The sequence below is a fragment of the Xanthomonas cucurbitae genome (assembly GCF_002939885.1).
Classification (GTDB): Bacteria; Pseudomonadota; Gammaproteobacteria; order Xanthomonadales; family Xanthomonadaceae; genus Xanthomonas; species Xanthomonas cucurbitae.
In genome coordinates this window covers 1-91415 of the sequence record NZ_MDED01000018.1, presented here as the reverse complement: position 1 = coordinate 91415, position 91415 = coordinate 1, and the positions used below count along the sequence as shown (strand labels likewise).

Annotated in this window: 77 protein-coding genes and 4 tRNA genes; 19 read left to right on the top strand and 62 right to left on the bottom strand. The window is 64.4% G+C overall.

Features of this window, described 5'->3' with window-relative positions; all coding sequences use genetic code 11:
* Positions 1-543 precede the first annotated feature (543 nt).
* A tRNA-Val gene (locus XcuCFBP2542_RS11305) sits at positions 544-618 on the bottom strand.
* Positions 619-714: 96 nt separating this feature from the next.
* Positions 715-2736, bottom strand: coding sequence for an excinuclease ABC subunit UvrB (uvrB, locus tag XcuCFBP2542_RS11300; RefSeq protein ID WP_104603661.1), 2022 nt, complete (start codon positions 2734-2736; stop codon positions 715-717).
* A 140-nt stretch (positions 2737-2876) separates the two neighbouring features.
* Here uvrB and XcuCFBP2542_RS11295 point away from each other — a divergent pair, with 140 nt between their 5' ends.
* Positions 2877-3419, top strand: a complete 543-nt coding sequence (locus XcuCFBP2542_RS11295; protein ID WP_104603660.1) for a GspH/FimT family pseudopilin — start codon at positions 2877-2879, stop codon at positions 3417-3419.
* Positions 3420-3466: 47 nt separating this feature from the next.
* On the opposite strand, the gene XcuCFBP2542_RS11290 is transcribed toward XcuCFBP2542_RS11295, so the two are convergent.
* The 12 genes from XcuCFBP2542_RS11290 to grxD form a co-directional block, all read right to left on the bottom strand.
* Positions 3467-3543 (bottom strand) — tRNA-Asn (locus XcuCFBP2542_RS11290).
* A gap of 52 nt (positions 3544-3595) precedes the next feature.
* Complete coding sequence (locus XcuCFBP2542_RS11285; RefSeq protein ID WP_104603665.1) at positions 3596-4045, bottom strand: type IV pilin protein; 450 nt, start codon at positions 4043-4045, stop codon at positions 3596-3598.
* Between the two features lie 11 nt (positions 4046-4056).
* On the bottom strand, positions 4057-7980 hold the full coding sequence (locus XcuCFBP2542_RS11280) for a pilus assembly protein (RefSeq protein WP_211292997.1): 3924 nt from the start codon (positions 7978-7980) through the stop codon (positions 4057-4059).
* A gap of 10 nt (positions 7981-7990) precedes the next feature.
* Positions 7991-8500 (bottom strand): pilus assembly PilX family protein, encoded by a 510-nt coding sequence (locus XcuCFBP2542_RS11270; RefSeq protein WP_104603657.1) that lies wholly within the window; start codon positions 8498-8500, stop codon positions 7991-7993.
* Positions 8501-8503: 3 nt separating this feature from the next.
* Positions 8504-9670, bottom strand: coding sequence for a PilW family protein (locus tag XcuCFBP2542_RS11265; RefSeq protein ID WP_104603656.1), 1167 nt, complete (start codon positions 9668-9670; stop codon positions 8504-8506).
* Positions 9667-10146, bottom strand: coding sequence for a type IV pilus modification protein PilV (gene pilV, locus XcuCFBP2542_RS11260; RefSeq protein WP_372372385.1), 480 nt, complete (start codon positions 10144-10146; stop codon positions 9667-9669). The genes XcuCFBP2542_RS11265 and pilV overlap by 4 nt, the downstream gene beginning before the upstream one ends.
* Positions 10143-10658 carry a GspH/FimT family pseudopilin gene (locus tag XcuCFBP2542_RS11255; protein ID WP_104603655.1) on the bottom strand — a complete coding sequence of 172 codons (516 nt, stop codon included), beginning with the start codon at positions 10656-10658 and terminating at the stop codon, positions 10143-10145. Before XcuCFBP2542_RS11255 ends, pilV begins: the two co-directional genes overlap by 4 nt.
* Before the next feature lie 172 nt (positions 10659-10830).
* A complete protein-coding gene (ppnN, locus tag XcuCFBP2542_RS11250; protein ID WP_104603654.1) occupies positions 10831-12216 on the bottom strand; it encodes a nucleotide 5'-monophosphate nucleosidase PpnN in 1386 nt (461 codons plus the stop codon).
* A 106-nt stretch (positions 12217-12322) separates the two neighbouring features.
* Entirely contained in the window at positions 12323-15568 is a 3246-nt protein-coding gene (locus tag XcuCFBP2542_RS11245; RefSeq protein ID WP_104603653.1) for a TonB-dependent receptor, read from the bottom strand.
* Positions 15569-15934: 366 nt separating this feature from the next.
* Positions 15935-16534, bottom strand: coding sequence for a YhgN family NAAT transporter (locus XcuCFBP2542_RS11240; protein WP_104588811.1), 600 nt, complete (start codon positions 16532-16534; stop codon positions 15935-15937).
* Positions 16531-17274, bottom strand: coding sequence for an SDR family NAD(P)-dependent oxidoreductase (locus XcuCFBP2542_RS11235; protein ID WP_167526875.1), 744 nt, complete (start codon positions 17272-17274; stop codon positions 16531-16533). Before XcuCFBP2542_RS11235 ends, XcuCFBP2542_RS11240 begins: the two co-directional genes overlap by 4 nt.
* Complete coding sequence (gene grxD / locus XcuCFBP2542_RS11230; protein ID WP_029221564.1) at positions 17271-17591, bottom strand: Grx4 family monothiol glutaredoxin; 321 nt, start codon at positions 17589-17591, stop codon at positions 17271-17273. Before grxD ends, XcuCFBP2542_RS11235 begins: the two co-directional genes overlap by 4 nt.
* Before the next feature lie 120 nt (positions 17592-17711).
* Between grxD and XcuCFBP2542_RS11225 the strand changes: the two genes are divergently transcribed.
* Positions 17712-18290, top strand: coding sequence for a superoxide dismutase (locus tag XcuCFBP2542_RS11225; RefSeq protein ID WP_104603651.1), 579 nt, complete (start codon positions 17712-17714; stop codon positions 18288-18290).
* Positions 18291-18429: 139 nt separating this feature from the next.
* Here XcuCFBP2542_RS11225 and XcuCFBP2542_RS11220 read toward each other — a convergent pair whose 3' ends face one another.
* Together XcuCFBP2542_RS11220 and purE are read right to left on the bottom strand one after the other, a co-directional pair.
* Positions 18430-19575, bottom strand: a complete 1146-nt coding sequence (locus tag XcuCFBP2542_RS11220; RefSeq protein ID WP_104603650.1) for a 5-(carboxyamino)imidazole ribonucleotide synthase — start codon at positions 19573-19575, stop codon at positions 18430-18432.
* Positions 19572-20075 carry a 5-(carboxyamino)imidazole ribonucleotide mutase gene (purE, locus tag XcuCFBP2542_RS11215; protein WP_104603649.1) on the bottom strand — a complete coding sequence of 168 codons (504 nt, stop codon included), beginning with the start codon at positions 20073-20075 and terminating at the stop codon, positions 19572-19574. The genes XcuCFBP2542_RS11220 and purE overlap by 4 nt, the downstream gene beginning before the upstream one ends.
* Positions 20076-20133: 58 nt before the next feature.
* Between purE and XcuCFBP2542_RS11210 the strand changes: the two genes are divergently transcribed.
* The 3 genes from XcuCFBP2542_RS11210 (at position 20134) to XcuCFBP2542_RS11200 (ending at position 22396) form a co-directional block, all read left to right on the top strand.
* Complete coding sequence (locus XcuCFBP2542_RS11210; RefSeq protein WP_104603648.1) at positions 20134-20403, top strand: Trm112 family protein; 270 nt, start codon at positions 20134-20136, stop codon at positions 20401-20403.
* Positions 20400-21284, top strand: coding sequence for a carboxylating nicotinate-nucleotide diphosphorylase (gene nadC, locus XcuCFBP2542_RS11205; protein ID WP_104603647.1), 885 nt, complete (start codon positions 20400-20402; stop codon positions 21282-21284). Before XcuCFBP2542_RS11210 ends, nadC begins: the two co-directional genes overlap by 4 nt.
* Positions 21285-21349: 65 nt before the next feature.
* Complete coding sequence (locus XcuCFBP2542_RS11200) at positions 21350-22396, top strand: DUF2272 domain-containing protein (protein WP_104603646.1); 1047 nt, start codon at positions 21350-21352, stop codon at positions 22394-22396.
* Positions 22397-22594: 198 nt separating this feature from the next.
* Here the strand turns inward: XcuCFBP2542_RS11200 and pnp are convergent, their stop codons facing one another.
* The 25 genes from pnp to tpiA all read right to left on the bottom strand — a co-directional run bounded on the left by pnp (position 22595) and on the right by tpiA (position 48494).
* Positions 22595-24709 carry a polyribonucleotide nucleotidyltransferase gene (gene pnp / locus XcuCFBP2542_RS11195; RefSeq protein WP_104603645.1) on the bottom strand — a complete coding sequence of 705 codons (2115 nt, stop codon included), beginning with the start codon at positions 24707-24709 and terminating at the stop codon, positions 22595-22597.
* Between the two features lie 169 nt (positions 24710-24878).
* Positions 24879-25139, bottom strand: a complete 261-nt coding sequence (gene rpsO, locus XcuCFBP2542_RS11190; protein WP_005991399.1) for a 30S ribosomal protein S15 — start codon at positions 25137-25139, stop codon at positions 24879-24881.
* A 157-nt stretch (positions 25140-25296) separates the two neighbouring features.
* Positions 25297-26223, bottom strand: a complete 927-nt coding sequence (truB, locus tag XcuCFBP2542_RS11185) for a tRNA pseudouridine(55) synthase TruB (protein ID WP_104603644.1) — start codon at positions 26221-26223, stop codon at positions 25297-25299.
* A gap of 79 nt (positions 26224-26302) precedes the next feature.
* The gene (rbfA, locus tag XcuCFBP2542_RS11180) at positions 26303-26704 is read right to left on the bottom strand and encodes a 30S ribosome-binding factor RbfA (protein WP_104603643.1); all 402 of its coding nucleotides are present in this window, start codon (positions 26702-26704) and stop codon (positions 26303-26305) included.
* A gap of 144 nt (positions 26705-26848) precedes the next feature.
* A complete protein-coding gene (infB, locus tag XcuCFBP2542_RS11175; protein ID WP_167526874.1) occupies positions 26849-29560 on the bottom strand; it encodes a translation initiation factor IF-2 in 2712 nt (903 codons plus the stop codon).
* Between the two features lie 95 nt (positions 29561-29655).
* Positions 29656-31167: a transcription termination factor NusA gene (nusA, locus tag XcuCFBP2542_RS11170; protein ID WP_104603641.1), complete on the bottom strand. Its 1512-nt coding sequence runs from the start codon at positions 31165-31167 to the stop codon at positions 29656-29658.
* Positions 31168-31171: 4 nt separating this feature from the next.
* The gene (rimP, locus tag XcuCFBP2542_RS11165) at positions 31172-31762 is read right to left on the bottom strand and encodes a ribosome maturation factor RimP (protein WP_104603640.1); all 591 of its coding nucleotides are present in this window, start codon (positions 31760-31762) and stop codon (positions 31172-31174) included.
* 197 nt (positions 31763-31959) lie between these two features.
* Positions 31960-32036 (bottom strand) — tRNA-Met (locus XcuCFBP2542_RS11160).
* A gap of 171 nt (positions 32037-32207) precedes the next feature.
* Positions 32208-33668, bottom strand: a complete 1461-nt coding sequence (nuoN, locus tag XcuCFBP2542_RS11155) for an NADH-quinone oxidoreductase subunit NuoN (RefSeq protein ID WP_104603663.1) — start codon at positions 33666-33668, stop codon at positions 32208-32210.
* A gap of 37 nt (positions 33669-33705) precedes the next feature.
* Positions 33706-35208, bottom strand: a complete 1503-nt coding sequence (locus XcuCFBP2542_RS11150; RefSeq protein ID WP_104603639.1) for an NADH-quinone oxidoreductase subunit M — start codon at positions 35206-35208, stop codon at positions 33706-33708.
* Between the two features lie 20 nt (positions 35209-35228).
* A complete protein-coding gene (nuoL, locus tag XcuCFBP2542_RS11145; protein WP_104603638.1) occupies positions 35229-37361 on the bottom strand; it encodes an NADH-quinone oxidoreductase subunit L in 2133 nt (710 codons plus the stop codon).
* A 7-nt stretch (positions 37362-37368) separates the two neighbouring features.
* Positions 37369-37674 carry an NADH-quinone oxidoreductase subunit NuoK gene (nuoK, locus tag XcuCFBP2542_RS11140; RefSeq protein WP_005914274.1) on the bottom strand — a complete coding sequence of 102 codons (306 nt, stop codon included), beginning with the start codon at positions 37672-37674 and terminating at the stop codon, positions 37369-37371.
* The gene (locus XcuCFBP2542_RS11135; protein WP_211292998.1) at positions 37671-38333 is read right to left on the bottom strand and encodes an NADH-quinone oxidoreductase subunit J; all 663 of its coding nucleotides are present in this window, start codon (positions 38331-38333) and stop codon (positions 37671-37673) included. Before XcuCFBP2542_RS11135 ends, nuoK begins: the two co-directional genes overlap by 4 nt.
* A gap of 4 nt (positions 38334-38337) precedes the next feature.
* Entirely contained in the window at positions 38338-38826 is a 489-nt protein-coding gene (gene nuoI, locus XcuCFBP2542_RS11130; protein ID WP_014508211.1) for an NADH-quinone oxidoreductase subunit NuoI, read from the bottom strand.
* A gap of 3 nt (positions 38827-38829) precedes the next feature.
* On the bottom strand, positions 38830-39921 hold the full coding sequence (nuoH, locus tag XcuCFBP2542_RS11125; protein ID WP_104603637.1) for an NADH-quinone oxidoreductase subunit NuoH: 1092 nt from the start codon (positions 39919-39921) through the stop codon (positions 38830-38832).
* Entirely contained in the window at positions 39918-42152 is a 2235-nt protein-coding gene (gene nuoG, locus XcuCFBP2542_RS11120) for an NADH-quinone oxidoreductase subunit NuoG (protein WP_104603636.1), read from the bottom strand. Before nuoG ends, nuoH begins: the two co-directional genes overlap by 4 nt.
* Complete coding sequence (gene nuoF / locus XcuCFBP2542_RS11115) at positions 42149-43483, bottom strand: NADH-quinone oxidoreductase subunit NuoF (RefSeq protein WP_104603635.1); 1335 nt, start codon at positions 43481-43483, stop codon at positions 42149-42151. Before nuoF ends, nuoG begins: the two co-directional genes overlap by 4 nt.
* Positions 43484-43486: 3 nt before the next feature.
* Positions 43487-44014 (bottom strand): NADH-quinone oxidoreductase subunit NuoE, encoded by a 528-nt coding sequence (nuoE, locus tag XcuCFBP2542_RS11110; protein ID WP_005991372.1) that lies wholly within the window; start codon positions 44012-44014, stop codon positions 43487-43489.
* The gene (locus tag XcuCFBP2542_RS11105) at positions 44011-45318 is read right to left on the bottom strand and encodes an NADH-quinone oxidoreductase subunit D (RefSeq protein WP_104603634.1); all 1308 of its coding nucleotides are present in this window, start codon (positions 45316-45318) and stop codon (positions 44011-44013) included. Before XcuCFBP2542_RS11105 ends, nuoE begins: the two co-directional genes overlap by 4 nt.
* Positions 45315-46067 carry an NADH-quinone oxidoreductase subunit C gene (locus XcuCFBP2542_RS11100; protein ID WP_104603633.1) on the bottom strand — a complete coding sequence of 251 codons (753 nt, stop codon included), beginning with the start codon at positions 46065-46067 and terminating at the stop codon, positions 45315-45317. The genes XcuCFBP2542_RS11105 and XcuCFBP2542_RS11100 overlap by 4 nt, the downstream gene beginning before the upstream one ends.
* A gap of 36 nt (positions 46068-46103) precedes the next feature.
* Positions 46104-46658: a NuoB/complex I 20 kDa subunit family protein gene (locus XcuCFBP2542_RS11095; RefSeq protein ID WP_016944318.1), complete on the bottom strand. Its 555-nt coding sequence runs from the start codon at positions 46656-46658 to the stop codon at positions 46104-46106.
* Entirely contained in the window at positions 46649-47005 is a 357-nt protein-coding gene (locus XcuCFBP2542_RS11090) for an NADH-quinone oxidoreductase subunit A (RefSeq protein ID WP_011037659.1), read from the bottom strand. The genes XcuCFBP2542_RS11095 and XcuCFBP2542_RS11090 overlap by 10 nt, the downstream gene beginning before the upstream one ends.
* Positions 47006-47109: 104 nt before the next feature.
* Positions 47110-47194 (bottom strand) — tRNA-Leu (locus XcuCFBP2542_RS11085).
* A 49-nt stretch (positions 47195-47243) separates the two neighbouring features.
* A complete protein-coding gene (gene secG, locus XcuCFBP2542_RS11080) occupies positions 47244-47705 on the bottom strand; it encodes a preprotein translocase subunit SecG (protein ID WP_104603632.1) in 462 nt (153 codons plus the stop codon).
* 33 nt (positions 47706-47738) lie between these two features.
* On the bottom strand, positions 47739-48494 hold the full coding sequence (gene tpiA, locus XcuCFBP2542_RS11075; protein WP_104603631.1) for a triose-phosphate isomerase: 756 nt from the start codon (positions 48492-48494) through the stop codon (positions 47739-47741).
* 112 nt (positions 48495-48606) lie between these two features.
* Between tpiA and XcuCFBP2542_RS11070 the strand changes: the two genes are divergently transcribed.
* Positions 48607-49407 carry an SDR family NAD(P)-dependent oxidoreductase gene (locus XcuCFBP2542_RS11070; protein ID WP_104603630.1) on the top strand — a complete coding sequence of 267 codons (801 nt, stop codon included), beginning with the start codon at positions 48607-48609 and terminating at the stop codon, positions 49405-49407.
* A 78-nt stretch (positions 49408-49485) separates the two neighbouring features.
* Here XcuCFBP2542_RS11070 and XcuCFBP2542_RS11065 read toward each other — a convergent pair whose 3' ends face one another.
* From XcuCFBP2542_RS11065 to accD, 7 genes are all read right to left on the bottom strand, one after another.
* Positions 49486-49914 carry a group I truncated hemoglobin gene (locus XcuCFBP2542_RS11065; RefSeq protein ID WP_104603629.1) on the bottom strand — a complete coding sequence of 143 codons (429 nt, stop codon included), beginning with the start codon at positions 49912-49914 and terminating at the stop codon, positions 49486-49488.
* Positions 49914-50786, bottom strand: coding sequence for a DUF3034 family protein (locus XcuCFBP2542_RS11060; protein WP_223214431.1), 873 nt, complete (start codon positions 50784-50786; stop codon positions 49914-49916). The genes XcuCFBP2542_RS11065 and XcuCFBP2542_RS11060 overlap by 1 nt, the downstream gene beginning before the upstream one ends.
* Complete coding sequence (locus XcuCFBP2542_RS11055; protein ID WP_104603627.1) at positions 50783-53149, bottom strand: putative bifunctional diguanylate cyclase/phosphodiesterase; 2367 nt, start codon at positions 53147-53149, stop codon at positions 50783-50785. Before XcuCFBP2542_RS11055 ends, XcuCFBP2542_RS11060 begins: the two co-directional genes overlap by 4 nt.
* A complete protein-coding gene (locus XcuCFBP2542_RS11050) occupies positions 53146-53838 on the bottom strand; it encodes a methylamine utilization protein (RefSeq protein WP_104603626.1) in 693 nt (230 codons plus the stop codon). Before XcuCFBP2542_RS11050 ends, XcuCFBP2542_RS11055 begins: the two co-directional genes overlap by 4 nt.
* Before the next feature lie 228 nt (positions 53839-54066).
* Positions 54067-55005, bottom strand: coding sequence for an isopenicillin N synthase family dioxygenase (locus XcuCFBP2542_RS11045; protein WP_104603625.1), 939 nt, complete (start codon positions 55003-55005; stop codon positions 54067-54069).
* A gap of 118 nt (positions 55006-55123) precedes the next feature.
* Positions 55124-56473, bottom strand: a complete 1350-nt coding sequence (gene glmM, locus XcuCFBP2542_RS11040) for a phosphoglucosamine mutase (protein WP_104603624.1) — start codon at positions 56471-56473, stop codon at positions 55124-55126.
* A gap of 81 nt (positions 56474-56554) precedes the next feature.
* Positions 56555-57439 (bottom strand): acetyl-CoA carboxylase, carboxyltransferase subunit beta, encoded by an 885-nt coding sequence (gene accD / locus XcuCFBP2542_RS11035; protein WP_104603623.1) that lies wholly within the window; start codon positions 57437-57439, stop codon positions 56555-56557.
* A gap of 284 nt (positions 57440-57723) precedes the next feature.
* Here accD and XcuCFBP2542_RS11030 point away from each other — a divergent pair, with 284 nt between their 5' ends.
* Positions 57724-58485, top strand: coding sequence for a hypothetical protein (locus XcuCFBP2542_RS11030; RefSeq protein ID WP_146090326.1), 762 nt, complete (start codon positions 57724-57726; stop codon positions 58483-58485).
* A gap of 8 nt (positions 58486-58493) precedes the next feature.
* Here the strand turns inward: XcuCFBP2542_RS11030 and trpA are convergent, their stop codons facing one another.
* Positions 58494-59297, bottom strand: coding sequence for a tryptophan synthase subunit alpha (gene trpA, locus XcuCFBP2542_RS11025; protein ID WP_104603621.1), 804 nt, complete (start codon positions 59295-59297; stop codon positions 58494-58496).
* Positions 59298-59468: 171 nt separating this feature from the next.
* The gene (trpB, locus tag XcuCFBP2542_RS11020; protein WP_104603620.1) at positions 59469-60686 is read right to left on the bottom strand and encodes a tryptophan synthase subunit beta; all 1218 of its coding nucleotides are present in this window, start codon (positions 60684-60686) and stop codon (positions 59469-59471) included.
* A gap of 107 nt (positions 60687-60793) precedes the next feature.
* Between trpB and XcuCFBP2542_RS11015 the strand changes: the two genes are divergently transcribed.
* The gene (locus XcuCFBP2542_RS11015; RefSeq protein WP_104603619.1) at positions 60794-61705 is read left to right on the top strand and encodes a LysR family transcriptional regulator; all 912 of its coding nucleotides are present in this window, start codon (positions 60794-60796) and stop codon (positions 61703-61705) included.
* Positions 61706-61765: 60 nt separating this feature from the next.
* Here the strand turns inward: XcuCFBP2542_RS11015 and XcuCFBP2542_RS11010 are convergent, their stop codons facing one another.
* The 8 genes from XcuCFBP2542_RS11010 to prmB all read right to left on the bottom strand — a co-directional run bounded on the left by XcuCFBP2542_RS11010 (position 61766) and on the right by prmB (position 70564).
* Positions 61766-62431: a phosphoribosylanthranilate isomerase gene (locus XcuCFBP2542_RS11010; protein ID WP_104603618.1), complete on the bottom strand. Its 666-nt coding sequence runs from the start codon at positions 62429-62431 to the stop codon at positions 61766-61768.
* Complete coding sequence (gene truA / locus XcuCFBP2542_RS11005; RefSeq protein ID WP_104603617.1) at positions 62428-63201, bottom strand: tRNA pseudouridine(38-40) synthase TruA; 774 nt, start codon at positions 63199-63201, stop codon at positions 62428-62430. The genes XcuCFBP2542_RS11010 and truA overlap by 4 nt, the downstream gene beginning before the upstream one ends.
* A 179-nt stretch (positions 63202-63380) precedes the next feature.
* Positions 63381-63764 carry a VOC family protein gene (locus XcuCFBP2542_RS11000; protein ID WP_104603616.1) on the bottom strand — a complete coding sequence of 128 codons (384 nt, stop codon included), beginning with the start codon at positions 63762-63764 and terminating at the stop codon, positions 63381-63383.
* On the bottom strand, positions 63761-65698 hold the full coding sequence (locus XcuCFBP2542_RS10995; RefSeq protein ID WP_104603615.1) for a motility hub landmark protein FimV: 1938 nt from the start codon (positions 65696-65698) through the stop codon (positions 63761-63763). The genes XcuCFBP2542_RS11000 and XcuCFBP2542_RS10995 overlap by 4 nt, the downstream gene beginning before the upstream one ends.
* 663 nt (positions 65699-66361) lie before the next feature.
* On the bottom strand, positions 66362-67387 hold the full coding sequence (locus XcuCFBP2542_RS10990; protein WP_104603614.1) for an aspartate-semialdehyde dehydrogenase: 1026 nt from the start codon (positions 67385-67387) through the stop codon (positions 66362-66364).
* Between the two features lie 85 nt (positions 67388-67472).
* Complete coding sequence (locus XcuCFBP2542_RS10985) at positions 67473-68531, bottom strand: 2-hydroxyacid dehydrogenase (protein ID WP_104603613.1); 1059 nt, start codon at positions 68529-68531, stop codon at positions 67473-67475.
* Positions 68524-69627 (bottom strand): chorismate synthase, encoded by a 1104-nt coding sequence (gene aroC, locus XcuCFBP2542_RS10980; protein ID WP_104603612.1) that lies wholly within the window; start codon positions 69625-69627, stop codon positions 68524-68526. The genes XcuCFBP2542_RS10985 and aroC overlap by 8 nt, the downstream gene beginning before the upstream one ends.
* A 10-nt stretch (positions 69628-69637) precedes the next feature.
* Positions 69638-70564, bottom strand: a complete 927-nt coding sequence (gene prmB / locus XcuCFBP2542_RS10975; RefSeq protein WP_104603611.1) for a 50S ribosomal protein L3 N(5)-glutamine methyltransferase — start codon at positions 70562-70564, stop codon at positions 69638-69640.
* A gap of 80 nt (positions 70565-70644) precedes the next feature.
* Between prmB and XcuCFBP2542_RS10970 the strand changes: the two genes are divergently transcribed.
* Together XcuCFBP2542_RS10970 and asd are read left to right on the top strand one after the other, a co-directional pair.
* Positions 70645-71295 (top strand): SCO family protein, encoded by a 651-nt coding sequence (locus XcuCFBP2542_RS10970; protein WP_104603610.1) that lies wholly within the window; start codon positions 70645-70647, stop codon positions 71293-71295.
* Positions 71292-72155 carry an archaetidylserine decarboxylase gene (gene asd, locus XcuCFBP2542_RS10965; RefSeq protein WP_104603609.1) on the top strand — a complete coding sequence of 288 codons (864 nt, stop codon included), beginning with the start codon at positions 71292-71294 and terminating at the stop codon, positions 72153-72155. The genes XcuCFBP2542_RS10970 and asd overlap by 4 nt, the downstream gene beginning before the upstream one ends.
* 771 nt (positions 72156-72926) lie before the next feature.
* Here asd and XcuCFBP2542_RS10960 read toward each other — a convergent pair.
* Positions 72927-74510 carry a transglycosylase SLT domain-containing protein gene (locus XcuCFBP2542_RS10960; RefSeq protein WP_104603608.1) on the bottom strand — a complete coding sequence of 528 codons (1584 nt, stop codon included), beginning with the start codon at positions 74508-74510 and terminating at the stop codon, positions 72927-72929.
* A 281-nt stretch (positions 74511-74791) separates the two neighbouring features.
* On the opposite strand from XcuCFBP2542_RS10960, the gene XcuCFBP2542_RS10955 reads away from it, so the two are divergent.
* Both XcuCFBP2542_RS10955 and greB read left to right on the top strand, forming a co-directional pair.
* On the top strand, positions 74792-76297 hold the full coding sequence (locus XcuCFBP2542_RS10955; RefSeq protein WP_104603607.1) for a helicase HerA-like domain-containing protein: 1506 nt from the start codon (positions 74792-74794) through the stop codon (positions 76295-76297).
* 188 nt (positions 76298-76485) lie between these two features.
* Positions 76486-76992 (top strand): transcription elongation factor GreB, encoded by a 507-nt coding sequence (greB, locus tag XcuCFBP2542_RS10950; protein WP_104603606.1) that lies wholly within the window; start codon positions 76486-76488, stop codon positions 76990-76992.
* A gap of 120 nt (positions 76993-77112) precedes the next feature.
* Here greB and rimO read toward each other — a convergent pair whose 3' ends face one another.
* Positions 77113-78486, bottom strand: coding sequence for a 30S ribosomal protein S12 methylthiotransferase RimO (rimO, locus tag XcuCFBP2542_RS10945; RefSeq protein ID WP_104603605.1), 1374 nt, complete (start codon positions 78484-78486; stop codon positions 77113-77115).
* Between the two features lie 182 nt (positions 78487-78668).
* On the opposite strand from rimO, the gene XcuCFBP2542_RS10940 reads away from it, so the two are divergent.
* The 4 genes from XcuCFBP2542_RS10940 (at position 78669) to XcuCFBP2542_RS10925 (ending at position 80376) form a co-directional block, all read left to right on the top strand.
* Entirely contained in the window at positions 78669-79331 is a 663-nt protein-coding gene (locus XcuCFBP2542_RS10940; RefSeq protein WP_104603604.1) for a dienelactone hydrolase family protein, read from the top strand.
* Complete coding sequence (locus XcuCFBP2542_RS10935) at positions 79328-79756, top strand: HIT domain-containing protein (protein WP_104603603.1); 429 nt, start codon at positions 79328-79330, stop codon at positions 79754-79756. The genes XcuCFBP2542_RS10940 and XcuCFBP2542_RS10935 overlap by 4 nt, the downstream gene beginning before the upstream one ends.
* 28 nt (positions 79757-79784) lie before the next feature.
* A complete protein-coding gene (locus tag XcuCFBP2542_RS10930; RefSeq protein ID WP_042598366.1) occupies positions 79785-79952 on the top strand; it encodes a LiaI-LiaF-like domain-containing protein in 168 nt (55 codons plus the stop codon).
* 241 nt (positions 79953-80193) lie between these two features.
* The gene (locus XcuCFBP2542_RS10925) at positions 80194-80376 is read left to right on the top strand and encodes a LiaF transmembrane domain-containing protein (protein ID WP_104603602.1); all 183 of its coding nucleotides are present in this window, start codon (positions 80194-80196) and stop codon (positions 80374-80376) included.
* Positions 80377-80436: 60 nt separating this feature from the next.
* Here XcuCFBP2542_RS10925 and dcd read toward each other — a convergent pair whose 3' ends face one another.
* Positions 80437-81006, bottom strand: a complete 570-nt coding sequence (gene dcd, locus XcuCFBP2542_RS10920) for a dCTP deaminase (protein ID WP_010366727.1) — start codon at positions 81004-81006, stop codon at positions 80437-80439.
* A gap of 96 nt (positions 81007-81102) precedes the next feature.
* Entirely contained in the window at positions 81103-81954 is an 852-nt protein-coding gene (apbC, locus tag XcuCFBP2542_RS10915; protein WP_104603601.1) for an iron-sulfur cluster carrier protein ApbC, read from the bottom strand.
* A 396-nt stretch (positions 81955-82350) separates the two neighbouring features.
* On the opposite strand from apbC, the gene XcuCFBP2542_RS10910 reads away from it, so the two are divergent.
* The 3 genes from XcuCFBP2542_RS10910 (at position 82351) to XcuCFBP2542_RS10900 (ending at position 91266) form a co-directional block, all read left to right on the top strand.
* Positions 82351-85302 carry a TonB-dependent receptor plug domain-containing protein gene (locus XcuCFBP2542_RS10910; RefSeq protein WP_104603600.1) on the top strand — a complete coding sequence of 984 codons (2952 nt, stop codon included), beginning with the start codon at positions 82351-82353 and terminating at the stop codon, positions 85300-85302.
* A gap of 363 nt (positions 85303-85665) precedes the next feature.
* A complete protein-coding gene (locus tag XcuCFBP2542_RS10905) occupies positions 85666-88758 on the top strand; it encodes a TonB-dependent receptor (RefSeq protein ID WP_104603599.1) in 3093 nt (1030 codons plus the stop codon).
* A gap of 405 nt (positions 88759-89163) precedes the next feature.
* Positions 89164-91266, top strand: a complete 2103-nt coding sequence (locus XcuCFBP2542_RS10900) for a M13 family metallopeptidase (RefSeq protein ID WP_104603598.1) — start codon at positions 89164-89166, stop codon at positions 91264-91266.
* The last annotated feature ends 149 nt before the right edge of the window (positions 91267-91415 follow it).

The following is a 91415-nucleotide window of genomic DNA, read 5'->3' as shown; positions in this document are numbered from 1 at the left end:
CGGCTGCCCAAGGTGGCCGAGGCGTGGGTTTGGCTGGCTCAAGCGCGATTGCTGCTGGCGCGGCTGACTGGTTAATTATGTAAACACCCTCTCAGCACCGTGTGCTGAAACTCCCCCATCGCCAGCCTTCCTTTCTGTCAGCGCGCTCGCGATGCTAAAGCAAGCCATGTGATGGAAAAATCACCTCTGGCTCGAGGGCTGAAGGTGCCGACATCAAGCGACCTCTGCACCCAGCGGGTGCGCCGATCCGGCCAGCCAGCCAGCCGCATCGTTCAAAAACCGCGCAACGAAGACTGTGCACGGCGCGTCTTCCATCGGAATGGTGATTTCAGGCTTGCACGGGGGCAACGCAGGCGGTACGCCAGAAGCAACGCGAAGCTCGCCCCCCATCTTCGGAGACGCTGGCAATTCATCGAAGAAGTTCGTGCAAGACTTTTCCCGCGACGTGCCCAGGCTACGAGAGCTTGGGTCACTGCGGGGTCAGTCGATGCCAATATGGAAATCACATCTTGGCTGAAGGTGTTGCGCCACTTGGCTTGCAAGTGGTGGGCGGTACAGGGTTCGAACCTGTGACCCCTACCATGTCAAGGTAGTGCTCTACCGCTGAGCTAACCGCCCGATTCCTGCTGCAGCATTGCGCTGTGCAGGGCGCGCATTCTAGCGCAGGGCGTTGCCGTCCACAAGTCCTTTGCCGGGTCGGCATACCGCCCTGCGCTAGACCAAGCTGGCAGCCTTCAATTTCTGGAGTTGATCGCGGATCTGCGCGGCCGCCTCGAATTCCAGATCCTTGGCATGCTGGTACATCTGTTGCTCCAGGCTCTTGAGCTTGGCGGCGATCTCCGCCGGCTTCATGCTGCGGTAGTCGGGCGCATTCTCGGCCACCTGACGCGATTTCGACCGCCCCTTGCCGGCCTTCTTCTCTGCCGCGTCCTCGCGCGCGCCCTCCATGATGTCGGAGATCGGACGCGCCACGGACTTGGGTGTGATGCCATGTTCGAGATTGTATTCGACCTGCTTCTCGCGACGGCGGTCGGTCTCGTCGATCGCGGCCTGCATCGAGCGTGTGATCTTGTCCGCGTACAGGATCGCCTTGCCGCGCAGATTGCGTGCGGCGCGGCCGATGGTCTGGATCAGCGAGCCGGTCGAGCGCAGGAAGCCCTCCTTGTCCGCATCCAGGATCGCCACCAGCGACACTTCCGGCATGTCCAGGCCTTCGCGCAACAGATTGATGCCGACCAGCACATCGAACTTGCCCAGGCGCAGATCGCGGATGATCTCTACCCGCTCGACGGTGTCGATGTCCGAGTGCAGGTAGCGCACGCGGATGCCGTGCTCGCTGAGGTACTCGGTGAGATTCTCGGCCATGCGCTTGGTCAGCGTGGTGACCAGCACACGGTCGCCCAGCTTGATGCGTTCGTGCACCTCGGACATCAGGTCGTCGACCTGGGTACCGACCGGGCGGATCTCGACCACCGGATCGATCAAGCCGGTGGGGCGCACCACCAGCTCGGTGATCTCGCCTGCAGATTCGCGCATCTCGTATGGACCCGGCGTCGCAGAGACATAGATGCTGCGCGGCGAACGCGCCTCCCACTCTTCGAAGCGCAGCGGCCGGTTGTCCAGTGCCGACGGCAGCCGGAAGCCGAACTCCACCAGCGTCTCCTTGCGCGAGCGATCGCCCTTGTACATCGCGCCGATCTGCGGAATGGTGACGTGGGATTCGTCGATGACCAGCAACGCGTCCGGCGGCAGGTAGTCGAACAACGTCGGTGGCGGCTCGCCAGGCGCCTTGCCGGTGAGATGCCGCGAGTAGTTCTCGATGCCGTTGCAGAAGCCCACTTCGGCGATCATCTCCAGGTCGAACTGGGTGCGCTGTGCCAGGCGCTGCGCTTCCACCAGCTTATTTTGCGAATACAGCTGCTCCAGGCGCTCTTTCAATTCATCCTTGATGGTGTCCACTGCGCTCAACGTGCGCTCACGCGTGGTCGCGTAATGCGTCTTCGGGTACACGGTGTAGCGCTGCAGCTTGCGCAAGGCCTCGCCGGTCAGTGGATCGAACAAGGTGAGCTGTTCGACGTCACCATCGAACAGCTCGATCCGCAATGCCTCGGTATCGGACTCGGCCGGAAACACGTCCACCACCTCCCCGCGCACGCGAAACGCACCGCGGGTAAGCTCGAACTCATTGCGCGTGTACTGCAGGTCGGTGAGGTGCCGGATCAACTGGCGCTGATCGATATGCTCGCCGATCGACAGGATCAGGCGCAGCGACAGGTAATCTTCCGGTGCACCCAGGCCGTAGATCGCCGAGACGGTGGCAACCACCAGCGAATCGCGACGCGACAATAAGGTCTTGGTCGCCGACAGACGCATCTGCTCGATGTGTTCGTTGATCGAACTGTCCTTCTCGATGAAGGTGTCCGACGACGGCACGTAGGCCTCGGGCTGGTAGTAGTCGTAGTAGCTGACGAAGTATTCGACCGCATTGTTCGGGAAGAACGACTTGAACTCGCCATACAGCTGCGCCGCCAGGGTCTTGTTGGGCGCCATCACCAGGGTCGGCTTCTGCACCTGCTGCACGACATTGGCAATGGTGTAGGTCTTGCCCGACCCCGTCACCCCCAGCAGCGTCTGCTTGGCCAGACCAGCTTCGAAGTTGGCCACCAGCTTCTCGATGGCGGCGGGCTGGTCGCCGGCTGGAGAGTACGGGGATACGAGCTCAAAGCGGTCGGTCATGAAGCGGATCTCGGGGGAGGACGGTACGAAATGACGGAGGCCGGGATGGGTAGAAATCTGACACTCACGCACGTGATACAGGCGTTTTCCGGCAAGCAACGAGCATTGAGACTACTGGCTCGGCCTCAAGGAGAATCACGATGCAGGCAGCGCCACATTCGAATGCGAAAGGGTACACCGTGATGCAGTCGATGTTCGTGATGGCACTCGTGGCGACCATGGCTTCGATTGGCCTACCCGGCTTCCAGCGCCTTCTGGATTGGCAACGGGCGACGACGCGAATGCATCTGCTGACGACCCATCTTGCATTGGCAAGAAGCCTGGCTGTCGCACAACGCATGCCCGTGAGCCTGTGTCCATCGGCGGACGGCTCACGTTGCCGAACAGACAGTGACTGGAGCCGCGGCTGGATCCTGTTCAAGGACCCGGGCCGCGAAGGACAGCCAGCGGATGCATCCTCGATCTTCAAGGTCGAACACTACCCGGCGGCCGACGGTATCGACGCCCGGGCAACGCATGGCCGACCCGTCGTACGGTTCCTGCCCAGCGGTCTAAGCAGCGGCACCAACATCACCATCAGCCTCTGCGCCAACGCCCAACGACTGGCTGACGTCGTCGTGAACAACACGGGCAGAGCACGCACCGTGCGCCACAGCGCTCCGATCAGCTGTCAGACGCGATGACGCGAAAACGAAAAAGCCGCGACACGTCGCGGCTTTTTCGATCATCTTGGCGCCCGAAGTTGGACTCGAACCAACGACCCCCTGATTAACAGTCAAGTGCTCTAACCGGCTGAGCTATTCGGGCGGGGAGGCGTATTCTAGACGCAAGCTTTAGGGAGTGCAACACCCCTGGGCCACTACCAACAACCGGGGGTAGTCGAAGCGCTCGGGGTCTTCACCCCAGCTTGGTTCAACGTCATCGTGCCGCATGTGTCCTTGGTTTGATTGCCCTGCGGAGCTGCAGTCAACGTAAAGCTGGACTGATTACCGGTGAATGTAATGGTGTATTGCGCAGTCCCACCTTCCCGCGGCGACTGCGTGGTCGTCGAACCGTTCCCAAAACGATAGCTTGCGTACGTATTGTTGGTCGTGTGCGAGCGTTCGGCCAGTTGCGAATACTCAACCAGATCTGCCTTGGCCTGAGCCCGACGCGACTTGCGGATATGCTCAGCGTAGGACGGATACGCGACCGCCGCCAGGATCCCGACAATAGCAACCACAACCATCAACTCGATGAGCGTAAACCCGCTGCTCCCGGCGCGATGAGACAGCCGGCTGGAGAAAGATTGAGAAAAACGTGGCGACATCGGAACCTCCGTCACTGGATCTGGCGCCACGATTGGCGGCCACAAGGATAAGGAACATACATGGGTCCGGCACCTGCGACGTTGACGACCATCCAGCAGCCGGCTCCTTGGGGAACCACAGGTGCGGCTGAGCCGTCCTTCGGATTAACCTTCGGCTCGAGCCGGGGCACAACAGACACACCCAAATCCTTTACGGGCGCATTTCCTCCGGTATTGAGCGAGATGCCGGCAGAACCGGCTGCGAGGGTTGAGCCGCTAATGGCACCCATTCGAACACCAGACAAGGCACCAGCACCTGTACGCGCATTCAAACCAAACAGCCAGTTCACACCGTCGGTGCTGCAGCCACTCGTTGCTGCAAGTGGCGCATACGTGGGCAGGAACAAAATTCCGGACACGAGTTCTGGATAGCCCACGAACCGCTCCCCTGGTGGCAGATCCACATACCACCCCAACACTGACGCCGGGGAGGTGCCCGCCTGCAAGGTTCTTGTTGCTGTGCCGCCGGTAGTCACCACTGTGTAGGGCATCAAGTTCGACCTGGTCAAGGTCGTGGCGATGACCCCATCGACCTGGTCCGTGAAGCCATACAGGCTCTGCGTATGCTGCGCCGAGGTTGGCAGACTGTCAGCGGTAAAAGAGAAGCTGCCAGTGCCGAACATGACCAGAACCCCGCCATTCTCACCGGACGCGGCCTGCAAGCCACCGGTGATGGGCTGGCGGAATGTCTGCCCGGCCTCGACATACGTTCCTGTGGTGAATGCCGGCACGGTTACCGAAGATGCCGTCGAAGTGAGATCAAACTTCCAGATAGCGCCGCGAAGGTCGGCAGCGTAAACCGTGTCGGCATACCCGTCCCGCATGCGAGCAGGCTTGTTGGAGGCCGGATCAATCGTCATTGTGTCGACCCGATCCAAGACAATGAGGTTACCAAGCCCATTCCGTCCAGTAATGGAATTATTGGATTCCGTCGCCTCGATCATACGTACGGTTGGGGTCGCGGACGTTCCGATATCTACAACAAACAACACTGCCTTGCCGCTGGCACTCTCGTAGCCGTTACCGAAGATCGCTTTCCAACTCACTGCCCCATTTGCAGCACGCACAGGAACGATGACAGGCTTGCCCAATACATGCCCAATATTCGAACGCACCGTGGAATCGCCACTGAGGTCGTTGATTTCCCAAAGACGGCTACTGGCACCGAACGTTGTCGGATTGCTCACATCCAATGCGAATACACCGCGACCACCTGCACCAGTCGTTCCAACCAAGGTGGTTTTCCAGCTGTTATCGTAGTAAGTGTCGCCCACTGCAAGCGGCCCATCAACGAAGTATCGATGATCGAACGGCTGAGCAGAGCCCTTACTGGACTGATAGGGCAACAACAGGTTGCCCATATGTCCGTATGACGTAGCCGGAATATAGGCGAAACGCTCGCGCCCCCCACTACCGGTAACGGTACCGTTACCGCTCATCCCTCCATCGAATGCATGCAACATGCCGTCGTTAGCCCCCGCATACACCATATACCCCTGGTTCGTACGCTTGCTGTTTAGATAGTTGGTGTAACTCGTCCCCAGTGTTCCGCCGAGAGCGCGATATCCGTAGTCATCGATGGGCGCACTGATGACCGGTGCAGAGTTGATGATATCGCCAAGCACGGTGGTCCGGTCACGCAGCTTGCCTTTCTGTTGAACCTCGCCGCTTCGATCGCCCAGCAGATAGTTGGCTGCCGTTGCTGCAGTCGCACCCAGCGTTGTCCCTAGATCCTGCTCGGAGCAGAGGGTCTGACCGGGATACAGTGTTCGAGAGAGGCCACATAGGCCGCTCAAGCTGATGGTCGTTCCATCGAACTTGCGCACGTTGGTACCATCGCTGAAGAACACATTGCGAGCGCTGGCGTCGGGCATTTGCGTCGACGCTTCCCAGAGCTGCGTAAACCGCGCCTCTCGCGTATCCGGATCGACCGACGCCTGGCTTGCCTTCAGCGTACTGGACCAGTCCGTACCATTGTTCCTGATCTGGTACTCCGGCGTCACGGTCAAGGACCCAGCACCAATCCGCGCGCCGGTCAGCGCCAAGGTTCCAGAGGGGGAATTGGCTGCGCTGGCTGCCGACAGGACACGGCGCATGGCGGCTGTCACCTCGGCAGGACTCTTGGCATTGATGAACTGGGCACGGCTGTTGATCGTGGCGTGCCAGAGTTCGTCGATCACGCGACCATCGTCGTCGACAACTGGATCGCCATTACCATTCCAATTGGGAGCATCGGCATAAGGATCATCGGTGGCCGATTGATTGACCTCGTAGATATTTCCCTGCGCCCCCAGAGTGATTGCATAAAAGTTCATATGCAAATCTTTCTGGCAGTCCAGTCGCTTCCAGTCCGCAGATGTCTTCGAAAGAGTCGCGCACCTCTCGTCAACTGGCACCAAACCAGCTGGAAAACTTGGGCCCGTCACCAAAGGAGTCGATGCACCAGAATAGTAGGAGGCGGCAATATCGGCAATCGTATTGCTATAGCTGTCAGCGAATGGCGCACCAGGAAAATCTACGGTGCCGGTAGAATCAGCGTTACCATATCCACCGGCCACATTGTTGATATTGGAGTATCCGTCCGTGAACAACATGCCACCGTTCTTCTGGCACGCACGCAATACCGGAGCGCCGTCTCCAGTCCGCTTGAATTGCTTACCCAGATAATCCACGGCAGTACGGTTCGGGGTTCCGCCACTTGGCTCCAGGCGGTAGATCTGCTCGAAAAGCGAGGCGCGCTCAGCGTCCTCGTCAATATTATACATACTCACTGGAGTCAAATTATTGATACTGAAATAACCTACCCGCATCTTGTCAACAGCAGCCAATGCACGCGACTCAGAACCAATGATGGCAAGAATGCGATTCCGCTGATACTGAAACCAATTTGCAAAGTTCTGCTTAGCATCATTGAAAGCGCCAACATTCGCATAATTGTCTCGCGTTATTTGATATCGACGCAAATTACAATTAGGACCACAAGCATTTGCGATGATCGGACGATTGCTGTCGCCAGTGAGGTATCCCGTTGGCGCAGGAGCAGCAGCCGGAAGATAGAATGTCGCGGGAGTATAAGAAATCTGCACCGAACAATCGATGGCTACCGTAGCATTAGACGCAAGAGCTAACCACAAACCACCCGTTCCAGCCAAGCCATTGTTGTTATTATTGCTACAGACCCTACCAGTTCCGGACGTGCGATAGCGTGTCCGAGCAGGAATAGTCATTCCCGCGATAAACCTAAACGGGCTGTCATCCAAATTTTCTCTAGGCAAACCGAGGTTCACGATAGTGCCATTTCTACTCATACTGATTTGCTGATCCGCCCCCCCATAAATCAAGGGATCACGAGGATCTGGCCTAGCCCTATCAAAATCAGCAGCGGGCCACAACGCTGGACTGTCCCCACCCTTTGAAGCCAAGCTCCAAGGATCATAGGTGACATTTGGATCGTAATACCCCGCATTATATGCCGGCGATCTTGCAAACCCGAATTGATCGAGCGGCGGAATAGCCACCCCAGGACTATACGAACTATTATAACCTGGAAAAGGAAAAAGATAAGAGTAGCAGTCATTAAAAGCAAATGTATTGTTACCCGACGTGAACGTGCAACTTCCACCAACATCAAAGAAATTTCCGGAAGAACTAAAAAAACTGCTGCCATTCCATCGCATACGCCCATCCCCACCCTTGAAGAGGCGTTCGAATGTCATCGAATTCGAATCATCTACCGCCATGATGAAAGCAGGTGGTATTGAGGTTGCGTTGTTCAACGGAGATTGTGCCAAGGTCCCCTGCCCCTGCGCAGCAATCAGGTTATACACGAAGTAGCCCCCTACCGCGACCAGAACGATCGCAGAAGCAACAGCAGTTCGAAAAATGCGACGCGACATGTCGACAGCCTCAGAGCTTGAAGATGGTATCGATGGATGCAGACGACGAAGCATCCGTCGCGGCATCGTTGGCGAATGTGGTGATCTGGTACACCGGAGTCACCGGGTCAAGCGGCCCCCCCATCGCAAGCGACCCGCCACCGATGATGCAGGAGTCGATGCGCCTTACGCTGACCGCCTGACTCACGGTTGTTGCCTTGCTGCGACCCCATGCAACCGGGTCGAATGCAACATCGCAGTTCTGCTGAATATCGGTATCCACCAACGGAGCGCCAGTGGGTGCATCCGTCCGATTGGCGATAGCCTCAATGGCCCGCTCGCTTCGCCGCGTCACTCCTTCGGCATTCTGGAATGCGATATTGGTCTGCAAGTAATTGGATGCCATTTTTTCCTGCATTCCTGCCACCTGCATACCAGCGATACCGATCAGCGCCAATAAAATCAGCATGATCAACGCGACGTAGAGCACCGCCCCGCGTGGCCGAGTGGGCATTGGACGCAAACGAGCTGAGGTATTCATGAGTTAATTCCCGAACAGTCGATTACGCAGTGCAATCGTAGACTCGTAAGTCATCCTGTAGCGCCCGTCCGCCTGAGTGGGTTGCGCGAAAGATATTCCCAGCGCACTCGGGTTGCGAACTGCATTGGCAGGCCTCTCGGCTGCGGATGGTGTCGGGCTGCGCGCCAGGATACCGACCTGGACCTGCCCAACACGCCGCCATTGGGCAGCTGCGACAGCATCCGTTCCAGTCGAGACATCGCTTGCCACAGCTTGGCTACTGATATTACCCACTGGCGGCGAGGTAGTGGACATATTGTCGGTCTGGTCGAGACCGAACAACAGTTGCATATTCTCGATACCTTCGACCAATTCCTCCGGAGTAGCGTAGTCGTCCGCTCCATTGGAACGTGCCCGCATCAGCACCGGCTCACCCGAAGCGGCTGACGTCCCCACGTAGTACACCAACGACTCGGCGCGATAAATCAGCGCCTGACCACTAGGTCTGGTCGAATACTTGGATAGATTGGTTCCGTTGGCAGTGACCTTGCCACTCTCATAGGCGCCCTTGAATACGGTGGCATGCGCGCAATCTGCGATTCCAAACAGGTTTGGCGATGCCTGCCCACCCTCGGTCAGGCGCCGTCCAGCGGTAGCATCGAAGCTCGCAACGCTAGTACTCCCTGAGGTCAATGTAGTGATCGGCACGCTTTCCGGTGCGAGATAGCGCAGGACCAGAATGTCACTACCACCACGAGGATTGAGCTTGGAGATCGCCGATGGCAGATTGGCAGGCAGCGCCCAGGTAGCGCCGATCGTCAGGCTTGCTGGCGGCTTTGTGTTAGGCGCTTCGTAGCCTTGAATACTGACGCTGAAATCCAGCGGATGGCCGGAGCCGCTCGCTGCGCCAGTCGTGACCACCGGATCGCCCTCCCCACGTACGAAATGCGCTTGGTCGTTGACACAGCCGAAGTGCCCTGCCATACGAATGTCGCGCTGCAAGAACTCCAAAGCAAACCGACCGTTTTCCTGAGCGCGTGCATTTCCTTCAGCCAGCATCGATGCGGTGCGGGATGCGGAAAAAACCTGGATCACCCCAAGCATCAACACCAACCCGATCACCATCGCGATCATCATTTCGATCAGGCTGATGCCGGCAATGCCGCGTTTGGCTATGGCACGAGGATTCATAGCTGAGATACCAGAGTGAACGTGGTCCGTGCATCAGGATTACTGGCGTCCCAGCGCTGGTCTCCCCACGCGATACCTACGGTGACCTGGCCATTGGTGTTGAGGACGGTTGCACTGGCCCCTTCGCCCAAAGCTTGTACCACTTGGCATTTCCAGCGCGCAATGTTGTTTGCAATGGTGACCGAGTTTCCCAGGGTCCGACTACAACTGGTCGAAGTTACTGTATTGGCGGAAAACGTGGCATCTGTATACCAAGCGGATTGAAAGCGATTGCTGCGCATCTGGTCCAGCAAGTCGTAGGCCAGGTTGGTGGCCTGGGTACGGTAATTGGCGCTTTGAACAAAGCGGACATTGGCCGTCTGCAATAACGCGAACCCGAGCAAGCCGAACGCAAGCACAATAATGGTGATCAGCACCTCAAGCAAACTGAAGCCTTGGGATCGTGAGCGCGATACGAATGAACGGGAATACATCATTGACAGGTGCCTTTCTGAGACGTGATCTGACCAGCACCGTTGACTACCAAGGTACGACGCAGCGCCTGCCCGTCGCACACTGTTGGCTGCAGTGTGATTTGCTGATTGGTGGACGCGACCCTGCGCCCGCGCCCATCAAAAGCGATCGCCGCGCCAGATGGACCTGAACTTGTCAGTGACCGGTCTATCGAAACAAAGCGCAAGACGGTGTCGCCGCTCTTGAAGACCCCATCGCCATCGGCATCCGCCCAGGCAAGCATCCCACTTGCCCAATTATTGTCGCAGGCTGCTCCTGACGCGCTACCACAGACACCCCCACCTCGCCGATTGCGGATTGCCTCGCTGCGGGCAAGAGATAACAGCCCGATGCTCTCGTTGGTAGCACTCGCGACGCGGTTGGAGCGGATCACTCCACGGAAACTGGGAAATGCAATCGTCAACAGGATCGCCAAGACGGCGATCGTGATCATCAATTCCACGAGAGTGAAGCCGGTAGGTCGGCGAAAAGACATTGGACGCTCCCCAGCGTGACGTGCCCAAAATGCACCCTGAAGCCCTGACGCGACAAGCGCTGGGGGACGAACGGTCGTTTCAGGGTTACTGGCGTACGCGCAAAGGCAAGGCCGGCAGTTTGCTACTGACCTTGGTTCAGCCCACTTCAGGCACTGCGGCCTGCGGCGGGCCTCAGGTCACCACCCGATAACAAGGCCGATAATCGCCAGAGATCTTCATCCGGCGCTGCTCCACGAAGCCGCGTAGCAGTTCGTCCAGGGCCTGCATGATGTCGGGGGCGCCGTTGATCTCGAACGGGCCGAATTCCTCGATGCGGCGCATGCCGTCTTCCTTGACGTTGCCGGCGACGATGCCGGAGAAGGCGCGCCGCAGGTCCGCAGCCAGGGCGGGCGCCGGGCGGCCGTGGTGCAGGTCCAGGGCGGCCATGGCTTCGTGGCTGGGCACGAACGGCTGCTGGTACTCCAGCGGGATGTGCACCGACCAGTTGAAGTAATAGGAGTCCTTGTGATCCTTGCGGTGCGAGCGCACCTCGTGAATGCCCTCGGCCATGCGGCGGGCCACCGCGACCGGGTCGCCGACGATGATCTCGTAGCGCGAGGCGGCGGCATCGCCCAGGGTCAGGCGAATGAAGCGGTCGATCTGTTCGAAGTACGCCGAGGCGATGGTCGGGCCCGTCAGGATCAGCGGGAACGGCAGGTGCGCATTCTCCTCGCGTAGCAAGATACCGAGCAAGTAAAGGATCTCTTCGGCCGTGCCGACGCCCCCCGGGAACACCAGGATGCCGTGACCGATGCGGACGAAAGCCTCCAGCCGCTTTTCGATGTCCGGCATAATGACCAGATGGTTGACGATCGGGTTCGGCGATTCGGCCGCGATGATGCCGGGTTCGGTCACGCCGATGTAGCGCGTGTGGTGCTTGCGCTGCTTGGCGTGGGCGATGGTGGCGCCCTTCATCGGACCCTTCATCGCACCCGGGCCGCAGCCGGTGCAGATGTCCAGGCCACGCAGGCCGAGCTCGTAGCCTACCTGCTTGGTGTAGAGGTATTCGTCGCGCGAGATGGAATGCCCGCCCCAGCACACCACCAGATTCGGGTCCGACGGCTGCAGGATGCGCGCGTTGCGCAACTGGCCGAAGACCGCGTTGGTGATGCCTTCGCTGGTGTCCAGATCGCCCCGCTGCGCTTCCAGTTCGATGGCCATGTAGGCCAGGTCGCGGACCACGGCGAACAGCAATTCGGCCACGCCACGAATGATTTCGCCGTCGACAAAGGCCATTGCCGGTGCGTTGCTCAGGTCGATGCGGATGCCACGGTCCTGCTGGTTGACCTGGATATCGAAATCCGGATACAGGTCGCGTGCGGCGCGCGGGTCGTCCGAGGCGCTGCCGCTGGTCAGCACGGCCAGCGCGCAACGGCGCAGCAACTCGTGCATGCCGCCACCGGATGCATCGCGCAGCCGGGCCACTTCCGCCTTGGACAGCACGTCCAGGCCACCACGCGGATAGATCCGCGCATCCACTACCGGCAGCGCCCGCGCCGCCGTACTGCTGAGTTCCATAGCTTGCTCCTGTCGTCTGCGCAGGACTTTAGCGTACTCGCCCGCACAAAAGAAAACGGCCGGGTTGCCCCGGCCGTTTCCGCAACGCGTGCCACGCCAATAGCGATCAGAACTGGTAGCGGAAGCCCAGCTGCAGTGCCCAGCGGGAGATGCCACGATCATCGTAGATTGTCGACTGGTCAGGCGTATTGAAGCGATACACGTACTTGCCGCTGGCCGCATCGATGCCGCCGTACTCGACTACGCCACGCATGCCGGGGAAGCCGTACTCGTCGACGCGTCCCCACTTCTTGTTGAGCAGGTTGCCAACGTTCATGACGTCCAACCAAAGGGAGGCCTTGTTGCCCTTGAAGAAGCCCGGGATTTCCTGCTCGATGTGCAGATCGAACTGGTTGATCCAGGAGTTACGTGCGCCATTGCGTTCGGCGACCTGACCACGACGGGCGGCCAGATACTCATTGCCTTCAATGTACTTCCAGAACGCTTGCTCTTCCGCTGCTGTACCGAACAGCACATCGCCACGGCCGGCCGGGATATACAACAGGTCGTTAAGGCGACCATCGCCGTTGGCGTCGTTGTCGAAGGTGTAACTGTACGGACGACCATTGCGGCCCTGATAGATCAGACCCACCTTGGTCTCGTAGTCGCCGAAGAACGCGTGCTTCCAGTTCAAGGTCCCCAGGAAGCTGTTCTTGACCTCATACGCTGCGGTCGAAGCAACATTTTCATTTGCCTGGAAGACTGCGGTATTGGCCAGCTGCGAACCCGACACCGAGCTGGTCAGACCGCTGACCTCGTCGGCGTCGGTGTAGGTGTAGTACAGGCCCCAGGACCAGTCGCCGCCGTTGAAGGGCTTGTTCAGACCAAAGGTGAAGCTCTCGCTGCCCCCCTTGTCGGTCGGACGCGCGATGATCGCATCGTTGAAACGTGTATCGCGTAAACCGCGTGCGTCAACCGATGAACCTGTGCCACGCAGACATGCCGCCGGAGCGCCCGCACCGGTCGGGTTGCGACCGTCCTCCAGCCAGCAGGCCGGATTCAGCCCTGGCGTATTCCAGTACAGGTTACGGCCGTCCTGGCCCACGCGGCTGGTGCTACCCAGATTGAGCTGCTGATAGTAGATCGCCTCGTTAACCTTGGTCACCACCGCCTCGGCGGACGCGACGATGCCGTACCAGGGCAATTCGGTATCGAATGCCAGATTGGCCTTCCACACCGACGGCTGACCCAGCTTGCTGTCGACGAAATCGACCGACTGGGTGGCGCCATTCACCGACCCGTTTCCAATCGGCTGGTTGTTGATGTCCGGCGTAAAGCGAATCCCGTTGGAGTTCACCAGGGCTTGGCTGGAGAAGTTGTAGTCGGTGTAGGCCAGACCGGTATTGGAGTACGGGTTGGACAACCACACGGTTGCCGCGGCGCCCTGGAACAGGCCCACGCCGCCACGCAGCTGGGTGGGACGATCGCTGTCGAAGGTGTAGTTGAAACCGAAGCGCGGCTCGAACAGACCGTTGCCATCGATGGTCTGGTCATTGCGGAAGCCAAACAGCGTCGAAGCCGCTGCATTGTAGGCAGGGCTGTTCTTGACCATCGGCTCGTCGTAACGCAGGCCGAAGGTCAGGGTCAGGTTGTTATTGACCGCCCAGGTGTCCTGCAGGAAAACGCCGACGTTGCGCATTCCCCAGTCCGCTGCGATGTCCTCGACGTTGCCGCTGTTGGAACGCGAATACCGATAGTTCAGCGGGCGATTGGCCGCGTAGTCGGCAATCGAGTTGAACGTGTACGAACCGAAGACACGCTGGCCGAACAGATTGAACAGGTCGTTGTCTTCGTAGTCGAAGCCGAACTTGACGGTGTGATCGTTCAAAAACAGCGTGCCAGCGAAGAAGGCATTCCAGGTTTCGGTCCGCAGCTCGTTGGCCTGGGTGCTCTGCTCGGTACCGAGGTTGACGGTGTTGTTACCAATGCGCACGGCGATGGCGGGCAGCTGCGAAGCGGCGGTACGCACGGCCGAATAATCGCGGTAGGACACCTTGGCTTCGGTGGAGAACGTATCGGTCCAGTCGCTGAACAACTGGGCGGTGTACGTCTTGAGGCTGAAGTCGCGAACGTAGTGATACGAGTTCAGCGACAGCGACTGATTGCCGAAGCCGTTGAGGTTGGCGGTGCTCTGCTCGCTTTCGCCATAACGCAGCGAAGCGCGGTGCTTGTCGGAGATGTTCCAGTCGAGCTTGAAACCCTTCTCTTCGGAATCCGAATCCAGCGCCGGCAGCGCCAGGGTTCCCGGATCGAAGCCGTAGACATTACGCGAGATGTCGATGATCTGATCGACCTGCGCCTGCTGGATCTGCACGGTGTTGCTCTCGCCCGAACCGATCGGACCAAAGCCGGAGGCACCGGTGAAAACGCCCTTGCCCTTGTACTTTTCGTAGTTGGCGAAGAAGAACAGCTTGTCCTTGATGACCGGCCCACCCAGGGTCAGGCCATAGGTGGTTTCGCTATCGAACAGTTGCGGGCGGATATTGTTCTGGTTCTTGCCCGACCAATCGTTCTCGCGGTAGGTGCCGTAGACCGAGCCGTGGAATTCGTTGGTACCGGATTTGGTGACCGCATTGATGACGCCGCCGGTGGCGCCGGTGATGGTGACGTCGTAATTGGCGACGTCGACGGAGATTTCGTCGATGACGTCCATCGAGAAGGGCTGGCGCGGCGTCGGCAGGCCATTGGACTCCAGGCCGAACGCGTCGTTGGTGTTGATGCCATCCACGCGGATCAGGTTGAAGCGCGGATTCTGGCCGCCCACCGAGATTTCGTTACGCGCCTTGTCGGTCTGCGCCACGCGCGGATCCAGGCGGACGTAGTCCTGCAGGTTGCGGTTGATCGACGGCAGCGATTCGATCTGCTCGCGAGTCACGTTGGTGCCGGTGCCCATCTTGTTGGCACTGAACAGCGCCGAGCCGTAGTCGCCACCGATGGCCTGCACGGCGCCCAGCGTGGTGACGTCGCCGCCCAGCGACGCATCGACGCTGTTGACCTGATTGAGGTTCAGGAATACGCCGTCTTCGGTCTTGGTGCCTTCGCCGGACTTGGTGATGGTGATGGTGTACGGGCCACCCACACGCAGGCCGCGCGCGTTGTAGCGTCCGCTGGCATCGGTGGTGGCGCGGCTCACGGTGCCGGATTCGACGTGGGTGATCGTCACTTCGGCATTGGGCACCGGCTGCCCGCCACTGCCGGTCACCAGGCCAGCAACGCCGGCAGAGGTGCTCTGGGCGAACACGGGGGCGGCGGCGAGCGCGGCAACAAGGCCAAGCGTGAGCTTGGACATGCGGAGACAACGGGGGTGGGTCATTTCGGTGGCCTCGATACAAGTTGGGCAGTGACAAAAAGCGCAGTCAGCCCAACCGTTCCCGGGGTTGGGCTGCCGATGATCTGGGGTCCCTCGCCGCGCGACTGGTTGCTGCCGCAACGGTTAACAACAGATTAACACGCTAAGGCCTGATTGTGACGGCGGCGTGACAAAGTTCGCTTGGTGCAACATGCACTTCGCGGACAAGGACGTGAAATGCCCGGCCGATCAGGATCTCATCGCAAAGTAGACTAGCGTCGCGAAATGGCTTGCCCCCCGCATTGCGGACGGACTGCCACCAATTGCGCAGCGCGGCTTGGGGACGTCGCCGATTGCAGTGCAGGCGGAACGCCGGCCGTCGCTGCCGCCCTAGATCGACACAGGCAGCTTGAAGTAGGTGCCCAGCCCATCCAGGAACATCTGCACCGAGATGGCGACCAGCAACATGCCCATCAGGCGTTCGACCGCAGTCAGGGCGCGGTGCCCCAGCAGCTTGTACAGCAGCGGTGCGGAGGCAAGGATCGAGGAGGCGCCGATCCAGGCGATCATCAGCGCCAGGCTCCAGTCCCACAACCGGGTGGGTTCATTGCTGCCCATCAGCATCACCGCCGCCATGCCCGAGGGGCCGGCCACCAGCGGAATGGCCAGCGGCACGATGAAGGGTTCGCCATCGGGAAGCTCGCCCATCAGCCCTTCCGGGCGCGGGAAGATCATGCGGATGCCGATCAGGAACAGCACGATGCCGCCGGCGATCGCCACCGACTCCTGGCGCAGGTGCATCAGCTCCAGCGCGTACTTGCCGCCCCACAGGAACGCCATCAGCACGCACAGGGCGATCAGCAGTTCGCGTGCCAGCACGAAGCGCTGGCGCTTGGGCGGCAGCGGCTTGAGCACGCTGAGGAACACGGGGATGTTGCCCAGCGGGTCGAGGATCAGGAACAGCAGCAGGGCTGCCGAAAGAATGGTCATGCGGACGGGCTCCAGATCGCGCCGCGGTGCGCGGCACCGGCCCGGGACAACAGGCTGACGCAAGCAGTGGCGTAGCGCACCGGGTCGGCCGCGTCGCGGTCTTCCTGGTGGGTGAAGGCGCGCGCGCGCAAGGCGGTGCGCATGGGGCCCGGCTGCAGGCCGTGGATGCGCACCGGGCCGGCGGCGGTTTCGTGATGCAGGCTGGCGATCAGCCCGCGTTGCGCATGCTGCGCGGCCCCGTAGGCACCCCAGTAAGCCTGCCCGACGCGTGCGACATCGTCCACCACGAACACGGCTGCCGCGTCGACCTGCTGGCGCAGCAGCGGCAGGCAGGCCTGCGTCAGCCAGGCGCGCGCGGTGAGGTTGACGTGGATGCTGCGGGCGAAGTCGGCGGGCGCCGCAAGTTCGGCCGGGGTGAGGCCGCCGAACTCGGCAGCACACTGGAGCAGCCCGTGCAGGCCACCGAGTTCGGCATGCAACCGCTGCGCCAGCGCGGCATAGTCGTCCGGCGTGGCGCCGGCCAGATCCAGCGGGTAGAGCAGCGGTTCGGGGCCCAGCTTGGCAAGCGTGTCGTAAACGCGTTCCAACGGGCGCAGCTTGCGGCCAAGCAGCACCACCGTGGCGCCCGCACCGGCGCACGCCTGCGCGGCGGCGGTACCTAACCCGCCGGCCGCGCCGGTAATCAGGACGATTCGCCCGGCCAGCGCCTGCGCTCCCACCCCGTCCTGCGACACACTCACGGCTGGTAGGCCTCGCTGACGATGCGCTTGAGTTCGCCGGCTTCGAACAGTTCCAGCGTGATGTCGCAACCGCCGATCAGCTCGCCGTGGATGAACAACTGCGGGAACGTCGGCCAATTGGAATAGCGCGGCAGGTTGGCGCGTATCTCGGGTTCTTCCAGCACGTTGACGGTGCGCAGCTGGTCGGCGCCGGCGGCCACCAGGGCCTGCACCGCGCGACTGGAAAAGCCGCACATCGGGAATTGCGGGGTGCCTTTCATGAACAGCACGATCGGGTGCTGTTCGACTTCGGCCTGGATGCGTTCCATCACCGGCATTGAACTCTCCTGACTGGGAGCGGCAGGCCCGACCGCCGGGTCGGATAGACTTCCGCAAAGGCGCGCATTGTAAGCCTTCACGCGACCCGCCGCCGGACTCCCTTCGCTGCCCTGCCCATCATGCCGATCGAATACCTTGCCCTGCCCTACTCTCGCGCCGCGCTGGAGCCGCATTTGTCTGCCGCGACACTGGAAGCCCATCACGGCGTGCTCCACCGCAGCGACGTGGAACGGCTCAATGCGCGCATCGACGGGAGCGAGTTCGCCGAGCTGACGCTGGAAGAGATCATCGCGCGGGCGCAGGGCACGCTGTTTCACTTGGCGGCACAGGTCTGGAATCACAATTTCTACTGGCAGTGCCTGCGCCCACGCGGCGGCGGCGAGCCGCTGAGCAAGCTGGCCGACAACATGGGCAAATCATTCGGCGACTTTGCGCACTTCAAGCAGGAATTCAACCGCGTCGCGCTGGGCACATTCGGCTCTGGCTGGGCCTGGCTGGTGCAGCGCCCGGACGGCACCTTGGCGGTGGTCGCCACGCCGAATGCGTCCACTCCGCTCACCGGGCCGGACACGCCGCTGCTGGCCTGCGATCTTTGGGAGCATGCGTATTACCTGGATTACCAGCGCGACCGCGCGCGCTACCTGGATGCATTCTGGAAACTCATCAACTGGGACTTCGTGGCCAGCCGGCTGCGCTAGCCGCCCGGCGCGCGAGGGCAGTTGCACGGGCGATCATGCGGCAGCTCGTCCGGCCGAATCGCGCGCGCATCAAGCGGTGCGTTGCGGCCTCCGTTGCCGATGCCGCTGGATCGCGATATCGCACGCAAGCCGCCGCAACCTACTCACCGCGCAGGCGCGCGACCACCGGCGCCACCTGGACATCGCGCTGCACTGCCGCGCCGGCCTGCGTCAGAGCCTGCATCAGTGCCTGCGGCGTGTCGGCACGCAGCGTGGCATGCCCGACCTTGCGCCCCTCGCGCGGGTGCTTGCCGTAGTCGTGCCAGTGCCCACCGGGCACCGCCAGGAACGCTTCGGCATCGGGCATCGCACCCAGCCAGTTCAACATGCAGGCATGGCCGCGCATGGCGGTGCTGCCCAATGGCAGGCCAAGCACGGCACGCACATGATTCTCGAACTGCGAGGTTTCGGCGCCTTCGATGGTCCAGTGCCCGGAGTTGTGCACACGCGGCGCCATTTCGTTGGCCAGCAATTGGCCATCGCGCACGAACAGCTCCAGCGCGAACACGCCCACGTAATCCAGGGTGTCGGCAATCGCGCGCGCGCGCGTTTCGGCCAGCATCTGCATGGCGGCGTCCACGCTGGCCGGCGCCAGACTCGCCGACAGCACGCCATCCACATGCCAGTTTTCGGTCAACGGCCAGGCGCGGAATTCACCGTCGCGACCACGCACCGCCACCACGCTGACCTCGCGCTGGAACGGCACGAAGGCCTCCAGGATCAACCCGACCCGCTCGGCCTGCGCACCCAGTGCGTCCCACGCGGCATCGGCATCGGCCAGCGTCTTGATCCGGAACTGGCCCTTGCCGTCGTAGCCGAAGCGGCGCGTCTTGAGCACGCAGGGCGCACCGATGCATGCCAGTGCGGCGTCCAGGCCGGCGCGATCGTCGATTGCGGCGAATTCGGGCACCGGGATGCCGAGCTCGCGAAACAGGGTCTTTTCGCTGAGCCGGTCCTGCGCCACCGCCAACGCCTGTGGACGCGGAAACACCGGCAGCTGCGCTGCTAAGTGCTGCGCACTGGCTGCGGGCACGTTTTCGAAATCGAAGGTGATCGCATCGGCCTGCGCGGCGAATGCAGCCAGCACAGCGGTATCGTCGAAGGCGCCCACCTGCAGCGGCGCCAGTTGCCCTGCGCAGGCATCGGCGGCCGGATCGAACGTCGCAAAGCGCACGCCCAGTGGCGCACCGGCCAGGACCAGCATGCGGGCCAGCTGGCCGCCTCCCAGAATGCCGAGCGTCGTCATTGGCGCGGGTCGTCGCTGGCCATGACATCGTCGGTTTGCCTGGCGCGGAACTGCGCCAGCGCCTGCCCGATCTGCGCCTGCTCGGGTGCCAACATCGCTGCCGCGAACAAGGCCGCATTCGCAGCGCCAGCGTTGCCGATTGCGAAAGTGGCCACCGGAATGCCAGCCGGCATCTGCACGATCGACAGCAGCGAATCCATGCCATTGAGCGCCTTGGACTGCACCGGCACGCCCAGCACCGGCACCGCCGTCTTGGCGGCCAGCATGCCCGGCAGGTGCGCCGCGCCGCCGGCACCGGCAATGATCGCGCGCAGGCCGCGTGCGCCGGCCTGCTCGGCGTAGGTGAACAGCACATCCGGCGTGCGGTGCGCCGAGACCACCTTGACTTCGTAGGGCACGCCCAGCGCATCGAGCTTCTGAGCTGCGTGTTGCATGGTCTCCCAATCCGAACGGGAGCCCATCACGATGCCGACCAGCGGCGCGGAGTGGTTGGAGGTCATGGCCCTGCCCTGCGGTAAAGACGTATTCTAGCCAATCTCCACGCAAGACAAGACTTCGATGGATCGCAAACTGCTCGACCTGCTGTGCTCGCCCGATACCCGCCAGCCACTGGCGCTGCTGGATGGCAAGGGCCTGGAAGCACTCAACACCGCCATCGCCGGCGGAACCCTGCAGCGCGCCGATGGCAGCGTGCAGGCGCAAACACTGCGCGAAGCGTTGATTACCCGCGACCGCAAGCGGATCTTCCGCGTCGATGACGGCATTCCGGTGCTGCTGGCCGAAGAAGCCATCGCCACCGCGCAGATTGCCGACTTCCCCGAGAAGTGACTTCGCCCGTGCGCACCAGCCTGCCGGAGGCGCCGCCTGTGGAGCTGGTCGAGGCGGACGTGGCGCGCGCGCTGGCCGAGGATATCGGCAGCGGCGACGTCACTGCCGCGCTCTTGCCCGACCAGGCCGACAGCGCCTACCTGTTGTGCAAGCAGGACGCGGTGATCGCCGGCCGGCCCTGGTTCGATGCCGCCCATCGCGCGCTCGATTCGCAGGTGCGCATCGACTGGCACGTCCACGAAGGCCAGCGCGTCAGCGCCGGCACCGTGCTGGCCCTGCTGCAGGGCCGCAGCCGCAGCCTGGTCAGTGCCGAGCGCACGTCGCTGAATTTCCTGCAGACGCTCTCGGCCACTGCCACCACCACGGCGGCCTATGTCGCCGCCGTGGCCGGCACCGGCGCGCGCATCCTGGATACGCGCAAGACGCTACCCGGCTTGCGCACGGCGCAGAAATACGCGGTGCGCTGTGGTGGTGGCGACAATCACCGCATCGGCTTGTTCGATACGGTGATGCTGAAGGAAAACCACATCCGCGCCGCCGGCTCGCTGAGCGCGGCGGTGCGTGCCGCACGCACGCAGCAGCCGCAGCTGCCGCTGGTGGTGGAGGTGGAAACGCTGGAGCAACTGCGCGAAGCCTTGCAGGTGGGCTGCACCCGCATCCTCATCGATGACTTCGATCCGGCCATGCGTCGCGAGGCGGTGCGTATCGTCGCCGCGTTGCCGTGCGCGCAACGCATCCCACTTGAAGTCTCCGGCAGCGTGGACCTGGCCGGCATCCGCGCCATTGCCGAGGACGGCGTGGACTGCATCTCCATCGGCGGGCTGACCAAGCACGTTCAAGCGGTGGATCTATCGCTCAAGCTCGGACCACCACCGCGCTGATTTCACGCCTGCACGCAGGCCGCTCTGGCAGCCTGCAGCCATTGAGATTTCGTGCGGGACGTTCGATGACTGCAAGACCTTGGCCGTGGATCTGTGTGCTGCTTGCAGGATTGGGGGGCAGCGCCGCTGCGGCGGAAGTGTGCGACGTTCCGCCACGCTTCGGCACCAGCCCGGCCGCCATCGCCATCGTGCGCAGCGCCTGCAACGAGCATCGCCTGTGGCAACGCCCCTTCATCGACACCAAGGGCCGCCTGGCCAACCTGGGCGTGACTGAAGCGGAATCCGGTTATCTGGCCGACCACGGCTTGGTGGCCTGGCAGCGCGTGGCCAGCTACTGGCGCGAGAGCGGCACGCTCGCTTCGATGAACGGCCAGCCGGGAGCATCCAGTTGCGCCGCACTGGATGGCACGCGTTACACAGCCAGCGATTGCCGCGCGTTCCTGGTGGACAATCCCTGGTCGGCCGCTTTCATTTCCTGGGTGATGACGCAAGCCGGACTGAGCGGCTTCCATCGCTCGGCGCGCCATCTGGACTACATCCGTAGTGCCTACGACGACGGCGCCACCGGCCCCTACCAGTTCACCGACCCGGCGGTGGAAAAACCCGCTCCCGGCGACATGCTATGCCTGCTGCGCGGGCGCAGCGTGGCGCTCGGCTACGCCGGCCTGAAATCCGCGCTTGGCGGCAGTGCGCCGATGCCTTGGCAGTCGCATTGCGATGTGGTGGTGGCCGCCAACGTCGGCGGCGACCGCACGCTGTACCTGATCGGCGGCAATGTCTTCAACACGGTGATGATGCGCAAGATGCCGCTGGACCGGGCCGGCCGCGTGGTCTTGCCCACGCCACAATCCAACAACAGCCAGGACCAGGGCGAAGACGGCCTCGGCATCGCCAGCGAATGCACGCCCACGCACGAAGAGCTGTGCGATTTCAATCGTCGCGATTGGGCTGCATTGTTGAAGCTGCGTCCTGATGCCGCAGTGGTGGCACCGACGGCGCCGCTGTCGACACCCGGCACCGCGCCTGCGCAACAAACGATGCCGCCCGGCTTCCCTCGCGTCGTACCGCCGCGCCTGGAAACGCAGCCTGTGCCGACGCAACAGCCTGAGTGAGCCAGGATTCAAAGCCCCCTCCCGCCGGGGGGGAGGGGGCGGGGCACGAGGCCTTTGCTCCGTTCCAACTGCACCTGGCTTCGTCCGTACCCTCATCCGCCCCTACGGGGCACCTTCTCCCGATGGGAGAAGGAATCAAGCACACAACAAGAAAGCGGGCCGAAGCCCGCTTTCTTGTGATGCATCGACCTGCAGCGATTACTCGGCCGAGGCCTGCACGCCTTCGCCCTCTTCCACTGCCTTGATCGACAGACGGATACGACCCTGCTTGTCCACTTCCAGCACCTTGACGCGGACCAGATCGCCTTCCTTCAGCTTGTCGCCGACCCGCTCCACGCGCTCGCTGGAAATCTGCGAGACGTGCACCAGGCCGTCCTTGCCCGGCAGGATGGTCACGAACGCACCGAAGTCCATGATCTTGGCGACCTTGCCTTCATAGATGCGGCCCGGCTCCACGTCCGAGGTGATCTGCTCAATGCGCGACTTGGCCGCCTGCGCAGCGATGGCGTTGACCGAGGCGATGATGATCGTGCCATCGTCCTGGATGTCGATCTGCGTACCGGTTTCCTTGGTGATGGCCTGAATGGTCGAGCCGCCCTTGCCGATCACTTCGCGGATCTTGTCCGGGTGGATCTTGATGGTCAGCAGACGCGGCGCGTAGTCGCTCAGCTCCTGACGCGGGGTGGTCAGCGCCTTGGACATCTCGCCCAGGATGTGCAGACGGCCGGCCTTGGCCTGCTGCAATGCCTGCTTCATGATCTCTTCGGTGATGCCTTCGATCTTGATGTCCATCTGCAGCGCGGACACGCCTTCGGCAGTACCGGCCACCTTGAAGTCCATGTCGCCCAGGTGATCTTCGTCACCCAGGATGTCCGACAGCACCACGAAGCGGTCGTCTTCCTTCACCAGGCCCATGGCGATACCTGCCACCGGTGCCTTCACCGGCACGCCGGCGTCCATCAGTGCCAGCGAGGAGCCGCACACCGAGGCCATCGACGACGAACCGTTGGACTCGGTGATTTCCGAGACCACGCGGATGGTGTACGGGAATTCTTCCAGGCTCGGCATCACCGCCAGCACGCCGCGCTTGGCCAGGCGGCCGTGACCGATTTCGCGACGTTTCGGCGCACCGAAGCGACCGCACTCGCCCACCGAATACGGAGGGAAGTTGTAATGGAACAGGAAGTTTTCCTTGTACTCGCCGCTGACCGCGTCGATCACCTGGCCGTCGCGGGCAGTGCCCAGCGTGGTGACCACGATCGCCTGCGTCTCGCCGCGGGTGAACAGCGCCGAGCCGTGGGTACGCGGCAGCACGCCGGCCTGCACCGCGATCGGGCGCACGGTGTCCAGTGCACGGCCGTCGATACGCACCTTAGTGTCCAGCACCGAGTCGCGCATGGTGTGGTATTCAAGCTCGCCGAATTCCTTCGACAGCTCAGCGGAATTCCAGCCTTCGGAGGCCACACGGCCGGCCAACGACTCCAACACGTTTTTCTTGATGGCAGAAATGGCGTCACGGCGCTGCAGCTTGTCGCGCACCTGGAAGGCGCCGGCCAGCTGGGTGCCGACCGCTTCCTTCAGCGCGTTGATCAGCGCAGTGTTCTTGGCCGGGGCCACCCAGGTGCTGGGCTTGGTGCCGGCTTCGACGGTCAGTTCGTTGATCGCGTTGATGACCTTCTGCAGTTCGCGATGACCAAAGGTGACCGCGCCCAGCATCACTTCTTCCGAGAGCAGCGCCGCTTCGGATTCCACCATCAGCACCGCATTGGCGGTACCGGCGACCACCAGCTCCAGCTGCGAATCCTTCAGGTCGGTGATGGTCGGGTTGAGGATGTACTCACCGTTCTTGTAGCCCACCTTGGCGGCGCCGATCGGGCCGTTGAAGGGGGTACCGGCCAGCGACAGCGCAGCCGATGCGCCGATCAGCGCGGCGATGTCGCCATCGATGTCCGGGTTCATCGACATCACGGTGGCGATGATCTGCACTTCGTTCTTGTAGTCCTCCGGGAACAGCGGACGGATCGGACGGTCGATCAGGCGCGAGATCAACGTCTCCTTCTCGGTCGCACGTCCTTCGCGCTTGAAGAAGCCGCCCGGGATGCGGCCGCCGGCATAGAACTTCTCCTGGTAATCGACCGTCAGGGGAAAGAAGTCCTGCCCTTCGCGCGCGGTTTTTGCGGCGACGGCGGTGACCAGCAGTACGGTGTCGTCCATCTTGACGATGACGGCACCGCTCGCCTGGCGAGCGACTTCGCCCGTCTCCAGGGTGACGGTGTGCTTGCCGTACTGGAAGGTTTTGGTGATTTTTGCCACGGAGGTTTTTTCCTTAGGTGTAACTGTCTGCGTTGGACCGTCGTCGACCCATGCCGAGAACGGGCGGCCGGGAGGCTCCGGCCCATGTACGTAACTGCTGCGATGACATTGTTGCGAAAGACCAAAACAAAACCGCGGCGCATCGCTGCGCCGCGGCGGTAGGACTCGATCAGCGGCGCAGGCCGAGCTTCTCGATCAACGACTTGTAACGATCGTTGTCCTTCTTCTTCAGATAATCGAGCAGGCTGCGGCGACGGTTGACCATCTGCAGCAGGCCACGACGGCTGTGGTGATCCTTCTTGTGGGTCTTGAAGTGACCGGTCAGCAGCTCGATACGTGCGGTGAGCAGCGCGACCTGCACTTCCGGCGAACCGGTGTCCTGGGCGCTGCGCTTGTTGTCTTCAATAACTTTCTGGGTGTCGACAGACATGATGTGTTCTCGATAGATGCGTGGTCGACAGGAACGTGCATGACGCACCGCCGGACTCGCCGTTTGCTTGGGATGAGCGCGCGTGGCGCAGAGGTGCCCCGATTCGGGGCCGCGAAAGTGTAACGTCGTGCGGCCGCAGGGACAAGTTGACTAAACCTTAACAACCGGGATTATCGTTCAGCCCGTTGAAGAGCCGCTGCGGCGACAACCGGCCCTGTTCGTCCACCAGGCCTAGTCCCGAAGGCGTTCCGTCCGGGCCGAACACGGCGACCTGGCCCGCAGGAAAGGCGTCATCACGCAGGCGCTGGCCCATCCGGAACCGGGTCGCATGGGCCTGGTCCAAGGTGATCTGCGCAAAATCGGCCAAACCGGCCTGGATCGGCAGCAGCAGATCTTCCGCCCGCGCCCCCGATTCCAATGCCGCACTCAACGCTTCAAGGGTCATCATCTGTGGCGACCGGAACGGCTCCACCCAGAGCCGGCGCAGCGAGGCGATATGCGCGCCGCAGCCGAGCACTTCGCCCAGATCACGGGCCAGGCTGCGGATATAGGTGCCGGAGCCGCAGGTCACGCGCAGCTGAAGACGCGGCGCCTGGTAGCCGATCAACTCGATCGCATGCACCTCGACCTCGCGCACCGGGGCCTCGATCATCTCGCCCCGGCGTGCCTTGGCATACAGCGGCTCACCACCCTGCTTGAGCGCGGAGTAAATGGGAGCCTGCTGCTGGATGCGCCCGATAAATGGAGCCAAGGCCGCACGCAACGCGTCTTCGCTCAGCGCCGGCACTGCACGCTCGCGCAAGACCTCGCCATCTGCATCGTCGGTATCGGTAGTCACGCCCAGCACCACTTCGGCGTCGTAGGCCTTGGCCGCACCCAACAGCAGCCCGGCGATCTTGGTGGCCTCGCCCAGGCACAACGGCAGCAAGCCGGTGGCCAGCGGATCCAGGCTGCCGGTGTGGCCGCCCTTCTCTGCCCGCAGCAGGCGGCGCGCGGCCTGCAAGGCATTGTTGGAACTGAGCCCGGCCGGCTTGTCCAGCAACAGGATGCCGTGCAGCGGGCGATAGACGATGCGGGATTTCAAAGGATCGATGCTCGAATCAGGGCATGACGTGCCTGCGAAGATCACGACCGCGGCGTGGGCGGCCCGTGTGACGCCGCGCTCAGCGCGGCTCGGCGGCGTCGGCGTCGGCGTCGCTGGACGCGGCAGCGGGGCCGACGTCGTCCAGGTCACGCAGCAGGTTGTCGATGCGCTCGCCGCGATCGACCGAGTCGTCGTAGTGGAAATGCAGCTCGGGCACGTGACGCAGCTTCATCGCGCGCGCCAGTTGCGTGCGCAGCTGCCCGGCGATTTCCTTCAGCCCCTTGACCGCTTCGGCCGAGCGCTCCTGCTGCAACGCAGTGACGAACACCTTGGCATGGGCCAGGTCGCGGCTGATTTCAACGTCGGACACACTGACCGACGGCAGGCCGTGGTCGCGCACCGCCGCGTGCACGATCGTGCCGAGGTCGCGACGCACCTGCGCGGAAACGCGGTCGGTGCGATGGAATGATTTGGTTGGCATGGTCGTGGACCTGGTTGATTCGGAGGGCCAGATGGCACCGAAGCCAAAAACGAACGCGGGCGGCCATGCCGCCCTCGCCTTGCAGAACGTGCGTGACGCCATGCGCCAGCGCGGTAAATCGGGGCCCGCAGGCCCCGATTTCCATTACAGCGTACGGGCAACCTCGATACGCTCGAAGCACTCGATCTGGTCGCCGGCCTTGACGTCGTTGTAGGCCTTCACGCCGATACCGCACTCGGTCCCGTTGCGCACTTCCTCGACGTTTTCCTTGAAACGGCGCAGCGATTCCAGCTCGCCCTCGAACACCACCACGCTGTCGCGCAGCACGCGGATCGGCTTGCTGCGCTTCACCACGCCTTCGATGATCATGCAGCCTGCAACCGCACCGAACTTGGAGCTGCGGAACACATCGCGCACCTGCGCGATACCGATGATCTCTTCGCGGATTTCCACCCCGAGCAGACCGGAGGCCACCTGCTTCACCTGGTCGATCACGTCATAGATGATCGAGAAGTAGCGCAGATCGATGCCGTTGGACTCGACGATCTTGCGTGCCGACGCATCCGCACGCACGTTGAAGCCGATCACCGTGGCCTTGGAGGCCGCGGCCGAATTGGCATCGGACTCAGTGATGCCGCCTACGCCGGAGTGGATCACGTTGATGCGGATGTCGTCGTTGGACAAGGCCACCAGCGACTGCTTGAGCGCTTCCACCGAACCCTGCACGTCGGCCTTGATGACCAGGTTCAATACCTGCTGGCCTTCGCCCTTGCCCATCTGGGCCAGGATGTCTTCCATGCGGTTGGTGGCCGAGGCGACCAGACGCGACTCGCGGCGCTTGGTCTCGCGCTGCTGCGCCACGTCCTTGGCCAGGCGCTCGTCGTCAACCACGACGAAGTCGTCACCGGCTTCCGGCACGCCGGACAGGCCCAGCACCTGCACCGGGATCGACGGGCCCGCCGAGGCCGGCTGATGGCCGGTTTCGTCGAACAACGCACGCACGCGGCCGTACTGGATGCCGCACACCAGGTAATCGCCACGCTTCAACGCGCCCTGCTGCACCAGCACCGTGGCAACCGGGCCGCGGCCCTTGTCCAGCGAGGACTCGATGACGGTACCGCTGGCGCGGCCGTCGGCCACCGCCTTGAGTTCCAGCACTTCGGCCTGCAGCGAGATCGCGTCCAGCAGCGTGTCCACGCCGGTCCCGACCTTGGCCGACACCTCGATGAACTGGGTATCGCCACCGAAGTCTTCGGCCACCACGTCTTCGGCCAGCAGTTCGTTCTTGACCCGCAACGGGTCGGCGCCGGCCTTGTCGATCTTGTTCACCGCAACGATCAACGGAACACCCGCTGCCTTGGCATGCGCCACCGCTTCCTTGGTCTGCGGCATGACGCCATCGTCGGCCGCAACCACCAGTACCACGATGTCGGTGATCTTGGCACCGCGTGCGCGCATCGAGGTAAATGCGGCATGGCCGGGCGTATCCAGGAAACTGATGACGCCACGGTCGGTTTCGACGTGGTAAGCACCGATGTGCTGGGTGATGCCACCCGCCTCGCCGGAAGCGATCTTGGTACGACGAATGTAGTCCAGCAGCGACGTTTTGCCGTGATCGACGTGGCCCATGATGGTCACCACCGGCGGACGCGGCGCGGCATCGCCCTGCGCGTCTTCGGCATGCGCCAGCAGCGCGTCCTCGAAGTCGGCATTGTCGGCGCGAACGGCCTTGTGGCCGAGTTCTTCGGTCACCAGTGCCGCGGTGTCGTGATCGATGCTCTGGGTGATGGTCGCCATGACGCCCATCTTGAACAGCGCCTTGACCACGTCGCCGCCCTTGAGCGCGAGCTTCTGCGCCAGGTCGGCCACGGTGATGGTCTCGCCGATCGCCACTTCACGCACCACCGGTGCGGTGGGACGCTCGAACCCGTGCGGACCGCTATTGCCCTGGTTACCACCACGGCCACCGTCATTGCCGCGACGCGACGACGACGAACCCGGACGACCGGTCGGCTTGCCACGCACGTTGGAACGACGCGCACGATCGGCCGCAGACAGATGCAACTGACCTGCAAAGCGCTTGGTCGCATCGTCGTCCTCGACGCCGGCCACCATGACGTGCGAACCGCGCGTCTTGTGCTTGGCCGCGTTGTTGCGATCGTCCGGGCGCGCCGGCGTGGCCGGACGCGATGCGGGCGACGCACCTGCCGGGCGTGCCGGACGCGGGGCCGACGACGGCGAGGAGGGCGCACGCGCGGCAGGGGCCGCAGACGGCGTTGGCGCAGCGGCGACCGGGGCCGGCGCGCTGGCAGCCGCAGCGGCTTCCTCGGCAGCCTTGCGCTCGGCTTCTGCGCGATCCTTGGCGGCCTGTTCTTCGTCGCGCTTGCGCTGGATTGCTTCGTCGCGCACGCGGTCGCTTTCGGCCAATGCCTGCTGCTCGTCGAGATTGCGCTGACGCGAGGCGGCGAGCTTGGCCAGGATGTCGGCCCGCTCTTCGTCCGGCGTCATCGGCGCGGCGCGGCCGCTGCCTTCGTTCTCGGACTTCACGTAGGTACGCTTCTGCCGCACTTCCACGTTGACCGTGGTCTTGGTGCCGCCGGCGTTGACCGTCACTTCCTGCAGCTTGCGCCGGTTGAGCGTGATCTTCTTGGCCGCTTCGCTCGCCGCATCGGCAGGCGAGTCGGCCTTGCCATGCGTGCGACGCAGGAAGCCAAGCAGTTTCATCTTCTCGGTGCTGGTCACGACCTGGTCGGGACCGCTGAACTTCATCCCGGCCTCGGCCAGTTGAACCAGCAGTTTATCGACCGGCGTGTTGACCAGTTCGGCAAGCTTGCGGATGGTGGTTTGCTGCGACATTCGGATCCTATGATCTGGTTGGCGCCCCCTCGCCCAGAGCAAGGGAAACGCTGATTCTAAGCCCTGATGGGGTCAGGGCGCGGTTCATTGCCGGCTCATTCGCCGCGCTCCAAACGGGCGATCTCCTCGGCGCGGGCCGCCAGGATCAGCGCCGCGGCGCGCTCCTGGGTCATGCCCTCGATGCCGAAGTCGACGATCTCGTCCGCGGCCAGGTCGGACAAGTCCTCGCTGGTACGCACGCCGTGCTCGGCCAGCGCAAAGGCCGTCTCCTCGTCCATCCCCTCCAGCGCCAGCAGGTCCTCGGTGGGCTGAGTTCCTTCCAGGCCTTCTTCCTCGGCCAGCGCGGCGTTGAGCAGCGCATCGCGGGCACGGGCACGCAGTTCTTCGACGATGTCTTCGTCGAAGCCTTCCACCGCCAGCAACTCGCCAACCGGCACGTAGGCGATTTCTTCCACGGTATTGAAGCCTTCGGACACCAGGATCGCGGCGATTTCCTCGTCCACTTCCAGGCGGTCCATGAACAGCTGGCGCGCCGATGCCTGTTCAGCCTCGGACTTGGCGGCCACCTGGTCGGCGGTCATCACGTTGAGCTGCCAGCCGGTCAGGCGGCTGGCCAGGCGCACGTTCTGGCCGCCCTTGCCGATCGCCTGGGCCAGGCGGTCTTCGGCCACGGCCAGGTCCATCGCATGCTTTTCTTCGTCGACGATGATCGACTGCACTTCGGCCGGCGCCATCGCGTTGATGACGAAGTTGGCCGGATTCTCGTTCCACAGCACGATGTCCACGCGCTCGCCATTGAGCTCGTTGGAGACCGCCTGCACGCGCGAACCGCGCATGCCGATGCAGGCGCCGATGGGATCGGTGCGGGTATCGTGCGCAATCACCGCGATCTTGGCGCGGTCGCCCGGATCGCGTGCGCAGGCCTTGATCTCGACCAGGCCCTGGCCGACTTCCGGCACTTCCAGCTTGAACAGCTCGATCATGAATTCCGGCGCGGCGCGGCTGATGAACAGCTGCGGGCCACGCGGCTCCGAGCGCACTTCGGCCAGGTAGCCGCGCACGCGGTCGCCGGGACGCAACACGTCGCGCGGAATGCCCTTGTCCTTGGGAATGAAGGCCTCGGCATTGCCGCCCAGATCGACAAAGATGTTGCCGCGCTCGGCGCGCTTGACCACACCGGTGATCAACTCGCCCACGCGGTCCTTCCATGCATCGACCACCTGCTGGCGCTCGGCTTCGCGCACACGCTGCACGATCACCTGCTTGGCAGCCTGGGCGGCGATACGGCCGAAATCCGGGTTCTCGATCTGTTCTTCGATGTAGTCGCCCACATCCACGCCGTCGGCTTCGTCGATGGCATCCATCAGGCGCACCTGGCGATCCGGCGACTCCATCACCACGTCGTCGGCCACCACTTCCCAGCGGCGGAAGGTCTCGTAGTTGCCGTCCTTGTGATCGATGGTCACGCGCGTCAGCACGTCCTGGTCGGGATAGCGCTTCTTCGCTGCGGAAGCCAGCGCGGCCTCGATCGCATCGAAGATCACTTCGCGCGGAACGCCTTTCTCGTTGGCCACCGCATCCACTACCAGCAAAAGTTCCTTGCTCATTTCGTCACTCCGCGCGCGGCTTGCCAGCCGCCGACTCGTTGGATGGTTTCTTCTTGTCGTGCCCGGGTTTTTTCGGGCCGGGCTTATTCGGTTTTTGCGGCGCCAGACCCAACGCGACCCAATCGGGCACGATGCGCGCCTTGTCGATATTGTCGAAGCCGACCTGCACGTCCTTGCCGTCGATGGCGAACACCACCGCGTTTGCCTCGGATTCGATCCGCACGATCTGGCCCTGGAAGCGGCGCCGACTGTCCTGCGCCAGCTTCAACACGATCTTGGCCGACTCGCCGGCATGGCGCGCGAACTGCTCAAGGGTGAACAAGGGACGATCAACACCCGGCGATGACACTTCGAGCGTGTAGTTGCCGCTGATGGGGTCTTCCACGTCGAGCTGGGCAGACACTTCGCGGCTGACGCGCTCGCAGTCATCGACGTTGATGACACGCTCGGGCTGTTCGACCAGCGGTACATCGATGTACAGACGCAAGGTCGCGCCGCCTGGCGCGGGAAGATATTCCACGCCCAGCAGCTCCAGGCCCAGGGATTCAACCGTTGGACTCAGCAGATTCGCGATTTCGGTCGCTTTTTCGCTCACAGACTGCCCTGATCAGATGATTGCCAGTAAAACCCCAGCAACCGGCAGCAAACTTTCCGGTTCCGGAAAAAACAAGGGGCCCGATGGGCCCCTTGCGTGAAAAAAGCCCGACCTCTCAGGGTCGGCGCAAGGACGGGAACATGCGTCCTTACGATCCAAGAAGTTGAATCATTGCAATAACGCAACAATTCGAAACTTGGTAGCGGGGGCAGGATTTGAACCTGCGACCTTCGGGTTATGAGCCCGACGAGCTGCCAGACTGCTCCACCCCGCAGCAGAAGCGGAATTATGAAGAACTTGAGCGGCAATTGCAAGCCCTAGTTTTTCATCTGTTGAACACCGTGGTGGCTGTTCAACTTCGCGGCAAATGATAACCGCAATGCAACAAAAACGAAACACCTATCACAGCGCTATTTCAATGCGATGCCTCGCATAACGCCTGGCCTCAAGCCAGCCCGGCGAACGCGCGCTGGCACCACACCATGATCGGGTTCCAGGCCAGGCCAAGGGCCAGCAAGGCCAGCGCGTTGACGCCAAGCACGGTGCCGAGCACACGATCGTTGTTGGCCGGCAGCGGTTGGCCCACAGGCTCATCGAAGTACATGACCTTGATGACGCGCAGGTAGTAGTACGCACCGATCACCGCACAGATCACGCCCACCAGCGCCAGCCACAGCATGTCGCCCTTCACCGCTGCGCCGAGCACGGCCAACTTGGTCCAGAAGCCGAGGAACGGCGGGATGCCTGCCAGCGACGCCATGATGCACAGCACCAGCCCGGCCATCCACGGGTTACGCGCGTTGAGGCCCTTGAAATCGTCGATGTTCTCGGCCTCGAAACCATTGCGCGACAGCGCAATGATGGCGCCGAACGCGGCGGTGGACATGATGGTGTAGCTCACCGCATAGAACATCGCGGCCGAATAGCCCTCTTCCCCGCCGCCGGCCACGCCAATCAGCAGGAAGCCGATATGGGAAACCGTCGAGTAGGCCAGCATGCGCTTGAGATTGCTCTGCGCGATCGCCATCAGGTTGCCGATCACCAGCGAGGCTGCCGACAGACCGCCGATCAGCAGATGCCACTGCGGCGACAACGGGCCCATGCCCACTTCCAGCAGGCGGTAAGCCATGCCGAAGGCGGCCAACTTGGGCGCGGAACTGATAAACAGCGCAATCGGAGCCGGCGCGCCCTGGTAGACGTCGGGCAGCCACATATGGAACGGCGCGGCGCCCAGCTTGAAGGCAACGCCAGCAATCATGAAGATGGTGCCGGTCAGCAACAGCGTGCGTTCGCCCGAGCCTTCGATGGCGTCATGGATGCCGGCCAGGCTCAAGGTGCCAGTGGCGCCGTAGACCAGCGACATGCCGTACAACAACAAGCCCGAGGCCAGTGAACCCAGCACGAAATACTTCATCGCCGCTTCGGTGGCCAAGCCGTTGTCGCGATTGGAGGCGACCAGCGCATACGAACACAACGCAAGCAATTCAAGACCCAGATACACCATCAGCAGGCTACCAGCCGAGGCGAGCAGCATCATGCCGGCGGTGGCGAACAACACCAACACCGGTATCTCGCCCTGATAGAGATTGCGTTCGCGCAGGTAAGTCCAGCCATACACCAGGCTCAGGCCGCTGACCAGCACGATCACGGTCTTCATCACGTCGGCAGCGGTATCGCGTACGAACATGCCACTGAAGATCTCCCCCTGCCCGCCTGTGCCGGTGGCCAGCAGCAGGAACACCACAGCCAGGACGGCGACGGAAAACAGGTGGGTCCAGACCTTGTTCCGCTGGCTCACGAACAGGTCGAGCATCAGCAGGGCAAAGGCGCCGCCGATCAGCACCAGCTCCGGTACAAGCGGAGCCAGGTCAGCGGTGGTCAACGGCGCGAGCGTTGGCGTGGTCATCATCAAATCCTGGAAATCAATACGGACGGCAAGCGGTTCAGAGCTTGGTCGTTGCAATCTGGGTCGCCAGCTTGGCGATCGACGGTTCCATCAGATCGGTCAGCGGCTTCGGATACAGGCCCAGGGCCAGCACGCCGGCAGCGAACACCCCCAGCACGAAGGCTTCTCGGCCATTGATGTCCTTCAGCTCGGCCACATGCGCATTGGCCACTTCGCCGAAGAACACGCGCTTGTAGAGCCACAGTGTGTAGGCGGCGGTGATGACCAGCGTGGTGGCGGCAGCCAGCGCAATCAGCGGATGTTTCTGGAAGCTGGCCAGGATCACCATGAACTCGCCAACGAAACCGCTGGTCCCCGGCAAGCCGGCATTGGCCATGAAGAACAGCATCGCGAAGGTGGCGAACCATGGCATCACGTTGACCACGCCGCCGTAGTCGGCGATGCGACGGGTATGCATGCGGTCGTACAGCACGCCAATGCAGGAGAACATCGCGCCGGACACAAAACCGTGCGAGATCATCTGCACCATCGCGCCCTGCAGGCCCAGGCGGGCAGCGTCGGTACTGCCGTACTCGCGCACCAGGGTGAAGGCGATGAAGGTACCCAGGGTGACGAATCCCATGTGCGCGATGGACGAATACGCCACCAACTTCTTCATGTCGTCCTGCACCAGCGCCACCAGGCCGACATAAATCACCGCGATCAGCGAGAGCGTGATGACCAACCAAGCGAATTCATGACTGGCGTCCGGCACGATCGGCAGGTTGAAGCGCAGGAAACCGTAACCGCCAATCTTCAGCGCGATCGCGGCCAGGATCACCGAACCGGCGGTTGGCGCTTCCACGTGCGCGTCTGGCAGCCAGGTGTGCACCGGGAACATCGGCACCTTGACGGCGAAGGCGATCAGGAAGGCGAAGAAGATCCAGGTCTGCTCCTTGGCGGTCAGCTGCAGTGCGTACAGGTCGGCGAGCTGGAAGCTGCCGCCCTTCAGATACAGGTAGACCAGGCCCACCAGCATCAGCACCGAGCCGAGGAAGGTGTACAGGAAGAACTTCATCGCCGCGTAGATGCGTCGCGGGCCGCCCCAGACGCCGATGATGAGAAACATCGGGATCAGCATCGCTTCGAAGAACACGTAGAACAGCATTGCGTCGGTGGCAGCAAAGATGCCGACGGTGACACCCTCCAGGATCAGGAAGGCCGCCACGTACTGGTTGACGCGCTTGTCGATCGAGCGCCACGCGCCGATCAGCGCCAGCACCGTCACCAGCGTGGTCAGCACGATCAACGCGACCGCAATACCGTCCACGCCCAGGTTGTAGCCGATGTCGTAGGACGGGATCCAGGCATGCAGTTCGATGAACTGCATCGCGTCATTGGCGGTGTCATAGCCCAGCAGCGGCAGACTCAGCACGAAGGTCGCCACCGCCACCGCGAGGGACGCCCAGCGGGCGGTCTCGGCGTTGCGCAACGCAAGGATCAGGGCGCCACCGATAATCGGCAGCCAGATCAAGATAGACAGTAAAGGCCAGTTCGACACGTTTTCTTATTCCGTACAGGTCAACGCCAGAAATGCATCAGTACCGCCAACAAGGCGATCAAACCGATGATCATTGCGAAGGCGTAGTGATAGAGGAAACCGGATTGCGTGCGACGCAGCAGAGTTGCAGCCAGGTCGATCAGTCGGGCAGAACCATTGACGACCACGCCGTCGACCACATGGGTATCGATTGCACGGGACGCCTTGCCAAGAACCACGCCGCCACCGGCGAAGCCATTGATCCAGAGCTTGTCAAAGCCGTACTTGTTTTCCAGCAGCCATACGACCGGCGCGAACGCCTTGCGTGACTTGGTGGCCAGTTCCGGCTTCCACAGGTAGAACAGCGCGGCAAGCAACAGACCGGCGACGGTCAGGAAGAACGGCGCCGCTTGCATGCCATGCAGCGCGAACGCGACCGGGCCGTGGAATTCTTCGGCCAGTGCGCCGACGGTGTCGCGCGCCGGATCGTAGAAATCCACGATGCCGGTGAAGAACGACACTGCCTGCCCCTTGAGCGCGTGCGCTGCATGGTGACCCTGCCAATCGGTACCGAACAGCATCGGGCCGATGGTGAAGAAGCCGATCGCCACCGATGGAATCGCCAGCAGGATCAATGGCAACGTCACCACCCACTTGGACTCGTGCGGCTCATGCGCACCGTGGTGGCCGTGGCCGTGATCGTCATGCGCGTGATCGTCATGCGCATGGCTGCCATGTGCATCGGCATGCGCGCTGTCGTGGTGGGCATGCGCATGGGCATCACGGAAGCGTTCCTTGCCGTGAAAGGTGAGGAACAGCAGGCGGAAGCTGTAGAAGCTGGTCACCAGCACGCCACCGAGCACTGCCCAATAACCATAGGTCGCAACCCAACTATGCGACTCGTGGGCGTGATGCGCGGCCGCCTCGATGATGGTGTCCTTCGAATAGAAGCCGGAGAAGAACGGTGTACCGACCAGGGCCAGGGTACCAATCACACTGGTCCAGTAGGTCACCTTCATGTACTTGCGCAGGCCACCCATCTTGCGCATGTCCTGCTCGTGGTGCATGCCGATGATGACCGAGCCGGCCGCCAGGAACAGCAGCGCCTTGAAGAAGGCATGCGTCATCAGGTGGAACACCGCCGCCGAATAGGCCGACACGCCCAGCGCCACTGTCATATAGCCCAGCTGCGACAGCGTCGAATACGCCACCACGCGCTTGATGTCGTTCTGCACGATGCCGATCAGGCCGGTGAAGAAGGCCGTGGTCGCACCGATGAACAAAATGAAGTTCAGCGCGGTCTGCGACAGTTCGAACAGCGGCGACATGCGCGCCACCATGAAGATACCGGCGGTGACCATGGTCGCGGCGTGGATCAGCGCCGAGATCGGGGTCGGGCCTTCCATCGAGTCCGGCAGCCACACGTGCAACGGCACCTGCGCCGACTTGCCCATCGCACCGATGAACAGGCAGATGCAGATCAGCGTCATCACGCTCCATTCGTGGCCGGCGAACAGCTGCACCTTGGCGCCTGCCATGGTGGTCGCATTGGCGAACACGGTGGAGTAATCCAGCGAACCGAACCACAGCAGCACACCGGCAATGCCGAGAATGAAACCGAAGTCACCGACACGGTTGACCAGGAACGCCTTCATGTTGGCGAACACCGCCGTCGGGCGTTTGAACCAGAAACCGATCAACAGGTAGGACACCAGGCCCACCGCTTCCCAGCCGAAGAACAGCTGCAGGAAGTTGTTGCTCATCACCAGCGTGAGCATGGAGAAGGTGAACAACGAGATGTAGCTGAAGAAGCGCTGGTAGCCCGGGTCTTCTTCCATGTAGCCGATGGTGTAGATGTGCACCAGCAGCGACACGAAGGTCACCACCACCATCATCATCGCGGTCAGACGATCGACCATGAAACCGACATGCGCCGAGTAGTTGCCGACGTCGAAGAAGGTGTACAGGTTCTGGTTGAACGGGCTGGCGCCCTGCTCCACCAGTTGGTACAGCGTCAGGCACGACAGCGCGCAGCTGACCGCCACGCCGAGGATGGTGACGTACTGTGCGCCCTTGCGCCCCACCTGACGACCGAACAGGCCGGCGATGATGCTGCCGACCAGCGGTGCGAGCACCACTGCGATCAGCAGACTCTTGGAGAGAGTGATTTCCATCTACGGGTCAGCCCTTCAACGTGTCGACTTCGGCCACATTGATCGTGCGGCGCGTACGGAACAGAGTCACCAGGATCGCAAGACCGATGGCGGCCTCCGCGGCGGCAACGGTCAGGATGAAGAACACGAACAACTGACCGGCGGTGTCGCCGAGCTCGCGCGAGAACGCAATGAAGTTGACGTTGACCGACAGCAGCATCAACTCGATCGACATCAGCAACACGATGACGTTCTTGCGGTTGAGGAAGATGCCGGCCAGGGAAATGCAGAACAGCACCGCGCCCAATCCCAGCAGGTGGCCCAAGGTAATCAAGACTTTGCCTCCTGTCCGTCGATCACATCCGGCTGCGGTGCGACCTGTACCGGCTTTTCAACCGCCATTTTGACCATGCGCAGACGATCGCCAGCCTTGACCCGCGACTGCTCGGACGCATTCTGCATCTTGATGCCGGTGCGCTTGCGCAGGGTCAGCATCACCGCCGCCACCACCGCCACGGTGAGGATCACTGCCGCAAACTCGAACGGCAGCAGGAACTCGGTGTACAGGCTCTTGGCAAGCCAGGTCAGATTGGACACGTCAGCCGCCTGCGCTGCGGCGTTGTCGGCCGGAAATGGCGTGGCGCTACGCGCCTTGACGCCGATCAGGGTGACCATCTGCACCAGCATCGCCACGGCGACGATGACACCGACCGGCATGTACCTGACCCAGCCCTCGCGCAGGCGGCTGGTGTCGATGTCGAGCATCATCACCACGAACAGGAACAACACCATCACCGCACCGACATAGACCAGCACCAGCGTGACGCCGAGAAACTCGGCACCGACCAGCAGCCAGATGCAGGCCATCGAGAAGAAGGTGAGGATCAGGCACAACACGGCGTACACCGGATTGCGCACGCTGATCACCGCGCCGGCGGAAACGACCGCGATGGCGGAGAAGGCGTAGAAAGCAATAGAGACCCAGTCCATCATGACCTCAACGGAAGGCGGCATCGGCAGCGCGACGCTCGGCGATCTCGGCTTCCAGCCGGTCTCCGATCGCCAGCAGCTGCGGCTTGTTGACAATGTTCTCGCCACGCTTCTCGAAGTGATACTCGAGGATGTGCGTCTCGACGATCGAGTCCACCGGGCAGCTTTCTTCGCAGAAGCCGCAGAAGATGCACTTGAACAGGTCGATGTCGTAGCGGGTGGTGCGGCGGGTGCCGTCTTCGCGCTTGGCCGAGTCGATGGTGATCGCCAGCGCCGGGCAGACCGCTTCGCACAGCTTGCACGCGATGCAGCGCTCTTCGCCGTTGGGATAGCGACGCAGGGCGTGCAAGCCACGGAAACGCGGCGACTGCGGGAACTTCTCCATCGGGTACAGCACGGTGTACTTGGGCTTGAACGTGTATTTCAACGTCAGCCACAAACCGCCGAGCAGTTCGAGCAGCAGCAGGCTCTTGAAGTAATGGGTGATCTTGTTCATCAATTACACGCCCTTCTGGATCACGCCGTAAAACACCATCAATGCCGTCACTGCGATCCACACGATCGTGAGCGGAATGAACACCTTCCAGCCCAGGCGCATGATCTGGTCGTAGCGGTAGCGCGGGAAGCTGGCGCGGAACCAGATGTAGGCGCTGGCGAAGAAGAACACCTTCATCAGCAGCCACGGCCAACCGCCCTTCCACAGCCAGTCGATCCACGGCGAGATATCCGCATTGACCCAGCCCTGGATCGGGCTCAGCCAGCCACCGAGGAAGAAGATCGAGATCAGGAAGCTGACCAGGATCATGTTGGCGTATTCGGCGAGGAAGAACAGCGCGAACGCGCCGCCCGAGTATTCCACCATGTGGCCGGCAACGATTTCCGATTCGCCTTCCACCACGTCGAACGGCGCGCGATTGGTTTCGGCGACGCCGGAGACCCAGTACACGATGAACAGCGGGAACAGCGGAATCAGGAACCAATCGAAGAACCCGGAGTTGCCGGCCTGCGCGAACACGATCTGGCTCAGGTTGACGCTACCGGAGGCGATCATCACGCCGACCAGCGCAAAGCCCATCGCGATTTCGTAGCTGACCACCTGCGCGGCCGAGCGCATCGCACCCAGGAAGGCGTACTTGGAATTGGACGCCCAGCCCGCAAGGATGATGCCGTACACGCCCAACGAGGTCATCGCCAGCAGGTACAGCAGACCCACATTGGCATTGGACAACACCAACTGCGCATCGAACGGCACCACCGACCAGGCGGCAAAGGCCGGCGCCAGCGTCAACAGCGGCGCGATGATGAACATCGCCTTGTGCGAGCTGGCCGGTTGCACGATCTCCTTGAACAGGAGTTTGAACACGTCGGCGAAGGCCTGGAAAATACCCATGCCCACGTACATCGGCCCGTGGCGTACGTGCATCCAGCCGATGAGCTTGCGCTCCCAGACCACGTAGAAGGCCACCGTGACGATCACCGGCACGGCGATCAGCAGGATCTTCAACACGGTCCACAGCAGGATGCCGCCATCGCCCAGACCAACAAACCACTGGTGCAGGGGGTCGACCACGTTCAACAGCAATTCGTTCATGCAGCCACCACCGTTACGCGACCGGCACCGAGCGGCGCAGTTGCGCCGTGGCCGGACTCAATCCACACCGTGCCCGGTGCAACGCGCTTGTCCAGCACCACCGGCAGCGTCGCCTTACCGGCGTCGGTGCCGACCTTGACCATCTGCCCTTCGCCGACCTGCAACTGCGAGGCCTGCTCCGGATGCATCGCCACGCACGGGGCGATGTTGAGCGGATGCGACTGCAGCGCGGCGGCACGGCGCACGACGGCATCGGTGCGATAGATCGCCGCCGTTGCCGCCACTTCCAGACCCGCGCCGGAGACGGCCGGCTGCGCAGAAGCGACCGGGCTCACCGTGCGGTTCTGCATGCCGGCACGCAGGCCGACCAGATCGGTGAACTCGAAACCGGCCAGGCCCAACTCGCCACCGAGCGCACGCAGTACCCGCCAGCCTTCGCGCGCCTCGACCGGCAGGCGGCCTGCGGCACGTGCGGTCTGCACGCGACCATCGAGATTGGTCAGCGAGGCATCGATTTCCGGCAACGCGCCGATCGGCAGGATCACGTCGGCCACATCGCGCGTTGAAGCGCAGGCGAACTGGCTGAATGCAACCACCTTGGCACCGGCAAGCGCGCTGCGCGCAGCGGCGGCGTCGGCAAAATCCAGACCCGGCTCGATGCCATACAACACGTAAGCCTGACGCGGTTGCATCAGCATGCCGGCCACATCGCGTGCGGTCGGCAGCACGCCCTGCGACACGAGGCCCACGGCGTTGGCGCCCTGCGGGATGCGGCACAGCGAGGCGCCGGTTGCGGTGGCGAAGTCACGTGCAGCTGCACGCAGCGCCGCAGCCTGCGGATGATTCTCGGCCAAAGCGCCGACCACGATCACCGCACGGCTCGCGCCCTTGACCGCATCACGCAGGGTGGCGTCATCGAGCGCAGCTGCCAGCTGCGACGGCGCGACCACGGTGCGGCTAGCCTGGGTGAAGGCGAAATCGAAATCGACCGGGTTGACCGAATGGATCTGCGTGCCGTTCTGGATGTGCGCCTTGCGCAACCGCGCATGCAGCAGCGGCAGCTCATGACGCACGTTGCTGCCGAATAACACTACCACATCGGCCTGCTCGATCTCGGCCAGCGGCGTTGCGAAGGCTTGCGCCACTGCCGCGTCGGAGAAGTCGCGGTTCAGCAGGCGGTGATCCAGGTTGCCGCTGCCCAGCCCTTCGGCCAGACGGGCAAGCAACGCGCCCTCTTCGTTCGAGGTGGACGGATGCACCAGCACGCCGAGCTGATCGCCGGCGTTGTCGCGCAGGATCTGGGTCGCGGCAGCCAACCCTTCGGCCCAGCTCACCTCGGCCCACTCGCCATTGATCTTCTTCAGCGGCTTGACCGCACGGTCTTCCGAATACAGGCCCTGGTGCGAATAACGATCGCGATCGGACAGCCAGCACTCGTTGACCGCCTCGTTCTCGCGCGGCACGGTCCGCAGCACTTCGCCGCGACGCACATGCAGGAACAGGTTCGAGCCCATCGCATCGTGGTAACCCAGCGATTCGCGCGCCATCAGTTCCCACGGACGCGCACGGAACTGGAACACCTTGTTGGTCAGCGCGCCCACCGGGCATACGTCGATGACGTTGCCGGAAATTTCGGTGGTCAACGGCTTGCCGTCGTAGGTGCCGATCTGCAGGTTCTCGCCGCGATACATGCCGCCCAGTTCGTAGGTACCGGCGATATCTGCGGTGAAACGCACGCAGCGGGTGCACTGGATGCAACGGGTCATCTCGGTGGCAACCAGCGGACCGATGTCCTCGTCCGGCACCACGCGCTTGCGCTCGTTGAAGCGGCTCACCGAACGGCCGTAACCGAGCGAGACGTCCTGCAACTCGCACTCGCCGCCCTGATCGCAGATCGGGCAATCCAGCGGGTGATTGATGAGCAGGAATTCCATCACGCTGCGCTGGTACTTCAGCGCTTTTTCGCTACGCGTGGTGACCTTCATGCCATCCATCACCGGCGTGGCGCAGGCGGGCGACGGCTTGGGCGACTTCTCGACATCCACCAGGCACATGCGGCAGTTGGCGGCGATCGGCAGCTTCTCGTGGTAGCAGAAACGCGGGATCGGAATGCCGGCCTTGTCGGCGGCCTGGATAATCATCGAGCCCTTCGGCACGACCAGGCTCTGGCCGTCGATCTCGACGGTCACATGATCCGGCGGCACGTTCGGGTTCACTGGTTGGGCGCTCATGCGGCCACTCCGACTTGCGTGTCGACGATCGAACGACCGTTGACGATGTAGTACTCGAACTCGTCCCAGAACTGACGCAGGAAGCCCTGGATCGGCCATGCGGCCGCTTCACCGAACGCGCAGATGGTGTGGCCTTCGATCTGGCCGGCGACGGTGCGCAGCTGATGCAGGTCTTCCATCGTGGCCTTGCTGGCGACGATGCGCTCCAGCACGCGGTGCATCCAGCCGGTACCTTCGCGGCACGGGGTGCACTGGCCGCAGGATTCCTTGTGGAAGAACTGCGAGATGCGGCAGGCGAAACGCACGCAGCAGACGCTGTCGTCCAGCACCACGATGGCGCCCGACCCCAGACCGGTGCCCAGCGCACGCAAGGTGTCGTAATCCATCTGCAGGCCAGCGACCTGGTCGGCCTTCAGCACCGGCATCGACACACCGCCGGGCACCACGCCCTTCAGCTTGCGACCTGGGCGCAGACCGCCGGCCATTTCCAGCAGTTCGTCGAATGTGGTGCCGAGCGGCACTTCGAAGTTGCCGCCCTTCTGCACGCAACCGGAGACCGAGAAAATCTTCGGGCCGCCGTTCTTGGTCTTGCTCAGGCCGAGGAACCACTCCGGGCCGTTGCGGATGATCGCCGGCACCGACGCATAGGTCTCGGTGTTGTTGATGGTGGTCGGCTTGCCGTACAGGCCAAAATTGGCCGGGAACGGCGGCTTGTAGCGCGGCTGGCCCTTCTTGCCTTCCAGCGATTCCATCAATGCGGTTTCTTCGCCGCAGATGTAGGCACCGGCACCCAGCGCACCGTAGATATCGATATCCACGCCGCTGCCGAGGATGTTCTTGCCCAGCCAGCCGTTGGCATAGGCATCAGCCAGCGCCAGCTCGAAGTTTTCAAACGGCTCGTGGTGGAACTCGCCACGCAGGTAGTTGTAGCCCACGGTCGAGCCGGTGGCGTAGCAGGCGATCGCCATGCCCTCCACCACCGAGTGCGGGTTGTAACGCAGGATGTCGCGGTCCTTGCAGGTACCCGGCTCGGATTCGTCCGAGTTGCACAGGATGTACTTCTGCATGGTGCCCTTGGGCATGAACGACCACTTCAAACCGGTCGGGAAGCCCGCGCCGCCACGGCCGCGCAGGTTCGATGCTTTGACCATTTCGATCACGTCGGCCGGCGCGATCTTTTCTTCCAGGATCTTGCGCAGCGCGGCGTAGCCACCAGTCTTGAGGTAGCTCTCGTACGACCACGGAGTATCGTAGTGCAGGGTGGTGTAGACGACCTGGTGCGGCAACGGTGCCGGACCGACCGGACCGGTAGGTGCGTGATGATGTGCCATGTCTTATTCCAGCCCGTCCAGCAGCGCGTCGACCTTCTCTTTCGTCAGGTGCTCGTGGTAATGGCCGTTGATGACCATCATCGGCGCTGCGGAACAGGCCGCCAGGCACTCTTCTTCTCGCTTGAGGTAGACGCGGCCATCGGCCGTCGACTGACCCAACTTGCAACCCAGCTTCTTCTCCGCGTGCGCCAGCAGATCTTCGGCGCCGTTGAGCCAGCAGCTGATGTTGGTGCAGAACGCCACATTGTGGCGGCCGACCTTTTCGGTCTCGAACATCGAGTAGAAACTGGCGACCTCATAGGCCCACACCGGCGGCAGTTCCAGGTACTTGGCCACGCCGACGATCAACTCGTCGGTCAGCCAGCCCTGGTTCTGTTCCTGCGCAGCGTGCAGGCCCTGCAGCACCGCCGACCGTTTGCGGTCGGGCGGGAACTTGGCCAGCCAATGATCGATGTGCGCGCGCGTCTTGTCGCTCAGCACCACCTGCGGATCGACGTCGCGCGCCGCTTCGAAATTACCCGTCGCCTTCATCGGTCAACCTCACCGAAAACCAAATCGTAAGTACCGATCATCGCCACGACGTCGGCCAGCAGATAGCCACGCACCACGGCGTCCATCGACGACAGATGCGCAAAGCCCGGCGCGCGCAGATGCACGCGGAACGGCTTGTTGGCGCCATCGGACAGCAGGTAGCAGCCGAACTCGCCCTTGGGCGCTTCGACCGCGCTATAGGTTTCGCCGGCTGGCACGCAGTAGCCTTCACTGAACAGCTTGAAGTGATGGATCAGCGCTTCCATGTCGTCCTTCATGCCTTCGCGGCTGGGCGGAGCGACCTTGAAATTGGGCACCATGACCGGGCCTGGGTTGGCCTTGAGCCAGGTCACGCACTGCTTGATGATGCGATTGGACTCGCGCATCTCGGCCACGCGGACCAGGTAGCGGTCGTAGCAATCGCCGTTGGTGCCGACCGGGATGTCGAAGTCCACCGCATCGTACTTGGCGTACGGCTGCTTCTTGCGCAGATCCCACTCGATGCCCGAACCACGCAACATCGGACCGGTCATGCCCCAGGCACGCGCCAGGTCCGGGCTGATGATGCCCACATCCACGGTGCGCTGCTTCCAGATGCGGTTGTCGGTCAGCAGGGTTTCGTATTCGTCCACGCGCGACGGGAAGGTGTTGGTGAACTCCTCCAGGAAGTCCAGCATGGTGCCTTCACGACCGGCGTTGCGCTTCTTCAGCGCCCCACCCTTGTGCCAGCGCGATTCCTTGTACTGCGGCATGCGATCGGGCAGATCGCGGTAGACGCCACCCGGGCGGTAGTAGGCCGCGTGCATGCGCGCGCCGCTGACCGCCTCGTACACGTCCATCAGCTCTTCGCGCTCGCGGAATGCGTACAGCATCACCGCCATTGCGCCCAGATCGAGTGCGTTGGAACCGACCCACATCAAGTGGTTCTTGATGCGTGTGATCTCGTCGAACATGGTGCGGATGTACTGCGCACGCTCGGGCGCCTCGATGCCCATCAAGGACTCGATCGCGCGCACATAGGCATGCTCGTTGCACATCATCGACACGTAGTCCAGACGGTCCATGTACGGCACCGACTGATTGAACGGCTTGGATTCGGCCAGCTTCTCGGTGCCACGGTGCAGCAGGCCGATATGCGGATCGGCGCGCACCACGGTTTCGCCGTCCATTTCCAGGATCAGGCGCAGCACGCCGTGCGCCGCAGGATGCTGCGGCCCGAAGTTCATCGTGTAGTTGCGGATTTCCTGCTTGCTTTCGACAGGATTGCTCGCGAAGGCATCGGTTGCCTGGCGGAACTCACTCACTTGGCAGTCTCCGACTTGCCCACTTCACCGGCGGCAGTCTCATAACGGGCGTCGTCGCGGATCACGCGCGGCACGCCGACGCGCGGCTCGACCGAGGTCACCGGTTCGTACACCACGCGCTTGCGCTCTTCGTCGTAGCGCACTTCGACGTTGCCGATCAGCGGGAAATCCTTGCGGAACGGATGGCCGACGAATCCATAGTCGGTCAGGATGCGGCGCAGATCCGGGTGACCATCGAACACGATGCCGAACAGGTCGAACGCTTCGCGCTCGAACCAGTTCACGCCCGGCCAGATGTCGGTCACCGACGCCACCACCGGCACCTGTTCGTCCGGTGCGTAGCAACGCACGCGCAGACGCTGGTTGTGCTGATAGGAAATCAGCTGCGCGACCACCGCAAAGCGCTGCTTGGGCAGCTGCTGTGGCTGCGCGCCATCAGAGGTTTCCTCGCTGGGGAATTCGCCCCAGGCGAAGCGGCCAAGTGCCTTGCCTTCGACGCCGCGACTGAAGCCCTGCGAGGACACGTCGGCGGTGTCCCATTCGGCGCTGCCATAACCCAGGTAATCGACGCCGCACAGGTCGCTGAGCTGCTCGAAACCGAGCTCGTCGCGCAGCGCAAGACAGGTCGCGTGCCAATCGGCGGCAGACACTTCCAGCGTCACTTCGCCGCGCGGCAATACCACGGCGATCTGCGCACCGGCGAAACGTGCCGCAAGTCGGTCAGTGAAGGAGGATGCTTGCTCTGCCATGGGGGCTTGGCTGCTCTCGGTAGAAGAAGACGGGTGTCAGCGTGCGATGGTCTGGGTACGCCAGATCTTCTTCTGCAGCTGCAGGATGCCGTAGACCAGCGCCTCGGCGGTCGGCGGGCAGCCCGGGACGTAGATGTCCACCGGCACGATGCGATCGCAACCGCGCACCACCGAATACGAATAGTGATAGTAGCCACCGCCATTGGCGCAGCTGCCCATCGAGATGACCCACTTGGGATCGGGCATCTGGTCGTAGACCTTGCGCAGCGCCGGGGCCATCTTGTTGACCAGGGTCCCGGCCACGATCATCACATCGGACTGGCGCGGCGAAGGGCGGAACACCACGCCGTAGCGGTCAAGGTCCAGACGCGCGGCACCGGCATGCATCATCTCGACCGCACAACAGGCCAGACCGAACGTCATCGGCCACATCGAGCCGGTGCGTGCCCAGTTCAACAGCGCATCGACGCTGGTGGTGACATAGCCCTTTTCCAGCAGCGGGTTTTCGCCTTCCGGGCGCAGGATGTCTTCCACCCGGCCTTCCGGCATCGGGTTGGTCATCAGACGATCCAGGGTCTGAATCACTCCCATTCCAGCGCTCCCTTCTTCCACACGTAGATAAAGCCGAGGAACAACATGCCGACGAACAGCCCCATGGTGACCAGCGAGCGTGCGCCAATCTCCATGAACACCTGCGTCCACGGCACGATGAAGATGATTTCCAGGTCGAACACGATGAACTGGATCGCGATGAGGTAGTAGCGCACATCGAACTTCATGCGCGCGTCTTCGAATGCCTCGAAGCCACACTCGTACGGCGAGAGCTTGCGCGCATCCGGGCTGCGCGGAGCGAGGAACCGGCCAATCAGCATCAGCACGATGCCGATGCCAGTGGCGACAACCAGAAACAGCAGACTCGGCAAATATTCGGCCAGCACAGCGATTCTCTCTTGCCTCTGCCCGCACGCGCCGCGTGCCGGCATGGGGTATAGGCAGACCCCGCGCGCGGCAAACCGCATGCGCAGGAACTGCAGCCAAACAATGGTGCCCAAGAGGGGACTCGAACCCCTACGACCTAAGTCGCTACCACCTCAAGGTAGTGCGTCTACCAATTCCGCCACCTGGGCATACGTTGCGCCGCTGGGCATCCCAGTGCGCGGCGTATTGTAACCGGCTTCAGCGTTTTTGTGCTGGCTCTGAAGCGTTTTCTTCGCTGGACGCAGGTACCTGCTGCGTCGGCGCGGGCTGCGCGGGAGCAGCAGCAGGCAAGGACTGCGCAGGAGCGGTCGGCACCGCACCGGCAGCCGGGGCTTGCGGAACGGGCTTGCTCAGCTCGCCGGCCGCTGCTGGCGCCGGGGAGGCAGATTGCGACATCACACCCAGGTTCTGGTCGGTCGGACGGGCACCATGCGTGGCATACCAGGCCATGAACAGGCTGATACTGAAGAACACCACCGCCAGCCACTTGGTCGACTTGGACAGGAAGTTCGACGACCCTTGCGACCCGAACACCGTGCCCGACGCACCCGCACCGAAACCGGACCCGGCCGCAGCACCGGCACCACGCTGCATCAGGATCAGCGCAATCATCGCCAGCGCGACCAGTACGTAGACCACATTGAGGATCAACATCAGCATTTCGAAATCCGTCCCCGGACAAAACTAAATGGGTTAACGAGCGGCCGCCGCACGCGCGATGGCCAGGAAATCTTCGGCGACCAGCGACGCGCCCCCGACCAGCCCGCCATCGACGTCAGGCTGCGCAAACAGCTCGGCGGCGTTGTCGGCCTTGACACTGCCCCCGTACAGGATGGGCAGGGAATCGGCGATTCTAGCATCCGTTTTCGCCACTTCGCCACGCAGGAAGGCATGCACGGCCTGGGCCTGCGCCGGACTGGCGGTGCGCCCGGTGCCGATCGCCCAGATCGGCTCATACGCGAGCACGGCCCGCTCGAAGCCTTTACCACCGACCAAGGCGATCACCGGCTCGAGCTGGGCACGTAGGATTGCCTCGGTCTGACCGGCTTCACGCTGTTCCAGCGATTCGCCCACGCACAGCACCGGCCTGAGCCCAGCGTGGATGGCGGCAGCAAACTTGCGTGCCACCAGCTCGCTGGATTCATGATGGTACTGGCGCCGCTCGGAATGGCCGACCAGGCCGTATTCGGCGCCCACGTCCACCAGCATGGTGGCCGAGACCTCGCCGGTGTATGCGCCCTTCTCGTTGCTGCTGACGTCCTGGGCGCCGAAGGAAAGGTGGTGGGCCTCGAAATCCTCGATCAGGTCGCCGAGGTAAGGCAGGGGCGGCAGGATGACGACATCGACACCCTCCAGGGGCATGTGCGCGGCGAGCTTGGCCACCAGTTCGGTGGCGAAGGCGCGGCTGCCATGCAGCTTCCAGTTTCCGGCAACGAGTTTGCGACGCATCAGGCGCAGGTTCCTGAGTTGAAGACAGGTGACAGAATAGCCCATGGCCTGACGACAGCCGACACACCGGTGTCCGACCAATGTCCCATTCCTTCCTCGCCAGGAACCCAGCATGTCCGATTCACCTGTCTTCGCCTTGATTACCGGCGCCTCCAGCGGCATTGGCCGCGAGATCGCGCGAGCCTACGCCAGGCGAGGCGTGCCGTTGATCCTGACCGCGCGGCGGGTGGACCGGCTGCAGGCACTGGCCGCCGAACTGGGCACGCGGGTGCGCGTGGAGATCCTGCCGGCCGACCTGGCCGACCCGGCGGCGGCGCAGAGGCTGGTTGCGCAGATCCAGCGCGAAGGCTGGACGGTGGGCACGCTGGTCAACAATGCCGGCTACGGCGTGCCAGAGCGGTATCTGCACAACGACTGGGCCGCGCATGCGCGCTTTCTACAGGTAATGATCGGCGCGGTGTGCGAACTCACCTGGCGGTTGTTGCCGATGATTCGCGCCAGCGGCCAGGGGCGCATTCTCAACGTGGCCTCGTTCGCTGCGCTCACCCCCGGTGCCGACGGGCAGACGCTGTATGCGGCCAGCAAGAGCTTCCTGCTGCGCTTCAGCGAATCACTGGCACTGGAAAACGCCGACTGTGCGGTGAAAGTCTGCGCCCTGTGCCCGGGCTTTGCGTGGTCGGAATTCCACGACGTCACCGGCACCCGCGAGGCGATGTCCACCCTGCCCGGCTGGGCCTGGCTGCAGGCCGATGCGGTGGCCGACTACGGCATCGCCGCGCTGGAGCGCGGGCAGGTGCTGGCGGTGCCAGGGTGGCGCTATCGCCTGGTCAATGCGGCGCTGCGCGTGTTACCGCATGCGCTGGCCTTGCGCCTGATGGCGCGCGGCTCGCATCGGGTGCGGCCATTGCAGTGAGCCTGCCATGCACCGGCGGCACCTCGCCGCCGCGTGGGCAGCGAAGTCGCCCAGCCCGCCTGCTGCAACACGCGCGGCTCAATGATTGACGATCTCCCCATGCATCGCAGCCAGTCGCGCCAACAAGCGGTTCTGGGTGCGACGGGGGATTTTGCGTTGGTCCATCGCCCAGTTCAGATCCTCGACCAGGGCATTGAAATCCGCCTCGCGGATGGCCAGGTGCGCATGCGCCTGCTGCATCGACTTGGCGGTGTCCGGGCACGGGCCATCGGCAACGTGACAGAACTTCTGCACCAGGCGGGCGTTGAGCATGACGATGTTGACGCGCGCGAACGTGCCGACGATGCGCTGGTCGTCGGCAATGCGCGACAACATCGTCTCCACCAGGGCCTCGACACCGGCCTGCCCGCCGAGCTCGTCGTACAACGTCGGCTGCGCGCGCGTGGTGGCGCAGGCGCCGAGCAGGCACAGCATGCACAGCAGGCAACCACGCAGCCATCGATTCATCAGAACGCCACCTGCAGGGAGAGATAGGGGCCGCGCTGATCGGTCAACGTGGCAATGTCGCCCAGATCGGCCCACGCTGCGGTCAGCGAGACATGCTTGTTCGGAAACCAGGCGACGAAGCCGTCTGCCCAGGCCTGTTCGCGCGCAAAGCCCAGATTGTCCGGCTTGTCGCGATACTCCACACCAACGACCCATGCGGGCGACAACAGCACCGCAGCGCTGACCTCGGCGACCAGCCGATCACTGTTACGCCGGTCACCACCGAAGCCGAGCAGGCCACCCTGGTTGGCCCGCGTTGCGCGCACGGTGCCGTTGAGCAGCAGTTGATAGCCGCCTGCGCCCTGCAACAAGAGGCGGCTGGCACTGACGTAGAGGTCGGTACCGTGATCGTCGCGGGCGCCGATCGCCAGCGGCAGACGGCCATCGCGCAGGCGCTTGTATTGCACGCCCACGCTGACCTGCGGGCCACGGCCGTAGACCAGATCGCCCCGCACGCGTAGCTTGGCGCCGAACACGTCCTGGCCCAGCGCATTCCACGGCAGCGCCAGACGATCCTGCAAGGTGCCCAGATCCAGCCGCTGACGCGCAAGCGACAGCTCCAGGCGGTTGCCCACGGTAAATGCCGCACCCTGCACGTCGAGCTGGTAATCGCCGCTATCGACATGCGTGGCGAACACTACACCGCCAAGTTCGTCGCGCGTGCCGTAGCCCGCCAAGGTCGCCCACGGCACGATACCGCCACCCGCGCTGCCTTCGATCGTGGACACGCCGCCTGTGGCGAGCAGACGCCCGTCGCCCGCGATGGCCTGCGCCGGCAGCAGCGCGAGACCGAGCGCCGTGGCAAGCACCAGGCAGCAGCGCTCACGGCTCATCGCCGCAGCCCCGCCTGCGCCGGAGCAGCGCCGCCGAGCTGGCGCGTGCACCAGGCCACCAACGCGGCCTGTTCCAGCGGCGGCGCATACAGATAGCCCTGCACCATGTCGCAACCATACCCACGCAGCAGCGCCAGGGCCGCCTGATTCTCCACGCCCTCGGCAATCACGCTCAGGCCGAGGTTGTGGCCGAGATCGATCGTGCTGCGAACGATGAAGGCATCGTCGGTGCCCTCGGCCAGCTGCATGACGAAGCTCTTGTCGATCTTCAATTCGTTCACCGGCATGCGCTTGAGTTGGGCCAACGAGGAATAGCCGGTGCCGAAGTCGTCGATGGAAAGACGCACGCCGACACTGCGCAGTTGATGCAGCATGTGCAGCGCCGCTTCCACATCGCGCATCAATGCACTTTCGGTCAATTCCAGGGTGATCGACTGCGCCGGCACGGCATGCTGTTCCAGGCGTGCACGCACGTACTCGGGCAAGCCCGGATCGGACAGGTCCAGCGCGGACAGGTTGATCGCCATGCCCAGCTGCAGACCCTGGTGGCGCCACTGCGCCTGACAGCGCAGCGCCTCGTCCAGCACGAAACGGGTCAGCGGATGGATCACCCCGGAGTGCTCGGCCAGCGGAATGAATTCGTCCGGACCGATCGGGCCCAGCCCGGGATGATGCCAGCGTACCAGGACCTCGACCTGCTCGACCCGATCGGTACGTAGGCAAATCTTGGGCTGGAACCGCAGGGTCAACTCGTTGCCGCCGATGGCCTGGCGTAGATCGCCGGTGAGCCGCAGGCGGCGCAGATGCTGTTCGTCCTGGCCCAGGCGATACACGCTGGCGCCAACGGCGGCGGTGTCGCCGATCTGGCGGCGCGCGATATCGGCACGCCGCAACAAGGTGTCCGGGTCCGCGCCATGCTCGGGGATCAGGGCGATGCCGATGCTGGCTTCGAGCTGGATGCGCGCCTGCGGCAAGACCAACGGGCGACGCAGCTGCAGCAGCAGACGCTGCGCATCCTGCTGCACGCTGGAGGCGTCGGCCTGCGCCACCACCACCATGAATTCGTCACTGCCCAGGCGCCCCACCATGTTCGGCGCCTGCACGACCTCGGCCAGGCGTTGCCCCACCTCCACCAGCACCTGGTCGGCGAAGTCGTGGCCCAGGCTGTCGTTGAGTTCCTTGAAGCGCTCCAGGTCCAGGATCAACACCGCTGCGGTGCCGTCGGCGGCCACGGTCTGCTCGACAACCTCCTGCAGCCGTTCCAGTAGCCACAACCGGTTGGGCAGCCCGGTCAGCGCGTCGTGCCGCGCCTGGTGCAGGATGCGTTGTTCGCGACTGGCGATCTGCTGCTGCATGCTGGCAAAACTCCGCGCCAGCTCGCCCAATTCGCGGCCGGCCGGCATCTGCACGGCGGTCTGGTAGTCGCCCCGCTGGATGCGCCGGGCAGCCTGCACCAGTTGCGCCACCGGCTTGCTGACACCGCGCGCTAGCACCACCGCCACGCCCAGCGCGGCGGCAGTGGCCAGCCCGGCCAGCAGCAGGATGCGCAGCTTGAGCGCCTGGTAGGGCGCCATGGCGCGATCCAGCGATGCCTGCAGCACTACCTGCACATGGCGATCTCCCTGCACCGGCTGCAGCTTGAGCAGATACCGCGCGTCTCCCAAGGTCAGCGGCACCGCCACGCCCGGCGCAATCTGCACGCTGTGCAGTTGCTGCGCAAATTCCAGGCGCGCGGCCGGCTCCAGCGTGGTGGCCAGCACGCCAGGCGGCGCCGCATCGTTGAGGAACGTGACATCCAGACCGGTAGTGGTGCGGAAATCCTGCACGATGGCTTGCCCGGATTCGTTGCCGATGGCAATCCAGCCCACCCGGTTGGGCGCCAGTACCTGCACTACCGCCACCCGCGCCACCCGCTCGCCCAGCGCCACCAGGCCGACCGCCCGCCCATGACGCTGTGCCTGCAGCAGCAATGCCTGCACCGCCCGTAGCTGCCCGGTCTGCGGCAGGTCTTCCAGCCCGGTCAGCAACTGTCCGTCGGGGGCCAGCAACAAGGCCGTGGGCGCATCCATGCGTGCAGCGTGATTGCGCAGCGCCGACTGCATGGTCGGCACGTCGCCGCTGGCCACGGCGGCACGAAAACCAAAGTCGTCGGCCAGAACCGACGCCGCTTGCAGCAATTGTTCGTCGCGGCGCAGGTTGATGCGCTGCCAGACCCGTTCACCGGTCAGCAGTTCCTCGGCCAGCTGCGCCTTGACGCTGCGCTCGGTCGCCATCTGCACCGCGACAAAGGTCAGCACCTGGGTGCCAAGCACCACCAGCACCACCAGCGCGGCGATACGGGTATGCAGGCGTATCGCCTTCATGGATGTGCTTTCTTGGGATCGGCGGCATTGCGGAACTTGTCCTGCAGCGCGCGCACGCGCGCATCCGGCGGCGTCGCCACTGGTGCAGGACCGGTGGTCTGCAGGAGCACCCGCCGCTGCAGCGGCTCGCGGCCAACGGCCAGAGCTTGGCTGGTCGCCTCGCCCTGGATGCGCGGGTGCCATACCCGCAGGGTGTAGCTGCCTGCCGGCACGTCGATCTGCACGCGGCCATCGCTGCCGGTCTTGCCGAAATACGGAGTATCCAGCACCACGATGTAGCCCAGCATCCAATCATGAATGTTGCAGCCCACCGTCACCAGGCCGGCTTGATCGAAGCGTACCGGCGCCGCAGTGGTGCCCTGGAACAGCGGCAGCTGGAAGCGCTTGGCGGGAGAGAACGAATAGACCTGATGGCGGATCTGATCGTTGTTGGGAAAGCGCACCAAGGTGCCGGTGCGCACCGCCAGCACCGCAGGTACGAACTGCGAATTGATCTGGTCCATGTCCACGGTCCTGCCTGCGCTGGCGGCGGCAGGGCGTGCCGGCTGCAGGCTCACCACTGCATCGACCAGCGCGCCGTTGGCGTCGGCCACACTGACCCCAACCGGCACGGCCGCCGCCGGGGCGGCCGCCGCGCAGAGCGCCAACAGGCAAACCGACCTTGACTGTCTCAACCACCATCCGTGCATGTGCCCCACCTCGTACGATGCGTTCGCGGGGCGCCAGGCGAGTCCGACGTCACACTAGCGATCAGACTGGGTTATCGGCGCGAGTGAACGCAAGCTTTAACCAGACGCAAGCAAGTGCGCGCAGCTGGAAGTGTGGCCGCCGTCATGTCGGCACGGCGGGCGTCCCAGCCGGTCGCGCCGACCTGCGTCATGCCGCGCACACGGCAGCCAGGCCACGCAGGCGCGCAGTCACTTCAGCTTGATGTCGCGCAGGCGTTCTTCGAGGAAACCATGCGCGGTGATCGGCTCGGGATAGCGGCTGGGATTGTCGGCGCTGGTGCACGAGGGCAGCACGTCGATCAGGAAATCCGGATTCGGGTGCAGGAAGAACGGCACCGAGTAGCGCGGCTGGCGCGCGGCGTCGCCCGGGGGATTGACCACGCGGTGGATGGTGGACGGATACACGTGGTTGGTGAGCCGCTGCAGCATGTCGCCGATGTTGACCACGATGGTGTCGGCGTCGGCGGTGAACGGCACCCACTCGCCATCGTTGGAGCGCACCTCCAGCCCGGCGGCACTGGCACCGACCAGCAGGGTGATGAAGTTGATGTCGCCGTGCGCGCCGGCGCGCACGTTGGGGATATCGTCGCTGGTGATCGGTGGGTAATGGATCGGGCGCAGGATGGAGTTGCCGTTGTTGGTCTTGTCGACGAAATAATCCTGCGGCAGACCGATATGCAGCGCCAGCGCCGACAGCACACGCGAGCCGAGTTGATCCAGCTGCTGGTACAGCCGGTAGCCACGCTCGCGGAAGCCGGGCACTTCGTCCGGCCACAGATTCGGCGGCATCACTTCGCGATACGGCGAATTGTCGGGAATCTCGCGGCCGATATGCCAGAACTCCTTGAGGTCGAAGTGCTTGGAGTCCTTGGCGGTTTCCACCCCGAAGGGGGTATAGCCACGCGCGCCGCCGCTGCCGGGGACGTGGTAGCGGCGCTTGACCTGCTCGGGCAACGCGAAGAACGCCTTGAACACCGAGTAGGCCGCATCGATATCGGCCTGCGCGATGCCGTGGTTGCGGATGCCGGCAAAGCCCCATTGCCGAAAGGCCGCTCCGAGCTCGGCAACGAATGCCTCGCGGTCGTTATCGAAACGGGTGATGTCCAGGGTCGGGATACGGGCGCTCATACGGATGTCTGCAATCGAATTCAAGAGGATGACGCCTGCCGTTCAAGACAGCAGGCGGTACAACAGATAGAACGTGGCGGCCTTGGCACAGACCACGCACACGCCAACGATCAGCGACTCACGCCGCGTCACGCACCGCTCCGGAAAGACGGTCGAGCGTGTCCTGCATCAGACCGGCATCGTCGGCTTCGACGGTGACGCGCACCACCGGCTCGGTGCCGGAGGGACGCAGAAAGGCGCGGCCGCGCCCGTGCACGGCTGCCTGGGCGTGCTGCAGGGCCTGCTGCACGCCGGGCGCTTCCACGATGGCCTTGGCGGCGCCGCCCTGCAGACGCACATTGACGGTCTTCTGCGGCACCTTGGACAGACCACCCAGGGCCTCGCGCAGGCTGTGCCCATCGCGGCGCAGGGCTTCGAGCACCTGCAGCGCACTGACGATGCCATCGCCGGTGCTGGCGCGGTCCAGGCACAACAGATGGCCGGAGGTTTCACCACCCAGGGTGCCGCCGCCTTCTACCAATGCCTGGTGCACGTAGCGGTCGCCCACCTTGGCGCGCTGGAACGGAATATCCAACGCAGCCAGTGCCGGCTCCAGCCCGTAATTGGTCATCAAGGTGCCGACCACGGTGCCGGTGAGCCGCCCGCAGGCCTGCCATGAACGTGCCAGCACGTAGAGCAGGTCATCGCCATCGACCGGGTTGCCCTGGTCGTCGGCCATCAGCACACGGTCGCCGTCGCCGTCGAAGGCGATGCCCAGATGTGCCCCGCTCTCGCGCACCTTGGCGGCGAGATTGTCGATATGCGTCGAACCAACGCCATCGTTGATATTGAGCCCGTCCGGTGCGGCACCGATCACCACCACCTCCGCACCCAGCTCGCGAAACAGCATCGGCGCGATGTGATAGGTGGCACCATGCGCGCAGTCCAGCACCATCTTCAGGCCATGCAGGGTGAAGCCACGCGCCACGCTGGCCTTGCAGAACTCGATATAGCGGCCGATCGCGTCGCGGGTGCGGATTGCCTTGCCCAGGCGCTCGGACTCCACCGTGTGGAACGGCTCGTCCAGGGCCGCTTCGATCGCCGCCTCGGTGGCGTCGTCGAGCTTTTCGCCTTCGGCGGAGAAGAACTTGATGCCGTTGTCGTAGTGCGGGTTGTGCGAGGCGCTGATGACCACGCCGGCATCGGCGCGCAAGGTGGTGGTCAGGAACGCGATGGCCGGCGTCGGCATCGGCCCGATCATCTGCACGTCGGCGCCGGCCGCGACCAGGCCGGCTTCCAGTGCGGCTTCGAACATGTAGCCGGAGATGCGGGTGTCCTTGCCGATCAGCACCAGTGGGCGCTTGCTGCGGCCCTGCATGAGCACACGGCCCAGCGCATTGCCCAGGCGCAGCACGAAGTCGGCCGAGATCACGCCCTGCCCGACCCGACCGCGGATGCCGTCGGTACCGAAATATTTGCGACTACTCATGCGACGCGCTGTTCCTGCTGAATGTGGATGCACGCGCCAATGCGCGTGCGGCAATGGGGCGCGACCGCGTCGCGCCTGAGCTTACGCGGCCGCGTCCTGCGGGCGCGCCTGGCGCATCATCATGGCGGTCAGCTCGGCGATGCGGTCGCGCATCTGGCGACGGTCGCAGATCTGGTCGATGGCGCCGTGGTCGAGCAGGAACTCCGAACGCTGGAAGCCTTCCGGCAGGGTCTCGCGCACGGTCTGCTCGATCACCCGCGGGCCGGCGAAGCCGATCAACGCATGCGGCTCGGCAATGTTGATATCGCCCAGCATGGCGAACGACGCGGACACGCCGCCGGTGGTGGGATGGGTCAGCACTGAAATGTACGGCAGCCCGGCTTCACGCAGGCGTCCGAGTGCCGCCGAGGTCTTGGCCATCTGCATCAGCGAGAACAGGCCTTCCTGCATGCGCGCCCCGCCACTGGCGGAAAAGCACACGAACGGGCAGCCCACTTCCAGCGCTACTTCGGCCGAACGCGCAAAGCGCTCGCCGACCACCGACCCCATCGAACCGCCCATGAAGGCGAAGTCGAAGGCGGCGGCAACCAGCGGATTGCCCTTGAGCGTGCCGCGCATGGCGATCAGCGCGTCATATTCGCCACTGGCCTTCTGGCTGGCCTTGATGCGTTCGCCGTAACGCTTCTGGTCCTTGAACTTGAGCACGTCGACCGGGCCCAGCTGGGCGGCGATTTCGGTGGTCGCGGTCTCCGGGTCAAACAGCGAGTTCAGCCGCGCGCGGGCGCGAATGGCCATGTGGTGGTCACACTTCGGACACACCTCCAGGTTCTCCTCAAGCTCCGGGCCGTACAGCGCGCTGCCGCAGTTGCTGCACTTTTCCCACAGACCCTCGGGAACGCTGCGCTTCTTGGCCGGGGTGTTCTCGGTGCGGATGCCGGAGGGCATCAATTTGCTGAGCCAGCTCATTCGATTCCGTAAAAAAAAAGCACCCCTACGGGGCGTCAAGGCGAGGAGTGTAAACCAGCCCGACGCCACACGCTTTCGCGGGCACCTGTGTCGAAATGGCAGCGAGAAAGGATCCCAGGCACCCAACGCCTCTTGACAACCATCCAATCAATGAGGTAGTGAGATACGGACCAAAACGCCCCCTGAACGCCCGTCACCAATCCCGTACGAAAAACAGCCGCGACCCGTCAAGCATGATGCGTCGCTCCGCAACCCTACAAACCGTCATGAATCAAGGAACGCTCATGAAAACCGCAGCCGGCATTACAGCCGTTGTTCTGGGTTTGGTTCTGCTCTTGGCTATCGGCACCGGCCAGGCAAACGCCAAGCTGTGTGGGGCCGAGACCGGCCCACCACTGCCAGGACAGACGACATCGCACATCAATCCGGATGGCTCGATGACCATCAGCGTGCCTGCTGGCTGGTTCATGTTCACCCAGGAAAAAGGGACCTGGACGATCAGCCCTACCGCGATACTGACCTGCGCCTGCCCTGGAGGCTCTGGATGCAGTCCCACCCTGCTTCCCAACGGGCAAACATTCTGCGCGATGAGTTCGGACTGCACACAGTGCAATCGCAGCGGCAGTATGGCGATATATCCGGTACAACAGGACCAGATCGGCGCAACTTTCGCCAGCGCCGACGAAGTCGCGCGCCTGCCTAGAATCGACGCACGCCTGCTGTCGATCCCCGATGTCCAGAAGGATTTGCTTGCATTCAAGAACGCTCTGGGCATTGCTGTCGACGCCACCGGGCGCGATGCAATCTGGATCCGTCTGTATGGCTACGTCGCGCCAATGGAAGTCCCCGATGGCTATCAACTTCCAATGAATGGCTCGGCAGCGTCCAACATGGCAATCAGCTTGCTGGCGAGCCAATCCGTACAAACCCCGTCGGCTGCAGTGAGATGCAATTGCAGTGGCGGCGGCAGTTGCAAGCTTGAATCGAACTTCGGAGTCAAGGTCTGCAATGCTGCGCAGTGTACAACTTGCAGCATGGCGTACTGACCACAGACTCAGCGATCCAGTGCAACCCGCAGCGGAGCCAGGAACGCCTCCGCGCGCTCGCGGGCGCTGCGGACGTCGCCGGCTTCGGCCAGGGCCGCGACCAGGGCGCTGCCGACCACTACGCCGTCAGCATCCACGGCCATCGCGGCCGCGCTGGGAGCATCCTTGATACCGAAGCCGGCCACCACCGGCGCGCCGGCGCGCTGACGCAGCTGGCGCAGGCGGTCGCTGGCGGCCTGGGTGTCGAGCAGGTTGGAGGCGCCGGTGACGCCGGCAAAGCTGACGTAGTACAGGTAGCCCTGCGCGGTGCTGCACAGCATGTCCAGGCGCTGCTCGCTGGTGGTGGGCGAGGCCAGCGCGATCAGTGCCAGCCCGACTTCGCTGAAGATTTCGCGGGTTTCCTCAGCTTCTTCCGGCGGCAGATCGACCAGCAGCAGGCCATCCACACCTGCCGCCACGGCCGCCTCGGCGAAGCGCCGGGTGCCGTGGATTTCGACCGGATTGAGGTAGCCCATCAGCACCACCGGGGTGTCGGCATCCTCGCGGCGAAACTCGTGTACCGCCTCCAGCACGTAGGCCAGGCCGGCGCCACGGCCCAACGCGCGTTCGGAGCTGCGCTGGATGGTGGGGCCGTCGGCCATGGGGTCGGAAAACGGCACGCCCAGCTCGATGACGTCGGCACCGGCGCGCACCAACGCGTGCATCACCGGCACGGTGGCCTCCAGCGACGGGTCGCCGGCGGTGATGAAGGGGATCAACGCCTTGCGGCCGGTGGAACGCAACTCGGAGAAACGGGAGTCGATACGACGCATTGGATCACTCGCACAAGGTAAGGAAAGCCAGCTGCCACCTGCGCTCAGGTGGCGAAGAACTAACGCATCTCGATCACCGCCTGCAACGGCCGCTCGGTCACGAACTGCACAATCACTTCAAGCATCGCTCACCTCATGCTCAAGCATGCGTGCGCGAACCCAGGCAAGACGCTACAGCGCGATCCCCTCGCGCGCGGCGATGGTGTGCACGTCCTTGTCGCCACGCCCGGACAGATTGCACAGCACCAGCGCATCCTTGGGCAGTTCGCGCGCCAGTTTGATCGACTGCGCCACCGCGTGGCTGGATTCGAGCGCGGCGAGAATGCCTTCGGTATGCGCCAGCAGATGGAACGCCGCCATCGCCTCGTCGTCGGTGATGCCTTGATACACCGCGCGGCCGCTATCGGACAGGAACGCGTGTTCGGGGCCCACGCCCGGGTAATCCAGGCCGGCGGAGATCGAATGGGTTTCGGTGATCTGGCCGTCGTCGTCGCAGATCACGTAGGTGCGGTTGCCATGCAGCACGCCGGGGCGGCCTGCGGCGATGGATGCGGCATGCCGGCCGGTCGCGATGCCGTCACCCGCCGCCTCGGCACCGTAGATCTTCACGCCGGGGTCGTTGAGGAAGGCATGGAACAGGCCGATGGCATTGCTGCCGCCGCCCACGCAGGCACTGATCGCATCCGGCAGCCGGCCGTAGTCCTGCAGCATCTGCTCGCGTGCTTCGCGCCCGACAATTGCGTTGAAGTCGCGCACCATGCGCGGATACGGGTCCGGGCCGGCCACGGTGCCGATGATGTAGAAGGTGTCGCGTACGTTGGTCACCCAATCGCGCATTGCCTCGTTGAGCGCATCCTTGAGCGTGGCCGAGCCGGAGGTCACCGGGATCACCGTCGCGCCCAGCAGCTTCATGCGGTAGACGTTGATCTTCTGCCGCTCGATGTCGGTGGCGCCCATATAGACCACGCACTCCAGGCCCAGCCGCGCCGCCACCGTGGCACTGGCCACGCCGTGCTGCCCGGCGCCGGTCTCGGCGATGATGCGGGTCTTGCCCATGCGGCTGGCCAGCAGCGCCTGGCCGATGGTGTTGTTGATCTTGTGCGCGCCGGTGTGGTTCAGGTCTTCGCGCTTGAGCAGGATCTGCGCCCCGCCCACCTCGCGGCTGAGCCGCTCGGCGTGGTAGATCGGGCTGGGACGGCCCACGTAGTGCTTGAGATCCTTATCGTATTCGGCGATGAAGCCTGGATCCTGACGCGCCTGGTCGTAGGCGGCAGACAGTTCCTGCAGCGGGCCGATCAGGGTTTCGGCGACGAAGCGGCCGCCGAACTTGCCGAAGTGGCCGGCAGCATCCGGATAGGCGTAAAAGTCACTGATGGGCTGGGCCGACATGGGAATCCTCTGCAGCGGTGCGGTCATGCGCGAAGCCGCAACTCTACCGCAGGCCAGCCGCGCGATACATCGATAAGATGGCTGCAACCTGTGACCTGGACTCACACATGACCGTATCGCTCCCGCCGCTGGCCGCCTTGCGCGCCTTCGAGGCCGCCGCCCGCTTGCAGAGCGTCAGCCGGGCCGCGCAGGAGTTGCACGTGACCCATGGCGCCATCAGCCGCCATGTGCGTGCGTTGGAACAGTCGCTGGGCACGGCCTTGTTCGCCCGCCAGGGCCGCGGCCTGGTCCTCACCGCCGCCGGAACCCGGTTGCGCGACGCCGCCGGTGAAGGATTTACCCTGATTGGCGATGCCTGGGTGGCCCTGCGCCACCCCGCGAGCGAGGCACCGCTGGTGCTGGGATGCTCGGGCAGCCTGCTGGCGCGCTGGGTCATTCCCCGCCTGGGCCGGCTGCAACACGACCTGCCCGATCTGCGCCTGCACCTGTCGGCCAACGAGCAACCGCCCGGCCCCGACCTGGACGGCCTGGATGCGGCCTTGCTACTGGAGTCGCCACCGTGGCCGAGCGAGTGGCAGGTACACCCGCTCGGCGTGGAATGGATCGGCCCGGTGCTGAGCCCCCAGCTGGCAGCGACCCTGCGCCTGGATGACCACGCCCCCACGGCTTTGCGCGATCACGCGGTGCTGCATACCCGCTCGCGCCCGCAGGCATGGCCGGAATGGGCGCAGGCACACGACATGGCGCCCGAGGTCTTGCGCCTGGGCACCGAATTCGAACACCTGCTCTATCTGCTGGAGGCCGCCGCCGCCGGACTGGGTGTGGCGATCGCACCGCAACCGCTGGTGGCTGCAGACCTGGCGGCCGGACGCCTGCTGGCGCCATGGGGATTCACCCCGACCGACGGGCGCTGGGTGCTATGCGCCGCCAGACGCAACCCGGACCCGCGCATCGAGCGATTGGCCAACTGGCTACGCACAGCACTCGCCGAGGATCAGCACGCTTCGCTGAGCACCTGAGTACCCACCAAAGATATCGACCAGCGGCGCCGGCCGCTTTCCCGATTCCCGATTCCCAATTCACCCCATCTCGTGGCAGTCGGCCCGGCGCACTTCCTCGACAAACTTGCGCATCTTGTGGCCGTCCTTGATGCCGGGCGCCAGCTCGACGCCACTGGACACATCCACACCCCACGGCAAGGTGGCGACGATGGCGTCGAACACGTTGTCGGCAGTGATGCCGCCGGCAAGCAGGAACGGACGGTGCAGGCCGGTAGGCAGGCGCGACCAGTCGAAGGTCTTGCCGGTGCCGCCGCCAGCACCCGGCGCATGGCTGTCGAACAGGAAGCCGGCGGTGTTGGGAAACGCCAGCTGCAGGGTGCGTGCGTTGGCATCTTCGCCGTTCACGCCGCCGCCCATCGGCACGGCCTTGAGATAGGGCAGGTTGAAGCTGCGGCAGAACGCATCGTCTTCCTCGCCGTGGAATTGCAGCAAGGTTGGCCGCACGGTGCGCACCACCTCGCGCACTTCTTCCTTGGAATTGTTGCGGAACAAGGCCACCACATCGACCATCGGCGCGGTGGCCTGGCGCATCGCGCGTGCCTCGGCCGGCGCCACGCGGCGCGGGCTGCCGTGGGCGAAGATGAAACCTACCGCGTCCACACCCAGCTCCCCGGCCAGTCGGATATCCCCGGCGCGGGTCATGCCGCAGAACTTGATGCGGGTGCGGTACAGCGATCGATTCATTGGGTGACCTCGGCAGGCAGATGCCACTCTGCAGGATACAGAGGCCCGGTAAACACCAGACCTTGAGGCGGTGCCGTCGGCCCCGCCACCGTGCGGTCGCGTCCGGCGAGCAACGTTGCGATCCAGTCGACCGGCCGCTCGCCGGACCCGACCAGGATCAACGAGCCAACGATATTGCGCACCATGTGATGAAGGAATGCATTGGCCTGCACCTGCACCTCCACCACCTCGCCATCGCGCTGCACCGCGATGGCCTGCAGGTTGCGACGCGCGTGCAGCGCCTGGCACTGCACGCTGCGAAATGCGCTGAAGTCGTTCTCGCCCAGCAGCGCCTGTGCGGCCGTCTGCATGGCCTCGGCGTCGAGCGGGCGACGCTCCCAACTCAGGGTCTGCCGATGCAGGGCCGGACGGATCTGGCGATTCAGCAGGCGGTAGCGGTAGCGCCGCGCGCGCGCGGAAAAGCGCGCGTGAAAATCGTCGGCGGCCGGCACGCACCAGCGCACTGCGATCGATGCGGGAAGCCGCGCGGTGGTGCCCAGCATCCAGCCACGCGGCTCGCGCCGCGCATCGCTGTCGAAATGCACCACTTGGCATTGCCCGTGGACGCCGGCATCGGTGCGCCCGGCACAGACCACCTGGATCGGCGCGGCGGCCACCGACGACAACGCGGCCTGCAGGCTGGCCTGCACGCTCGGCCCGCCATGCTCGCCCAGCTGCTGCCAGCCCTGGAACTGGCTGCCGTCATATTCCACGCCCAGGGCGTAACGCATCGGTACCTGCCTGTCTGTTGAATCAGCCAACCTGCCGGACGTGCGGCAAACGCGAGCTGACCGGGGTGAGTTCGTAGCACTGGCGCGACGCCCCACATGACGGGCACCGGCGCGCTGCCAGCGCCTCGGCGGTGCGCAGACCCGGACTCACGACCGGCGCGTCACCTCGGCGGCCCGCCCTACCCGGCGGAACGCTCCGACCACACCGCCAACGTGGAGCCGCCCGGCTCGCGGAAATGAAACCGGCTGCCACCAGGGAAACCGAACACCGGCTTGACGATCTCGCCGCCAGCGGCGCGCACGCGCTCGAGCATCGGCGCCAGGTCGTCTGCGTACAGCACCACCAGCGGGCCGCCCTCGGCCGGTGCCGGGACCGCCGTGCGGTAGAAGCCTCCGTCCATGCAGCCGTCATTGAAGGCCAGGTAATCCGGGCCGTAGGCCTGGAACTGCCAGCCGAAGACGGTCTCGAAAAAGGCACGGCTGGCCTCCGGATCGGTGGAGCCGAACTCCACGTAATCGATGCGACGCTCGCGCACGGCCATGCTGTCCATGGCCGGACTCATGTCAGGCGCTCCAGCAGCTGCGCTGCTTCGGCGCGGGTGGCCTCGTCACCGGTGGCGGTGACCTCCAGCAGCAGACCACGCGCGGTGTCCTTGTCGCCCAGGTCCATGTAGGCCACCGCCAGTTCCAGGCGGTCGCGTCCGGCCAAGGCAAATTGCCGGTCGGCAAGTGGATTCGGCGCGGCAACCGGGGCGACCGGCGCCGGCTCGACGTCCAGCGGGTGTTGCGGCGCTTGATGTTGCACAGCTTGGTCTGGATCTACGCGGCTCTCATCCGCGCTTGGCGGCGCAGGCTCGGCGAACGCCGGATGCGCCGCGTCGGGCTGCGGCTCGGATGGCAGGGCTGCCGGCTCGGACTCGGCTGGCGGCGCCGGTGGGGCGGCACGCAGCGCGCGCCACTCGTCACTGTTGACCACCACAGGCGCGACGACCGGTTCGGCCAACAGCGGCTCGCGGCGCAGCACGCCCGACAGCGGCTGCGCCGGGTGGGCACGCGCGTCTTCGCGCAGATCGGCCTGCTCGAACGCGGACGCATGCAGCCCGTCGCGTTCATCGGCTCCGGTGGCGGGCGCGGCGTTCTGCGCGGCATCTTCGGCGAGCGGAGTACCCGGGGGCATGAAGTCAAACTGGCGCCGTGGCAACGGCGGCAGCGGCGAGGGTTTACGACGCCGTGCGGCCAGCCACGCGACCACCGCCACCACGATCAGCACCAGACCGCCGATCAACCACAGCGGAACACCGCCACCTTGCGGGGCGCTCTGCGGCGCGGCAGCCAGACGCTTCTGCGCGGCAGCCAGGTCGGTGTCCTTCATCGCGATCAAGGCTTGCTGCTGCTGCTTGAGCTTTTCCAGATCGGCCACGCGCGTGCGCAGGTCCTGCAATTCGGCATCGCGAGTGGCGATGTCTTCCTTGGCCTGTTGCAACTGTTGGTTGGCCGCCATCTCGCCCTCGCCTTTGGCACTGGTGCCGGACGTCGCGCCGGCGTGGTTGGTTTGACTCGCCACTGCCGGGGCGATTTCGAGGCGCGCGCCATGATTGCCGCCGGCCGCCGCTGTTGCCCGGGGCGGCGTCGCTGCGGCACCGGCTTCGGCCGGCTGCGGAATGGCCGAACGCGCCTGCCGCCACTGCGCGGCCTGCTCGCGCACCATCACCGCCGCTTCGGCGGCACCGACCTGCGCCAGCGCATCTTCCTGCGGCGTGCGCAGGACCGCGCCCTGCTTGAGGCGGTTGATGTTGCCGTTGATGAAGGCATCCGGATTGGTGCGCAGCAGGGCCAGCATGGTCTGGTCCAGCGAGTGTCCGCTGGAGCGCGCGACCGTCGCTGCGATCTCGGACAACGTTTGCCCGGCGCGTACCGCCGGCAGCGCGTCGCCGGTTTGCGTGGCCGTGACCGCACTGGCGCGCGGAGCCGTGGACGGCGCGGCCGTGCCGGCGCCCTGCCGTTCACGCGCGCCTGCAGGCGCGGCGGCGGCTTCGCGCGTAATCGTATTGGCGGTGCCGGCACGCGGCGCCTCGATACCGGGCTCGGCAATGGCGGCAGCGGTGTTGGGTGCGTCGATCAAGGCGGCGTACTCGCGCACCAGCCGGCCCTGATTCCATTCCACCTCGATCAGGAAATTGATCGCCGGCTGCTCCACCGGCTGGCTGCTGGTCACGCGGATCACCGCACGCCCGCGCGCATCCTGTGCGAACTGGAACTGCAGGTTGCTGACCAGCCCTTGCGGCCGCTCCAGGCCAACCCGTGCGAAGGTGGTGGCCGAGGCCAACGCCACACGCGCACTGTCCAGTTCGCCCGGCTCGTTGGAAATGACCGGAATCTCGGCCACCAGCGGCTGCCCGGGCTTGGACAACACCCGGATATCGCCCAATCCCAATGCCATGGCGGCGCCGCTGCATGCCATCAGCAGCAACGCACCTATCCCTTGTATCGGACGCATCGCGCCGCTGCCCCTCTGTCTCATGGGCACCAATATAGCCGCTGAATGAGCGAAAAAGTCGCCGCCGTCGCCATGCGGCAAGGCGACACCCACGCCAAACGCATGCTGCGCACAGGACCAACCCGGACAATGCGCGCCAGCGTAGGAGCGCACCTGGGCGCGATGAGGCATTACCGGTAACGCCCCTCGCGCTCGGGCGCGCTCCTACGGGTGAACCGGCTGGATCAGCCTTGCGGCACGACCACCTCAGCGTAGGAGCGCACCTGGGCGCGATGAGGCATTACCGGTAACGCCCCTCGCGCTCGGGCGCGCTCCTACGGGTGAGCCGGCTGGTTCAGCCTTGCGGCACGACCACCTCAGCGTAGGAGCGCACCTGGGCGCGATGAGGCATTATCGATAACGGCCCTCGCGCTCGGGCGCGCTCCTACGGGTGAGCCGGCTGGATCAGCCTTGCCCCGCGACCACCTCAGCGTAGGAGCGCACCTGGGCGCGATGAGGCATTACCGGTAACGCCCCTCGCGCTCGGGCGCGCTCCTACGGGTGAACCGGCTGGATCAGCCTTGCGACGCGACCACCTCAGCGTAGGAGCGCACCTGGGCGCGATGAGGCGTTACCGTTAACGCCCCTCGCGCTCGGGCGCGCTCCTACGGGTGAGTCGCTGGCTCAGCCTTCCTGCGCGACCAGTTCGGCCAGCTGCACCGCGTTGAGCGCGGCGCCCTTGCGGATGTTGTCGGAGACGATCCACAGGTTCAGGCCGCGCGGGTGCGAGAAGTCTTCGCGGATGCGGCCGACGAACACCGCGTCCTTGCCGGAGGCATGCGTGACCGGGGTCGGGTAGCCGCCGGGGACGCGCTCGTCCACCACTTCCACGCCCGGCGCTGCAGCCAGCAGGGCACGCGCCTGCTCGACGGTGATCTTGTCGCGGGTCTCGATGGCCACCGCTTCGGAGTGGCCGTAGAACACCGGCACGCGCACCGCGGTGGGGTTCACCTGGATGCTGTCGTCGCCGAGGATCTTGCGGGTTTCCCAGACCAGCTTCATCTCTTCCTTGGTGTAGCCGTTGTCCTGGAAGTCGTCGATGTGCGGGATCAGGTTGAAGGCGATCTGCACCGGGAAACGCTGCGGGTCGATGTCCTGGAAGCTCAGCAGCTCGCTGGTCTGCTTGCCCAGCTCTTCCATCGCCGAACGCCCGCCGCCGGAGACCGACTGGTAGGTGGCCACATTGATGCGCTCGATTCCGTATTGGCGGTGAATCGGGCCCAGCGCCACCAGCATCTGCATGGTCGAGCAATTGGGGTTGGCGACGATGCCGCGCGGGCGCTGCTTGAGCGCTTCGGGATTGACTTCGGAGACCACCAGCGGCACGTCGTCGTCGTAACGGAAGGCGGAGGAGTTATCGATCACCACCGCACCGGCAGCGGCGAACTTGGGGCCGTATTCCTTGGACACGCTGCCGCCAGCGGAGAACAGCGCGATGTCCACGCCGGTGGGGTCAAACTCGGCCAGGTCCAGCACATCGACCTTGCCGCCGTTGAACTCGACCTGCCCGCCCGCCGAGCGCGAGGACGCCAGCGCGTACAGGGTGGCGACCGGGAACTGGCGCTCGGCCAGGATGCTCAGCATGGTCTCGCCGACAGCGCCGGTGGCGCCCACGACCGCGACGTTGAAACGACGGTTTTCGTTGCTCATGAGGATGTCTTTTTCGAAAGGGGGAAAGAGTGGGAGCACTGCGGCCTGGGTTCGGGGAACCTCCAACGCTGGCCGCGGAGGTTCCCTATCGTTTGGTCGACACGGTGTTGCGCGCGCCCACGATCACGCCGCCGTGGTTGGCAGCGGCAATCGCATCGGCATTGAGCGCGCTCGGCGGATGCCCGGCCTGCGGGCCCTTGCCCAGGGCGGCGATCAGGTTGTCCACCGCCAGCTGCACCATGGCGCGGCGGGTGGCCAGGCTGGCGCTGCCGATATGCGGGGTGAGCACCACGTTGCGCAACGCCAGCAGTTCCGGGCGCACACGCGGCTCGCCTTCGTAAACATCCAGGCCGGCACCGGCCAGGCGACCGTTGGCCAGCGCATCAGCCAGCGCCAGCTCATCGACGATCCCGCCGCGCGCCATGTTCACCAGCGTGGCGGTGGCGCGCATCTTGCTCAGTGCCGCGGCATCGATGATGTGGTGCGAGTCCTGGGTGTACGGCAATACCAGCACCAGGTGATCGGACTGCGCCAGCAACGTCTCGAAATCGACGTACTGCGCGCCCAGCACCTGCTCGGTGGCGGCCGGCAATTGGCTGCGGTTGTGATAGAGCACGCGCATGCCAAAGCCGTGCGCGCCGCGCCGCGCGATGCCCTGCCCGATCCGGCCCATGCCCAGGATGCCGAGCGTGCTGCCGTGGATATCGGCGCCGAGCATGGTCTTGAATGACCACTGCCCCCACTGCCTGTCGCGCAACCAGCGCTCGGACTCGGTGATGCGGCGCGCGGTGGCCATCAGCAACGCGAAGCCGAAATCGGCGGTGGTTTCGGTGAGCACGTCCGGCGTGTTGCTGGCCAGGATGCCGGCCGCGCTCAAGGCATGGATGTCGAGATTGTTGTAGCCCACGCCCACGTTGGCGATGGCACGCAGCTGCGGCGCCGCAGCGATTTCTGCCGCGCCGACGCGCTCGTTGAGCGTCATCAGCGCACCGTCCAGCGGTGCCAGCTGCGCGGCCAGTTCGGCCGGCGACCAGGCGGTGACGCGCGCGGTGGTGGTCAGCTCGAAGTGCTCGCCCAGTTGCGCGACCACATCGTCGAACAACGGCTGGCTGACCCACACCTTGGCGCGACGCGCGTCAGACATCGACCTGACCGGGAATCTGCGGCGCCATTTCACCGACATCGCCGCATTGCGCGCGATGGCGCAGTGCCTGGTCCATCAGCACCAGCGCCATCATCGCTTCGGCGATCGGGGTGGCGCGGATGCCCACGCAGGGGTCGTGCCGACCGGTGGTGATGACCTCCACCACCGCACCGTCAGCATCCACCGTGGCGCCGGGCAGACGCAGGCTGGAGGTCGGCTTGAGCACCATCGAAGCGGTGACCGCCTGGCCGGTGGAGATGCCGCCGAGAATGCCGCCAGCATGGTTGCTGAGAAAACCTTCGGGCGTGATGAGGTCGCGGTGTTCGGTACCCTTCTGCGCGGCGCTGGCAAAACCGTCGCCGATCTCCACGCCCTTGACCGCATTGATGCTCATCAAGGCCGCAGCGAGTTCGGCGTCGAGCTTGCCGTAGATCGGCTCACCCCAGCCCGGCGGCACGCCGCCGGCCACCACGTCCACGCGCGCGCCGACCGAATCGCCGGATTTGCGCAGCGCATCCATGTAGGTCTCCAGCTCCGGCACCTGCGCGGCATGCGGCCAGAAGAACGGGTTGTCTTCCACCGCCTCCCAGTCGAACCCGGTCGGGCGGATCTCGCCCAGCTGCGACAGGAAACCGCGCACCAGCACGCCATAACGCTGCTTGAGCCACTTCTTGGCGATGACGCCTGCGGCCACGCGCATGGTGGTTTCGCGCGCGGACGAGCGCCCGCCACCGCGCGGATCGCGGATGCCGTATTTCTGCCAGTAGCTGTAGTCCGCATGGCCGGGGCGGAACTGCTGGGCGATGTTGCTGTAGTCCTTGCTGCGCTGGTCGGTATTGCGGATCAGCAGCCCGATCGGCGTGCCGGTAGTGCGGCCCTCGTAGACGCCGGAGAGGATCTCGATGGCGTCGGCCTCGCGGCGGGCAGAGGTATGCCGGCTCTTGCCGGATGCACGCCGCTGCAGATCGTGGGTGAATTCTTCCGGCGCCAGCTCCAGGCCCGGAGGGCAGCCATCGACCACGCAACCGATCGCCGGCCCATGCGACTCGCCGAAGGTGGTGACGGTGAACAGCTTGCCGAACGAATTGGCACTCATGCGCGCAGGCTCATCGCTGCGCGGCCAGCGCGCCGATGCGCGCGCGGTGTGCGACCAGCTCGCGGCATTCCACCGCGAAGATGCCCATCTGCCCGACCTTGAACTCGACCCAGGCCAGGTCCACTTCCGGCAGCAGCTTGATGAGATGTTGCTCGGATTCGCCGACTTCGCAGATCAGCAGACCGTCTTCGCTCAGGTGCTGCGGCGCATCGCGCAGGATCTTCAGTACCAGGTCCAGACCATCGTCGCCGGCACGCAGGCCGAGCTCGGGCTCGTAGGAATACTCCTGCGGCAGCGCGTCGGTTTCGTCGTTGGTGACGTAGGGCGGATTGGTGACGATCAGGTCGTACTGGCGGCCGGCCAGGCCGGTGAACAGGTCCGACTTGTGCAAGGTGACATTGTCGGCATGCAGGCGCGCCTTGTTCTCGGCGGCCAGCGCCAATGCATCGTCGCTGATATCCACGCCATCCACCTCCCACTGCGGGTTGTAGTGGCCCATGGCAATGGCGATGCAACCCGAGCCGGTGCACAGGTCCAGCGCGCGGGTGACGTCGCGCCCGCCCAGCCATGGCTCGAAGCCGGCTTCGATCAGCTCGGCGATCGGCGAGCGCGGCACCAGTGCGCGTGCATCGCTCTTGAAACTCAGGCCGGCGAACCAGGCCTCGCCGGTGAGATAGGCCGCCGGCACGCGCTCGGTGATGCGACGTTCGAACAGGCCCAGCACCCGCTCCTTTTCCGCCCGCAGCAGCCGCGCCTGGCCATAAGCCGGGCCCAGGTCGTGCGGCAGGTGCAGGCTGTGCAGCACCAGCTGGGTGGCTTCGTCCAGCGCGTTGTCGTAGCTATGGCCGAAGGTCAGACCGGCTTGGTTGAAACGGCTGGTGCCGTAGCGGATCAGGTCGATGATGGTGTGCAGTTCGTCGGCCGCGGCGGCAGTCATGGCAACAACTAAAGAGGAATCGGCCCCCGATTATAGAGGTCGGATCGGTATCATGAGCGTCCGTTGCACTGGAAACCGCCATGTTCAATCGCAATACGGGCATCGTGCTGCTGGTGGCGCTGGCCGCCGGCCTGGGGCTGTTGCTGGGCCAGAAGTTCTTCAGCCGCGCGCCCAGCTCGCCGTGGCCGCCCACCCAGACCATTACCTTCTATCCGCAGCCGCGCCCGCTGCCGCAGTTCAGCCTGCGCCAGTCCGACGGCACCCAACTGGTGCCCGGCGAACTCAAGGGCCACTGGACCTTGGTGTTCCTGGGCTTCACCTCCTGCCCGGACGTCTGCCCGACCACGCTGACCGATCTGGCAGTGGCGCAACAGCAGTGGCAAGGCATTGCGGATGGATTGCGCCCGCGGGTGCTGTTCGTGTCGGTGGACCCGCAGCGCGACCCGCCAGCGCGGCTGGGCGAATACGCGCATGCCTTCCACAAGGACACCCTGGCCGCCACTGCGGACGTACCGGCGCTGGAGCGCTTTGCCACTGCACTGGGCTTGGTGTTCCAGAAGGTGCCGGGCAAGGGCTTTGCACAGAATCCCAACGACTACAGCATGGATCATTCGGCCGGCATCGCCGTGCTGGACCCGCAAGGCCGCCTGGCCGGCCTGATCCGCCCGCCGCTCGATCCCAAGGCGATTGCCGCCGACTTCCAACAGCTGACCAAGGTAACCGCTCCGTGAGTTTCGTCACCTCCCTGACCTATGTACTGCCGCATCGGCTGCTGTCGTCGATGGCACGCGCGCTGGCGTACTCGCAGACACCGTCCACCAAGCAATGGCTGATCGATACGGTGACGCGCAGGTTCGGCGTGGACCTGAGCGAGGCGCAGGAGCCGGACCCGCGCGCCTACCCCACCTTCAACGCCTTTTTTACCCGCGCGCTCAAGCCCGGCGCACGCGTGCCCGATCCCGACCCGGCCGCTTTGCTGATGCCGGCCGATGGTCGCATCAGCCAGCTTGGCCCGATCGAGAACGGCCGCATTTTCCAGGCCAAGGGGCAGTCGTTCACCGCCGCCGAACTGCTGGGCGATGAGGCAGCCGCCGCGCCGTTCAACAGCGGCCTGTTCGCCACTGTGTACCTGTCGCCGAAGGACTACCACCGCGTGCACATGCCGTGGACCGGTACCTTGCGCGAAACCGTGCACGTCCCCGGCCGGCTGTTCAGCGTGGGCCCGGATGCGGTGCGCAGCGTGCCGCGCCTGTTCGCGCGCAACGAGCGACTGGTGTGTCACTTCGACACCGAGTTCGGCCCGATGGCCTCGGTGATGGTGGGCGCGCTGCTGGTCTCCGGCGTGGAAACGGTATGGAGCGGCGTGGAGATTCCGCGTTACGGCGATCGCATCACGCGCAAGGATTACCGCGGCAAGGAGATCACCCTGGAGAAATTTGCGGAGATGGCACGCTTCAACTACGGCTCGACCGTGATCGTGCTGCTGCCGCCGGGCGTCGCCCAGCTCGATGCTGGGCTTGCTGCTGAAACGGCGGTGCAACTGGGCCAGGCGCTCGCACGTCGTCAGCAAAGTGCAGCGACGCCGTCGTAGGAGCGGACCTGGCCGCGACAAGGCATTCCCGGCGGCGCGTGGTGCAGCCATGCACGTCGTCTTCGTTAGGCTCAGATTGAGAACACGCTGCTCACGACCAGGCTACGGGGACGGCTTCGTCGCGACCGGGTCCGCTGCTCCTACGGCAACCTGGACGCACCGCCCTCGTAGGAGCGGACCTGGCCGCGACAGGGCATTCCCGGCGGCGCGTGGTGCAGCCATGCACGTCGTCTTCGTTAGGCTCAGATTGAGAACACGCTGCTCACGACCAGGCTACGGGGGACGGCTTCGTCGCGGCCGGGTCCGCTCCTACGGCAACCTGGACGCACCGCTCTCGTAGGAGCGGACATGGCCGCGACAGGGCATTCCCGGCGGCGCGTGGTGCAGCCATGCACGTCGTCTTCGTTAGGCTCAGATTGAGAACACGCTGCTCACGACCAGGCTACGGGGACGGCTTCGTCGCGGCCGGGTCCGCTCCTACGGCAACCTGGACGCACCGCTCTCTTAGGAGCGGACCTGGCCGCGACAGTGCATTCCCGACGACGCGTGGTGCAGCCATGCACGTCGTCTTCCGCCAGGCTCAGCTTGAGAACACATTGCTCACGACCAGGCTACGGGGACGACTTCGTCGCGGCCGGGTCCGCTCCTACGGCAACCTGGACGCACCGCTCTCGTAGGAGCGGACCTGGCCGCGACAGGGCATTCCCGGCGACGTTACGTGCGCCAGCGCGACCCGGCGCAGTTCGCCGATGCGGTAACGGCCGCGCCAGGTCAGCGATCGCACCCTGCCAGCTTGATACTCTGCCCCGGCTTGAGCGCATACGACGGTGCCTTCAGGCCGTTGGCCTTGGCCAGCGTCTTGATCTCGCACTGGTACTTCTGCGCCACCCGGCCCAGCGTGTCGCCCTTGGCGATGGTGTAGCTGCGCGCCTGCCTGACCTTGGGCTTGGCGATCGCCGGCTGGCCTGTCGCCACGGTGGTCGGCACGCCAGCCATCGGGCTGACATCGCCCACCGCCACGCTGGGGATGTATTCGGTGGCGCTGCTGCTACGGACAATCGCGCTGTTGAGATCGGCGGTGATGAGGGTGCGCGCCAGGTCCGCGCGCGGGCCGTTGATGCAATAGCGCGTGTACAGGCTGGCAATGCGGTTGGTGGCATTGATGACGGTGCCGGCGGGCATCCAGCCATCGGGTTCGTAGCGCGGGTTGAGGTTGCGCAGCGCGCGCATGTAGCCATCGCGCGTGCCCATGCCGCCCAGGCAGATGGTGAGCTCGTAGATGGTGGTCGACTTGGCCAGCTTGATGGTGGCCGGTTGCGCGTCGAGCTTGGCGAAGTCCACGCCGTACCGGCGTGGGTGCAGGAAAATCCACGCTGCGGCAATCACCATCGGCACGTAGTCCTTGGTTTCGGCCGGGAACTGGTTGTAGACGTCCTGCTCCCAGAAGCCGCGCCCACCGGACTGCGCGAACACGCGCGCCGCGCGCCCTTCGCCGCCGTTGTAGGCGGCCAGCGCCAGCTCGATGCTGCGGTTGAGCCCGGCCATGCGCTCGTTGAGATAGGCGGCGCTGGCTTCGGCTGCGCTACGCGCATCGAAACGGGTGTCGAAACCGGTGCCGTCCGGGCCCAGCCCGAAACGCCGGCCGGTGGCGGGCATGAACTGCATCAGCCCGGCCGCACCGGCACGCGAGTTGGCGTGCACCTTGCCATTGGATTCCTTGGCCATGATGCCGAACAGCAGCGCCTCGGGCAGGCCGCGCTTCTGCCATTCCGGCCACATCACCCCGCGCAGGTTGCTGTAGTTCTCGTAGCTGGTCATCAGCGCCGGCCGCATGTCGGTCAACCAACGGCGGATGCCGGCCTGCACCGCCGGGTTGTACTGCACCATCCTGTCGAAGGCGTGGCGCTGGTCGTTGAGCAACGAGGCCGCACGCGCGGCCTCGGGCACGCCGTTGGCGGCCGGACCGAGATGATCCGGATCGGCCTGCAGCAAGGTGTCGTCGTCTTCCGGGTCTTGCGCTGCGGGCGCTTCGGCATCGGCGCGTGCCTTGAGCAGGCGCTTGTAAGTGGCCAGCTGGTTGGCGACCAGGCAACCGCGCTGCTTGATGCAGGCGTCGATCACGTCCTCCATGTCCTCCAGCGCGGCGTCGCCTTCGGCGGTGCCCTTGGGGTCGGCGTTGTTCACCAGTACCAACGCATCGCGGTAGCGCTTCTCCGCGGCGGCCATGCGTGCGTCCAGCACGGCGACTTTTTCGGTATCGCGCTTGGACAGGGCCTGGGCGGCAGGAGCGAGGGACAACAGCGCCAGCACGGCCAGCACGGGCCATGGGCGCAAACCAGAATGAGCGAGCGGCATCGTCGGCAGGACAGCGGAAAGGCTGGCAGGGTAGCCGCCGGGGCAACACCGGGGCAAGGCGCGGCAGCGCCCAGGGTCAGTGGCCCGTTAGCTTGGCGAGCAGGCCGGGCGCGGCGACGGCCCGGGAAGCGCAGGGTTCGGCGGGTGGGTCACGGAGCCGGGCGCCCCGGGACGCGACCCGGTCCTGCCGAGGCCGCATCGGCCCTTCCATTCATCGCAGGCCACGTTGGCCTGGCGAGGTTGCCCGCTAGAATCCGGTCTTTCCCCATCGGATCTGTGCAATGGCCTCGTTCCTGCTCGGCAAAGGCGTCACCGACGGCATCCCGGTCATGCTCGAAGCGCGCTTCGGCAATCGGCATGGTCTGGTGGCCGGCGCCACCGGCACCGGCAAGACGGTGACGCTGATGACCCTGGCCGAAGGCTTCTCGCGGCTGGGGGTGCCGGTGTTCCTGGCCGACGTGAAGGGCGACGTGGCCGGGCTGGCGGTGGCCGGCGATGGCGCGCCCGGCGTGCTGCAGCGCGCCACGGATGTGGGCATTGCCGACTACGCGCCGGTCGCCAGCCCGGTGGTGTTCTGGGATTTGTATGGCCAGCTCGGTCACCCGGTGCGTACCACCGTGAGCGAGATGGGCCCCATCCTGCTCGCGCGCATCCTGGAACTCAACGACACCCAGTCCGGCGTGCTGGACATCGTGTTCAAGCTCGCCGACGACCGCGGCCTGTTGCTGCTGGATCTGGACGACCTGCGTGCGCTGCTGGCGCTGGTGGTGGAAGAACGCAAGGAGTTGTCCACCAGTTACGGGCTGGTGTCGGCGCAGTCGGTGGCCGCGATCCAGCGCGCACTGCTGCGGCTGTCGCAGGACGGCGGCGAGCAGTTCTTCGGCGAACCGGCACTGGAGCTGGCCGAGCTGATGCGCGTGGCGCCGGACGGCCGCGGCGTGATCGGCATCCTGGCGGCCAACCAACTGGTGCTCAAGCCGAAGCTGTATTCCACCTTCCTGCTGTGGCTGTTGTCCGAGCTGTTCGAGGGCTTGCCGGAAGTGGGCGACCTGGAACAGCCCAAGCTGGTGTTCGTGTTCGACGAGGCACACCTGCTGTTCGACGATGCGCCGGCCGCGCTGGTGCAGCGTATCGAACAGGTGGTGCGGCTGATCCGCTCCAAGGGCGTGGGCATCTACTTCTGTTCCCAGTTTCCCGATGACATCCCCGACACCATCCTCGGCCAGCTCGGCAACCGGGTGCAGCACGCACTGCGCGCCTATACGCCGCGCGACCAGAAGGCGGTCAAGACCGCGGCGCAAACCTTCGTGGCCAATCCCAGGCTCGATGTGGCCAGCGCCATTTCCAGCCTCGGCACCGGCGAAGCACTGGTGTCGCCCTTGCAGGGCAAGGGCGTGCCGGCACCGGTGCAGCAGACCCTGATCGCCCCGCCGCGTTGCCGCATGGGGGCCATCAGCGCGCCCGAACGCGCACAGGTGCACGCGACCAGCCCGGTCGGCACGCGCTACGACACGGCCATCAACCGCGAATCGGCCGCCGAACGGCTGGCACGCCGCGTCGAACAGGTCGCCACCCAGACCGCTGCCCCACCCGCCCACACCCGCGAGGAAGAGGACGCGCAGGACAGCGGCTTCGGCAAGGCGGTCAAGGACGCCGTGTTCGGCACCGGCCGCCGCCAGGGCATGCTGGAAACCATGGCCAAGCAGACCTCGCGCACCATCGGCAGCAAGATCGGGCAGCAGATTGTGCGCAGCCTGTTGGGCGGCATCTTTGGTGGAAGGCGTTGAGCACGACCAAGGGCCACACACGCGTCTCTCGGGGGTGATCTGGCGCGCGCGAAGCTGATGCAGGCGCATCTTCCACCTGCCGCCACCCGCGCCCGGGCATGGCCGCACGCCTGGCGGTGCAGCGACAGATGCGCCTGCACGCCGGGCGCGCTAGCATCGCTGCCCGCCATTGCTTCCCCCACCCGCCAATGAGCCGCTGGCGCCCACCTGCCGAAAAAAGCACCGCGTTGATTACAGCCGAAGGGCATGCCCGCCTGAAGGCCGAGCTGGAAGAGCTGTGGCGCGTGCGTCGGCCAGAAGTGGTGCGTGCACTGGCCGCCGCCGCCGCCGAGGGCGACCGATCGGAAAATGCCGAATACACCTACCGCAAGAAGCAGCTCGGCGAGATCGACCGCCGGGTGCGTTACCTGAGCAAGCGCCTGGAAGCGCTGCGGGTGGTGGACACCGCGCCCACCGACCCGCAGGCGGTGTTCTTCGGTGCGCAGGTGGCGCTGGAAGACGCCGACAGCGGCGAGCTGCTGCGCTATCGCATCGTCGGCCCGGACGAAACCGACGCCGCGCGCGGCTGGATCAGCATCGATTCGCCGCTGGCCCGCGCGCTATTGAAAAAGCGCGTGGACGACGCGTTCGAGGCGCAGTTGCCGGCCGGCAGACATAGCTTCGTGGTGGTGTCGGTGGAATACGGCAGCCAGTAGGCAGCTGATCCCAACCTGCTGACGTGTAGGAGCGCGCTTGTGCGCGATGGAGCCTTATCGATAACGCCTCATCGCGCACAGGTGCGCTCCTACCGAGCGACGCGCACCAGCCGGGGCCAATCACACCATCTGCAGGTTCAACGACCGCCCTTGCTGGATCGCGACATTGGCCGGCAATGCATCGCCGAACAGGTCGTGTTCGTCGCTGTCGGTGATCTCCACATCGACCAGGTCGCCGACCTTCAGGCCAAGCTCGCCGCCGTTCTGGATATGCACCAGGCCATCGATCTCCGGCGCATCGGCGCGCGAACGCGCCACGGCGATATCGTCTTCGATCAGGTCGACCAGGCATTGCTGCACGCTGCCGATCTTGGCGTCCAGCCGCGCGGCGGAAATCTCCGCCTGCCGGGCCATGAAGCGCGCCAGCCGCTCCTGCTTCACTGCTTCCGGCACCGGGTCGGGCAACGCGTTGGCGCTGGCGCCGTCCACCGGCGAATACGCGAACGCGCCGACGCGATCCAGCTGCGCCTGGTCCAGGAACTCCAGCAGCGATTCGAACTCGGCATCGGTTTCGCCGGGGAAACCGACGATGAAGGTCGAGCGCACCGTGATCTCCGGGCACATCGCCTTCCAGCGCTGCACGCGCTCCAGCGTCTTCTCCACCGCGCCGGGCCGCTTCATCAGCTTGAGGATGCGCGGACTCGCGTGCTGGAACGGGATGTCCAGATACGGCAGCAGCTTGCCTTCGGCCATCAGCGGGATCACGTCGTCCACGTGCGGGTACGGGTACACGTAATGCAGGCGCGTCCACACGCCCAGCTCCGACAAACCTTCGCACAACGCCTTCATGCGGGTCTGGTACATGCGGTCGCGCCACGGGCGCTCGGCGTACTTCAAGTCCACGCCGTAAGCAGAGGTGTCCTGCGACACCACCAGCAGTTCCTTGACCCCACCACGCACCAGCCGCTCGGCCTCGCGCAGCACATCGTCCACCGGGCGCGAAGCCAGATCACCGCGCATGGACGGGATGATGCAGAAGCTGCAGCGATGGTTGCAGCCTTCGGAAATCTTGAGGTACGCGTAATGCCGCGGGGTCAGCTTGATGCCGTAGTCGGGCACCAGATCCACGAACGGGTCGTGACGCGGCGGCAGCGCTGCGTGCACCGCTTCCATCACGCTCTGGTAGTCCTGCGGGCCGGACACCGCCAGCACCTGCGGGTAGGCCTCGCGAATCTGCTCCGGGCGCTTGCCCAGGCAGCCGGTGACGATGACCTTGCCGTTGGCATTCATCGCCTCGCCGATGGCATCCAGCGATTCGGTCACCGCCGAATCGATGAAGCCGCAGGTATTGACCACCACCACGTCGGCGGCGTCGTAGCTGGGCACAATGTCGTAGCCCTCCACGCGCAGCTGGGTGAGGATGCGTTCGGAATCGACGAGCGCCTTCGGGCAGCCAAGGCTGACGAAGCCGACTTTGGGGTTCAGCTGGGACATGGAAGCAGGAGCCTGGGAACGGAGCGGCCTGGGGCCTGGGCAGGGCCAATTATAGCGGCGTGCGGGCAGCGCTCTGAACCGCCGCGCCTCGCCGGCCCGGCCGGCTTTGCGAAACCCTCACTTTTCACGATGCCGGTCCGGTCGATAATGCGCGCCTCCCCCACCATGCATCAGGAAATTCCATGGGTCACTGGACCACGCTCGACACCCCCGACGGCCAGGTTGCCGCCTGGCATGCCACCCCCGCCTCCAGCCCGCGCGGCGGCCTGGTGGTCATCCAGGAAATCTTCGGCGTCAACGAACATATCCGTGCAGTGGCCGACGACTACGCCGCGCGCGGCTACGAGGTGCTGGCACCGGCCTTCTTCGACCTGGAAGAAAAGGACGTGCAGCTGCCCTACGACCAGGAAAGCGTCCAGCGTGGCCTGGCCTTGGCCGATGCGGTGGGCCTGGAACGCGCGGTGGAGGTGGTGAAATCCGCCGCCACGCTGCTGACCCGCGCCGGCAAGGTAGGCACGGTCGGCTATTGCTGGGGCGGTTCGGTGGCGCTGCTGTCGGCCATCCGCCTGGGGCTACCCTCGGTGAGCTACTACGGCGGCCGCAACACCCAACTGCTGGACGAAACGCCCAAGGCGCCGGTGATGTTCCACTTCGGCGAGCGGGACGCCAGCATTCCGCCGGAGGCGATCCAGGCCCACCGCGAGAAGCTGCCGCAGATGGAAACTTTCGTGTATCCCACCGGCCACGCCTTCAATCGCCGCATCGACCCGAACCACTACCACGCCGACAGCGCCGAGCGGGCACTGGAGCGCACCCTGGACTTCTTCCAGGCGCACCTGGGATGAACGCGCCGTCGCCGGCGGCCGCCGGTTTCCAGCTCGATGCGCGCCTGGCGGCCGATAGCGTGTTCGTCGCCGACGGGCCGCTGTCGCAGGTGCGGCTGATGGACGACATCCGCTTCCCCTGGCTGGTGCTGGTGCCGCGGGTGGCCGATGCCAGTGAATGGATCGACCTGGACGGCGGCCAGCAGCGCCTGTTGCTGGCCGAGATCAACCAGCTCTCGCACCTGCTGCGCGTGGAGCCGGCAGTGAGCAAGCTCAATCTCGGCGCGCTGGGCAATATCGTGCGCCAGCTGCATGTGCACCTGGTCGGCCGCCATCCCGGCGATGCCGCCTGGCCGGGGCCGGTGTGGGGCAGCGGCAGTGCGCAGCGCTTCGCCCCCGACGCCCTGCAACAGCGTGTCGCTGCGTGGGCGCAGCGGCTACGATAGACGCCCGTTCGCCAACTGCCTGTCTCGCATGAAATCCAATGTCGTCGCCGCACTGATCCTGATCCTCGTCGGCCTGCTGTTCCTGGCCAACAACCTGGGCTGGACCAACCTCAGCCTCGGCCGGCTGATCGCCACCTGGTGGCCGGCAGCGCTGGTGGCCTGCGGGGTTGGGATGCTGTTCGGGCGCGGGAAGTAGATGGGGCGGGAATCGGGAGTCGGGATTGGGGAATCGTCAGAGCGGTGTGCTTGCGCTGGAGGTGCTCCGTTCGACCATGCAGCTCTCGTCGGCCACCCGTCCCTGCGCCATGCGTGTCGCACAGGCAGGCAGCCGGCAGCGGCCCGATATGACGACTGTCATCCGCAATCGCTGACGTCAGGCACCTGATGGCCGGGCGCGGCAGGCGCAATATGGCCTCACACCCAACGAGGACATTGCCATGCAACGACTGATTCCCGGCCTGTTTCTAATCGTCCTGGGCGGGTTGTTCCTGCTCAACAACCTCGGCCTGACCCGCATGAACCTGGGCGAGCTGATCGCCGCCTGGTGGCCGTTGATGCTGATCTGGGGTGGCATTCACCAGTTGGTCCGTTACCGCCAGCGTGGGCTGGCGGCGGACTGAGCCCCAGGCGCCCAACCCGGCCAACCGCCTGCAACAGCGGGATGCCACCACTCCAGGCCATCAGGTCCGCGGCAAGGTCACCCCGGTCTGGCCCTGGTACTTGCCACCGCGATCCTTGTACGAGGTTTCGCACACCTCGTCAGACTGGAAGAACAGCATCTGCGCCACACCTTCGTTGGCATAGATGCGCGCCGGCAGCGGCGTGGTATTGCTGAACTCCAGGGTGACATGGCCCTCCCATTCCGGCTCCAGCGGCGTCACGTTGACGATGATGCCGCAGCGCGCGTAGGTGCTCTTGCCCAGGCACACCACCAGCGTATCGCGCGGGATGCGGAAGTATTCCACCGTGCGCGCCAGTGCGAAGCTGTTCGGCGGGATGATGCAGACGTCCGATTCGATATCGACAAAGCTGCCCGGATCGAAATGCTTGGGATCGACAATGGTCGAGTTGATGTTGGTGAAGATCTTGAATTCGCGCGAGCAGCGCACGTCGTAGCCATAGCTGGACGTGCCGAAGCTGACGATGCGCTGCCCGGCGGCATCGTGCTTGATCTGGCCGGGTTCGAACGGCTCGATCATCGCGTGCTGTTCGGCCATGCGCTTGATCCAGCGGTCGCTCTTGATGCTCATGCGGTGTTCCTTGAAGACGGGAGGCGGCAGGCCGGGCGGCCCGCGCGAAAGACGGCGAATTCTAGCAGCGGCCGCCGGTGACGGCCGGCCGAGCGGCTAGAGCAAGGAGGCCGAGATCGGGATGCTGGCGCGCGGGCGCTTGCCCAGCTCTTCCGACAAGCGCCTGGCTGCCGCCAGATAGGCCTGCGCCGCCACCGACTCCGGCGCCGCCACCACGATCGGCCGGCCCGCATCGCCTTGCTCGCGGATGCCGATCTCCAGCGGCAGCGATCCCAGCAACGGCACCCCGTACTGCGCCGCCATGCGCTCGCCGCCGCCTTCGCCGAACAGATGCTCGCGATGCCCGCAGTGGCTGCAGGTATGCACCGCCATGTTCTCGACGATGCCCAGCACCGGCACCTCCACCTTTTCAAACATCTTCAAGGCTTTACGCGCATCCAGCGTGGCAATGTCCTGCGGGGTGGTGACGATCACCGCCCCGGCCACCGGAATCTTCTGCGACAGCGTCAGCTGGATGTCGCCGGTACCCGGTGGCAGATCGATCAGCAGGTAGTCCAGGTCGTCCCACAGGGTGTCGTTGAACAACTGGGTCAGCGCGGAAGTCGCCATTGGCCCGCGCCAGATCATCGGGGTGTCCTGGTCAACCAGCAGGCCGATCGACATCGCCTCGATCCCGAACGCGCGCAACGGCTTGATCGACTTGTTGTCCGGACTGTCCGGGCGCCCACTCAGGCCCAGCATGGCCGGCACGCTGGGACCATAGATATCGGCATCCAGCACGCCCACGCGGGCACCTTGCCGCTGCAAGGCCAGCGCCAGGTTCACCGCCGTGGTCGACTTGCCCACCCCGCCCTTGCCCGACCCCACGGCGATCACATTGCGAATCCGCGGATGCGGCGCCAGCGCGCCCTGTACCGCATGCGCGGCGATCCTGCGTTCGCCGCTCATGTGCGTCCACCGCGTGCGGCACGAGCGGGCGTGCCCCACCTGCCTGTCGTCATCGTTTCCATCGTCCGATCCAGTTCATCTTGCGCAACCGCCACCGGCGCCCATACGCCTGCGCTAGCCGCCGAAAAAGACGCCCAGTGTACCGGCTGCCACTGCAGCGGCCGACTCGGCAATGGCGCCGGCCACCGGCGCCGTTGCGACCGGCATCTGTGTCAGACAGTGCTACATTTCACAAAGATGGACACACGATTAAGGAATTGTTACGTTCGATGCTCAGTTCAGCCGCCGCTCAGTGAGCGCGACTGCTTCGCATCGCATCCCTGCAAGGAATCAGCACATCATGTCGAGTCGTCCCCAGACCCCTGATCGTCGTCATCGCCTGATCGTCGTCATCGCCTGAGCGCCGCACTGCTGACCGCGCTTCTGGCTCCCGCCGGCCACCTCGCCGCGCAGACGGAAAATGGCGTGGCTCCCGGCACCACCGACCTGGACAAGGTCTCGGTCACCGGCTCTCGCATCGCGCGTACCGGCTTCGTCACCCCGTCCCCCGTCACCGCGATCAGCGCCGAAGAGATCCGCGCCACCGGCGCCACCACCATCAGCGACCTGATGGCACGCATGCCGGCGCTGGCGCCGACCTTCACCCTGGGTAACTCCACCCGTTTCATCGGTACCGCCGGCCTGGGCCTGCTCGACCTGCGTGGCATGGGGACCGATCGCACCCTGGTACTGGTCAACGGCCGCCGCCATGTCGGCTCCAGCCCCGGCGCGACCGCAGTGGACGTCAATACCATCCCGGTGGAATGGGTCGAGCGCGTGGAAGTCATCACCGGTGGCGCCTCGGCGGTATACGGGGCCGACGCGGTGGCCGGCGTGGTGAACTTCATCCTCAAGAAATCCTTCACCGGCTTCGAAACCCGTGCACAGACCGGCCTGGCCGACGAAGGCAACTACAACCGTTCGTTTGCCAGCTTTTCCGCCGGTACCGACTTCGCCGAAGGCCGCGGCAATGTCGCGGTGTCGGCCGAATACAGCACGCAGGACCGCTTTGGCCGAGGCAACCGCGCCATCGGCCGCGAGTACCTCATCAGCGTACAAAACCCCAACTTCGACCCTACCCGGCCGCCGAGCGAGCGCAATCCACAGAACGTACTGAGCGGCCCCGGCGGCAACCATTCCACGTCCTACGGCGGCACCTTCAACCTGGGCACGTTCGACTTCCGCAATCCGGCCACCTACGGCAACCGCTACCTGTTCGACCCCGACGGCAGCTTCCGTCGCAACCGCTACGGCGGCACCGTGGTGAGCAACACCGCCTGCGTGGATTGCGACTTCGTCGATCTCAATGCCGTGGCCGACCTGCAGCCGGGTTTCGATCGCAAGAGCCTCAACACGATGGTGAATTTCGAGCTGAGCCAGAACCATCGCCTGTTCTTCGAAGGCAAGTACAGCGAGACCGATTCGGAGTTCTTCGGCCAACCCACCTTCGACAGCTCGCTGCGCGTGCGCCGGCAAAACCCGTACGTCAGCCCCCAACTCGGCGCATTGATGGATTCGCGTGGCGCCACGCAACTCCTGATGAACCGCTTCAACGTCGATGCCGGCCGCCGTGGCGAGAACATCGAGCGCAAGACCTACCGCGCCGTGCTCGGCGCCGAAGGCAACTTCACCGACAACTGGACCTACGACGTCTCGGCCAACTATGGCAAGACCACCATCGACAGGCGCAACCTCAACAACCGCATCAACGAGCGTTGGCAGGCCGGCATCGACGCCGCGCGCGACGCCAGCGGCACTATCGTCTGCCGCACCACGCTGGACCCGACCGCAGTCAACCCCAACACCGGCCGTGTGTACTCGGCGCTGGCGCGCGAAGGCTGCGTGCCCTTCAGCATCTTCGGCAATGGCGCGGTCACGCCCGAAGCCGCCGCCTGGTTCAACAGCACCGCACGCTCGCAGGCCAAGATCCAGCAGACGGTGTTCAACGCATCGGTCGCCAACAGCAGCCTGTTGTCGTTGCCGGCCGGCGACATCGGCATCGCCGGTGGCGTGGAATACCGCAAGGAGCAAAGCGAGGAGATCACCGATCCGCTGGCAGCGTCCGGTGTGACCTTCCTCAACGCCATCCCCAACAGCGGCGGCGAATACAACGTCAAGGAAGTATTCGTGGAGAGCACCATCCCGCTGCTGGCCGGCCTGCCGGGCGTGGATCGCCTGGCGCTGGATGTGGCAGGGCGCTATTCGGACTACAGCAGCATCGGCTCGACCAAGACCTGGAACGTTGGTCTGGACTGGACCATCATTCCGTCATTGCGCCTGCGCGGCACCCTGGCGCAGGCCGTCCGCGCACCCAGCATCGGCGAGCTGTACGACTCGCAGAGCGAGAATTTCGCCACCATCAACGATCCCTGCAACTATCTGCCCACCAACATCAACCGCCCGGGCACCGCTGGCGACGTGGCACTGCGGCAGGCCAACTGCAGTGCGCTGGGCATTCCGGTGGGCTGGATCGACACCTATACCGCCACCCGCCCGGGCGTCAGCGGCGGCAATCCCGATCTCAAGCCCGAACGCGCGCGCAGCCTGTCGTATGGACTGGTGTGGCAGCCGGAGTTCTTCGAAGGTTTCGGCATGTCGATCGACTATTGGCGCATCGACCTGCGCGACGCCATCGGCGCAGTGACGGCCGAAACCAACGCCACCCGTTGCGTGGACAACCCCGGCGGCATCAACAACAGCTTCTGCGGCTTCGTGCAGCGCGCCCCGCTGGGCGGCTTCACCGATCCGCAGGGCCGCATCTATCCGGAGCACAGCATCACCGGCTGGCAGGCGCTCAACGAGAACCTGGCCCGCTCACGCCGCGTGGGCGTGGATCTGGAGATGGATTACCGCTTCCAGATCGGCGAAGGCAACACCGTGCTGCGTCTGGTCGGCACCCGGCTGATCCAGTCGCGCGAATGGGTGTTCCAGGACTTCCCGGCCGAGTACGACGAGTACGTGACCTACGTGACCGACCCGCGCTGGCGTGCGCAGTTCCAGACCAAGTACAACTGGAAGGAATGGCGTGCCTCCTGGGACATGAACTATGTGGACGGCAACCTGCGCGTGACCCCGGAGAGCTACAACAGCAACCCGGGTTCGGCCAGCACGATCAAGAACGGCTCGTACACCTACCACAACTTCCAGTTCGGCTATCAATTCCCCGGCTCTGAGATCGACGTCTACCTGGGCATCGACAATGCCTTCGACAAGGACCCGCCGCGCAACTACTTCGGCTCGGATTTCAACTCGGCGCTGTACGACAACGTCGGTCGATTCTTCTACATGGGGACCACGGTCAGGTTCTGATCGCTCCCGCCACTGGTGTACCGAAGCCCCGCTTGTCGGGGCTTCTCCCGTTTTGGATGGCGCACCGCGCGATTGCGGCGACGCACGCGTCCACCGTGGCGCGCTATTCACGGAAACTGGCCCGATCCGTATCCCAAACAACTGATACGACTGCAACCATGCTCGAGCCCGTTCATCGAGATGCGAATACGCGCATGCATTTGTGCGGAATTACGCAACATCGATGCGGATCCAATCTTATTCAGCAATGAATGATCGCAATCGCTTGCGCTCGACAGCACACATTCATTACGGTCGGGTTAAGGCCACCTGAGCTTCAGGCGACCGCCCCTTAACCGATGTTTCTGTTGAAGAAGGTCAGCAATGAGCAAGCAAGCAAGCCACCAACGCTTCAAACGCACCGCCCTGGCCGTCGTGCTGGGCGCGTGCCTCAGCCACGGCGCAGCCTACGCACAGAGCACCACCGGCAGCATCTACGGCAGCGCCCCGGCAGAAGCCGGCAGCAGCATTGTCGTGCAGAGCGATACCGGTCTCAGCCGTACCATCACCGTCGATGCAAGTGGCCGCTACAACCTCGGCTCGTTGCCGGTCGGCGCCTACACGGTCACGCTGAAGCGTGGCGATCAGGTCATCGACACCCGCAAGAACGTGCAACTGCGCGTCGGTTCGGGCACCGAGGTTTCGTTTGCCAGCGCCAGTGCTGCGAGCGGCAACGCCGATGCGACCACGCTTGGTGCAATCACCGTGACCGCGGCCAACGTCCCCAAGATCGATGTGACCTCTACCAGCTCGCGCTCGGTCATTACCTCCGAACAGCTGGCAACGCTGCCGCTGGGCCGGAGTGCTGAAGCCATTGCGTTGCTGGCGCCTGGCGCGGTGGCAGGCAGCGGTGCCTTCAACAACGGCTCGCGCTCGGTGGTTTCTTTTGGCGGTTCCGGCGTCACCGAAAACGCGTATTACATCAATGGCTTCAACGTCAGCAATCCCTTGAGCAACCTGGGCGGCGTCAGCCTGCCCTATGGCGCAATCGATCAGCAGGAAACCTACACAGGCGGTTACAGCGCCAAGTACGGCCGTTCGACCGGCGGCGTCATCAATCAGCTGGGCAAGCGCGGCACCAATGAGTGGCGTTTCGGCGCGCAGGCTATCTGGGAACCGAAAAATCTTGCAAGTTCCGCTGGCGATGTGTGGTACCCCAATAACACATTGAACGCCAATCCGCGTTACCGCTACGAAGATCCTGAACTACCGGGCACGATTTACCGCCGCAGCAAGGGCGATGTGCAAAGCCGAACTGTCTACAGCGCTTACGCAGGCGGCCCGTTGATCGAGGACAAGTTGTTCATCTTCGTGGCTGGCGAAACCGACAAAACCGACGGCGCAGTCACCAGCACCGCCACGGCGGCAAGTGCACAGGGGCGCAACCACTACAACTACAGCTCGCCGAAGTTCTACGGCAAGGTGGACTGGAACATCAACGACAGCAACATCCTGGAGTACACGCGTATCGAGAACACCGATCGGCGTGCAGGCTCCTTCAACAATTACAGCTACGACACCCTGTCGGACGGCGGTCCATCGGGCTTGTTCCCGGATACCTTCAAGATCAAAGATACCTACGATGTCTTCAAGTACACCGGCTATATCACCGACGACCTGACCTTGAACGCCATGTGGGGAAGGAGTACTCAGCACAATCAACAGTTCAACCCGCTGGTTTCTTCGCTGCCATTCATTTCGGGATTGAACCTGCAAAATCCGGCAATCACCGGCGGCACGCCGATTTCCAACGATCAGGCCACCAATCGCTCCAAGGCCGACGACCCGATCAACAAAACCCGCAACCTGCGGCTCGAGTTGAATTATCGGCTTGGTAATCACGACCTGACCGCAGGCGTGGACAATATGTATTTCAACGCGTACGACGAAGGCGTTCGGACCACCGGCCCCGGGTATCAATGGACCTACAACCGCGCTGTCGACGAGGTCACGCCCGTTCGCGGCTCTCTGGGTGTCGGTGCGACCGGCCCGGGAACCAATGGCTATTACGCGCAACAGCGCATCTTCACTACCACCACCAGCATGGCCGTGGAGCAGAAGGCCTACTATCTGGAAGATCGCTGGCAGGTCAACGACAACTGGCTGTTGACGCTAGGTATTCGCAATGATCAGTTCACCAACTTCAACAGCGATCATGTGCCCTATGTCGACAGCGGCGATCAATGGGCCCCGCGCCTCGGCGCCAGTTGGGATGTCTTCGGCGATTCCTCGCTCAAGGTCTTTGCCAACCTCGGCCGTTATTACCTGGCCCTGCCCAACCAGGTCGCAATCCGCGGTGCATCGGCCTCCACGTTCACCGACGAGTACTTCGCCTACACTGGCATCGACGCGAACGGCGAGCCGACAGGACTGCGTCCGATCGGACCCGGGCCGGTCTCCAGCAATGGCGAGTTCGGCCAGGCACCGGATCCGAATGCATTTGCACCGACAGACCTGCAGTCGCAATACCAGGACGAACTCATTCTCGGGTTCGAGAAAACGCTTGGTGAAAGCTGGAATTCAGGCGCAAAGGTGACGTATCGCAAGCTGCAGGCGGCCATCGACGACGTCTGCGATACCGCTCGTATCGCAGACAAGATCGACGCCAGCGGCGGCGACTCCAGCACTGTCAGTATCCCCGGCTGCGTGATGTTCAATCCCGGCAAAACCAATACCTACAGCCTGGCCAATACCAACGGCTCCGGTTCCACGCAGGTTGCGATGTCGCAGGCTGACTGGGGTTTCACCGACAAGGCCAAACGCAGCTACGTGTCCGTCGATTTGTTCGTGGAACATCCTTTCAACGAAAAGTGGTACGGCCGCGTCGACTACACTTGGTCGCACAGCTACGGCAACACCGAAGGCCAGGTGAAGTCCGATCTGGGCCAGGCCGACATATCCAAGACCCAGGATTGGGATGCTGCAGCATTGATGTATTACGCTGGCGGCAGCCTTGCCAACGACCGCCGACACCAGCTCAAGGCGTTCGGCGCGTATCAGATCAATCCGGAATGGATGGCATCGGCGACACTGCGCGTCATGTCCGGCACACCTATCACCTGCCTGGGCTTCTATGGCGGCCCCGACGCAGAATCGCTCGACTACGATCCGATCGGCTACGGCTCTGGCTACCATTACTGTGGCGGCGAGCCATCCCGCCCTGGCGATGCAGGCCGTACACCCTGGATCAAAAACCTGGACCTTGGCTTGAGCTACCGTCCTGCGTTCGCCGACCACAAGCTGGCCGTCGGAGTGCAGGTCTTCAATGTCCTCAACGACCGCACGGTCAATCGCGTCGATGGCGTGTACGAAGGAGACTCTCCGTTCGTGGTGTCCAACACCTATCGTGTGGGTCTGCAGCCCTACAACTACAATACTCCGCGCTACGTGCGCCTCACTGCGTCGTACGACTTCTGATCGATGCGGGACGGAAGCGTCGCAACGACGCTTCCGTCGATCCACAGGCACTGACTTTGAGCCTCGGTCACGCCGAGGCCCTCTTTCTAGCCTCGCCGAAATCAGCAATTGCGCTTCGATGGCGGCCTTCTCCGTTGCCGCTTGGGTGTCGACAGCGGGCGGTGCTGGGCGTGCTGCACGGCGTGCATGTCCGCACCAGCGGCGCTACACCCGACTAATGCGCTGGCCGTCCAGCGATTATCCAGCGCGCGTCCTGATCGGCGGCATGGGCATCTCTCATCCATGACCTTCGACACCATGCGCCGGGCCGTACAGAACGGTAGAGTGCCGGCACGGCTCCGCTGTGACGGCGCCTCCCAATCGACTGTTGCTCCTGGAGCCTTTGTGATCCGAACACCTCATCTATTGACGCTGACCCTGGCCGTGGCTGCCGCGCTGAGCGGTTGCAAGAAGCCGGAAGACGCCGCGCCTGCGGCCGCTGCGGGCGACGCCGCGGCCACCACCCCGGCAGCCGCCAAGACCCTGACCCTGGACCAGAGCAAGCTGCCGGCGGTAAACCGCTTCACCGCGGCCGATCTGGACCCCAACGGCAGCGCCTGTACCGATCTCAATGCCTACGCCAATGCCAAGTTCCTGGCCGCCAACCCGGTGCCGGGCGATCGCACCAGCTGGGGTGCATTCGAGATGCTCGACGAGCGCTCCAACGCGATCCAGCACCAGCTGGTCGAACAGGCCGCCGCCGACACCGGCGCCACCGGCGTGGAAAAGATCGTCGGCGACCTATGGTCTACCGGCATGGACGAGGCCAAGATCAATGCCCAGGGCATCGAGCCGCTGAAGCCGGAACTGGCCGCCATCGACGCCATCAGCGACCAGGCCAAGCTGGTGGACTACCTGCGCAGCAGCGCTGCCAAGGGCAGCAACGAACTCTTCAGCTTTGGCGCCGAGGCGGACTACAAGAAGTCCAGCCAGAACATCGCCTACGCCATGCAGGGCGGGCTGGGTCTGCCGGATCCGGAGTACTACACCAGCGCCGGCAACAAGGTCAAGCTGGAGGCCTACCAGGCGCATATCGCCAAGGTACTGGAGCTTTCCGGCGTGGCCGCAGCCGATGCCGCCGCGCAGGCCAAGCAGGTGGTGACATTCGAAACCCGCTTGGCCAAGGTCTCCAAGACCAGCACCGAACTGTCGCGCGACACCAAGCTGGCCTACAACCCGGTCAGCCCGGCCGAGGCCGACAAGCTGACGCCGAATTGGTCATGGACCGAGTTCTTCAAATCGCAGGGCGTCACTCCGCCGGAGATGTTCTCGCTGGCGATCCCGGCCTTCCACCAGGAAGTGAGCAAGATGATCGCCGACACCGACCCGGCCATCTGGCGCGCCTACCTGCGCTTCCACGCCGTCGATGGCGCTTCGCCGTTCCTGAGCCAGCCGTTCGTGGATGAGAGCTTCGCGTTCTACAACAAGACCATGCGCGGGCAGAAGGAAATCAAGCCGCGCTGGAAGCGTGTGCTGGCCACCATCAACGGCCAGGCCGGCGAAACCCTGGGCCAGATGTACGTCAAGGTCGCCTTCCCGGCTGATTCCAAGGCCAAGATGGAAACCCTGGTCACCAATCTGCGCACCGCGCTGAAGGCCCGCATCGAAAAGCTGGACTGGATGAGCCCGGAGACCAAGGCCAAGGCGATCGCCAAGTGGGAGAGCTTCACGCCCAAGATCGGCTACCCGGAAAAATGGCGCGACTGGAACGGCTTGAGCACTGGCCGCGACAGCTATCTGGGCAACGTGCGAGCCGCGCAGGAGTTCAACTACAAGTGGAACCTGTCCAAGATCGGCAAGCCGGTGGACAAGACCGAATGGGGCATGAGCCCGCAGACGGTCAACGCCTATTACAACCCGCTGCAGAACGAGATCGTGTTCCCGGCCGCCATCCTGCAGCCGCCGTTCTTCGACCCGGATGCACCGGAGGAAATGAACTACGGCGGGATCGGTGCGGTGATCGGCCATGAGATGACCCACGGCTACGATGACCAGGGCAGCCGCTTCGGTGCCGATGGCAACTTCATCCCCGATCCGGGCTGGTGGACGCAGAAGGACCTGGACGCGTTCAAGGCCCGCACCGGCAAGCTGGTGGCGCAGTTCGACAGCTACCGCACGCCAGCAGGCGACAAGGTCAAGGGCGACCTGACGCTGGGCGAGAACATCGCCGACCTGGGCGGCCTCAACACCGCCTACGACGCGATGAAGACTGCCACCGCTGGCAAGGACGATCCCAAGACCGACGGCATTACCCGCGACCAGCGCTTCTTCCTCAACTGGGCCACGGTGTGGCGCCGCAACTTCACCCCGGAAGAACTGGTGGTGCGCCTGAAGACCGACCCGCATGCGCCGGCCAACTTCCGCGCCATCGGTGCACCGTCGAACATGCCGGCCTTCGCCGCCGCGTTCTCGTGCAAGCCGGGCGATGCAATGGTGCGCCAGGGCGACAAGCAGGTGGTGATCTGGTAATTGCGCATTGCTGTAAATGATGCGGGCGGCGATCGAAAGATCGTCGCCTTTTTTTTGGGCTCATCGCGGATTCGTGTGGGTGCCTTGAGGCCCCTGAAGCTGCGTTGAGCCTTGGAAACAGTCCCTTCCCGCCATCCCAGAAGGTGGTG

Coding starts and splice junctions, on each gene's coding strand:
- XcuCFBP2542_RS11220 (WP_104603650.1), bottom strand. CDS start 19,575: ATGACGACGCTCGGCATTCTGGGAGGCGGCCAGCTGGCCCGCATGCTG.
- XcuCFBP2542_RS11225 (WP_104603651.1), top strand. CDS start 17,712: ATGCCGATCGAATACCTTGCCCTGCCCTACTCTCGCGCCGCGCTGGAG.
- XcuCFBP2542_RS11270 (WP_104603657.1), bottom strand. CDS start 8,500: ATGAATACCTCAGCTCGTTTGCGTCCAATGCCCACTCGGCCACGCGGG.
- XcuCFBP2542_RS10970 (WP_104603610.1), top strand. CDS start 70,645: ATGTTCAATCGCAATACGGGCATCGTGCTGCTGGTGGCGCTGGCCGCC.
- accD (WP_104603623.1), bottom strand. CDS start 57,439: ATGAGCTGGCTCAGCAAATTGATGCCCTCCGGCATCCGCACCGAGAAC.
- XcuCFBP2542_RS10930 (WP_042598366.1), top strand. CDS start 79,785: ATGAAATCCAATGTCGTCGCCGCACTGATCCTGATCCTCGTCGGCCTG.
- nuoE (WP_005991372.1), bottom strand. CDS start 44,014: ATGAAGGCGACGGGTAATTTCGAAGCGGCGCGCGACGTCGATCCGCAG.
- infB (WP_167526874.1), bottom strand. CDS start 29,560: ATGTCGCAGCAAACCACCATCCGCAAGCTTGCCGAACTGGTCAACACG.
- XcuCFBP2542_RS10960 (WP_104603608.1), bottom strand. CDS start 74,510: ATGCCGCTCGCTCATTCTGGTTTGCGCCCATGGCCCGTGCTGGCCGTG.
- XcuCFBP2542_RS11200 (WP_104603646.1), top strand. CDS start 21,350: ATGACTGCAAGACCTTGGCCGTGGATCTGTGTGCTGCTTGCAGGATTG.
- nuoL (WP_104603638.1), bottom strand. CDS start 37,361: ATGGAAATCACTCTCTCCAAGAGTCTGCTGATCGCAGTGGTGCTCGCA.
- XcuCFBP2542_RS10925 (WP_104603602.1), top strand. CDS start 80,194: ATGCAACGACTGATTCCCGGCCTGTTTCTAATCGTCCTGGGCGGGTTG.
- grxD (WP_029221564.1), bottom strand. CDS start 17,591: ATGCCGGTGATGGAACGCATCCAGGCCGAAGTCGAACAGCACCCGATC.
- XcuCFBP2542_RS11015 (WP_104603619.1), top strand. CDS start 60,794: ATGACCGTATCGCTCCCGCCGCTGGCCGCCTTGCGCGCCTTCGAGGCC.
- rbfA (WP_104603643.1), bottom strand. CDS start 26,704: ATGCCAACCAAATCATTCCATCGCACCGACCGCGTTTCCGCGCAGGTG.
- ppnN (WP_104603654.1), bottom strand. CDS start 12,216: ATGGAACTCAGCAGTACGGCGGCGCGGGCGCTGCCGGTAGTGGATGCG.
- secG (WP_104603632.1), bottom strand. CDS start 47,705: ATGCTGATGTTGATCCTCAATGTGGTCTACGTACTGGTCGCGCTGGCG.
- XcuCFBP2542_RS11210 (WP_104603648.1), top strand. CDS start 20,134: ATGGATCGCAAACTGCTCGACCTGCTGTGCTCGCCCGATACCCGCCAG.
- XcuCFBP2542_RS11055 (WP_104603627.1), bottom strand. CDS start 53,149: ATGAAGGCGATACGCCTGCATACCCGTATCGCCGCGCTGGTGGTGCTG.
- XcuCFBP2542_RS10990 (WP_104603614.1), bottom strand. CDS start 67,387: ATGAGCAACGAAAACCGTCGTTTCAACGTCGCGGTCGTGGGCGCCACC.
- XcuCFBP2542_RS11000 (WP_104603616.1), bottom strand. CDS start 63,764: ATGAGTCCGGCCATGGACAGCATGGCCGTGCGCGAGCGTCGCATCGAT.
- rimO (WP_104603605.1), bottom strand. CDS start 78,486: ATGTCCCAGCTGAACCCCAAAGTCGGCTTCGTCAGCCTTGGCTGCCCG.
- uvrB (WP_104603661.1), bottom strand. CDS start 2,736: ATGACCGACCGCTTTGAGCTCGTATCCCCGTACTCTCCAGCCGGCGAC.
- XcuCFBP2542_RS11135 (WP_211292998.1), bottom strand. CDS start 38,333: ATGATGGACTGGGTCTCTATTGCTTTCTACGCCTTCTCCGCCATCGCG.
- pilV (WP_372372385.1), bottom strand. CDS start 10,146: ATGATGTATTCCCGTTCATTCGTATCGCGCTCACGATCCCAAGGCTTC.
- XcuCFBP2542_RS11285 (WP_104603665.1), bottom strand. CDS start 4,045: ATGTCGCCACGTTTTTCTCAATCTTTCTCCAGCCGGCTGTCTCATCGC.
- XcuCFBP2542_RS11245 (WP_104603653.1), bottom strand. CDS start 15,568: ATGACCCACCCCCGTTGTCTCCGCATGTCCAAGCTCACGCTTGGCCTT.
- nuoG (WP_104603636.1), bottom strand. CDS start 42,152: ATGAGCGCCCAACCAGTGAACCCGAACGTGCCGCCGGATCATGTGACC.
- XcuCFBP2542_RS11030 (WP_146090326.1), top strand. CDS start 57,724: ATGAAAACCGCAGCCGGCATTACAGCCGTTGTTCTGGGTTTGGTTCTG.
- XcuCFBP2542_RS10940 (WP_104603604.1), top strand. CDS start 78,669: ATGGGTCACTGGACCACGCTCGACACCCCCGACGGCCAGGTTGCCGCC.
- XcuCFBP2542_RS11060 (WP_223214431.1), bottom strand. CDS start 50,786: ATGAGCCGTGAGCGCTGCTGCCTGGTGCTTGCCACGGCGCTCGGTCTC.
- nuoN (WP_104603663.1), bottom strand. CDS start 33,668: ATGACCACGCCAACGCTCGCGCCGTTGACCACCGCTGACCTGGCTCCG.
- dcd (WP_010366727.1), bottom strand. CDS start 81,006: ATGAGCATCAAGAGCGACCGCTGGATCAAGCGCATGGCCGAACAGCAC.
- trpA (WP_104603621.1), bottom strand. CDS start 59,297: ATGCGTCGTATCGACTCCCGTTTCTCCGAGTTGCGTTCCACCGGCCGC.
- XcuCFBP2542_RS10955 (WP_104603607.1), top strand. CDS start 74,792: ATGGCCTCGTTCCTGCTCGGCAAAGGCGTCACCGACGGCATCCCGGTC.
- glmM (WP_104603624.1), bottom strand. CDS start 56,473: ATGAGTAGTCGCAAATATTTCGGTACCGACGGCATCCGCGGTCGGGTC.
- XcuCFBP2542_RS10985 (WP_104603613.1), bottom strand. CDS start 68,531: ATGTCTGACGCGCGTCGCGCCAAGGTGTGGGTCAGCCAGCCGTTGTTC.
- XcuCFBP2542_RS11240 (WP_104588811.1), bottom strand. CDS start 16,534: ATGACCATTCTTTCGGCAGCCCTGCTGCTGTTCCTGATCCTCGACCCG.
- tpiA (WP_104603631.1), bottom strand. CDS start 48,494: ATGCGTCGCAAACTCGTTGCCGGAAACTGGAAGCTGCATGGCAGCCGC.
- XcuCFBP2542_RS11095 (WP_016944318.1), bottom strand. CDS start 46,658: ATGGGAGTGATTCAGACCCTGGATCGTCTGATGACCAACCCGATGCCG.
- apbC (WP_104603601.1), bottom strand. CDS start 81,954: ATGAGCGGCGAACGCAGGATCGCCGCGCATGCGGTACAGGGCGCGCTG.
- rpsO (WP_005991399.1), bottom strand. CDS start 25,139: ATGTCTGTCGACACCCAGAAAGTTATTGAAGACAACAAGCGCAGCGCC.
- XcuCFBP2542_RS11280 (WP_211292997.1), bottom strand. CDS start 7,980: ATGTCGCGTCGCATTTTTCGAACTGCTGTTGCTTCTGCGATCGTTCTG.
- trpB (WP_104603620.1), bottom strand. CDS start 60,686: ATGTCGGCCCAGCCCATCAGTGACTTTTACGCCTATCCGGATGCTGCC.
- XcuCFBP2542_RS10995 (WP_104603615.1), bottom strand. CDS start 65,698: ATGCGTCCGATACAAGGGATAGGTGCGTTGCTGCTGATGGCATGCAGC.
- XcuCFBP2542_RS11065 (WP_104603629.1), bottom strand. CDS start 49,914: ATGAATCGATGGCTGCGTGGTTGCCTGCTGTGCATGCTGTGCCTGCTC.
- XcuCFBP2542_RS11295 (WP_104603660.1), top strand. CDS start 2,877: ATGCAGGCAGCGCCACATTCGAATGCGAAAGGGTACACCGTGATGCAG.
- truA (WP_104603617.1), bottom strand. CDS start 63,201: ATGCGTTACGCCCTGGGCGTGGAATATGACGGCAGCCAGTTCCAGGGC.
- XcuCFBP2542_RS11050 (WP_104603626.1), bottom strand. CDS start 53,838: ATGCACGGATGGTGGTTGAGACAGTCAAGGTCGGTTTGCCTGTTGGCG.
- XcuCFBP2542_RS11010 (WP_104603618.1), bottom strand. CDS start 62,431: ATGAATCGATCGCTGTACCGCACCCGCATCAAGTTCTGCGGCATGACC.
- XcuCFBP2542_RS11265 (WP_104603656.1), bottom strand. CDS start 9,670: ATGAATCCTCGTGCCATAGCCAAACGCGGCATTGCCGGCATCAGCCTG.
- XcuCFBP2542_RS11045 (WP_104603625.1), bottom strand. CDS start 55,005: ATGAGCGCCCGTATCCCGACCCTGGACATCACCCGTTTCGATAACGAC.
- purE (WP_104603649.1), bottom strand. CDS start 20,075: ATGACCTCCAACCACTCCGCGCCGCTGGTCGGCATCGTGATGGGCTCC.
- XcuCFBP2542_RS10935 (WP_104603603.1), top strand. CDS start 79,328: ATGAACGCGCCGTCGCCGGCGGCCGCCGGTTTCCAGCTCGATGCGCGC.
- nuoF (WP_104603635.1), bottom strand. CDS start 43,483: ATGGCACATCATCACGCACCTACCGGTCCGGTCGGTCCGGCACCGTTG.
- XcuCFBP2542_RS11255 (WP_104603655.1), bottom strand. CDS start 10,658: ATGTCTTTTCGCCGACCTACCGGCTTCACTCTCGTGGAATTGATGATC.
- XcuCFBP2542_RS10905 (WP_104603599.1), top strand. CDS start 85,666: ATGAGCAAGCAAGCAAGCCACCAACGCTTCAAACGCACCGCCCTGGCC.
- XcuCFBP2542_RS11070 (WP_104603630.1), top strand. CDS start 48,607: ATGTCCGATTCACCTGTCTTCGCCTTGATTACCGGCGCCTCCAGCGGC.
- prmB (WP_104603611.1), bottom strand. CDS start 70,564: ATGACTGCCGCCGCGGCCGACGAACTGCACACCATCATCGACCTGATC.
- greB (WP_104603606.1), top strand. CDS start 76,486: ATGAGCCGCTGGCGCCCACCTGCCGAAAAAAGCACCGCGTTGATTACA.
- XcuCFBP2542_RS11100 (WP_104603633.1), bottom strand. CDS start 46,067: ATGGCAGAGCAAGCATCCTCCTTCACTGACCGACTTGCGGCACGTTTC.
- nuoH (WP_104603637.1), bottom strand. CDS start 39,921: ATGAACGAATTGCTGTTGAACGTGGTCGACCCCCTGCACCAGTGGTTT.
- nuoI (WP_014508211.1), bottom strand. CDS start 38,826: ATGAACAAGATCACCCATTACTTCAAGAGCCTGCTGCTGCTCGAACTG.
- aroC (WP_104603612.1), bottom strand. CDS start 69,627: ATGAGTGCCAATTCGTTCGGCAAGCTGTTCACCGTCACCACCTTCGGC.
- nusA (WP_104603641.1), bottom strand. CDS start 31,167: ATGAGCAAGGAACTTTTGCTGGTAGTGGATGCGGTGGCCAACGAGAAA.